The sequence below is a fragment of the Pandoraea eparura genome (assembly GCF_902459725.1).
GTDB lineage: Bacteria > Pseudomonadota > Gammaproteobacteria > Burkholderiales > Burkholderiaceae > Pandoraea > Pandoraea eparura.
The window spans coordinates 114510-204787 of record NZ_CABPSH010000009.1 but is presented as its reverse complement, the minus strand read 5'-3'; the positions used below and the strand labels follow the sequence as shown (position 1 = coordinate 204787).

Below are 90278 nucleotides of genomic sequence, written 5' to 3'. Positions count from 1 at the left end.
GACGCCGGCGGCCGCGGCGGCCGCGGCGGCCACCGCAGCGGTGCCGGCCATCGCGGGTTACGGCGGTCAGGAGGCGGGGGCTGCTGCCGCTGGCGCAATGGCGGGCATGGGCAGCACCGCTGCGCTCGCGGGCAACGTCGGTGCGACGGGGGAGGGCGCGGGTGCGGAAAGCTGGGAGCCGATCTTGCGCCGCGAGGTGGCGCGCCTGTTGCGTTCGGCGTCCCCCGACGTGATGGACCAATTGACGCGTCGGTTCGAGACGGCGTTGATCAACGAAGCGCTCGACTTCACGCGCGGACGCAAGGTCGAGGCCGCCAGCCGACTTGGCATCGGCCGGAATACCATCACCCGCAAGATTCAGGAACTCGGGCTGGAAACCTGACGCCAATCACGGTAGGCTCCCTGGTTTGACGATTCGGCTACACGGGAGCTTTACCATGGCAAGACGACGCATCCTGTTGACGGGCGCCACCGGGCAGGTCGGCTGGGAGCTGGCACGCAGCCTGCAAGGCTTGGGCGACGTGCACGCCCCCGGTCGCCGCGAGATGGACCTGCTCGATACCGATAGCGTGGTGCGCACCTTGCGCGACTTCTCGCCCGATCTGATCGTCAATCCGGCGGCCTATACGGCGGTCGACCGCGCCGAGACGGACGAGGCCGCGGCCTATCAGGTCAATGCGGTCGTGCCGGGGATCATGGCCGAAGCGGCCAAGCGCTCTGGCGCGCTCGTTGTTCACTTTTCCACCGACTACGTCTTCGACGGCACCTCGTCCACGCCCTATCGCGAGGACGAACCGACCAACCCGCAGAACGCCTACGGTCGCACCAAGCTGGCGGGCGAAGCGGCCATCGCGGCGAGCGGCGCAAACCATCTGGTACTGCGCACGAGCTGGGTGTACGGCTCGCGCGGCGCAAACTTCCTCCTCACCGTGCAACGACTCGCGCGCGAGCGCGACGAATTGCGCATCGTGGCCGACCAGCATGGGGCACCCACGTGGTGTCGCACCATCGCCGAATTGACCTCGCAGGTGTTGGTGCAGGGGTTCGACGGGCGGCACGACGGGACGGACGGCGTGAGCGGAGGCGATGCCGACTTCTGGCGCGAGCATGGCGGCCTGTACCACCTGACGGCGGCCGGGCAGACAACCTGGCACGGGTTCACTGAGGCGATTCTCGACCTGAGCGCAGCGCAGAAGCGTCCGAACGTTGTGGCAATTCCGACTTCTGCCTATCCATTGCCGGCCAAGCGCCCGGCGTATTCGGTGCTCGACAACGACAAGCTCGCCCGTACCTTTGGTGTTCGCGCGCCCGACTGGCGTGACGCGCTGGCACTCTGCCTCGGCTGAGACGACCGTCCTGCCCGACGGGCCTGCCCACCAAATCGGAATTTCCCCGGCGCGCAGGGTCGCATTCCTTCGGCAACATGGTGCCTTTTTGCGTGCGCCTGTGAGCGCGCGCCAAGGAGCGACGCATGAGGCCGGTTCAGAGCGGGATGTCGGGCGGGGCACAAACATCCGTCGTTGTCCGCCCGATCGAGGGCGGTATCGTGAGCGACCGCGCATTGTCGGCTTCCGAACTGGCGGCACGCAGTGCGCCTCCGCCCGAGGGGCTGCGCCACGCGGTGCTGCGTGCCAACGCGGACGAGCGTCGCGTGATCTCGCTGCAAGTGGCCTGGCTGGCGCACCGGCTCGCCGGAAATGTCGCGCATGCCGGTGCCACCGATCGATTCGCGAGCGATGCGCCCCCGCATGGCATCGGGACCGCCGCAGGCGTCGACTTGGCGTTCGACAAGCGTGCGCTGCGGCAGGCATGGCGCACCCGCTTTTCGCATCTGCTCGACGGCACGCGGGTTGCTGCGGTAGCACGCGATCTGGTGAAATGGTGCGCGCAACCCGGTGGTCAGGCGTCGGCCGTCCCGCGATGGCACTGGCTGTCGTCGACCGATGACGCGTCTTCCGACGTGCAGGCCTGCGCGCATTTGCCCATGCATGAATGGCCGGTTGCCGTTCAGAGTGTCGCGCTTACGCTGTCGAATCTGCGCAACGCCGTATTGCCCGATCTGTCGATGCCGAACGGCGACTTGCGCGGGGTGATCGCGCCGGGTGCTCAATTCGGCGGCGGACAGTTCAGTGGGGCATGGTGGACCGGGGCATCGTTGGCGAACGCGGGGTTTTCGTATTCGAATCAGGTCAACGCCGACTTCGAGGGGGCCGATTTGCGTGGTGCCTGCTTTCATGCGGCAGACGTGAGCGGCGCGCGGCTGGTGACGGCCGATCTTCGTTGCGCCAAGCTTTCGCACACGGTGATGTGCGGCACCGATCTGAGCGAAGCGCGATGCCAGGGACAGCACTTTGCGCAGGGGCGTCTCGATGGCGCCTCGTTCCATCGGACCCAATTGCAGGGGGCGTGTTTTACCGGGGGCAGCGCGCATGGTGCCAAATGGATCGGCGCGAAGGCCAAACGCTCGCAATGGACGTCGGTGGCCATGCGCAACGGGCAGGCCATCGGTGCGGATCTGCGGAGTGCCGAATTCCGCCAATGCGAATTCCTGGGGTGGGACGCGCGCGGGGCGAAGCTCAATGGCGCGCGCTTCGAGGCCTGCGATTTACGCCATGCCCGGTTCTGCGGTGCGAGCTTGAAAGACGTGCGCATCGGGGCCGGCTGCCGGCTGACCGGCACGCAGTGGCAGGGCGCCCGCGTTCGTCTGGACGCTGCGTGGCTGCGTCATCTCACGCCGTCCGACCTCGAAAGCGTCGTGCAATCGCTGATGACATTTCCGCTCGATCAGCCAGCGGCGCGCGCGAACGTTTTCCTGCAATTATTGGTCGCACTCGCCCGCCCGCCTGGAATATTGGACAAGGGGTGCGAGATGGCGCCACGGCTGGAGCGGCTGCCCGATTCCGTGCAGCGCAGCGACTGGCTCGGCCGTTTGCTGGTGTCGAGCATGGAGGCGGGAGGCATCGGCGAGCATGACGGCTTTGCCGAACTGCGCGCGCAATGGATCAAGCGCACCCTTCACGAATTGACGGGCGAGCGCTGGTTGGGCGCACGGGCGCAATGGGGCACGGCATCGCTCATGACGGCGTTGCACCGGCACTGTAGCGATGCGTCGCCTCAGGCCCGGTGGTCGCTGGCCGGAGCGATGTGTCAAACCCTTTACTGGGCCGGGGAAGGGGGGGGTGGTGTTGGCGATTCGCGTGCGCAGGCGCTTCGGGCCGCGTGGTTCGACGCGCTACCGCCGCAAGTGCCTGTGGCGCTCTCGGCCGATGGGGTCGACGCGCTCGATGCTGCATTCGTTGTGCTCATTGGGGCAGACGGCGGGGTTGCGGCGCGTTTGCCGCGGCATCTGCTGGCCAGTGTGCTGGGCGCGGGCGCCGATGCCTCGGCGGCGGAGATCGAATTGTCTCGCACTTACGACGCGCTGCCCGGCTGGCGATGGTGCGGCACGCGAGTCATCGCGCGCGATGCGGCGTCGCCCGACGACTTTGTGCCGGGAAGCATGACGCAACTTCAGGGCCTGCTCAGGGAATTCGGCTTTCTTTCGGCACTTTGGCCGGTGGAACCTCCGCTCGATCCCTTCGTCCGGCTTGTCGGCCGCTGGTTCGGTACGGACGGGGCGAACCACGCTCATGCCGCGTGCCATGGGGCGTGGGATCCGTCGCACGCGGCCGTCGGCGCGGCGTCGTCGCTGGCGTCGCCCGCGCCATTGAATGTGACATTGAGTGCCGCAGACAGGCTCGACGCCGTAGTGCTTTCGGCGCACTCACCGAACCACGTGCAACTGCGGCGGGCGGGACGTGCCGATATCGAAGACGTTTTCCGCGAGATCCCGTTCGTCATGCCCGATGGCGAGGCGTCGCTGGGTGCCGCCATGGCGAGGCGTGTTCGATCGATGTCCGTCGTGGCTGGCTTGAGCTGGCTGGCCACCCAACCGGAATGGCATCGACCGTGGTCGATCGCGAAATCCGCTTCGGGGGCGGCGGCAGGCGAGGCGGCAGTGCCTGCGCAGCGAATTAGGGCCTATCGCGACTTCGCGCTCGCGGTCTTGAACGACACCTTGGCGGGCGACACCGCATCGCGCAACGTGCCGCAGGCACTGGCGTTGCGCGAGTGTCTGGCCGGCGATACGAGGTCGGCGGACCGGCTGGCGGAGCGGTTGGCCGACTGGCTGACATGTCCAGACATCGCGCACTTGCCGGGGTTGGCGCAGGCGTGCCGTCAAACGCTCCCGTGGTTCTGGGCGATTCGACTGCCGCTCGGGGCCGAGACGATTCGACGGGCGATGCATTCGCGTCGTGAAGTTGACGCTTCCGACGCTCCCGCCGCCGCGGGGAGCGCGGGAGATTGAGCAGGAATGAGAGGATTTTTGCCCGATGTTTCACCGTCAGGGTATGCGGGTTTTCGTGGTAAAACGTGCCTAAGCGCAAGCCGTCGTCTGTTTCGGTGACGCTTTCGGATGGTCAAATGCGTCGAGTGTCTGACGTTGGCGACTTTTGTTGGGTTTTGGCGCTGGATGCCCGTGCGAGGGGGCGCCCGATGGGCGGTCCCGCGCGCCAGAATACGGGAAGGCCAATGCCTTGTTCCCAGGCTCTCAAGGGTTTCGTACTTTCCAAGGCATCATGTACTCGACAGGTATTGCGTCAGGCTATCCGGGATTCGTGGCGGTCAACCGTCGCGAGCTTGACGCCCATGTTCCCCTCTCCTGGCCGTTGTTCGACGCCGACGGCACACCGCTGCTGGCGGCGGGTGAGCGGTTGCCGTCCGAGGCCGATCTCGACTGGCTGTTCACCATGTTCGCGCCACACAGGCCGCTTCCCGACGCGGCGAAAACTGGCGAGGCGGCGGGGCGCACGGAGGCCGCGAATTCCGCGTCACCGCTGGGGGCAAGTGCATCGACCGTGTATCTGCAGGGATTGCCGGTGCCGTTGCCGATCGGCGCGTGGCTGCAAGTGCGCGTCTCGCCGGATGCCGAGCACTCGCGCGTGCGTGCCCGCCTGATCGGCCGCGCGCCCAACGGCATGTTGATCATCACGCCGCCGACGTCGGGCGACACGCCGCTGTCGGTGACGGCGGGCGACCGGCTTGCGCTCTGGACGTTTCCCGGCGACAACCTGTACGAATTCCATTGTGACGTGCACAGCGCGCATCACGGTGCGTTCGACTATTGGGTGCTCTCGCGTCCTTCTGAAGTGCGCGAGACGCCTGTGCGTCGCACGCCGCGTGTCGATACGCGGCTGGTGGCACGTCTGTCGCCGCTGGACGAGACGTCGCGTGTTTCGTTCACCCGCATGCTCGCCGACCCGCAGGACACGCCCGAGTGGCTGGTGCTGGTGCGCGACATCAGTGCCGATGGGGCCGGAATCGTCGTGAAGGCGCCGTTGCCCGACGGGTGCCATCTCGTCGCGTTGCAGTTCCGTGTGTCGATCGGCGCGGATGTCGTGCCGATTCTCGGCATGGCGGCGGTTCGCAGCGAGGAAGGTCCGCGCGTCGATGGCACGTGGGCCTACGGCCTGGAGTTCATGCAGATGGACACCCGCAACAAGGCGGCGATTCGCTGCTTCGTCTATGAATCGCGCCTGGCGGATCCCCGCCGTGGTCAGTGATCCGCCCAGCGCTCGAATAGCGAAAAACGGCCCCTGCGCCTGACCTGACTTCCAGGCGCTGGCGTGACGTCCAACGTGACGCGACTATTCAGATTCGGGGCCGTTTGCCTTGCACGATCGAACAGTGCCGAGCGCACAACGAATCGCAACGACGGCGTATCAGTCCTTGAACGTGGCGACGACGGGCGTGTGGTCCGACGGTTGCTCCCATGTGCGGGGCACGCGGTCGATCTCGCACGCGGTGCAGCGCTCGGCCAAGGCGGACGACACGAGAATGTGATCGATGCGCAACCCGGCGTTGCGACGGAACGCGCCCATGCGGTAGTCCCACCAACTGAACGTCTTCTCGGGTTGATCGAACATGCGGAAGGTATCGCGCAGGCCGAGTCCTTGCAGCCGTGCGAACGCTTGGCGTTCCTGTGGCGACACCAGATTCTGGCCTTCCCATTTCGCGGGGTCGTGCACGTCGCGGTCTTCGGGCGCGATGTTGTAGTCGCCGAGCAGCGCGAGTCGGGGGTGGCGCTCCATCTCGTCGGACAGCCAATGGGTGAGGGCATCGAGCCAGTTCAGCTTGTAGACGAACTTGTCCGAATCGACGGCCTGCCCGTTCGGAAAGTAGCCGCAGACCACGCGCACGCCGCCGATGGTTGCGGTAATCAGACGCTGCTGCTCGTCGGCAAAATTCGGCAGATTCTTGACCAGATCGGTCGCTTCGCCCACCTTCGCGTGGTTGACCAGCAGTGCGACGCCGTTATACGTCTTCTGGCCGGTGAAGTGCGACGTGTAGCCGAGCGCGGCGATCTCGGTGATCGGGAAGTTCTCGTCGGTCAGTTTCAGTTCCTGAAGACACAGAACGTCGACCGGGTTGCTGCGCAACCAGTCCTGAACATGACCGAGACGAACCTTGAGCGAATTGACGTTCCAGGTGGCGAGTTGCATGAATTTCCTTCAGTGGTGTTCGGCAGGCTCAAGCCTTGGAGGCGGGTTTGGCCCCGGCAGTGTCGGCGGCCAACTGCGGCACCGACACGAAATCGTCGAGCGCGAGGCCCTTTTCCTTGAGCAGCGCTTCGAGCACCGGCTGCAGACGGCCGAGACTCTCCTGCACGGCTTCGCGCACCGTGTCGACCACCACCTGCGTGCTCCGCTCGATCTCGATGTTGACCCGTGTGCCGGCGAGCTTGTCCTCGAACGTCGTCATGCGGCGCGTCTCGGGAATCAGCCACACTTCGAACCAGCCTTCCTGCCGATTGACTTCCGAGACCGTCAGGCTTGCGCCGTTGATCGCGATATATCCTTTCGCGAAGACATACTTGCGGAACGCTTCCGGAATTGCGATGCGCAGCACGCGATTCGTGTCCGACGTGCGCACGCTGAGGATGTCGGTCGAGAAGTCGATATGGCCCGAGAGCGGATGCCCACCGATTTCGGCGCCATCCTTGGCCGCGCGCTCGACATTGACCTGGGCGCCCGCGCCGAAGCCGCCGAGTGTCGTGACGTTCAGGCTCTGCAGAATCACGTCGAACGACGCGCTGGTGGGTGAGAGCAATTGCGTGACCGTCAGACAAACGCCGTCGACGGAGACGCTGGCCCCGAGCGTGAGGTCTTCGCAAAAACCTTCGGGAAACGCCAGCTCGAGGGTGCGCATGCCGTCGCGATCTTCGATGGACGACAGCGTGGCCGTGCCTTGAACAATTCCGGTAAACATCGTGATGTCGGTAACTAGAGTTGTGGGTTGCTATGTCGCCGTATTCTACTGCGTTGCGCCAGTATGCCGCTCGCCATGCGACGTGCTACGATGCCGCCTTTTCACGGGATCGACATGGGTTTCGAAGGTTGCCTGCTGGCGGAGGGCTTTTATTATTGGGCGGAGACGTTGCCCGCGCCGGACGGGCAATACCACGGCGTGGTGCATTTCACCGGCTGGCGCGACGTGGACGACGTCATCGAAACGCTGGACCCGCCGCTGACCCATATCACGCTTGAGGCGTATCGGTGGGCCAACGACGCGCTCGAAGCCGCGCACGCGCTGGCCAAGGCGCTGGCCGCCGACGGTAGCCTCGGCATCGATCTCTGAACCACTGGATTTCACCCGGCCTGCCTGAGGGGCAAGCCCATCACGGACCGCATCATGACACAGACGAAATTTGAGCTTCAGAAGCGCAAGGGCCTGAAGATCGACGCCAGCGTGCGTCGCGGCCCGCAAGGCGGCAAGCAGGTCGGCGCGCAAAACAAGCGCAACGCCGTCGGCAGCAAGCTGCTGGGCGCGTTGCTCGGCGCCCCGGCGGACGAATCGACGACCGTCGACGCCGCCGCGACCGGCAACGACACAAAAAAACAGGGCACCGACAAGGCCTGAGCGAACCGGGGCGCGGCGGATGCGACGACGCGCCGTCAACGTCTGCCGTGTCAGTGCGCTAGCCAAACGAACGCGCGGGGCGACCGGAGCCAAAAAGAATGGCGGACGAACGCGTCAGTTGAACACATAGGGAGGACACGTCAGACGAATGCATGAAACGATCGCGCCGGATGGATGCCTTGCGCGAGCGCCGGCCCGCTTGAAGGTCAAGGAACGATAGCCAGGAACAGGAACGCGGCGAACAGCACCAGGTGGACGGCGCCTTGCAGCACGGTGGTGCGTCCCGTGCCGAGCGTGATCACGCCGACAAGCAGCGTGACCGCAAGCAGGACGGTTTCCTTCGGGGCGAGCCCCAGTTCAATGTGTTGATCGAGCACGAGCGAGACGGCCGCGACGGTCGGAATCGTCAGCCCGATACTTGCCAGCGCTGAGCCGAGCGCCAGATTCAGGCTCGTCTGCAGCTTGTTCGCCCGCGCGGCGCGCAGGGCGGCCAGTCCTTCCGGCAGCAATACCAGTGCGGCAATCACAATGCCGACCACCGCTTTCGGCGCGCCGGCCTCGGCGACTGCATGTTCGACGGCGGGAGAGAGCTTCTTCGCCAGGCCGACCACGGCCAGCAGCGCCACCACCAGCAGCCCCAGACTCAATACGGCCGTACGACGCGACGGCGGTGTCGCGTGCACTTCTTCGCTCGGCGCTTTTGCGAGGAAGTAATCGCGATGGCTCACCGTTTGCACGAACACGAACACCATATACAGCACGAGCGAGATCATGCCCTCGAAGGCCAGTTGCGACGCGGTGAGGCCGGGGCCCAGTACCGAGCTGGTGTAGTTCGGCAGCACCAGCGTCAACACCGACAGTGCACACAGCACCGCGAGCGCGGCACTCGCGCCTTCGACATGAAAGCCCTGGGTGTGATGACGTACCCCACCGAAGAGCAGGCACAGGCCGACGATCCCGGTCGAGACGATCATGATGGCCGCGAACACCGTATCGCGCGCCAGTCCCGCCTTGTCGGGCCCGCCTGAAAGCATGACTGAGACGATCAGGGCCACTTCGATGATCGTGACGGCCACGGCCAGAACCAGGGTGCCGAACGGCTCGCCGACCTTGTGGGCGACCGTTTCGGCGTGATGCACGGCGGAGAACACGGCGCCGGCCAGCGCCGCGGCACAGACCGCGAGCGAGGTACCGTAGGGCAGGAACCCAGCAATGCCGAGCACCACCAGAGCCACGATCGGCGTGTACATGGTCCAGTGACCCGCCTTGGCGGTCTTTGAGGAGGACATCGTCGGAGACTCCAGAATTCGGGGAACGGGGAAGGCGCGAAGCACAACCGTTGCAGCGACGGCGGGAACCTTGCCCCGATGAGAACGTCGAGGCGGCGAATCATGGTCGCAGAAAAGTGACACCCGGACAACCGCAAGGCGTTGACGTGCTGCGTCGTGAATCGTCAGTGCGTCGAGACGCGCATTAATGGGCGATCCCGAGCGATCGCGACTCGGACACCGAGTGCGAGTGTGTCGGCAAATTCCGTGGGTGGAACGAAAAATCCTGCCATTCTCGCGCCGACTTGCGCGCCGATATTGACGCGCTGGGGGCGACGCGCGTACTGTCACGCTCAATTTCGCGAGGAGACATCGCTTTGAAACTACTGCGTTTCGGCCCGAAGGGCCAGGAAAAGCCGGGCCTGCTTGATGCCGACGGCATGGTGCGTGACCTCTCCGGGGTGATCGCCGACATTACGCCGGAGACACTGAGCCCGCAAGGGCTGGCGGCATTGCGCGCGCTGGATCCGGCGAACTTGCCGGTAGTGCCATCGCCGGGACGTCTGGGCGTGCCGTTCACGGGGCTGGGCAAGTTCCTGGCGGTTGGCCTGAACTACAGCGACCACGCGGCCGAAGCGGGTCTGGACGCGCCGCCCGAGCCGGTGCTCTTCACCAAGTGGGAGAACTGCCTGAATGGCCCGAACGACCCCGTGGTGTTGCCCAGGAACGCCGTCAAGGGGGATTGGGAGGTTGAGCTGGGTTTCGTGATCGGCAAGACGGCGCGCTATGTGCCGCTCGAAAGCGCGCTCGACTACGTGGCGGGCTATTGCCTCGTGAACGACGTCTCCGAGCGCGAGTATCAGATTGAGCGCGGCGGCACGTGGGACAAGGGCAAGGGCTTCGACACCTTCGGTCCGGTCGGCCCGTGGCTGGTCACAACCGACGAGATTCGCGATCCGCAGCAACTGGGCTTGTGGCTCGACGTGAACGGAGTGCGCCGTCAGACGGGGCACACGTCGAAGATGATCTTCAGCGTGGCGTATCTTGTGCATTACATGAGCCAGTTTGCCACGCTCAAGCCGGGCGATCTGGTGACCACCGGCACGCCGCCGGGCGTTGGCCTGGGGCAGAAGCCGCCGGTGTACCTCAAGCCGGGCGACGTGATGCATCTAGGCATCGACGGCCTGGGCGAGCAGACGCAGGAAGTCCACGCTTACGATACGCGCTGGCTCGACTGAGCGTGTTCCGGATTCCACGGCCCGTTCAGCGCCGACGTACGGATTGACGCTATTCGCCGGCGTATTTCGATGCGCCGCCGCGCTCGCGGGTCGGCTCGCCGCATTCGGTCTGCTGGGTGTTGTCCGTCCTGCGGCACGGAAAATTCTGCCTCGGCATGGCCGAGTGGCGCAAAGTCGCGCGTGCCATGCGCTGGCTGGTTCGCTTGGTGTGCGATTGCTGGCACACTTGTCACATTCGTCAGCACGCGTCCGCGGCGTTTGCGAGTGGGCGCCACTATCGAGAGACCAATGGAACGATGTCCGTGGAGCGATGGCTTCGAGCAGTATCGTCGGTATCACGACGAAGAGTGGGGGGTGCCGCTGCGCGATTCGCGCGCGTTGTTCGAGCTGCTGATGCTCGAAGGGGCGCAGGCGGGGCTGTCGTGGTCCACCATCCTCAAGAAGCGCGACAACTACCGGCTGGCGTTCGCGCAATTTGATCCGGTGCGCGTTGCGGCATTCGGGCCGGAGGACGAGGCGCGCCTGTTGGCGGATGCCGGGATCGTGCGCAATCGCCTCAAGATTGCTGGTGTGATCAAGGGGGCGAGGGCCTATCTGGCGATGGAGGCGGCAGGCACGCGCTTTAGCGATTTCGTCTGGCAGTTCGTCGGCGGCGAGCCGCTGCAAAACCGCTGGACGTCGCTTGGCGAGGTGCCGGCGAGTACCGCCGTCTCGGACGCCATGAGCAAGGCGCTGAAGAAGGCGGGATTCACCTTCGTGGGCTCGACGATCTGCTATTCGTTCATGCAGGCGGCGGGGCTGGTGAATGACCATCTCGTCGCGTGTCCGCGTCACAAGGCGGTGAAGGCGGCAAAGGCGGCAAAGGCGGCGAAGGCGGCGAAGGCGATGACGGCGGCAAAGGCGGTCACGTCCGTAAAGGCGGCAAAGGCGGTGAAGGCCGTGAAGGCCGTGAAGGCGGTGGGGGCGAATGCGTCTGCGCAGCGTCAAATCGGCCTTGCACAAGCACGGAAATGCCGTGGGGATGCGTCGTCGGCTACAATCGCGCCTGACGAATCAGGATCTGCCTAATGTTCAGCTACCGCCACGCCTTTCACGCCGGCAACCACGCCGACGTGCTGAAACACTTCATCGCCGTTGAATGCATCGATTACATGCGCCAGAAGGACTCGGCGTTCTGGTACATCGACACGCATGCCGGCGCAGGCGGTTACGCGCTCGACAGCAAATGGGCCGACAAGACGGGTGAGTACGAGACCGGTATCGGCCGCCTCTGGTCGCGCGACGATCTGCCGCCGCCGCTCGCGGACTACGTCACGCTGGTGCGCGAGTTCAATCCGGACGGCAAGCTGCGCTATTACCCGGGCTCGCCGTACTTTGCCCTGCAATTGCTTGGGGATCGCGATCGGCTGCGCTTGTTCGAGATGCATCCGACCGAACAGGAAGTGCTGCGCGAAAACTTCGAGGCGCAGGGGCGGGAAGTGGCGCGTCGTACGATGATCTTCGGTGCCGACGGTTTCGCGGGCCTCAAGACGATCTTGCCGCCGGCATCGCGCCGGGCGTTCACGCTGATCGACCCGTCGTACGAAGACAAGCGTGATTACACCCGCGCGACGCAGACCGTGCAGGAAGGTCTCGACCGGTTTCCGACGGGGATGTATGCCGTGTGGTATCCGCTGGTGCAGCGCCGCGAGGCCGCGCAGTTGCCGGAGCGCATGAAGCGCCTCACGATCAACGGGCAGCCGATCAAGAACTGGGTGAATGCGTCGCTGACCGTGTGCAATCCGGTGCCGGGCGGTATGGGCCTGCACGGTAGCGGCATGTTCATTGTGAATCCGCCGTACATGTTGCAGGACACCCTCAAGACAACGCTGCCGTATCTCGTCAAGACGCTCGGTCAGGACAAGGGCGCGCAATTCCTGCTCGAAGGCAAGCAGAGTTGAGACGTCCGACCCGAGCGGGTCGACTTAGCGGTATCGCTGCCGTTGCCGACAACGGCAGCGTCTACATCAACGCCCAAGTCGGCGGCAGCGTCAACGCCGACGTCACAGCTAACGTCACAGCTAACGCCACAGCTAACGCCACAGCTAACGGCACAGCTAACGGCACAGCTAACGGCACAGCTAACGCCACAGCTAACGTCAACGCGCGGCGCTTATTTGCCGGAGGCCGGGACTTCGTACGGGAGCGACAGCAGTTCGTCCGGTGACAGATAACGCCATTCGCCCAGCGCGAGATTGCCCATCGGCAAGCCGCCGATGGCGATTCTGACCAGCCCCTCCACACGATTGCCTGCGGCGGCAACCATCCGTTTGACCTGGTGGTATTTGCCTTGGGTGATCGTCATGGCGATCTCGTGCGGCGACGCCAGCGTGACGTCCGTTGCAGCGAGCGGCTCGGTCTCGTCGCGCAGCAACACGCCATCGCGCAACGCTCGTAACATGTCTTCGGTGACCGGATGCTTGGTCGTGGCGACATACCGCTTGGGCACGTGGCGACGTGGCGACATCATGGCATGCAGGAAAGGGCCGTCGTCGGAAAGCAGCAGCATGCCGGTCGTGTCGTGATCGAGGCGGCCGGCCGGCTGCACGCCACGCACGGCCAGCGGCAAGGGCAGCAGCGAATGCACGCCCTCGTGATGCGTCGGACTCGTGGAGCACTCGTAGCCTTCCGGCTTGTTGAGCAGCACGTAGACGTGTTCGCGATATTCCCAGGGCTCGCCGTCGAGCGTGAATTGCAAACCGCGCGGGTCCAGCGATTCGCGCGGATTGTCGTGCACCACGCCGTCGATGGCAAATGCCCCGGTGACGATGAGCTTGCGGCACATCTTGCGACTGCCGAAGCCCTGCGATTGCAGTAAACGATCTAGCTCGATGATGCGTTCTCCGTCCGGGCATGCATGAAAAAAGCCGATGATCTTTCGATCATCGGCTTCTCAAATTTTTTGGTGCCCAGAAGAGGACTCGAACCTCCACGGTGTTACCCGCTAGTACCTGAAACTAGTGCGTCTACCAATTCCGCCATCTGGGCCTCGTCAGCTTGCTTACTGCCTGCTCGCTGCGAAGAAGTGAGATTATGCCGATGGGCTGACATGCTGTCAACAGGTTTGCCGCAAAAATTCAAAAAACGGCACCGCAGACCTGCGCAAACGAGCGCAATGCGAGATTACGCGGCATGCCCCATATGCTCTGAACGAATCATATCGATCAGATGACGCAAACCAGGGAGCGTTTGACGTCGGCTGGGGTAGTACATCGACAACGGCGGTCCGTCGACTGCCCACTCCGTCAACACGGCTTCCAGCGTGCCATTGGACAGCGCCTGCGACACATTGCGCTCCAGCACGTAGGCCAACCCCAAGCCGCCTCTTGCCGCCGCGATCACGCCGTCGCTCTCGTTGATGCTCAGCGCCCCCGGCACATCGAGTTCGATCGCCGTCGGCCCGTTGCCCAACTCCCATTTGTACAGCGTGTTGTCGCCCAGCCGCATCCGGATGCAATTGTGCGACATCAGATCCTGCGGCACCTTGGGGCGGCCGTGTCGCATGAAGTACGCAGGCGAGCCGACCACAATCCACTTGAGCGTGGGCGTGAGCGGCGTTGCGATCATGTCGCCCGGCACTGTGTCGCCATAACGCATCCCGGCGTCAAACCCTTGCGCCACGATATCGAGCATCCGGTCGTCAACCGTAATGTCCAGTTCGATGTCTGGATACGACGCCACGAACCGCGGCAGAATCGGGTCCAGCAGCAATCGCGCCGCGTCGCGCGGCACATTCAGCCGCAAACGCCCGGCCGGCGACGCTCGGTAACGGTCCAGCGCGCCGATGGCCGATGCGATCTGCTCGAGGCCTTGTTCCAGCTCCATTGCCAGCGCCGCACCCGCCGCCGTTGGCGACACGGAGCGACTCGTGCGGTTGAGCAGCTTCACGCCCAGGCGCGCTTCGAGATTGCGCATCGCATGGCTCAGGGCCGAGGTCGTGACGCCCAGTTCGGTGGCGGCCTCCCGGAAACTCTGCCGGCGGCAGATCGTGACAAAGACGTTCAAATCGGCAAGCTCACTGCGAGTGAAGGCAGGCATGTCATTCCCAACGAGTATCAAGCATTCGAAACTGAATACGTCCGCTGCCGACGCGCGATGCGCCGGACACAACAGACACATCCGGCAGCGGTTGAGCAATATTCAATTTTTTGTGAGGAAAATTCTACCGATTTTGTGCTGACACTGGAGGATGCGTGTCATGTGCGACGTGAAACGCTCGCGACACACATCGCGAGTCACTCGGACCATGATCGGCGGTGAGCCCGGGCGCGAGTGACTCGGCGTCAATGGTTGGCAGTGCGACCGCGTGCGGCTTCAGGCGCCCGTGGTGTTGAGGGGCGAGGGGAGGGGGCATGAAAAAAGCCGATGACCTTTCGATCATCGGCTTTTCAAATTTTTTGGTGCCCAGAAGAGGACTCGAACCTCCACGGTGTTACCCGCTAGTACCTGAAACTAGTGCGTCTACCAATTCCGCCATCTGGGCCTCGTCAGCTCGCTTACTGCGTGCTCGCTGCGAAGAAGTGAGATTATGCGTATGCCGTGCGGCACTGTCAACACTTGGGCGCAATAAATTTTCTTTTTGCTCACCGGCCGGCAAGCCTGCGCTCAAATTCCGCATAGGTGGCAGTTTTCGCGAGGTTTGCCGTATGATTGTCCCTGACTGTGCGACCCCGCGTTTTCGCGCAACGCACAGCACCACGGACCGTCGGGCGCATGGTGCGCCACTCGGCCGGACTCCACCGGCACAGTAACGCTACCGACCTTTGAGCAAATATCCCTATCCGATCCCGAGCCGCGAAGAAATCCTCGGTGTCCTGCGCACCGCCGACGCCGCGCTGTCCGCCAACGATATCGCCGAAGCCCTGGCCATCAAGAAGCAGGAACGCGAAGGCTTCTTCAAGCGCCTCGCCGCGATGGAGCGCGATGACCAGATTCGCCTCGATCGCCGCGGCTATTATCAACTGACCCACCCCTCGAACTTCATCGCCGGCCGTGTCATCGGTCACCGCGACGGCTACGGCTTCGCCGTGCGCGACGAAGGCGGCGACGACCTCTTCCTTCCCAGCGAGGAAATGAAGAAGGTCATGCACAACGATCGCGTCCTCCTGCGCGTTGCCGGCTATGATCGCCGGGGCCGTCCGGAAGGGCATATCGTCGAGGTGGTGAGCCGTGCCAACACGCACGTCATCGGTCGCCTGCTCAACGAAAACGGCGTGATGGTCGTCGCGCCCGAAGACAAGCGCATCGGCCACGACATCCTCATCCCGCCGCGCGCGCAGGGCAAGGCCAAGGTCGGTCAGGTTGTCTCCGTCGAACTCACCGATTACCCCAGCCGCTATAGCCAACCCATCGGCCGCGTCTCGGAAGTGCTCGGCGATATCGACGACCCCGGCATGGAAATCGAAATCGCCGTGCGCAAGTACGGCGTGCCCCATCAGTTTTCTCCCGAAGCGCTCGCCGCCGCCGGTGCACTGCCCGACGAAGTGCGCGCGCCCGATCTGCGTCACCGCATCGATCTGCGCGACGTGCCGCTCGTCACCATCGACGGGGAAGACGCGCGCGACTTCGACGACGCCGTCTACTGCGAGCCGGCCAAGGTCGGCCGCAGTGATGGCTTCCGCCTGATTGTCGCCATCGCCGACGTCTCGCACTACGTTACCCCGGGCGGGCACCTCGACGGGGACGCCCTGACGCGCAGCACGTCGGTCTACTTCCCGCGACGCGTCATTCCGATGCTGCCGGAAAAGCTCTCGAACGGCCTGTGCTCGCTCAATCCCGACGTGGACCGCTGCGTTCTCGTGTGCGACGCGCTCGTCGCCCCGAACGGTGAGGTCAAGGCCTATCAGTTCTACCCGGCCGTGATCCACTCTGCCGCGCGCCTGACCTACACCGAAGTGGCGGCCGTGCTCGGCAACACCAAAGGCCCCGAAGCCCAACGCCGCGCCGCGCTGCTGCCGCATTTGCAGAACCTGTACGCGCTTTACAAAGTGCTCGCGAAGGCGCGCAAGACGCGCGGGGCCATCGAATTCGATTCGACCGAGACGTATATCGTCTGCAACGCGCAAGGCAAGATCGAGCAGATCCTGCCGCGCACGCGCAACGACGCCCACCGTCTCATCGAGGAATGCATGCTCACGGCCAACGTGTGCGCCGCCGACCTGCTCAAGCGTCACAAGCAGGCGGGCCTGTACCGCATTCACGCCGGCCCGTCGGGTGAGCGACTCCAGGTGCTGCGCACGTTCCTCAAGACCCTCGGGCTTTCGCTCGGCGGCGGCGACGAGCCTGCCACGGCCGATTACGCGGAACTGATGACGCAGATCGAGTCCCGTCCCGATGCGCCCATGCTGCAGACGATGCTGTTGCGCTCGATGCAGCAAGCCGTCTACAGCCCGGACAACATCGGCCACTTTGGTCTGGCGTATCCCGCCTATGCGCACTTCACCAGCCCGATTCGCCGCTATCCGGATCTGCTCACGCACCGTGCCATCAAGGCGATTCTGGCTGGCAAGAAGTACGAGCCGGAAATTCCGGCCGGGGTCGAACTGACGACCGGCCTGTCGCCGCACGCGCGCAAGCTCCAGAAGGACGACGATTCGGCGGCCGGAAAAGCCAGAAAGTCCGCCAGCGCCAAGAAGCGCGACGCGATCTGGGATGAACTCGGCCTGCATTGCTCGGCCAATGAGCGTCGCGCCGACGAAGCCTCGCGCGATGTCGAAGCCTGGCTCAAGTGCTACTTCATGCGCGACAAGCTTGGCGAGGAATACGGCGGCACGGTCAGCGCTGTCACCTCGTTCGGCATCTTCGTGCAGCTCGACGACCTCTTTATCGAAGGGCTCGTGCACGTCACGGAGCTGGGCAGCGATTACTTCCAGTTCGACGAAGTTCGCCACGAACTGCGGGGTGAGCGCACCGGCATCCGCTATCGGCTGACTGACCGCGTACGCGTCCAGGTGAGCCGCGTCGATCTGGATGCACGCAAGATCGATTTCCGTCTGGTGCGCGAACTCAGCGCCCGCACGCTGGCGAAAACGTCGGGTCGCGCCGAGCGGGGTGGGGCACCGGTGCCCGTACCGGCGGCCGGGGCGCCCGGATTGGCCGGGTCGGCGGGGGCGGTCGCGGCCAAGCCGGGCATCCGCCAGATGCCCAAGGGGGGGGCGCTGCTCAACGGCGTGCGACTCGCGCCGGCCGGAAAGCATCCCGCCAAGCCGAAGTCTGCGAAAGTGAATGCTGCGCGGGCCGAGCGAGGCGCCACCTCGCCGGCCAGGTCTGGCGGCGGCAAGGCGCCGGCAAAGCGTCCGGGAGGTTCGGCGAAGAAGCCGCGTCGCTGATTCGCGCGGCGCGACGAAGGGTTTGCAGTAAGATGGGCGCCTTGTGCCGGCCGTGAACGGCAACGGCTGTGGGCGATGGATTGCGGCGGCGGTGGCCCATGCGGGCTCCGCCGCCGTCGTGCTTTGTGCGGCGAGAGTTGTCCGCGGCCGTGCCGGCACGCGCTATTTTGAGGATGTGAAATGAGTCAATTGAAACTGCTGTTCGGCTTTCACGCGGTGACCGCGCGTCTGCGCCACGATGCGGGCAGCATCGAAGAGATCTACTACGATCCGAGTCGGCGCGATCGCCGCATGACGGACTTCCTGAAGCACGTGGAGTCGCTCAAGGGCGCCCCCGGTGTGAAGATCAAAGTCATTCAAGCCGACGGCAAACGCCTGGACGGCATGGCCGGGTCATCGCGCCATCAAGGCGTCGTCGCGCGTGCCCAGGAAGTGTCGCTGGCGCTGAACCTCGACGAACTGCTCGACGGCATCTCCGGGCCGCCGCTGCTGCTCGTGCTCGACGGCGTGACCGATCCGCACAACCTCGGCGCGTGCCTGCGTGTCGCCGATGGCGCCGGAGCGCACGCCGTGATCGCACCGAAAGACCGCGCCGTCGGTCTGAATGCGACGGCCGCCAAGGTGGCCAGCGGTGCGGCGGAAACTGTGCCATACATCATGGTCACGAATCTCTCGCGGACCCTGCGCGAATTGCAGGAGCGCCGCATCTGGGTGGTCGGCACCTCCGACGATGCGCCCGCCGACATCTACGGCACCAAGCTCACGGGGCCGATGGCGATTGTGATGGGCGCCGAAGGCGAGGGCATGCGTCGTCTGGTGCGCGAGCACTGCGACGAACTGATGAGCATTCCGATGGCCGGCGGCTGCGAAAGCCTGAACGTGTCGGTGGCGAGTGCCGTTTGTCTGTACGAAGCGGTACGCCAGCGCACGGTCGCGGCCAAGGGCGCGAAGTAAGGGGGCATGCCGTCACGCTCGCGAAGTCCGGCGGATGACGTTCGGGACGCGAAGTCCAGGATGCGAAGTCTAGGGCGTGGCGCTCAGGACTTGACGTTCAGGATGTGAAGGTCCGGGCGCGAATGTTCGAGCGCGAATGTTCGAGCGCGAATGTTCGAGCGCGAATGTTCGAGCGCGAAAGGTCGAGCGCCAAGGCCTGGTCGTGCAGCCAGGTGCCGAAAGCCGAGCCAGCGACGCCCGGCACAAGGCCCCCGGGCATCGCTGTGCGATGGGCTTAGCGTGCGGCGTCGATCAACGCTTCGAGCTTGATCGCATCGGCGGCAAATGCGCGGATGCCCTCCGCGAGCTTCTCCGTGGCCATCGCGTCGTCGTTGAGGGCGAAGCGAAACGATGGCTCGTCCGTATTCACGCGATCGATGCTTGCGGCGCGGGCGTCCTTCGCGTCGAGCCGGCGAGGGACTTCACCCTCGGTCGTGCGAAGTTGTTCGAGCAGGGCGGGACTGATTGTCAGCAGATCGCAGCCTGCCAGCGCCAGGATCTGGCCCGTCGAGCGGAAGCTCGCGCCCATGACTTCCGTGTCGTGGCCGAAATGCTTGTAATAACGATAGATGGCGGCCACCGAGCGCACGCCCGGATCGTTGTCCCCCGCGTTGTCCGCCTCCACCCAGCTCGCGCCCGCCGACTTCTTGTACCAATCGTAGATCCGACCGACGAACGGCGAAATCAGCCGGGCGCCGGCCTCGGCGCACGCCGCCGCTTGCACCAGCGAGAACAGCAGTGTCATGTTGCAGCGAATCCCGTCGCGCTCGAGAATCTCGGCCGCACGGATGCCTTCCCATGTCGACGCGATCTTGATCAGTACGCGGTCGCGTTCGATGCCCTGCGCCTCATACATCGCGATCAGCTTGCGCGCGCGGGCCACCGTACCGGCCGTATCGAACGACAGGCGCGCGTCCACTTCCGTCGACACGCGGCCTGGCACGATGTCCAGAATCTCCCGTCCGAAGGCAATCAGCAGGCGATCGATAATCTCGGCGGTCGATTCCACGCGGTGTTCACTGACAACGCGTGTGAGCAACGGGCGATAGGCGTCCTTCTGGACGGCACCGAGAATCAGCGACGGGTTGGTCGTGGCATCCTGGGGCTTGTAGGCGTCCATGGCCTGGAAGTCGCCGGTGTCGGCGACGACGATCGTGTGGCGTTTGAGCTGGTCGAGCTGATTCATGAGAGCGGCCTTGCGAGAAATGCACTGCGTGACATGAAGTCCGGGATGCGCCCGGGCGATGAAAAACGGCGCGGCCCGCCTGACTCCGGTAAACTTCCGACTTTACCAAACTTTGCCGGAAATCCCCATGACCCAGGACGAACTCAAGCGCTTGGTCGGCCAGGCAGCCGCCGACTATGTGAACCAGCACGTGCCCGAGGGCAGCGTGATCGGCGTGGGCACAGGGTCCACCGCCAACTGCTTCATCGACGCGCTTGCCGCGCACAAGGGCCGCTATCGCGGTGCCGTCTCCAGCTCCGAGGCCAGTACCGAGCGCCTGCGCAAGCATGGCATCGAAGTCTTCGACCTCAACCAGATCGACACACTGCCTGTCTACGTTGACGGTGCCGACGAGATCAACGCGCTTGGCCACATGATCAAGGGTGGCGGCGGGGCGCTCACGCGCGAGAAGATCGTCGCCTCCGTGGCAAAGCAATTTGTCTGCGTCGTCGACGCATCCAAGGAAGTCGCCGTGCTTGGCGTCTTCCCGCTGCCGGTCGAAGTGATTCCGATGGCGCAGGCGAGCGTTGCGCGTGCGCTGGCGGCGCTGGGCGGCAAGCCGCAGGCGCGTGTGCGTGCCGACGGCAGCCCGTACGTGACCGACAACGGCTGTGCCATTCTCGACGTTCACGGCCTGCAGATTCTTGACCCGGTGGCGTTCGAGGCCCAGGTCAACCAGATCCCGGGCGTTGTGACCGTCGGACTCTTCGCGCAGCGTGGCGCAGACATCACGCTGATGGGGACGCCCGAAGGCGTGCGCACCCTCGACTACCAGAACTGATCCCGGGAGGGCAGGATGGCTGGATCGCGTCGTCTTCCCGAAACCTGGTTCCGCCGTGGGTTGTGGTTGATCGCCGTGTTGTTTGCGGCGTTCCTGATCGGCCTGGGCGGGCTTGTCGTCGACAGATTGCCGGGGGTGGCTCCCGCGCCAACGCTCGACTCGTTCGTCGATCGCGGGCAGGCCGTCCGCACCGACGCGGCGATCAAACAGGCGCAGACGCAGCTTGAAGATATCGAGAGCCGGTTGGAGACGGCGCGTCTGCAGCTCAAGGCGCGCAGTACGGCGTATCGCAACGCGCGAGAGTCGTTCAACGACTGGGTTGCCACCCGCACAGCGACCGCGCAGGCCAGTCAGGATGCGGAGCTCGTTGCGCGCACGCAGGCACTCGATGGCCTGAAGGCAGCGCAGCGCGACGTCCAAACGCAGGTCGACACCCTCGAAGCCGAACAGCTCGACGCCCAGCGCGGGGTGCAGTCTGCGCGCACGGCGCGCTATGCGCTCAACACGGCGGCGAGTGAAAAACTTGCGGCGATCCAGCGTGCGCAGGAGTTGAAGGTCTTCGGCATCCGGTTGGCGCTCACCTTGCCGTTACTGGTGGTTGCAGGGTGGCTCTTTGTGCGTCAGCGCAAAAGCACGTGGTGGCCGTTCGTGTGGGGCTTCATCTTCTTCGCGCTGTTTGCGTTCTTCGTAGAGCTGGTGCCGTATCTGCCGGACTATGGCGGCTATGTGCGGTATCTGGTCGGCATTGTGCTCACGGTGTTGATCGGTCGTTACGCCATTGTTTCGTTGCAGCGCTATCTGGCCAGACAGAAGGCGGAGGAGCAGTTGCCGGACGAGGAGCGTCGCAAGACGTTGTCGTACGATCTGGCGCAGGCGCGGTTGGCGAAGTCGGTGTGTCCGGGGTGTGAGCGTCCGGTGAAACTGGACGATCCGAATCGCGACTACTGCGTGCACTGTGGTATTTGTCTTTTCGACCGTTGCGGTGCGTGCGACACGCGCAAGAATGCGTTTGCGCATTTCTGCCATCACTGCGGCGCGGGGTCGACCGCCAAGGCTGCCGGGGGCGGCACGACATCGGCGTAACCCAGCGCATCCCGCAGCCCAAACGCCGGAACAAAAAAATAGGCATACGAACCAAGTCGTATGCCTATTTTTTTGACGCCCGGGGTGCTGCGAGATAGGGCGTATGCGGGGACGGATCGGGGCCCCTTTCTGCCGCGAGTTGGGTCTATGTCTGAGAGGCGGAAAGGGGCCCCGATCCGTCTGGGGGGAGGTGTTTACTCCGAGGGCGGCGGCACATAGCCTTGAGCGACATCGGCACCTTCCCCGAAGAAATACTTTTCGGTTTGCTTGACCAGGTATTGACGGGCACGCGGATCGGCCATGTTCAGGCGGTTCTCGTTGATCAGCATGGTTTGTTGCTTGAGCCAACCGGCCCAGGCTTCTTTCGAGACGGATTCCCAGAGGCGTTTGCCAAGTTCGCCAGGCATGGGCGGGAAATCGAGACCTTCGGCTTCTTTGCCGAGTTTGACGCATTGAACCATGCGAGCCATGGGGAACTCCTTCGTGATCTTGGTGAGGCGTGAATGAATGTTGGACGCTGGCGTCGAGACCTTGAGGGGTATCGACGTGCTACGAAACCGAGGGTTGCGGCGGACAACGGCATATGGGGGCAGGGGGCGGAAGACACAAGGGGGAGCCCTGGGCGAACGCCGCCTGCCTGAACGTTGTCACAGCTTCTTGATTAGCACCAGCGAGCGGCGCTGCCAGTTATAGAGGCGGCGGCGGTCGGCGGGTAGATCGTCGACGCCTGCCTTGACGAAGCCTCGCTTGAGGAACCAGTGCTCGGTGCGCGTGGTGAGGACGAACAGGCGATCCAGGCCGCGGGCGCGGGCGCGTTGCTCGATATGCTTGAGCAGGCGTTCGCCGTCGCCCGAGCCCTGGGCTTCCGGATCGACCGTCAGGCAGGCCATCTCGCCGATGCGTTCGGTCGGATACGAATAAAGTGCCGCGCAGCCGAACAAGCGTCCATCGTGCTCGATGACCGAGAAATGATCGATGTCGCGCTCCAGCTGGTTGCGACCGCGACGGACCAGCGTGCCATCCGATTCCAGCGGTTCGATGAGTTGCAGGATACCGCCGACATCGTCGATCGTCGCTTCGCGCAGGCTCTCCAGGTTCTCGTACGAGATCATGGTGCCCACGCCATCGTGCGAGAACAGTTCGAGCAGCATGCTGCCGTCGAGGGCGAAGGGCACGATGTGGGCACGGCCAACGCCGGCCCGGCACGCGCGCGTCGCGTACTTCAGGTAAAACGCCGAATCGCGGTCGAGCGAGCCTTGCGACTGCAGGCGCTGGGCGTCCTCGAGCGTCAGTTCGTGCTGCAACTCGTTGTATTCGTTGAGAACGCCGGGCGTCTCCGTGATGAAGATCAGCTTGTCGGCGCGCAGTGCGATGGCTGCCGACGAGGCCACATCTTCCATCGTCAGATTGAACGACTGGCCGGTCGGCGAGAACCCCAGCGGCGAAAGCAGCACGATCTTGCCGCTCGCGAGCGACAGGCGGATCGATTCGGCATCGACCTTGCGGACCACGCCCGTGTGCTGGAAATCCACGCCGTCCACGATGCCCACCGGGCGCCCCGTGACGAAGTTGCCCGACACGACGCTGATGCGCGCATTGCCCATCGGCGTGTTCGGCAGCCCCTGGCTGATCGACGCCTCGATGTCCAGACGCAGCTCGCCCGCCGCTTCCTTCACCGCTTCGAGCGCGGCCGCGTCGGTAATGCGCAACTGCTGGGCGAAGTGCGACTCGATATGGCGCAGGCGCATCTGCTCTTCGACCTGAGGTCGCGAGCCGTGCACCAGCACGATATGCATGCCCATTGCGCACAGCAGCGCGACATCCTGAATCAGGGTGTCGAGCCCACCGGCCGCCACGAGTTCGCCACCGAAGGCGACCACGAAGGTCTTGTCGCGAAACGCATGGATGTAAGGGGCGACCGATCGCAGCCAGTCCACGAACTGGGCTTGATGGGCGGTCTCTTCGTCTTGTAGGGCGGGGTCGGGTTCGGTCAGCATGAGTGTACGTGCGCAAACATGCGCAGATTATATAATGCGCGCCCATGGCAAGTGATGAACGAAATCGACAATCTCCGCCCCCGAAGCCGAAAGTGACGGCCCCGGGGCATACGCGCGCCCAATCCAGGGTTGCCGCACCCACCCAGAACCCGGGGCGGCCGCCCAAACCCGCGCGCGCGGGACAGGCCGGCGGCCCGAACCCGGCAGGGGGGCGCCGCACGACACCGGCCGAGCGCGCCGCGCGCGACGCCGAACGTCTGGCGGCGCGCCAGGCCGCCGCCAACCCGGTGCCCGACATCGTCTTTCCCGAAGCGCTGCCCGTCTCCGGCCGACGAGACGAGATCGCGCGTGCCATCGCCGGCCACCAGGTCGTCATCGTCAGCGGTGAAACCGGCTCGGGCAAGACTACCCAGCTTCCCAAAATCTGCCTCGCGCTCGGACGCGGTCTGGGCGCGGGCGGCACCGGCCTGATCGGCCATACCCAACCGCGGCGGATCGCCGCGTCGGCCACCGCGCGCCGGATTGCCGAAGAATTGAACAGCCCGCTCGGCGAGATCGTCGGCTTCAAGGTGCGCTTCAACGACACCCTGTCCAATGGCGCGTCCGTCAAATTGATGACCGACGGCATTCTGCTCGCCGAGACGCAGACCGATCCGCTGTTGCGCACGTACGACACCCTCATCATCGACGAGGCGCACGAACGCAGCCTGAACATCGACTTTCTGCTCGGCTACCTCAAGCAGTTGCTGCCGCGCCGCCCCGATCTGAAAGTCATCATCACGTCGGCCACTATCGACGCCGATCGTTTCGCCCGTCATTTCGGCACGGGTGAGGGCGAGCACTTGCGTCCCGCGCCGGTCATCGAAGTCAGCGGCCGACTGTACCCCGTCGAAATCCGCTACCGGCCCATTCAGGACGACGCACGCATTGCCAACGCGCTGGGGCGCGAAGGCAGCCGCGCCAGCGCGCGCGACCGCGAGCGCGACCTGATGGACGGCATCGTCGACGCCGTCGACGAACTGTGCCGCGAAGGCGCCGGCGACGTGCTCGTCTTCCTGCCCGGCGAGCGCGAAATTCGCGAAGCGGCCGAGTCGCTGCGCAAGCATCATCCGCCGCACACCGAAATCCTGCCGCTCTTCGCGCGGCTCTCGGCCGCCGAACAGGAGCGCGTGTTCAAAGCGTCCAACGCGCGTCGCATCGTGCTGGCCACCAACGTGGCGGAAACGTCGCTCACCGTGCCGGGCATTCGCTACGTGGTCGACGCGGGCACGGCACGTGTCAAACGGTACTCGTACCGCAACAAGGTCGAGCAACTGCAGATCGAGCCGATCTCGCAGGCGGCCGCCAACCAGCGCGCCGGGCGTTGCGGCCGCGTGGCCGACGGTGTGTGCATTCGCCTGTACGACGAGGCCGACTTCCAGGCGCGCGTGCGCTTCACGGATCCGGAAATCCTGCGCTCGTCGCTGGCCGCCGTCATTCTGCGCATGCAGTCGCTGCGCCTGGCCAAGGTCGAGGAATTTCCGTTCATCGAGCCGCCGCCCGGCCGGGCCATCGCCGACGGCTATCAACTGCTGGGCGAACTCGGCGCGGTCGACGACACCAACCAGCTCACGCCACTCGGGCGCGAACTGGCGCGTCTGCCGCTCGATCCGCGCGTGGGGCGCATGATTCTCGCGGCGCGCGACCAGCAGTCGCTGCGCGAAGTCCTCATCATCGCGAGCGCGCTGGCGGTGCAAGACCCGCGCGACCGGCCCATCGAGGCTCAGGAGGCCGCCGACAACGCCCATCGCAAGTTTGCCGACGAACGCTCCGAATTTCTCTCGTGGCTCAAGATCTGGCAGTGGTTCGAAGAGGCGATCGCGCACAAGAAGTCGAACCGTCTGCTCGGACAGGCCTGCCGCGACAACTTCCTGTCGCAATTGCGTCTGCGCGAATGGCGCGACGTGCACAGCCAGTTGCTCACCGTCGTGCGCGAACAGGGCTGGCGTATCAATGCGTCGGAGGCCACCTACGAACAGGTGCACCTCGCCCTGCTCGCGGGGCTGCTCGGCAATATCGGCTGCAAGGCCGACGACGATCCGCATTTCCTCGGCGCGCACGGCATCAAGTTCCACATCTGGCCCGGATCGTCGCTCGTGAAGAAGGCCGGCCGCTGGGTGATGGCCGGCGAACTCGTCGAGACGAGCCGCCTCTACGCGCGCTGCATTGCCCGCATCGAGCCGGAATGGATCGAACGCGTGGGCAAGCATCTGGTGAAAACGTCGCTGTCCGACGCGCATTGGGAGAAGAAGGCCGCGCAAGTCGTGGCCTACGAGCGCGGCATGCTCTACGGCCTGACGATCTATGCGCGCCGCCGGATGAACTTCGGCCCGCGCGACCCGCGTCGCGCCCGTGAGATCTTTCTGCGCAGTGCGTTCGTGGAGGGCGAATGGGAGACCAAGCTCCCGTTCTATGCCCACAATCGCAAGCTGATCGCCGACATCGAACAGCTCGAACACAAGTCGCGCCGCCAGGACGTGCTCGTCGACGACGAACTGATCTTCGCGTATTACGACGCCCATGTTCCCGCCGATCTCTACGACGGCGCAAGCTTCGAGCATTGGTATCGCGAAACGGCCAAGGGCGCGCCGAAACTGCTCTACCTCGTGCGCGACGATCTGATGCGTCACGAGGCGGCGGGCGTGACCACCGACCTGTTCCCGAAGAAGACGGCGATTGCGGGCATCGATATGGTGCTCACGTATCACTTCGAGCCGGGCTCGCCGCGCGATGGCGTGACGCTCGCCGTGCCGCTCTACGCGCTCAACCAGGTCGATGCACGCCGCTGCGAATGGCTGGTGCCGGGCATGCTCAAGGAAAAGACGCATCTGCTGATGAAGTCGCTGCCTCAGAAGCTTCGGCGTCACTTCGTGCCGTTGCCCGAATCGGCGGCGGGCTTCGTCGAGCGGGCCACGTTCGGGCAGGGGGCGTTGCTCGATGCCCTCATCGCCGACGCGCGCGAACAGACCGGCCTCATGCTCAAGTCCAGCGACTTCAAGCTCGAAATGCTCCCGGCGCACCTGTCGATGAACTTCAAGGTAATCGACGAGCACGGGCGCCAACTCGGCATGGGCCGCAACCTCCCGCAACTGCGTGCGGAACTCGGCCAGCAGGCGCAGCGCACGTTCCAGCAGTTGGCGGCGCAAAGCGGCGCGACGCCGACCCGTGGCTCCGTTGTCGAGTCCGATGCGCAGCGTGCATTGGCGGCGACGTCCCCGGCAGGGCGCGGCGAGGTGCATGGCGCGCCGGGGCGGGCGGGGCGGACGGGCGAGGGGGGGCCACCGTCGGCGGCGGCCGTCGAGCCCGGTCGCTACGACAATCTCACGACGTGGAGCTTCGGCGAACTCCCCGAGATGCTGGAGATCCGGCGCGGCGGTCAAACATTGTTCGGCTACCCCGCGTTGGTCGACCGTAGCGACCACTGCGATCTCGAAGTGTTCGACGATCCCGACGAGGCGCAGCGTCAGCATCGCGCGGGTCTGCGCCGGCTCTTCGCGATTCAACTGCGCGAGCAGGTGAAGTACCTGGAGAAGAACATCCCGGGCCTGCAGCAAATGGCGATGCAGTACATGAACCTGGGCACGCAAGAGGAATTGCGTGAGCAGATCGTCGATCTGGCGCTGGAGCGCGCGTGTCTTCCGTTGCCGTGGCCGAGCGATAACGCGTCGTTCGTGGCGCGCAAGGATGAGGGGCGGGGACGTCTCACCCTGCTCGCCCAGGAGATCGCTCGACTGGCCGGGCAGATTCTCACCGAGTACGCGACATTGCAGAAGAAGCTGGCGCAGGCCAAGCCGTTTGCGCAGGCGCATGCGGATCTGACGGCGCAGTTGCAACGGCTGATCGGCAAGCGATTCCTGATCGATACGCCTTACGCGCAACTGGCGCATTTCCCGCGCTATCTGAAGGCGATGGCCGGGCGCATCGACAAGCTCAAGGCGGATCCGTCGCGCGACGCCCGTGCCATGAGCGAACTGGGGCCGTTGCTGCAAAACTGGCAGCGGGCAACGTCGCAACGCCGCGATCAGGGCGACGCGCGACTCGAGGAGTTTCGCTGGCTGCTCGAGGAGTTGCGCGTCTCGCTCTTCGCTCAGGAGTTGCGCACGCCCATGCCAGTTTCGGTCAAGCGCCTGCATAAGGTCTGGGAGGCCTTGCAACGCTGAGGCGCTGCGCTCGGACGTTCCTCGCACGGGATCTATTTTTTCGTCCACGCCCCGGTGCTGTAACATCGGGACATCGCCGCGAGGGGCTGACCGACCGGGCGCCGGCGCAAGCGCCTGTTCGTGCGTGCCGCGCTGGCACGACGCGTCGGCGCTGGGTGTACGCCCCGCAGCGCGATGGATTCCGATTCTCGTACCGACGGCACCGACCGTATCGAAACTGCATGAATGACATTCTTCGCGCGCTTGGCCGCGCGCTCGTGAGCCTGCTGCATCCGCGCATGTTGTGGCTCACCGCCATGCCCTTTGTGGTCTCCGGCCTCATCTGGGGCGCCGTGATCTGGTTCGGCTGGGAGCCGTTCACCGATTTTCTGCGCGTCTGGCTCGAACAGTGGCAGTTCACCCAGTGGATCTACCGCTTCTTCGGCTATTTCGGCGTCGATAGCGTGCGCATGGCGCTCGCGCCGTTCATTCTCGTGGCACTGCTCATCCCGCTGATCGTGGTCACCGCCTTGCTGCTCATCGCGGGCTGGTCGATGCCGGCGGTGCTGCGCCATCTCTCGCGTCGCCACTTCATTCATCTGGAAGCGCGCCAGGGTGGCTCGTTCTGGGGCAGCCTCGGGCAGTCGCTGGGCGCCACGGTGGTCTTTCTCGTGGCCGCGCTGCTCACGCTGCCGCTGTGGCTCGTGCCGCCGTTTTTCGCCATCGTGCCGCCGCTCTTGTGGGGCTGGCTCACCTATCGCGTGATGACGTATGACGCGCTGGCGTTCCACGCGAGCGCGGAGGAGCGTCGCCGGATCGTGCGCGAACGACGTCTGCCGCTGCTCGTGATTGGCGTGGCGACCGGGCTGCTTGGCTCGCTGCCGACACTGCTGTGGGTGTCGTCCGTCATCATGATCGTCATGTTCCCGGTGATCGCGTTGCTGGCGATCTGGTTGTACGTGGTGATCTTCGTGTTTTCGGCGCTGTGGTTTGCGCACTATTGCCTGCGGGCGCTGTCGCGATTGCGCGCGGCCGAGGCGGCCCGCCACGAGCCCATGCTCGCGGCAACGGTGCTGCCCGTGGCGAGCCTGCCGTCGCACGAGAGCGAGGACTTGCCGCCGGCGTTGCCGCCGGGGCCGGGGTCATCGAACGGTTCGCCGTGAAAGTGGCACAATCGTGTCACTGCGCGCTGCGGCCGGGCGGCGCCGCGCGCTCCCCCCAGGCTCTGACGACAAGACAAAGGAAGCATCATGGCGGTCGGCATCATCATCATCGGCGACGAGATCCTCTCGGGGCGCCGTCAAGACAAACATCTCTCCAAGATCGTCGAGTTGCTCACCGAGCGCGGCATGCGGCTCGGCTGGGCCGAATATGTGGGCGACGACCCCGAGCGCATCACGGCCACGCTTCGACGCACGTTCGCGAGCGAGGACATCGTTTTCGTCACCGGCGGCATCGGGGCGACGCCCGACGATCACACGCGTCAGTGTGCGGCGGCGGCGCTCAACGTTCCGCTCGTACTCACGCCGCAAGCCGAGGCGCTCATCATGGAGCGCATTGCCGAAACCAGCCCTGACGGCCGCGCGGACATGAGTCTGCCCGACAATCGGCATCGCCTGAAGATGGGGGAGTTTCCGGTCGGTGCGCGTGTACTGCCGAATCCGTACAACAAGATTCCCGGGTTCTCGGTCGAACAGCATCACTTCATGCCGGGGTTTCCGGTCATGGCGTGGCCGATGATGGCGTGGGTGCTCGATACGGACTACGCCGAGTTGCATCACCTGACGAAACACGCCGAGCGATCGGTGCTGGTGTTCGGGTTGGCCGAGTCGACGTTGACGCCGCTCATGGAAGCCATCGAAGCCGAATACGACGGCGTGAAAGTGTTCAGCCTGCCCAGCGTGGGCGACGCGCAGCGCGGGGCAATCTACGCGCGCCGTCACATCGATCTCGGGGTGAAGGGCGACCCCGCGCTGGTCGGTGCGGCGTTCGAGCGACTGATCGCCGGCGTGAATGCGCTCAGCGGCGAGATCGTGCATCCGAGCGAGGCGCTCGCGCTGCCGGAGGGGACGCTGCCGTCGGGCAACTGACCGGCACCGGTCGACCGACGCACGGGGCGCGTGAGCGCTTGGGGCGTCAGTGCAGATGATGGGGCCGCGTGAGCTGTGCGCCGTTGTCCTCGTGACCGATCGCCGGGCTGGCGTGGTGCAGCACGAGCCGCCAGCCGTCGGCCTCCTTCATGTAGACGTTGGTGGCGAGCACAAACGCGTATCGGGCTTCGGGGCGGGTCTCGACCTGCACCTGCTCCAGTACGTTATGGACGGCGCACAGGGGATTGCGCGCCACCTGGAGATGACTCACCGTCACGTGCAACCCCTCCTTGGCGAGGATCTCCTGCCAACTCGCGCGAACGGCTGCGGGGCCGACGTGGCGAGGGCCCGCGGGGTGAATGCAGACGATTTCCTCGTCTTCCGACCAGACATCCATCAACGTATCGGTATCGCCGGTACGCAGCGCTTCATAGTAGGCGTGCTCGGCGTCTTCCGGACTCAGAAAAATGGCAGCGGGCATAACGGCGGCCTCCGACGGAGTGGAGCGCCAGGCGGTGGGTGGGGCCTGGCGAACGCGCCGATTATGGAGGGTTTGCCGAGGCTTGTCGAACGTCGGGATGACGACATCGCGCGTACGGCACTTGACCTGGCGCAAGACGCCGCCGTCGCGGCGCCGCTAGCCTATCGGTAACGTATCGGGAGTCTGTGGCCAGCGACGCCGCGCGAGGGCACCTTGGTGGTGCGCGAAGTCGCGGGGGCACGGGGGCAGGGGCGCGTCCCCGGTGGCGGACCTCAGCAGGGAACGCCGGCGAGTTCGTGCAGGGCGGCCGCATCGACGATCTTGACGTGGCGCTGCCGGATTTCGATCATGCCGTTTTGCGCAAAACGCGAAAACAGGCGGCTGACGGTTTCGAGCTTGAGACCGAGGAAACTTCCGATTTCCTCGCGGCTCATGCGCAACACGAACTCGTTGGCTGAATAGCCACGCGCGGACAGTCGCTCGGACAGGTTGAGCAGGAAAACGGCCAGACGCTCCTCGGCGCGCATCGTGCCGAGCGCGAGCAATTGCTGGTGCTCGTTGCGGATTTCCTGGCTCATCAGGCGGTGTAACTGACGCTGCAGCGACGGCACCTGACGCGACAGTGTCTCCAGCTCGCCGAAGCGCGCGATGCACAGTTCACTGTCTTCGAGCGCAATGGCCGTGCTCGGATGATGGTGGTCGGCCACGGCATCCAGGCCGATGAGTTCGCCCTGAAGGTGGAAGCCGACGACCTGCTCGCGGCCATCGGGGGCCGTGACGCAGCTTTTTAGCGAGCCAAAGCGAATCCCGTAGACGGCGTGCAAATCGTCGTTGGCGTGATACAGCACTTCGCCCTTCTTGAGGCGACGGCGCTCGCTCACAAGAGCGTCAAGTCGTTCCAGCTCGGGCGCCGGGATGCCCACCGGCAAACAGAACTGGCCGAGCGAACAGGTGGAACAGCGGGGCTGAGCAACGGGAATGCGGCCGATCTCTGTGGTCATGGGGGCCCCTGAAGTTTTTTGAGGAGTCTATCATGGGGCGTTGACCTATCGTTTTCCCTTTCTCTGCGTCGGGATGACGACGGCGCTTTACGGGCGTCGGTGTTTCAGTAATAATTGCGCACATACCGGACGTCCGTCTCGCCGCACTGTCGGCCTGGGCGTTTTCCCGGCAGGTCGTTTCGAAGCATTCAGGTCGCGCCGCCGTCACTACGACCGAACACAATTGGGCGCGCGCTTATGCGAAGCGGTTACGACCGTTTCTCGTGTTCCAAGCATCCATTTATTCCTGATACCGGGTCGCCAAGCCCCCGGTCTGCTTAGTCGCACATGAATACCCAAGAGGCGAAACTCGTCCTCGAGACCGCGTTGATTTGCGCGCAGGAGCCGCTCAAGGTCGGCGATTTGCGCAAGCTTTTCAATGACGCCTTGTCTGGCGACACGGTGCGCGCGCTGCTCGAGGAAATCCGCGTGCAATGGGATGGCCGAGGTGTGGAATTGGTGGCGTTGGCCACCGGCTGGCGTTTCCAGAGCCGTCCGCGCATGCGTGAATACCTTGACCGTCTGAATCCGGAGAAGCCGCCGAAGTATTCGCGCGCCGTGATGGAGACGCTGGCGATCATTGCGTATCGCCAGCCGGTCACGCGCGGCGATATCGAAGAGATTCGCGGCGTGACGGTCAACACGCAGATCATCAAGCAGCTCGAGGATCGTGGCTGGATCGAAGTGATCGGCCATCGCGATGTGCCGGGACGCCCCGGTCTGTATGCGACGACCAAGGACTTTCTCGACGATCTGGGGCTGCGCGCGCTCGATGCGCTGCCGCCGCTCGAAGATCCGGCGGCACAGGCGCAGATCGATTTGCTCGCACAGCAGAACATCGAATTCGGCGAGCGCGCCGAGGGCGAGGCAGGCGATGAGGTGGCGTCCGATGACGTGCCCGTCGCCGATGCCGACGCGCTGGCCCGTCTGGCGCAGGCACGCGCCGACGACCTGCCGCTTGCGCAAGGGCTGCCGGAAGATCAGCGCCCGCGGCCGGTCGTAGACGACGGGCTGACCGAAGACGCGTTGCTCGACGCGGTCATGGCCGAATGCGAAGGCGGCGTGGCGGCGCCGGCCGAGGTGCTGGCGGCGATGGCGCCGGCAGGCGCGGCGTCGGCGACGCCAATGGCGCCCGTGGAACCGACGGAACAAGTGAGGCGCGTGGAACTCGCGGACACGGCACACGTCAGTGAGCAGGTCGATGCGGCGCAGGCCGAGGCGACGCACGCAACGTTCTGCGACGACGAACAAGACAATGCGCCAACGTCGCCGGAGGCCGCGATCTCGGGTGAGGTCACGCAGGACAAGGAATTTTCCGAAGAATCGGATGCGGTGGTGCCGGTCGGCGACGATCCGCCGCAAGATGAGCAGCACGTGGCGACGCAGGCGGCAGATCCCGCAGTGTCGGTCACACAGGAGGTTTCCCCGCACGCTGCCGACTCGGCAGCGAACGAGCCTGCCACCGGGCATCCCATGCCCGGCGAGCAGGAAGACGACGAGAGCGACGGGGACGACAAGAGTCTCGTCACGGGCACCTGAGGCGTCGGCGCATTGCGTCGCGCGCACCAGCAGGGCCGTTAGCGATAAGAACGAAGTCGCGGCAAGCCGTTGCCGCGCATTCATGGTGCGAACACGGATCGGGGCAGCCCCTAACGCCTGCCCATGGCGATCCCGTTTTCCAATGAGGTTGTGTTGAAACAAATCGAAGAATCCCAAGACCTGCACGCCCGCGATGCCGGTGCCGAAGCCCGTGCGCCGGAAGGCGAGGGCGGCGACGAAAAAGCATCGCGCCGCGGCTTGCGCCGTGGTCCGCGCAGTCTGATTGCCCGCCGTCGTGCGGCTCAGCAATCCAAGCGTGAAGGCGAGGACGGTGCCGGCGAATTCGCCGCGTCGGACGCCCCGCAGAGTGACGCGCACGGCGATGCGCCGCGGGCCCAGGCCTCGGACGCCGACGGCGCGCCGTCGGCCGCTCAGGGGCGGGGTCGCAACGCCGCACCGCGCAAGCCGCGTGGCGGCAAGCGTGACGGTGCCTCGCAAACGTCGCAGCCCTCACAGGGCGGTGGTGCATCCCACGGCAATGGTGCGGGGCCGGCCGGCAAGGCGCAGCCAGGTGGCAAGGGCCGTGGCCGCAAGGATGCGGCGGGCGGTGCCCGAGGCGGTCCGGGGGGCGGCGGCAAGGGGGGCAAGGCGGGCAAGGGCGCGGACGACGATCTGTTCGCGTTCGTGACATCGGGTGGTTTCGACAGCGACGAGTCCGAGGGCGATGCCAAGGCTGCTGCCAAGCGTGGCCGCCGTCCGGCGGACCGCCGCGTCCTGTCGCCGGACGATGAGGCGCCCAAGTTGCACAAGGTGCTGGCCGAGGCGGGCATGGGATCGCGTCGCGAGATGGAAGAGCTGATTCTCGCCGGGCGCGTGTCGGTCAACGCCGAGCCCGCGCACATCGGTCAGCGCATTCTGCCGACCGATCAGGTCCGCATCAACGGCAAGCTTGTCAAGCGCCGCATCACGAGCAAACCGCCGCGCGTGCTGCTCTATCACAAGCCCGCCGGCGAGATCGTCAGCCACGCCGACCCGGAAGGCCGCGCGTCGGTGTTCGATCGCTTGCCGCCGATGAAGACGGCCAAGTGGCTCGCTGTCGGGCGCCTGGACTTTAATACGGAAGGTCTGCTGATCCTCACGACCTCGGGCGATCTGGCGAACCGGTTCATGCATCCGCGTTATGGCATCGAGCGTGAATACGCTGTGCGTACCGTGGGGCAATTGAGCGAGGCGTCGCGCCAGCAACTGCTGCACGGCATCGAGCTGGACGACGGCAAGGCCAACTTCCTGCGGTTGCAGGACGGTGGCGGCGAAGGGTCGAATCACTGGTATCACGTGGCGCTGACCGAAGGTCGCAACCGCGAAGTGCGTCGCATGTTCGATGCGGCCGGCTTGATGGTGAGTCGTCTGATCCGTACGCGTTACGGCCCGCTGACGCTGCCGCGCGGCCTCAAGCGCGGTCGATATGAAGAGTTGGACGACGCGCAGGTGCGCTCGCTGTTCGCGTCGGTCGGCATGAAGATGCCGGGTACCGGCTCGGACGATAAGAGCAGTGCGGGCGGTCGTGGCGGCAAATCCGGCGCACCGAAGGAGCCGCGTCGTCAACCGGACCCGATGCAGACGGCCTTGGGCGTGTTCAGTCGCGAGCCCGGTCAGTCGCGCCGTCCCCGGCCCAATCCACTGACGGCTTTTGTTGGCCCGAGCGGCGGCTACCCGGGACAGACGCCTTCGCCGCGAGGTGAGGGGCGACGCTTCGGCGGTGGCGGCAACTCGTCGGCGGGCGGTGGCGGTTTTGGTGGCCAGTCGCGTGGCGGCAATGTCAATGGAAACGTCAACGGCAATCGCAGCCGTGGTGGCAACCGCGCCGGCGGCACTGGCGGTGGTGCGGGAGGCGGCAATCACGGCAACCGCGGCAATCGCGGCGGTAACCGTTCACGTTGATTGGGCGGGCGAGCCCCGACGCGGATAGCTGAGATGGGCAGGGGGCGACGGGCTGCCCCGCCCCTCGCGCCCTGCAAAATCGGGACCGTCGATTGCCGGCCGTTCTGCATTGCGGCAATGCGGCACGAGTGCCTGTCCTGCGGGTTTTGCGGGCGCCGAGCGTTGCAAATCGGCCCAAAATCATATAAAATCAATGAATAAGCTGGTCTGCGTGCTGTGATTTCTGTTGCGGCGCGCACCTCATGCGCAATGAGGCTGTAAGAAATGGGCGTTTCGCCCATTTTTTTTTGCCGCGAGCGTTTTGCGCGCGGCCGATGCCGCCGCGCTCGGGAGTGGGTGTGCCGACACAGGCACGCCGGTCCGGGCGGTCGAGGGCCGGTATCGTGCGGCGCCCCAGGCGGGGCGCGCAGACATGTCGGGCGCTGCTGATGCGCGCGAGTTTTTCTAGGGTGAGCAAAGTTGCAATTGCCAGAACTGATCGAGACCACGGTCGAAGGCCTGGGTTACGAGCTGGTCGATCTTGAGCGTGCCGGCGGTGGGTTGCTGCGCGTGTATATCGACAAGCCGGAAGGCATCACGATCGATGACTGCGAGACGGTGAGCCGTCAGCTCTCGCATGTCCTGATGGTCGAGAACGTCAATTACGACCGACTCGAAGTGTCGTCGCCGGGGCTGGATCGTCCGCTGCGCAAGCTGCGTGACTTCGAGCGTTTTGCCGGTGCGGAAGTGAGTCTTACGTTGCGTGTGCCGCTCGAAGGCCGCAAGCAGTTTCGCGGCATCCTGCAGGCGCCGCAAGGCGAGAACTTGAGCCTGGAGTTCGAAGGCAAGGGCGGCCCGGCGCTGCTCGACTTCACCCTCGCGGATATTGACCGTGCGCGCCTTGTGCCGCAGATTGATTTTAGGAGTCGCAAACGATGAGTCGCGAAGTATTGCTGTTGGTCGATGCGCTCGCGCGCGAAAAGAACGTCGACAAGGACGTCGTGTTCGCCGCGCTGGAAGCCGCATTGGCCTCGGCCACCAAGAAGCGCTATGCCGAGGACGTCGACATTCGCGTGCACATCGACCGCGAGTCGGGTGAGCACGAGAGCTTCCGTCGCTGGGTCGTGGTGCCGGACGAAGCGGGTCTGCAAGAGCCTGACAAGCAGATCCTGTCGTTCGAAGCCAAGGAAGACGATCCGTCCATCGAGATCGGCGAATTCGTGGAAGAACCCGTGGAATCGGTCGAGTTCGGCCGTATCGGTGCACAGGCGGCCAAGCAGGTCATTCTGCAGCGCATCCGCGACGCCGAACGCGAACAGATTCTCACCGACTTCCTGGACCGCGGCGAGAAGATCATGACCGGTGCGGTCAAGCGTCTCGACAAGGGCAACCTGATCGTCGAGTCGGGGCGTGTCGAAGCGCTGCTGCGTCGCGATCAACTGATCCCGAAGGAAAACCTGCGTATCGGTGACCGCGTTCGCGCGTACATCGTGAAGGTCGATCGCACGGCGCGCGGCCCGCAAATCGAACTCTCGCGCACGGCGCCGGAATTCCTGATCGAGCTGTTCGGCATGGAAGTGCCGGAAATCGAGCAGGGGCTGCTGGAGATCAAGTCGGCCGCTCGCGATCCGGGCGTGCGCGCCAAGATCGCCGTGGTGGCGTACGACAAGCGTATCGATCCGATCGGCACCTGCGTGGGCATTCGCGGCACGCGTGTGCAGGCGGTGCGTAACGAGCTTGGCGGCGAGAACGTCGACATCGTGCTGTGGTCGGAAGACCCCGCGCAATTCGTGATCGGTGCGCTGGCGCCGGCGGCGGTGCAGTCGATCGTCGTGGACGAAGAAAAGCACAGCATGGACGTCGTCGTCGACGAGAACGAACTGGCGGTGGCGATTGGTCGCAGCGGTCAGAACGTGCGTCTCGCCTCGGAGCTGACCGGCTGGCAGATCAACATCATGACGCCGGACGAGTCGGCCGAGAAGCAGAACGAAGAGCGTGGCACGCTGCGCTCGCTGTTCATGCAGCGTCTCGATGTGGACGAAGAAATGGCGGACATCCTGATCGAGGAAGGTTTCTCGAGCCTGGAAGAAATCGCCTACGTGCCTTTGAACGAAATGCTCGAGATCGAAGCGTTCGACGAGGACACGGTGCATGAGCTGCGCAATCGTGCGCGCGACGCCCTGCTCACGCAGGCGATTGCCACCGAGGAGAAGGTCGAGGGCGTTGCGCTCGATCTCAAGAGCCTTGACGGCATGACGCCCGAGTTGCTGGCCCAACTGGCCGAGCATGAAATTCAGACGCGCGATGATCTGGCCGAGCTGGCCGTCGACGAACTCACCGAGATGACCGGTGTCGACGAGGAAGCCGCGAAGGCCCTGATCATGAAAGCGCGAGAGCACTGGTTCCAATGATGACCTGCCCCGGCATGCATATGGAACAGTGAACTTTGAAGTTAACCGCAAGGCGCGTGGCCTTGCTTGAAGAGGTTTGAATGGCGAGCATCAACGTAGCCCAATTTGCTGCAGAACTCAAAATGCCGGCCGGCGTGTTGCTGGAGCAACTCAAAGCCGCCGGCGTGGAAAAACTCAGCGCCGACGATTCCCTGACGGAAGCCGACAAGGCCCGTCTGCTGGAGCACCTGCGCCGTTCGCACGGCGCCGGCGACGGCGACAAAAAGAAGATTACTCTGACGCGTCGCCAGACCTCGGAAATCAAGCAAGCCGACGCGACCGGCAAGGCGCGCACGATTCAGGTGGAGGTGCGCAAGAAGCGCACCTTCGTCAAGCGTGACGACGTCGCCGAAGGTGCGGAAAGCGCAGCGGCCGCGGCCGAAGACGAAGCCCTTCGTCAGCGTGAGGAAGACGCACGCCGCGAAGCGGAGCGTCTGGCCGCGGAGGCGGCGGAACTCAAGCGTCGCCAGGAGCAACTGGAGCGCGAGGAAGCCGAGCGCCGCGAGCGCGAAGAGAAGGAAGCGGCCGAGCGCCGTGCGCGCGAGGAAGCGGAGCGTGCGGCTGCGGCCAAGGCGGCCGAAGAGCAAAAGGCAAAGGCCGAGGCCAAGGCGGAAGCCCAGGTCGACGCGCAAGCCGAGAAGGCTTCCAAGGTCGACGCCGAAAAGGCCGAGCAAGCCGAGAAGGCCGAGAAGGCCGCTGCGGCCAAGGCCGAAGCCGAACGTGAGCAAGCCCGCAAGGCGAGCGAAGAAGCCCGTGCGGCTGCCGAGAAGGCGAGCGCTGCGGCTGACAAGGCTCGCGCCGAAGAGGAAGCGATCCGCAAGCGCCGTGCGGCGGCGGAAGCCGAAGCCCGCGCGATTCGCGAGATGCTGAACGCCCCACGTCGCGTGCTCAAGGCACCGGAGCCGGCACCTGCCGCGCCGGCTGCCGCCAAGCCGGAAGCGAAGGGTACCCTGCACAAGCCGGCCAAGCCGGAAGGTGCCGCGTCGGCCAAGCCGGCGGACAAGAAGCCGGCGGCAGCCGCCCCGGCCTCGACGACCGCGGGCGCCGCCGACAAGAAGGACAAGAAGCCGGGCGCCTGGCAGAAGGATGCCGATAACCGCAACAAGCGGGGCGGCATGAAGACGCGCGGCGACACGAGCGGTGGCTCGGACGGTTGGCGCGGCGGTGGCCGCGGTGGCCGTCGTGGCGACCGTCATTCGCAGGACGATCGTTCGGCCTTCCAGGCGCCGACCGAGCCGGTCGTGCGTGATGTTCACGTGCCGGAAACGATCAGCGTGGGCGATCTGGCGCACCGGATGTCGGTGAAGGCCTCGGAAGTCATCAAGCTGATGATGAAGATGGGCCAGATGGTGACCATCAACCAGGTGCTGGATCAGGAAACGGCGATGATCGTCGTGGAGGAACTTGGCCACCGTGCGATCGCCGCGAAGCTCGACGATCCGGAAACGCTGCTGGCGCTGGGCAACGAGGCGACGGAAGCCGAAGCGCTGCCGCGTCCGCCGGTGGTCACGGTGATGGGTCACGTCGACCACGGCAAGACCTCGCTGCTCGACTACATCCGTCGCGCCAAGGTGGCGGCGGGCGAAGCCGGCGGTATTACGCAGCACATCGGTGCGTATCACGTCGATACGCCGCGCGGTACGGTGACGTTCCTCGACACGCCGGGTCACGAAGCCTTTACGGCGATGCGGGCTCGCGGTGCGCAGGCCACCGACATCGTGATTCTTGTGGTCGCGGCGGACGACGGCGTGATGCCGCAGACGAAGGAAGCGATTGCCCACGCGAAGTCGGCGGGTGTGCCGATCGTGGTGGCGATCAACAAGATCGACAAGCCGGAAGCCAACCCGGATCGCGTGAAGCAGGAACTCGTGGCCGAAGGCGTGGTGCCGGAAGAGTACGGTGGCGATTCGCCGTTCGTACCGGTGTCGGCGAAGACGGGGGCGGGCATCGACGATCTGCTCGAGAACGTGTTGCTGCAGGCAGAAGTGCTGGAGCTGAAGGCCCCGGCGGAAGCCCCGGCCAAGGGTATCGTGATCGAAGCGAAGCTGGACAAGGGTAAGGGTCCGGTGGCGACGATTCTGGTGCAGTCGGGCACGCTGCGTCGTGGCGACATGGTGCTGGCCGGTCAGGCTTACGGCCGTGTGCGTGCGATGCTGGACGAAACCGGCAAGAATGCGAAGGAAGCGGGCCCGTCGATCCCGGTGGAAATTCAGGGTCTGTCGGAAGTGCCGGGCGCGGGCGAAGAAGTGCTCGTGGTCCAGGACGAACGCAAGGCGCGCGAAATCGCGCTGTTCCGTCAGGGCAAGTTCCGCGACGTGAAGTTGGCCAAGCAACAGGCCGCGAAGCTCGAGAACATGTTCGAGCAGATGGCCGAGGGCGAAGTCAAGTCGTTGCCGCTGATCATCAAGGCCGACGTGCAGGGTTCGCAGGAAGCGCTGGCGCAGTCGCTCAACAAGCTCTCGACGCCGGAAGTGCGCGTGCAGATCGTGCACGCCGCCGTGGGTGGCATCAGCGAAAGCGACGTCAACCTGGCGACGGCGTCGAAGGCAGTCATCATCGGCTTCAACACGCGTGCGGATGCACTGGCACGCAAGCTGGCCGAGTCCAACGGTATCGACATTCGTTACTACAACATCATCTATGACGCTGTGGATGAAGTGAAGGCGGCGATGTCGGGCATGCTGGCGCCGGAGAAGAAGGAAGAGATCACAGGTCTGGTCGAAGTGCGTCAGACGTTCCGCGTGCCGAAGGTCGGCACGGTGGCCGGCTGTATGGTGCTCGACGGCTTCGTCAAACGTGGGTCGCATGTGCGTGTGTTGCGCGACAACGTTGTCATCTTCACGGGCGAGCTCGATTCGCTCAAGCGCTTCAAGGATGACGTGAAGGAAGTCAAGTCCGGCTTCGAGTGCGGTCTGTCGGTGAAGAACTTCAACGACATTACGGAAGGCGACCAACTGGAAGCGTTCGAAATCACGGAAGTTGCCCGCTCGCTGTAACGCGATCGGTCCAATGGATGTGGAATGGCCCACCAAGCCGGGAAACCGGTGGCGTGGGCCATTGCATTATTAGCGAGTTTGTTATGGCAAAGAAACGTGGCGTTCCGGGTCGAAATCTTCGCATCAACGATCAGATCCAGCGCGATCTGTCTGAGTTGATTCAGCGCGAAGTGAAGGACCCGCGTATTGGGCTGGTGACGCTGCAAAGCGTGGAAGTCACGCCCGACTATGCGCATGCGAAGGTGTATTACACGACGCTGACCGGCGATCCGAAGGCCACTGGCGAGGCGCTCAACGAGGCGGCGGGCTACCTGCGCAATCTGCTGTTCAAGCGGTTGCACATCCACACGGTGCCGACCCTGCATTTCCACTTCGACCAGTCGATCGAACGGGCGATCGAGATGTCGCGACTGATCGATACGGCCAACGCGACGCGCGCGAAAGAGGAAGCGAGCGACGCCGGTGTCGACGACAATGCCGACAACGTCGGCGACGAAACCGACAAGGAAGACGACGGCAAGTCTGCCGACTGACGACGCCACCGGCCGGGCTGCCCGACGGCGGGCCCGGCGGTATTGCGATACCTGTGCACTTGCGATGAGTGCCAGGGGTTGTATCCCACAAGACTCTCTCAAGCACTCCCCGCATCATGACGGACCCGCGTTCGCAGGCACCCCGCCAAAAACTTCCCCGTTTCGCGCTCGATGGCGTGTTGCTTCTGGACAAGCCGCTGGGCCTGTCGTCGAACGATGCGCTGATCAAGGCCAAACGTCTGCTGCAAGCGCTCAAGGCGGGACATACCGGCACGCTCGACCCCTTGGCGACTGGGCTGTTGCCGCTATGCTTCGGCGAAGCGACGAAGTTCTCGCAGGACTTGCTCGAAGCCGACAAGACCTATGAGGCGCGTGTGCGTCTGGGCGAGACTACGACGACGGGCGACGCGGAAGGGGAGGTGTTGCGCACGCGTCCCGTGACGGTCGACGAAGCGGCGATTCGGGCGGTGCTGCCGCGTTTCACGGGGTCGATTTCGCAGGTGCCGCCGATGTATTCGGCGCTCAAGCGCGATGGCAAGCCATTGTACGAATATGCGCGCGCGGGGCAGACCCTTGAGCGCGAAGCGCGCGAGGTCACGATTCATGCGCTGGAACTGATCGAGTGCGCGTTACCCGACGTGGCCGAGTTCTCGTTTCGCGTGACCTGCAGCAAAGGCACTTACGTGCGGACGCTGGCGGAAGATATGGGTGAGGCGCTGGGCTGCGGCGCACATTTGCGCGCGCTGCGACGCACGGCCGTCGGACCGCTCACGCTTGACGGCGCCGTGACGCTGGAAGCTCTGGGGGCACTCGATCACGCGCAACGCGTGCAGAGGCTGGCGCCGGTCGATGCATTGCTCAAGACGCTGCCCACGATCTGGCTCGACGAGACGCTCGCCAAGCGGTTCAGTCACGGACAACGTCTGCGTTTGGACGAGGCGCGCTGTTCACAGGCGCTGCGCGCGTGCGCTGGGGTGTCCGGGGCGATCGAGGTGAAGGTTTATGCCGAAGCCGTTGGCGATGCCGCCGCGCGGTTGCTCGGCGTTGCGCGACTCGATGGCGAGGCACTGCTCACGCCGCAACGGCTGTTGAAGACGCAGTAAGCGCAATCAGCGCAACAACCGCAATAGGTGCAACAGCAGCAATCAGCGCATTAGGCGCATCAGGCACATCAGGCACATCAGGCACATCAGGCGCATCAGGCGCCGATGCGAGGCAGTCGGCGCCGATCAGTCGCGGCAAGCCGATGTTGTCGATGGCGCGCAAGCCCGCGCGCCTCATCAGTTCCCGGGGCGCACTGCCTCGCGTCTTTCCGAGGTCGAGCGAGCGGCACCGCCGTCAGTTGGCGACATTCTCCGGCTTGAGTTCGACGATGGCGTCCAGCGCGGCCTTGACGTCCATTGCGTACTTGGCCAACGCTTTCTGCTCGTCCGTTTTCGGCTCGAACGACGGAATGCCGACTGGGTGATTGCTCTCGTCAACGGCGACGAACACCATCAGGCAGTCGGTCGTCTGACGCAGTTCGCCCCACTTGGGGTCGCCCGCGTGCACCGACACGTGAATGTGCATGCTGGTGCGGCCCGTGGCCACAATGCGCGCGCGCAGTTCCACCAGATTACCCACCAGAATCGGACGACGGAAGCGGATATTGCCGACGCTGACCGTCACGCAATAGCGGCCCGACCAGGTGGCCGCGCAGGCATAGGCCACTTCGTCGATCCATTTCATCAGCGAGCCCCCGTGCACCTTGCCACCAAAATTGACGGCGGCCGGCTCGGCCAGAAAGCGGAAGGTGACTTCAGAGCGTTCGTTCGGATTCTGCGGGGTAGTCATGATGTCGGATTGGGCGTGGGGGAGAGGCATTCCCGAGCGTCGCGCGGTGTTCCGTCATCGCGCCGGGCAATCCGCCATCATACTGCGATTGCGTAACACGTGCCGCCGCGCGTCGCCGACCGATCGCCGCGTGGCGCTTCGTGCGCCGCATCGGCATTGCGCATAAAAAAACCCCGCCAACGTCAGCGGGGTTCGAGACGTGCCCGGCCTTGCGGCGTCGAGCACAGGGGAAGTCTTCGCGTCAGTGCGCGCCAGCGGCGGCATCGGCGCCACCACCGCCCTTCATCGGCCGCGTGATCCACACCATCGAGATCATCAGCACGAACAGCACCGCCGAGATCCAGAAAATATCGTTCGCACCGAGCATCGCCGACTGCTGTGTGACCAGCCGGTCGATGTAACCGTTTGCCTGCGGGGTGCTCATGCCGAGCTGGTTGAGCGTCTGCACGGACGCGTTGAACGTCGGGTCGTACGGCGTCAGGTGCTCCGTCAACTGCGCATGGTGCAGCGTGATCCGGTTCTCCCACATCGTCGTGGAGATCGATGTGCCCACCGCACCGCACGTGATCCGCACGAAGTTGGACAGCCCCGCGGCCGCCGGAATGCGACTCGGTGGCAACCCGGACAGGATGATCGCGGTGAGCGGAATGAAGAACATCGACATCGGCACGCCCTGCAGGAACGTCGGAATCATCAGCGTGCGTGTATCGACGAGCGTGTTGAAGTGCGAGCGCATCAGGAACACCAGCGCGAACAGCAGGAACGAGACGGTCACGACCCAACGGGCATCGAGCCTGGGCAGCGTCTTGCCGATCACCGGCGAGAGCAGGATGGCGAACAGGCCCACCGGTGCCAGCACGAGGCCCGCCTCCGTGGCGGTATAGCCGAGGTGGATCTGCAACCACTGCGGCAGAATCACCAGGTTCCCGAAGAACAGCCCGTAACCCACCGAGATCGCCACCACGCCACCGGTAAAGTTGATCCGCTTGAAGAGCGTCAGGTCAACGACCGGATGCTCCTCGGTAATCTCCCAGATGACGAAGAAGCAGAACGACACCAGTGCCACGAGCGCCAGCACCACAATGGTCGACGAATTGAACCAGTCGAGTTCCTTGCCCTTGTCGAGCATCACCTGCAGCGAGCCGACCCACAACACGAGCAAGGCCAGCCCGACGGTGTCGATCGGCTTGCGTTGCGTGGCGGTTTCACGCTTGGCGTAAATCAGCCAGGTGGCGTATGCGGCGGCAATGCCCACCGGGATGTTGATGTAGAAGATCCAGGGCCATTGGTAATTGTCCGAGATCCAGCCGCCGAGAATCGGCCCCATCACCGGCGCGACCAGCGTTGTCATGCCCCAAAGTGCCAGGGCCATCGAACTCTTCGCACTAGGGTAGCTCGAGAGCAGCAGCGATTGCGAGAGCGGGATCATTGGCCCGGCCACCGCGCCCTGCAACACGCGGGCCGCGAGCAGAAATTCGAGCGTGGGTGCCATGCCGCACAGCCAGGACGCCAGCACGAACAGCAGAATCGACGAGATGAACAGCCGCACCGCACCGAAGCGCTCGGTCAGCCAGCCCGTGAGCGGCACCGAAATGGCGTTGGCCACGGCGAACGACGTAATCACCCACGTCCCCTGGCTCGATGAGACGCCAAGGTCGCCGGAAATGGCGGGAATCGATACGTTGGCAATCGACGTGTCGAGCACGTTCATGAACGTGGCGAGCGACAACGCGATGGTGCCGAGTACCAACTGGCCCCCTGTCAGAGGGCCCGGAGCGTTTTGAGTTGCCATGAGATGTCAAAGGGGGTGGGGGGCACCCCCCTCCGCTTTACAGGGGACGTGCGCGAGCCGGTTGGTTGCGCGTGTCGCTGGCACCGTCTGCGCCTGAGGCAGCCGCGGTACCGGCGTTTTCGGTGATGATTTTGGCGACGATGTCGTCGGCGTCGTGGCCGATCTTGTCGAACACGTCGGTGGCGTACACCGGCAGGGCAGGGGCTTCACCGAGTTCCTTGCCGTCCGTATTGCGCACGTCCACCTTGACCTGCATCGACAGACCGACACGCAGCGGATGCTGTTGCAACTGCTTCGCGTCGAGCGCGATACGCACCGGTAGACGCTGCACGACCTTGATCCAGTTGCCGGTCGCATTTTGTGCCGGCAGCAGCGAGAACGCGCTGCCTGTGCCCGCCGAAAAGCCCGCCACGGTCCCCTTGTATTCCACCGACGAACCGTAGACGTCGGCGGTGAGCGTCACCGGTTGACCGACGCGCATGTGCGCGATCTGCACTTCCTTGAAGTTGGCATCGACCCAGACTTGATTGAGCGGCACCAGCGCCATGAGCGGCGCACCGGTGGCCACGCGCTGACCCACCTGCACCGATCGCTTGGCCACGTAGCCGTCGACCGGCGCCGGGATCGACGTGCGGGCGTAGTCGAGATACGCCGCACGCACCTTCGCTGCGGCCTGCTGCACGCTCGGGTGCGTCGTGACCGACGTCTTGTCCGTCAGCGCCCGGTTCGACACCCATTGCGCCCGCGCCTGTTCGAGGGCGGCCTGCGCCGTCTTCACGGCATCCTGCGCGTGGGCCAGTTCTTCGCGTGACACGGCACCCGTCGCAATCGCCATTTCGCGACGCTTCACGTCGGCTTGCGTCTTGGCCAGCTCCGACTCACGCATGGCCACGGTGGCGGCGTACGCATCGTTGTTGACGAAGTATGTGCGTACCTGACGCACGGTCTGCGCCAGATTGGCCTCGGCTTGCAGCAGGGCGACGCGGGCGTCCGTCGGGTCGAGCGTGACCAGCGGCTGGCCGGCCTTGACCAGTTGCGTGTCGTCGACCTTCACGCCGGTCACGGTGCCCGGCACCTGCGGCGTGATCTGCACCACGTTGCCTGCGACGTAAGCGTCGTCGGTGTCTTCGTAGAAGCGCGCATACAGTCCGTAATAGGCGCCGTAGGCGATGGCCGCAATCGCAATCACGGCCGTCAGCGTCAGCATCATGCGACGGCGCTTGCCATTGCCTTGCGCCGGCTGGTCAGGCGCTTGTTGTTGGTTCTCGCTCATCATTCGCTCCGTACTCTTCTCTTAATGTGCTTTGACGTTGTCTTGTCTGTTCGGTATGAGGTGCGGCGGGCGCTCAGTGCGTCTGCATGTCGCTGCCTTCGGGTCTGGCGGGGCGTTCCTGCCCCACGACGAGACCCGCCGCGGTTGCGTCGAATCCACCGCCAAGCGCCTTGATCAGGCCGATCTGCTGGTCGCGGCGCGCGCTTTCGATGTTCACGCGTGCTTGCTCCTGCGCCAGCAGCGATGACTCGGCAGTGAGCACGGTCAATTGCGGTGTGAGACCCGCCTTGTAACGGTCGACGGCCAGGTCGTAGGCACGTTGCGCGGCGTCTTGCGCGACGCGCTGCGAGACCATTTGCTTGTCCGCCGAGCGGATCGACGACATGCGGTCCGCGATGTCGCCGAGCGCCTTGTTCAGCGTCGAATCGTAGTTCGCCACCGCGCTTTCATATGCCGCGTATTGCCCCTTCAGGTTGGCGCGCAGGCGGCCGCCGTCGAAGATCGGCAGCGAAATCACCGGACCGTACTGGATGTTCTGGCTGCTCGGATCGATCAGCTTGCCCAGCCCGAAGGTGGAGAAGCCAAAGGCGGCATTCAGGTTCACATCCGGATAGAAGCGGGCCTTCGCCAGATCGACACCCTTGAGCTGGGCTTCCACGCCCCAGCGTGCCGAGACGATGTCCGGGCGACGGCCGAGCAGCGTGAGCGGCAGGTTGTCGGGCAGCGCCGGCGTCGCCAGTTGCGCGAGTGTCGGGCGCGCAATCGCCAGGCCGCGATCCGGCCCCTTGCCGAGCAACACACCGAGTTGATGGCGAGTCAGGAGGATCTGGCCGTCGAGTTGCGCGATTTGCGTTTGAATGTCGGCGGTGTTGCTCTCGGCCTGCTTCTGCTCGACTTGCGTGTCGAGACCGGCGCGCACGCGGTCCGCCGTCAGTTGACCGAGGCTTTGGCGTTGTTTGCTGACGCGGTCGAGCACGTCATGCAGTGCATATTGCTGGGCGAGCTGGTTGTAAGCGCGTGCCACGGCAGTGGCCAGCGTGAGCCGCACTTCCTGATCCTCGGCCTCGTCGGCACGTTCGGCCGAGGTGGCTTGTGCCCGTGCCGAGCGGTTCTTGCCCCACAAGTCGAGTTCCCACGACAACGAGGCCGTGAGGTCGCCCTGCGTGAACCACGTACCGCCATAGCCCGGCGGGTAGATGGTGTTTTCCGTGAATTTCTCGCGATACACGCTGCCCGAGGCGTTGACCGACGGCAGCAGCGCCGCGGCCGCGCCTTCGGTCTGCGCCTGCGCCGCCTTCAGGCGGGCGGCCGCCATGGCCAGATCGGGGTTGCCGGCAAGGGCTTCGTCGATCAGCGAGACAAGTTGCGGGTCGCCGAACCGCTGTGCCCAATCGGTGCCCGGCCACTGGCCGCCCTCGCCGGGCAGGCTGCGCTGGGTCTGATACTGATCGGGGGTGCTGATTTGCTTATCGCTGTGGATGCCGGCGAAATTCGCACAACCGGCAAACCCCAGTGTCACGGCCGCCAGACAGAGGGCGGAAATGACGGAACGGGCCCGCAGATGCGGGAGGAACGGTGAGGCCACTTTCATTGCGAAGCCTTTACGAGTGACGTTAGGGACCGACAATAATCGGAAACCGGGTGATGGCGAGTACCAGGAATAGTGGACTCGACATGCTTTTTTGGGGAATCTGAGGGGGCGTCGTTGTCATCCGGTTTCGCCGTTGGCGATCACGCGGCGCAGCAGACTCTTCAGGAAACCCACTTCCTCTACGGAGAACCCGCGCATCAGATGATCGGCGGCACGCACGAAGATGTCCGGCATCCGGTCGGCCATGGCGTATCCGGCTTCGGTCGCACTCAGGTTCACCGTGCGGCGATCCATCTTGCTGCGCTCGCGCACGAGCAAGCCCTGCGCTTCGAGCCGGTCAAGCAGACGGGTGACGGCGCTCGCGTCGATACAGTAGTCGCGTGCCAGATCGGCCGCCGTCTTGCTCTTGCCCGTGGCCACCTTGTAAAGCATGGTCGCCTGGGTGCTCGTCAAGCCGTATTGCGATGTTTCGTTGGTCAGCTCGGCGAGGATCAACTGGCGCACGCGGGAGACAAGATACCCCAGGGAGTTGTCGATATCGTAGGCGCAGCGCGGAGGATCGCTCTGGGGGGCATCCGGCGACGACATCGGCGCGGCATCGGACGAGGGGGCGGATGGATCGGTCATTTTCGTGCTGCTGCAATAGTTGACTAGCCACGATTATAGTGGGGACTTAATAAATTTCAAGGCCATGCAATAGTTGACTAGGCAAATATTGCGACCAAAATTAGATGCAATGCTCTAAATTGGCGTATAGCGGCGGAGGCTGGGGGGGGGAGGTTGGGCGGGGGATGTCCAGGCGAAATCGATCCGGTTGTCGCTTTCGCAGGGGGCGGCGTTGTTGCATTGCAGAAAGGCCATGACGTGAGACACGCGCAAGTGGTAGAATCGCTGATTCTCCAAAGGCTTTTTTCGAGCACCTCTTCATGACCCGCGCTCTCCGTAATATCGCCATCATCGCGCACGTCGACCACGGCAAAACCACGCTCGTCGACCAATTGTTGCGCCAGTCGGGCACCTTCCGCGAAAACCAGCAAGTCGCTGAACGCGTGATGGACTCGAACGACATTGAAAAAGAGCGCGGCATCACGATCCTCGCCAAAAACTGCGCCGTCGAATACGAAGGCACACACATCAACATCGTCGACACGCCCGGACACGCGGACTTCGGCGGTGAAGTGGAGCGTGTGCTGTCGATGGTCGACAGCGTGTTGTTGCTCGTCGACGCCGTCGAAGGCCCGATGCCGCAAACGCGCTTCGTGACCCGCAAGGCCCTCGGCCTCGGTCTGAAGCCGATCGTCGTGGTCAACAAGATCGACCGACCGGGCGCGCGTCCGGACTGGGTGATCAACCAGACGTTCGATCTGATGGACAAGCTCGGCGCCACCGACGAGCAGCTCGACTTCCCGGTCGTCTACGCATCGGCCCTGAACGGCTTTGCCAGCCTGGACTCCGAAGTGCGCGAAGGCACCATGCGCCCGCTGTTCGACGCAATTCTCGAGCACGTGCCGGTCCGCGAGGCCGATACGGAAGCCCCGCTGCAGCTGCAGATCAGCTCGCTCGACTACTCGACCTTCGTCGGCCGTATCGGTATCGGTCGTATCACGCGTGGCCGCATCAAGCCGGGCCAGCAAGTGGTGATGCGCTTCGGTCCGGAAGGCGAAGTGCTCAAGCGCAAGATCAACCAGGTGCTGACGTTCCGCGGCCTGGAGCGTGTGATGTCGGACGGCGCGGAAGCCGGTGACATCGTGCTGATCAACGGTATCGAAGACGTGGGCATCGGCGCGACGATCTGCGACGTGGATACACCGGAAGCCCTGCCGCTGCTGACGGTGGACGAGCCGACGCTGACCATGAACTTCTGCGTGAACACGTCGCCGCTGGCCGGGCGTGAAGGCAAGTTCGTGACGAGCCGTCAAATTCGTGACCGTCTGCATAAGGAACTGAATCACAACGTGGCGCTGCGCGTGAAAGACACCGACGAAGATTCCGTCTTCGAAGTGTCGGGCCGTGGCGAACTGCACCTGACGATTCTCATCGAGAACATGCGTCGCGAAGGCTACGAACTGGCCGTGTCGCGTCCGCGCGTGGTGCTCAAGGAAATCGACGGCGTGAAGCACGAGCCGTACGAAATGCTGACCATCGACCTGGAAGACGATCACCAGGGCGCGGTCATGGAAGAAATCGGTCGCCGCAAGGGCGAAATGCTGGACATGGTGTCGGACGGTCGTGGCCGTACGCGCCTCGAGTACCGCATTCCGGCGCGTGGTCTGATCGGCTTCCAGGGCGACTTCCTGTCGATGACCCGCGGTACGGGGCTGATGAGCCACATCTTCGATGCTTATGCACCGCTCAAGGATGGCACGCTGGGCGAGCGTCGCAACGGCGTTTTGATCTCGCAGGACGACGGCGCAGCCGTGGCCTACGCCCTGTGGAAGCTGCAGGATCGCGGCCGCATGTTTGTGTCGCCGGGCGACGCCCTGTACGAAGGCATGATCATCGGTATCCACAGCCGTGACAACGACCTCGTGGTCAACCCGATCAAGGGCAAGCAGCTCACGAACGTACGTGCGTCGGGAACCGACGAAGCCGTGCGTCTGGTGCCGCCGATCGCGATGAACCTCGAGTACGCCGTGGAATTCATCGATGACGACGAACTGGTCGAAGTCACGCCGCAGACGATCCGCCTGCGCAAGCGCTACCTCAAGGAACATGAGCGCAAGCGCGCGTCGCGTGAAGAAAAGTAAAGCCGGCGAGGGGATCGCGGCGTAGCGTGCAGACCGCTGTTGCGCACCGATCCCAGTCTGTTGGAAAGAAAGCCGGTGCCTCGCACCGGCTTTTTTGTTTTGCTGCGTTCACTGATGGGCGACGCAAGCTTGCCCGCATAGTATTGATTGCCCCCCAGAGGATTACGCCAGAGGATCGCGTTGTGCACGCGTCCGTTCCGTTGACATTCTTGACTCACCAGACATGACCGACTTTGTTAGCACCGACATCCGGGGTCGCATCGGCTTCATCACACTGACCCGCCCGAAGGCGCTCAACGCGCTCTCGCACGACATGATTCGCGCGATGGCCTCGGCCCTCGACGCGTGGCGCGACGATTCCGCCGTGCTCGCTGTCGTCCTGCAGGGCGAGGGGGAGAAGGGCTTGTGCGCGGGCGGCGACATTCGCTATTTCCATGAGGCCGTGAGCGCGGGGCGCACCGACCTCATGGATTTCTTCACGGACGAGTACACGCTGAACTACACGATCGCCACCTACCCGAAGCCCTATATCGCGCTGATGGACGGCGTGGTGATGGGTGGCGGCATGGGCATCTCGCAGGGCGCGGCGTTGCGCATCGTCACCGAGGCGACGCGCATGGCAATGCCGGAAACGGCGATCGGCTTGTTTCCCGACGTGGGCGGCGGATGCTTTCTCGCGAATCTTGCTGGTCATCTTGGCGAGTATCTCGGCACGACGGGCGTGGTGTTCGGTGCCGTCGACGCGTGCGAAATCGGTCTGGCCGACGGGGTGGTGCCGCGTGCCGAACTGCCAGCGCTCTGTGCATGGCTGGCGAACGGCGATTGGCCGGACAGCGACGCGGTCCTCGATGCGGCGCGCGCGTTCGCCCGCCAAAGCTTGCCACCTGCCGGTCTGGCGCCGGGCAAGCTCGCGCCGTTGCGCGACGTGATCGACCGTCATTTCGGTCTGCCGGATATGTCGGCCATCCTGGCGTCGCTCAAGCACGAAGCCCGCTGTGAGTTCGCCGGGTGGGCACAGGAGACGGAAGATCTGTTGCGCGCCAAGCGTTCGCCGCTGATGGTGTGCGTCACGCTCGAACAGGTGCGCCGCGCACGCAAGCTGTCATTGGCCGACGAGTTGCGTGAAGAATGGCTGATGATGCGCAGCGTTTTCAATCTTGACGGGCGTTCCGGAGCGGAAGGTGTCGAAGGCATTCGCGCGATGGTCGTCGACAAGGATCACGCGCCGCGCTGGCAGCACGACAGCATCGAAGCGGTGACGCCCGCCGACGTCGCCCGATTCTTCGATGGCGATCGCTTTGGCGCGGACAATCCGCTGCGCAACCTCGGGCAATAGCCTCGTTGCGCAGGGGCGCAGGGGATCGGCGCGCTCGCCCGAGCGTTTACACGGCGGCCTGACAGAACTGCTCGCCGACGGCCAGATCGAGTTTGCGGCAGATGTCGGCGATGCTGCCGACCATCACGATGTGCGACACATCGCGATACACGCGCACCTCGTGCCCCGCTTGCGTGTCGCGTCGCTGAACCACTCGTGCGCTGCGCGACGAGTTGACGGCTTTTCCCGCGGGACAGGCGCGACGCGTGGCCGACGCCATGGCGGCCGCGAGCGTGCGGGGCAGGGCCGTGGAGCGCGAGCGCGCCGGCACGGTGTAAGAGCGTGCGATGGCCGGGGCGGCGGCAAACGGGCCGGACAAGGCCGAGAGTCCGTACACGGCAGACAGTCGCGCCTGCGACGACGCTCGAACGCGCGGTTGACCAAATGACGTACGCAGCAAACCAAAGAGTCGAGCCATGATGCGATCCTTCCTCCAATGTGGGTCTGAGGGGCGCGTCCTGCCACGACCTTGTGGAATCGCGGGCGCAGCAGGGCACGGGCGCCGGACCCAGCCCGGCGCAGTCGGAAATGCCAATCGTCGGTGAGCGGGGCGCTGCGTTTTCGTGATGCGGCGCAGTGCCCGGGGATGGCGCCTAGAGGTCGTTATTGCGGATCAGGCCGACCGCAATGCCTTCCAGCGCAAAGTCGCCGCTGCCTTCATTCACGTTGATGTTCTCGAAGTCGGGGTTTTCGGCGATCAACTCCACGCCGCCCGGCACACGGTGAAAACGTTTGACGGTCACGTCGTCGCCGATGCGTGCCACGACGATCTGGCCCTCGCGCGCGTCGGCGGCCTTCTGCACCGCCAGCAGATCGCCGTCGAGAATGCCGGCGTCGCGCATCGACATGCCGCGCACCTTCAACAGGTAATCGGGTTGGCGTGCGAACATATTCGGGTCGCACTGGAAATTGCGTTCGATGTGTTCCTGCGCCAGGATCGGGCTGCCGGCAGCCACGCGCCCGACGAGCGGCAGCGACAATTGCATCAGGCCCATATGCGGCAACGTGAACTGATGCGCGCCGCCAGCTTCGTCCAGCCGCTTGAGGCGGATGCCGCGCGACTGGCCCGCGGCCAGTTCGATCACCCCTTTGCGCGCCAGCGCCCGCAGGTGCTCCTCCGCGGCATTGGCGGAAGAGAAGCCGAGTTCGGCAGCGATTTCCGCACGCGTCGGCGGAAACCCGGTGCGCTCGATCGCTTGTCGGACCAGTTCGTAGACCTGCTGTTGACGGGCAGTAAGTTTGATCATGGCATCACTGTATGGAAGCACAGGTGGCTGTATTTTTGTACAGTGTTTGTAAAAACGCAAGGGAAAACTTTATCGAGGGCGTGGCGTTCTTGCCTCGCGTACTGGGCATTTCGCGTCCCTTGCGCTCGCGCTGACGTTGACACCCGCACGCGCTAATCCACGATTTGGCATAAATAATCGCTTAAATATTATTTTTAATTATTTAGACGTCCCCATAGACTGACCTCCTACACACAAGACAGAAAAGGGAGTGCCAGTCATGAGCCAGGCCACACGGGGATGGAAAGCCAGGACGCTAGCGATCGCATTGGGAGGACTGGCGCTCGCCGCCGGCTTGTCGATTCAGGCGCAGGCCGCGAGTCTTTCGCTGCTCAACGTGTCGTACGACCCGACGCGTGAGCTGTACGCCGACTACAACAAGGCGTTCGAGGCCCACTACAAACAGACCACCGGCGACACGGTGACGCTCAAGGCGTCGCATGGCGGCTCGGGCAAGCAGGCCCGTACCGTTCTCGACGGCGCCCCGGCCGACGTCGTGACGCTCGGCATCTCCGCCGACATCGACGAACTGGCGCAGGCCGGTCTTGTGAACAAGGATTGGCAGAAGCGCCTGCCCGACAACGCCACGCCCTACACGTCGACCATCGTGCTGCTCGTGCGCAAGGGCAACCCCAAGCATATCAAGGACTGGAACGATCTCACGAAGCCTGGCATCAGCGTGATCACACCGAACCCGAAGACGTCGGCCGGCGCCCGCTGGAATTACCTTGCCGCCTGGCTCTACGCGCTCAAGCAGCCGGGCGGCAACGAGCAAACCGCGCAGGCATTCGTCGCCGCACTCTACCGGAACGTGGCGGTGCTCGATTCCGGTGCGCGAGGGGCCACCACGACCTTCGTCGAGCGCGGCATCGGCGACGTGCTGATCGCCTGGGAAAACGAGGCACTGCTCGCGGTAAAGGATCTCGGGCCGGACAAGTTCGACATCGTCGTGCCGTCGTCGTCGATTCTCACGGAGCCGCCGGTCGCGGTGGTCGACAAGAACGTTGACAAGCATGGCACCCGCAAAGTCGCCGAAGCGTATCTGCAATGGCTGTATTCGCCGCAAGGGCAGGAGATTGCCGCGAAGCACTTCTATCGTCCCCGCTCGCCGGACATCGCCAGGAAGTACGCGTCGCAGTATCCGAAACTCAAGCTTTACACGGTCGATGCCGACCTGGGCGGCTGGACGAAGACGCAGGCCAAGCACTTTGCCGACGGCGGCATCTTCGATCAGATTTACACGAAGAAGTAACGTCATGACCTCGGAAACCTACGGGATGCCCACATGAGTACCGCACTGTTTCCCCTCTGGCGCAAGCCGAGTGCCTTGCCGGGCTTTGGCCTGACGATGGGCTACACGGTGGCGTACCTGAGCCTCGTGGTGCTGGTGCCGTTGTTGATGGTGTTCCTCAAGGCAAGCGCGCTCGACTGGGCGAGTTTTGTCGCCGCCGTGAGCTCGCCGCGCGTGGTGGCATCCTATCGCCTCACGTTTGGTCTCTCACTCGCGGCGGCCCTCCTCAACGCGGGGTTCGGTGTCGTGCTGGCCTGGGTGCTGGTGCGCTACCCATTCCCTGGCAAGCGCCTTGTCGATGCGCTGATCGATCTGCCGTTTGCCTTGCCGACGTCCGTTGCGGGGATCGTGCTGGCCGCGATCTACGCGCCGAACGGCTGGATCGGACGCTGGTTCGCACCGCTCGATATCAAGATCGCGTTTACGCCGTTGGGCATCTTCGTGGCGCTGACCTTCATCGGACTGCCGTTCGTCGTGCGCACGCTCCAACCGGTGCTGGAAGAATTTGAACGTGAACAGGAAGAAGCCGCCGCATGCCTGGGCGCAACACGTTGGCAGACGCTGCGTCACGTGATTCTCCCGGCGGTGCTGCCCGCGCTGCTGACCGGTTTTGCGCTGGCCTTTGCGCGCGCGGTGGGGGAGTACGGCTCGGTCATCTTCATTGCCGGCAACCTGCCGATGGTCTCGGAAATCACGTCGCTGCTGATCGTCACGAAGCTGGAACAGTACGACTATGCGGGCGCCGCGGCGCTGGCCGTGGTGATGCTCGTGATCTCTTTCGTGTTGCTGCTGCTCATCAATACCCTGCAATGGTGGCTGCAACGCCGTCATGCGGGCCGACGCGCCAGTGGCGTGTGATTCACGAGAACGTTTCGATCATGTCCGATTCCCTTACCCTGTCGCGCGCCTCGCCGCCAGCGACGCCGGCCCGTCGGGCCGATCCGACCGACGAGCCGGCGTTCGTCAAGGCGGGACTCATTGCCGTGGCGCTGCTGTTCTTCGTCTTGTTTCTTCTCCTGCCGCTCGTGTCGGTCTTCGTCACGGCGCTGAGCAAAGGCGTCACCGCGTATTGGGATGGGCTCAGCAACGACGATGCGCTGTCCGCCTTTCGTCTCACGCTGCTCATTGCGATCATCGCCGTGCCGCTCAACCTGGTGTTTGGCGTGGCGGCGTCGTGGGCGATTGCGCGATTCGACTTCAAGGGCAAGAGCGTGCTGACCACGCTCATCGACCTGCCGTTTTCGGTCTCGCCGGTGATTGCGGGCGTCTCGTTTTTGCTGATCTTCGGCCGTCAGGGGCCGCTGTGGGACTTTCTCGACGCGCACAACCTGAAGGTCGTGTTCGCGTTGCCCGGACTGATACTGGCGACAGTGTTCGTCACGTTCCCGTTCGTCGCGCGCGAACTGATCCCGCTCATGCAGGCGCAGGGCAGCGAAGAGGAGGAGGCGGCGCGCGTGCTGGGGGCTAGCGGCTGGCAGGTGTTCACGCGTGTGACGTTGCCGAAAATCAAATGGGGTTTGCTGTACGGCGTGATCCTCTGCAATGCGCGGGCAATGGGCGAGTTCGGTGCCGTGTCGGTCGTCTCCGGCCATATTCGCGGCGAGACGAACACACTGCCGCTGCACGTGGAAATTGAATACACCGACTACCACACGGTGGGCGCGTTCGCGGCGGCGTCGATTCTCGCGTTGCTCGCGCTCGCCACGCTGGCGCTGAAGCTGTGGGCCGAGCGCAAGCTGGCACAGGACAAGGCCGCGCGTCGCGCAGACGCCGTGCAGGCATGAGCCGACATTGCATCAAGGAGCAAGGCAATGAGCATCCAGGTACAACAGGTGTCGAAACGCTTCGGTGATTTTGCGGCGCTCGACGACGTCACGCTTGAGTTCCCGAGCGGCGAGCTGGTCGCGCTGCTCGGACCTTCCGGCTGCGGCAAGACCACGCTGCTGCGCATCGTGGCGGGGCTGGAGTTCGCCGATGCCGGCCGCGTCGTGCTCAACGGCGAGGACGTGGCGTCGGTCGGCACGCGCGAGCGTCAGGTCGGCTTCGTGTTCCAGCACTACGCGCTGTTCCGTCACATGACCGTGTTCGAGAACGTGGCGTTCGGCTTGCGCGTGAAGTCGCGCCGCGAGCGGCGCTCGGACGCGCAGATCCGCGCCAAGGTGCACGAGCTGCTCGGCCTCGTGCAACTCGACTGGCTGGCCGATCACTATCCGGCGGAACTCTCGGGCGGGCAGCGGCAACGAATTGCGCTGGCGCGTGCACTGGCCGTCGAGCCGAAGGTGCTGCTGCTCGACGAACCGTTCGGTGCGCTCGATGCCAAGGTGCGCAAGGAATTGCGTAGCTGGCTGCGCCGTCTGCACGACGAGCTGCATATCACTACGATCTTCGTCACGCACGACCAGGAAGAAGCGCTCGAAGTGGCCGATCGTATCGTGCTGATGAATCACGGCAAGGTCGAGCAGATTGGGGCACCACAGGACGTGTACGACACGCCACGCAGCCCCTTCGTCTACGAGTTTCTCGGGGCGGTGAACCGGCTGTCGGGTGAGTTGCGCATGCACGACTTCATCGCCGATGTCGGTGCGGGGGCTGGCGCATTTCGGGTGACGGCGGACAAGGACGATTTGCCCGCCGTGCCGCAGGACGGTCGCGCGATGGCGTACGTGCGTCCGCACGATCTTGCGTTGCTGCCGGCGAATGACGGTGGGCCGGGGATCGACGTGGCCGTGCGCCGCGCCATTCCCTTGGGCGGCACCGTGCGCGTGGAGCTTGCCGCGCCGGGCGGGGAGGTGTGGGAGGCGGAACTGACACGCGCTGGCTGGCAGGCGCTCGGCGCACAAAATGGGGCGCCGCTGCGGGCGGTGCCGCGCCAGTTGCGGGTGTTTGCCGCGCAGGCGTGAGGCATGAGGCGTGAGGCGCAACGACGGTGCGCGTCCATTCGACCGGGGTCGTCACGCGCAAAGACCTGACCGGCCATCTGACCGACGACCGACCATGACGTAACAAACAAGACGTAACAATCGAGACGCAGCAAACAAGACGTCATGAACAAGACGTCACGAACCGACAAGCCACAGGGTGGAGTCCCCTCATGAATTTTCAGCAATTGCGCTACGTGCGCGAAGCCGTTCGGCAGAATCTCAACCTGACGGAAGCCGCCAGTGCGCTGTACACGTCGCAGTCAGGTGTGAGCAAGCAGATCAAGGATCTGGAAGACGAACTGGGCGTGGATGTCTTCGTGCGTCGCGGCAAGCGGCTCACGGGGCTCACCGAACCGGGCAAGGCCGTGCTGCAACTGATCGAGCGCATGTTGCTCGATGCCGAGAACCTGCGCCGGGTGGCGCGTCAGTTCGCGGATCAGGACAGCGGCCACCTCGTGGTGGCGACAACCCATACGCAGGCGCGCTATGCGCTGCCGCAGGTCATCAAGCCCTTCACGAGCGTGTATCCGAAGGTGCATCTGGCGTTGCGGCAGGGCAGTCCGCGTCAGATCGCGCAGATGGTGATCGACGGCGAGGCCGATATCGGCATCACGACCGAGGCGCTCGATCGCTTTCCCGACATCGTCACGTTCCCATGCTATTCGTGGCATCACGTCGTCGTCGTGCCGAAGGATCACCCGCTGGTCGGGCGTGCGAGCGTCACGCTCGCGGACATCGCCGACTATCCGATCATCACCTATGACGGCGACTTCACGGGGCGCTCGCACGTGGACAAGGCGTTCTCCGATCAGGGCCTGGTGCCGGACATCGTGCTCACTGCCCTCGATACGGACGTGATCAAGACTTACGTCGAGCTGGGATTGGGCGTGGGGATCGTGGCGGCGATGGCCGTCGATCCGCGCAAGGACCAGGATCTGGCCGTATTGGAACTCGACAACGCATTTGCGCCGAGCACGACGCGCATCGGCTTGCGCCGCGGCGCGTTCCTGCGCTCGTACGCTTACCGCTTCATTGAAATGCTTGCCCCGGCGCTCAAGGAGCAGGACATCTCGACGCAATTGCGGGAAGCGCTCGAATTTGCGGCCTGACGCGCCGACCCGCCCGTCCCCACCGTCCCGCCGTCCCGCCGTCCCGCCGTCACCGTCGCGTTGGGCGCGTTCCGGCGCCGGGCGGGGCGTGCATGAACCTGTCTCCCGCTTGTCGGCTGCGGGCAGCCGTGATCCCGAGCAACGAGGTGGGTTCGATATTTTCAGCGATTGGGAAGCCGGGCAGTATTGGATACAATCGATGCCATGACTTCGACCTCATTCAACCCGATTCCCCACTACACGGTGTCCTCTGGCGATCTGCCGCGCATCGCGCTGCTGGCCACGGGCGGCACGATTGCGGGCAGCGCATCCGACGCGACGCGCACCGCTGGTTATCAGGCCGGGGCGCTCGGTGTGCAGGACCTGCTCGCGGCGGTTCCCGCGCTGGGCAACGTTGCGCATATTCACGCGGAGCAGGTCGCGCAGATCGACAGCAAGGACATGAGCGTGGCGCTGTGGCAGAAGCTGGCCGCTCGCGTGAACGCCTTGCTCTCGCAGCCCGATGTGGCCGGGGCGGTGATTACCCACGGCACCGATACGCTTGAAGAAACGGCGTACTACCTCCATCTGACGGTCAACAGCCGCAAGCCGGTGGTGCTGACCGCGGCGATGCGGCCCGCGACGGCGCTCTCGGCCGATGGCCCCCTCAACCTGCTCAACGCCGTGCGCGTGGCCACCGACCCGATCTCAACCGGACGTGGCGTGCTGGTCGCCATCAACAACCAGATTCATTGCGCGCGCGACGTCATCAAAACGAGCACCTACAAGGTCGACGCCTTCCACTCGCCGGAGATCGGCGTGCTCGGCTGGGTGCAGGACGAGCGCGTGGCGTATCAACGCGCGGCATTGCAGTACCACACCGTCGAGAGCGAGTTCGTCGGACTCTCGGGCGAATTGCCCGCCGTGGAAGTGGTGTCGAGTTATGCGGGGGTGTCCCGTATTGCCGTAGATGCGCTCGTCGACGCGGGTGTGCAGGGCATCGTGGTCGCGGGCACGGGCAATGGCTCTCTGCATTCGCTGCTGCAACAGGCGCTCTCGGAGGCCGTGCAGCGCGGCGTGACGGTGGTGCGCGCCGCGCGGGTGGGGAGCGGGCATGTCATGCACAACGGCGCCGCGCCCGACGATCAGTTTGGCTTCGTGAGCGCGGGCAACCTGCATCCGTTCAAGGCACGCGTGCTGCTGATGTTGGCCTTGCAGGCCGGCGTGCCGCGCGAGCGTATGCAGAGCCTGTTCGACGAGTATTGATCCAGCCTGTCTGCGGCGCGTTCAACGCGGGCCTTCAATGCGACAGTCCTCAATGAACAAGCGCCGGACCTTGCGGCCCGGCGCCTGTCGTCATCCACCACATCTCCCTGATGGCCTGACGCTCCCTACGTGGTCAATGCTTTACGCCACCGTATGGTTAGCCAGCAATTCCAGCGCACGGACCATGCCCGAGTGATCCCACGCGGCGCCGCCATTCGCGGCACAGGCGTTGAACAGCTCCTGGCACGTGGCCGTGTTCGGCAGCGACACGCCGAGGGCCTTGGCGCTCTGGAGCGCCAGATTCAGATCCTTCTGGTGCAGGGCAATGCGGAAGCCCGGTTCGAAGTTGCGCTTGACCATGCGCTCGCCGTGCACTTCGAGAATGCGCGACGAGGCGAAGCCACCCATCAGCGCCTCACGCACCTTCGCGGGATCGGCACCGGCCTTCGACGCGAACAGCAGGGCTTCGCCCACGGCTTCGATCGTCAGCGCGACCACGATCTGGTTGGCGACCTTGCAGGTCTGGCCGGCGCCGCTCTCGCCCACGAGCGTGATGTTCTTGCCCATCAGCTCGAAGAACGGCTTCACATCGTCGAACGCCGCTTGCGAGCCGCCGACCATGATCGACAGCGTGGCGGCCTTCGCACCGACTTCGCCGCCCGAGACCGGGGCGTCGAGGTATTCGCAGCCCAGCGCCTTGACCTTCTTGGCGTATTCCTTCGTCTCGATCGGCGAGATGGAGCTCATGTCGACGACGATCTTGCCTGCCGACAGTCCTTCGGCCAGACCGTCCTGACCGAACAGGACGGCGCCCACGTCAGGGGTGTCCGGCACCATCACGAAGACGATGTCGGCGCGCTTGGCGACTTCCTTGGCCGACGTGCAGACCGTGGCCTGACCGTCGATCAGGTCCTGCGGGGGCGTGCGGCGCTCATACAGGAACAGCTTGTGACCGGCGTTCTGCAGATGCTTCGCCATCGGCGCGCCCATGATGCCCAGACCAATGAAACCGAGTTGTGCCATTTCGAGACTCCTTGTTGCCAAAGTATGTAGTGTTGTCGCTGACGCTCAGACGAGCCGGGCGGTGACGCTGTGTCGCGCCCCCGTGCTCCGGCCGCATGCCCCCTGCATGCGGCCGGCGGGGCCCTTCCTCGTCGAAACCCGGTCAGCCGGCGCGCCGCCTGGGGCGGATACGCCTTCGTTTCGTCCGCACGCCACCGGGGGAAGGTGCCGTGCGGTGGGTAGGGGGAGCGTAGGGATTACGCCGCTTCGCGCAGGCCCGCGGCCTTGAACCAGCCAAGACCCTCGGTCGTGGTGGTGGCAGGCTTGTACTCGCAGCCTATCCAGCCCTGGTAGCCAATGCGGTCGAGGAACGCGAACAGGTAGGCGTAGTTGATCTCGCCCGTGCCCGGCTCGTTGCGGCCTGGGTTGTCGGCCAGCTGCACGTGAGCGATGCGCGCCAGATTCGTCTCGATGGTCTTGGCGAGTTCGCCCTCCATGCGCTGCATGTGATAGATGTCGTACTGCAGGAACAGGTTGTCCGAACCCACGGCGTCGAAGATCTCCAGCGCCTGCTTCGTGCGGTTCACGAAGAAGCCGGGAATGTCGTACGTGTTGATCGGCTCGACCAGCAGTCGGATGCCTTCGGCCTTGAGCGCATCGGCGGCGAAGCGCAGGTTACCCACGAGCGTGTCTTGCGCGACTTGCGTCGACAGGTCCGCGCCTTGCTTGCCCACAAGGCAGTTCAGTTGCTTCACGCCCAGCGCCTTGGCGTAGGTGATGGCTTCGCCCACGCCGTCGCGGAATTCGGCCACGCGCTCGGGGAAGATCGCGATGCCGCGCTCGCCCGCATCCCAGTTGCCGGCGGGCAGGTTGTGCAGCACAAGATCGAGCTGGTACTGGTTCAGCTTGTCAGCGATCTGGTCGCGATGAAATGCGTACGGGAACAGGAACTCCACGCCGCGAAAGCCCGCTGCGGCGGCCGCCTTGAAGCGGTCGAGGAACGGCACCTCGTTGAACAGCATGGTCAGATTGGCGGCAAATTTCGGCATTGCGCTGACTCCTCTTTCTCTCTTTTAGGGGGTGGTTTCGACGATTTCGATGCCAGGGTGTTGCGAGGTTGCGGAGCGCCTGCTTTTGGGCCGATCAAGGGGTCTAGCCAAGAGCGCAGGGGACGCAAGCGCCCCGCAAACCGTGTTGCAGCGTTGACTTACGCCGACACTGCGTTGTCTTCTTCCACGACGTCGATGATCTCTTCGAACTCGTTGACGTTGTTGATCTCGGTGCCCATCGCAATGTTGGTCACGCGCTCGAGAATCACTTCCACGATCACCGGCACCGAGAACTCGGCCATCAGCTTGCGGGCCTGGGCGAAGGCGGGCTGGATGTCGTTCGGCTGGAACACACGAATCGCCTTCACGCCGAGGCCTTCGGCCACCTTCACGTGATCGACGCCGTAACCGTTGACTTCCGGCGAGTTCACGTTCTCGAACGCGAGCTGCACGCAGTAGTCCATGTCGAAGTTGCGCTGCGCCTGACGGATCAGGCCCAGGTACGAGTTGTTCACGACCACGTGGATGTACGGCACCTTGAACTGCGCGGCCACGGCCAGCTCTTCGATCATGAACTGGAAGTCGTAGTCGCCCGAGATCGCCACGACGTCCGACGACGGCGACGCGACCTTCGCGCCGATGGCGGCCGGCACCGTCCAGCCCAGCGGGCCTGCCTGGCCGCAGTTGATCCAGTGACGCGGCTTGTTCACATGCAGGAACTGCGCGGCGGCGATCTGCGACAGCCCGATGGTCGAGACGTAGCGCACATCGCGACCAAAGAACGCGTTCATCTCCTGATACACGCGCTGCGGCTTGATCGGCACCTGATCGAAGTCCGAGCGGCGCAGCATGGTGCGCTTGCGCTTCTGGCAGTCGGCCACCCATTGCGCACGATCCGGCAGACGACCGGCGGCCTTCAGTTCCTTGGCGACTTCCACAAACAACGCAAGGGCCGCCTTGGCATCGGAGACGATGCCGTAGTCGGGGCCGAACACACGGCCGATTTGCGTCGGCTCGATGTCGACGTGCACGAACTTGCGGCCCTTGGTGAACACATCGACGCTACCCGTGTGGCGGTTGGCCCAGCGGTTGCCGATGCCCATCACGAAGTCCGAGGCCAGCATCGTCGCATTGCCGAAGCGGTGCGAGGTCTGCAGGCCGACCATGCCGGCCATGAGCGGATGGTCGTCGGCGATGGTGCCCCAGCCCATGAGCGTGGGCACGACCGGCACGTTCACCGTCTCGGCGAACTCCACGAGCAGGTCGGCGGCGTCGGCATTGATCACGCCACCACCCGAGACGATGAGCGGGCGCTCCGAGGCAACCAGCATCTCGATGGCCTTCTCGATCTGAGCGCGCGTGGCCGCGGGCTTGTACACCGGCAGCGGTTCGTAGGTGTCCGGATCGAATTCGATCTCGGCAACCTGCACGTCGAACGGCAGGTCGATGAGCACCGGACCCGGGCGGCCCGAGCGCATCAGGTGGAAGGCCTGCTGGAACACGCGCGGCACGAGCGCCGGCTCGCGCACCGTCACGGCCCACTTGGTGACCGGCTTGGCGATCGACTCGATGTCGACGGCCTGGAAGTCTTCCTTGTACAGACGGGCACGCGGCGCCTGGCCCGTGATGCACAGGATGGGGATCGAATCGGCCCAGGCGGAATACAGGCCGGTGATCATGTCGGTACCCGCCGGACCCGACGTGCCGATGCACACGCCGATATTGCCGGCTTCGGCGCGGGTGTAACCTTCGGCCATGTGGGACGCGCCCTCGACGTGGCGTGCGAGCACGTGCTCCACGCTACCGGCCTTGCGCATTGCCGAATAGAACGGGTTGATGGCAGCACCGGGCACACCGAATGCGGTGGTGATACCTTCTTTCTCGAGCACTCGAATTGCGGCCTCTACGGCGGTCATCTTGGCCATGTGACGTCTCCAATGGGTAATGGGTCAATGTGTTGGAGATCACTTTAAGCCGGTACGATTTGTTTGATAAGATCACAAAAGATCGTTTTTTTAAGAACAAAAAGTATCGACTGGAGGGGCGATGGACCGTTTCAAACAGATCGAAACCTTCGTGCAGGTGGCCGAAGCCGGCAGTCTGGCCGCGGCGGCCCTCAAGGAAGGGGTCTCGCCGGTGATCCTCGGGCGGCGTATCGACGCGCTGGAAAAACGCCTCGGCATCAAGCTCATGTACCGCTCTACGCGCCGGCTTGCGCTGTCGGAGGAGGGCGGCGCGTTCCTGGAGCGTTGCAAACAGTTGCTCGGCGACTGGGAGATGGCCGAGAACGAGATCAGCGCGGGGCGTCATGCCGTCTCGGGGCACCTGATCGTGTCGGCCCCTGCGGCGTTCGGGCGCAAGCACGTCGCGCCGCACGCGCCCGCGTTCCTGCGCCTGCACCCCGAAGTGCAGATTTCGTTCAACCTGACCGACCGTGTGGTCGACCTCGTGCGCGAGGGCTATGACATGGGCATTCGCATCGGCGGCTCGGTCGACCCGAATTTCGTGGCCGTCAAACTCGCCCAGAACCGGCGCGTCGTGTGCGGCACCCCCGCATATTTCGCCCGCTACGGCCGTCCGAAGACGCTGGAAGACCTGGCCAGGCACAATTGCCTCGCCTTCAACTTGCAGGGCGGGCAGCAGCGCGGGTGGTACTTCAAGCGCCAGGGCAAGCTCGTGACGATTCGCGTGGCGGGCAGCCTGGACTGCAACGACGGGGAGTTGCTGCACCGCTGGTCGCTGGAAGGGATTGGGCTGGGCTGGCGCTCGACATGGGAAATCCAGCGCGAATTGCTCTCCGGCGAGCTGGAGACAGTGCTCGACGAGTACGCGCTACCCGACTACGACATCCTCGCCGTGTACCCGCAACAGCGCTTCCAGCCGGCGCGGGTGCGCCTTTTCATCGAGCAACTGCGGCAGATCTACGCCCGTCCGAACTACTGGCTGGAGAACACGTGAGCGGTCCTGATAGGGCGGCAGTTGATGATCGACGTGAAATCCGCTAGAATCGCGGGTTCTGCAACCTTGCTGCACTGGTTTGACGCCCGGGCGGCTTTGTCCATAAGGAGCTTATATGCGTCATTATGAAATCGTATTTATCGTTCACCCCGATCAGAGCGAGCAAGTGCCTGCGATGATCGAGCGCTACAAGAGCATGGTGACGGCCAAGGCCGGTCAGATCCATCGCATCGAAGACTGGGGCCGTCGTCAACTGGCCTACATGATCGAGAAGCTGGCAAAGGCTCACTACGTCTGCATGAACATCGAATGCGACCAGGAAACCCTGGACGAGCTGGAACACGCATTCAAGTTCAACGACGCCGTGCTGCGTCACCTCGTCGTTCGCATGAAGAAGGCCGAGACCGCACCGTCGCCGATGATGAAGGAAGTGGCCCGCGAAGAAGCCAAGAAGGCTGCCGCGACGCCCGCGACCGAAGCCGCCGCTTCGTAAGTAGCGCACCGGAACGCATCAGGGCACCCACGGAAACGTCGACCGCGTGAATCGCTTACGGCTCGAAGCCAGCATTGTCGAAATCGGCACGCTGCGCTACACCCCAGCCGGGCTTCCCGTGATCGATGTCACGCTGGCCTATGCGGGAACCGTTGAAGAGTCGGGCGTGGCCCGGCAGGTCGAGTTCTCGATGCCAGCCGTTGCGATCGGTCCCCTCAGTGCCAAAGTCATGGCGTTGGGACTGGAGAAACCGGCCCAGTGGGCAGGATTTCTGGCCAAGAAGCATCGCAATAGCCGCACCCTGGTGTTTCACATCACAGCATTGCAAGTATTTGAAAAGGATTGTTGAACATGCCGCGTCCTAACGGTAAAAACAAGAAGTTTGATCGCCGCCGCCAACAGCAAAACCCGCTGTTCAAGCGCAAGAAGTTCTGCCGCTTCACCGTCGCTGGTGTTGACCAGATCGATTACAAGGATATCGAGACGCTGAAGGACTTCATCGGCGACAACGGCAAGATCACCCCGGCTCGCCTGACGGGCACCAAGGCGCACTACCAGCGCCAGCTCGACACGGCCATCAAGCGCGCGCGTTTCCTCGCGCTGATGCCGTACACCGATCTGCACGGTGCTTGATCGCCAGTCGACGAAGGAGAATAGATAATGCAAGTGATTCTGCTGGAAAAAGTCGTCAACTTGGGTAACCTGGGCGACATCGTGAAGGTCAAGGACGGTTTCGCACGTAACTTCCTGATCCCGACCAAGAAGGCTCGCCGCGCCACCAAGGACGCGATCGCCGAGTTCGAAGTTCGCCGCGCCGAACTGGAAAAGGCTGCCGCCGAGAAGCTGGCCGCCGCACAAGGCGAAGGCGAAAAGCTGTCGGGTCTGACCGTGCAAATCTCGCAGAAGGCCGGCGTTGACGGCCGTCTGTTCGGTTCGGTCACCAACTTCGACATCGCGGAAGCCCTGGGCACCCAAGGTTTCAAGGTCGAGAAGATGCAAGTGCGCCTGCCGAACGGCCCGCTCAAGACCGTGGGCGACTTCCCGGTCCAAGTGGCACTGCACACGGACGTCGTCGTCGACGTGAACGTGTCGGTGCTGGGCGAGCACGCCTAAGCGGTATCCGCGTCAGCTTCCCGACGCGAACCAAAACGGAAGTCGGTCCGCCGGCTTCCGTTTTTTTATGTCTGTCCCTTCTGTGGTGTCGGTTGCCGGATTTCTCGATGACCGTACCTGCGCAGGTCTTTGCCGACCGTGTCCCGGTTGCGCACTCCCTTCCACGTTCCTCTCGTTCGATAGCGCTGCCTTATGCTGCCTCCAGGGAAACTGCTGAACAAAACACGTTCGGAAAAATCGCCGCGCAAGCGGGATTTCGCCGGGTCGGACCGAGAACGCGGGAACGGTATAATGCCCGGCATGAACGCACCCGATCCCCAACTCGATTCCCTCAAAGTGCCGCCGCACTCCATCGAGGCGGAGCAATCCGTGCTCGGCGGGCTGTTGCTCGACAACGGGGCGTGGGATCGAATCGGTGACTTTCTGGCCGAATCGGATTTCTACCGCTACGACCACCGGATCATCTATCAGCACATCGGTCGCCTGATCTCCAGCGACCGGCCTGCCGACGTGATTACCGTCTTCGAATCGCTGACGTCCGCCGGCAAAGCCGAGGACGTGGGCGGGCTCGCCTATCTGAACGCTCTGGCGCAGAACACGCCGAGTGCCGCGAACATCCGGCGTTACGCGGAAATCGTGCGCGACCGTGCGGTGTTGCGCAAGCTCGTGACGGTGGCCGACGAGATTGCCTCCGACGCCTTCAATCCGCAGGGCAAGGAAGTGCGTCAGATGCTCGACGAGGCGGAAGCGAAGGTGTTTGCCATCGCGGAAGAAGGCTCGCGCAGCACGAACGGCTTCCTCGAATTGCAGCCGCTGCTCACGCAAGTGGTCGAGCGCATTGACGAGCTGTACCACCGCGAAGGCGGGAGCGACATCACGGGTATTCCGACCGGCTTCGTCGACCTGGATCGCATGACGTCGGGTTTCAACGGTGGCGATTTGATTATCGTGGCCGGGCGTCCGTCGATGGGTAAGACGACCTTCTCGATGAACATCGGCGAGCACATTGCGGTCGAAGAGGGGTTGCCTGTCGCCGTGTTCTCGATGGAAATGCCGGGCACACAGCTGGCCATGCGTATGCTGGGGTCGGTGGGGCGCCTCGATCAGCATCGGTTGCGTACCGGCAAGCTGGTCGACGAAGACTGGCCGAAGCTCACGCACGCCATGCAGAAGATGAACGAGACGCAGCTGTTCGTCGATGAGACGCCTGCGCTCAACCCGATGGAGCTGCGCGCGCGGGCGCGCCGACTGGCGCGTCAGTGCGGCAAGCTGGGGCTGATCATCATCGATTACCTGCAGCTCATGAGCGGTTCGGGCGGCGGCGAAAACCGCGCGACGGAAATCTCGGAGATTTCGCGCTCGCTCAAGGGGCTCGCCAAGGAATTGAACGTGCCGGTGATCGCGCTCTCGCAGCTCAACCGTAGTCTTGAACAGCGCCCGAACAAGCGTCCGGTCATGTCGGACTTGCGTGAATCGGGCGCCATCGAACAGGATGCCGACATTATCCTGTTCATCTATCGCGACGAAGTGTACAACCCCGATACGCCCGACAAGGGCACCGCCGAGATCATTATCGCCAAACAGCGTAACGGTCCCATTGGCCAGGTGCGTCTGGCGTTCATCGGCGCGTATACGAAGTTCGACAATCTGGCCGGCCCCCAATACTGACGCGTTGATTTCCACCCATTCGTAAGGGTGTGCGGTAACGCACGCCCGCAACAAGGTAGAATGTGACGTTTTTGTGTCGCCCCGTCCCCAATTAATATCCGGAGTTTTCCAATAATGTTCGGTCGCTTCATGCCCACCGAGGGCAAGTTCTTTGAGCTGTTCAACCAGCACGCGGCGTGTATGGTTGCCGGCAGCCGCGAGCTGTCTGCCATGCTCAACGATCTGCCCAATGCCGAGGCACGCACCGTTGCCGTGCAGAACAACGAGAAGAAAGCGGATCGCATCACGCACGAGACGATCGACCTGATGCACAAGACGTTCATCACGCCGTTCGATCGCGATGAGATCCACAAGTTGATCAGCACGATGGACGACATCCTGGATCTGATGGAAGACGTGGCGACGGCTGTGTGGATGTACGACATCAAGAGCGTGCCGACCGAGGCGCGTACGCTGGGCGAAATCTGCGTGAAGTGCTGCGAACGTGTGCAAAGCACGGTGGCCCTGCTTCATGACATGGATCGCGCACGCGAGATCCTCAAGCTCTGCGAGGAAATCGACGGACTCGAATCGGAAGCCGACCGCCTGTTGCGCGCGTCGCTCTCGAAGCTGTTCCGCGAAGAATCCGACGTGAAGGAACTGATCAAGCAGAAGGCCGTGTCCGAATTGCTCGAATCGGTGACCGATAAGTGCGAGGACGTTGCCAACATCATCGAAGGCATTGTGCTGGAAAACGCCTGAGCGGAGACTTTCGATGGCAACGCTGCACATCAGCCTTTGGCTGATCGGACTGTTGATCGCACTTGCGCTCCTGTTCGACTTCATGAATGGCTTTCACGACGCCGCCAACTCGATCGCCACGGTGGTCTCGACGGGCGTGCTCAAGCCGCATCAGGCGGTGGCTTTCGCCGCCATGTTCAACGTCATCGCGCTGTTTGTCTTTCACCTGAAAGTCGCGGCGACGGTGGGCAAGGGAACGGTTCACCCCGAGATCGTCGATCACTATGTGATCTTCGGCGCCCTCGTCGGGGCGATCGCCTGGAACGTGATCACCTGGTACTACGGCATTCCGTCGAGTTCGTCGCACGCGCTGATCGGCGGGTTGGTCGGCGCGGCGGTGGCCAAGGCGGGCACGGGGTCGCTCGTCACGAGCGGTCTGCTGCAAACGGTCGCGTTCATTTTCCTCTCGCCGCTGCTCGGTTTCGTGCTCGGTTCGTTCTTCATGCTGCTGGTGTCCTGGCTGTTCTTTCGCACGCCACCCGCGCGCGTGGATCGCTGGTTCCGCCGCTTGCAGCTGATTTCGGCCGGGATGTACAGCCTGGGACACGGCGGTAACGACGCCCAGAAGACCATCGGTATCATCTGGATGCTGCTGATCGCCGCGGGCATGTGGCCGCAGGAAGCGGCGGAACCGCCGCTGTGGGTGATCGTGGGCTGCTATCTGGCGATCGGTCTGGGCACCATGTTCGGTGGCTGGCGCATCGTGCGCACGATGGGGCAGAAGATCACCAAGCTCAAGCCGGTCGGCGGCTTCTGTGCCGAAACGGGCGGGGCGTTCACGCTGTTCTTTGCCTCCTGGCTCGGCGTGCCGGTCTCGACCACGCACACCATCACCGGCGCCATCGTGGGCGTTGGCGCCACGCGCAAGCTCTCGGCGGTGCGCTGGGGCGTGGCCGGCAACATCGTCTGGGCATGGGTGCTGACGATCCCGGCCTCGGCGTTCATCGCCGCGATCGCCTGGTGGGTCGGCAAGCAGATTCTGTGAGGTCGGTTCGGTGGGTGAGCATCGCATGACGGTGTGACCCGCACGGACAACGAAAAAAGCGGCTTCGGCCGCTTTTTTTGTGTCCTGCTTGAGCCCCCGCGGGCGGCGTGGCGCCATTGGCGAGCCGCATCGACGCCATCGAGAGAATCAATTGATTACATCGAGCTGTTGGCGAAGCGAGCGATCGGATCGTCGTCTTGCGGGGCTGGGGCGGCAAGATTGGCCGTGCGACTTGGCATCAAGACTTGCGGCGTTTCCATCGGCGACGGCGTTGCCGCGGTAAGTGGGCGGTTCGGTGCGGTGTTCAGCGGGGCGACGGGCTCGCTCGGCGGTGCTGCCGCGGCGGGTGTCTGAGCGAGCGAGGCCGGCGCCGACCGGTTCACGTAAGTCGTATTCCCCGCGGGCGCCTTGTTCGCGGCGACGCGTCGAACGCCATCGATGCGGCGTGCCCAATACGGAATGAAGAGACTCTCCAGGCGCACTGTGCCGCCGGTGTTCGGCGCGTGTACGAACTGACCCTGACCCACGTATATGCCGACGTGCGAGTGCGCGCGTCCCGTCGTGTTGAAGAAAATGAGATCACCCGAGGCGAGGTCATCGCGCGCCAGCGGTGTACCCACACCACTCATGTCGGCCGTCGTGCGGGGCAGGTTCACGCCGGCGGCGCGTGCCACGACATAGCGCACGAGGCCGCTGCAATCGAAGCCGGAATCCGGGGTATTGCCGCCGTAGCGGTAAGGAATGCCAACGAGGCTCATCGCTTCGAGCGTGATTTCCTCCTGACCGGCGCTGCGCTCCGGCCCCATCGTGCGGTTGCCATAGTTGGCACTGCCGCCATGTCGGATCGACGGACCGGACGAACAGGCGGCGACCAGCAACGTCAGCGCCAGCGCGCCCACGCAACGGCCCCACGCGTTCGGCAGGACCGCCGGATGCGTCACGTCGCGAGCAAGGAAGCGAGAGAGGAGTCGCATGCGCCGAGTTTACGACGCTTATCGGGTCGATGCACCGCAAAAGTGCCGAAAGACGGGCGCTCTGTGGCATCGACGTCACAAATCAGCGAATTCCCGGGCGTCGCTGTCGTCGGTGCGCGCACCCCTTGACGATGCCGGCAGTCAAAAAAAACGGCGCCCGAAGGCGCCGTCGTGATGAGTGTGGAGCGTGACCGTGGAGCGTGGAGCGCAAAGGCTCGCCGTCGGCGGTCCGCGGTCGGCAGACGTCAGAGGATTTCGGCCGCGTAGTCGGCCAGACGCGAACGTTCGCCACGCGCGAGCGTGACATGCCCGCTGTGTCCCCATCCCTTGAATCGATCGACCACGTAGGTGAGGCCCGAGCTGCCTTCGGTCAGGTACGGTGTATCGATCTGCGCGATATTGCCCAGACAGATCAGCTTGGTCCCAGGACCGGCGCGCGTGACAAGCGTCTTCATCTGCTTCGGCGTGAGGTTCTGTGCCTCGTCGATGATGACGAACTTGTTCACGAACGTACGACCACGCATGAAGTTCATGCTCTTGACCTTGAGTCGCGAGCGGATGAGTTCCTGCGTGGCCGCGCGGCCCCATTCGCCGGCGGAATCGTCAGTCTTCTGCAGCACTTCGAGGTTGTCGTCGAAGGCGCCCATCCACGGCTGCATCTTCTCTTCCTCGGTGCCCGGCAGGAAGCCGATATCTTCACCGACGGGCACGGTCGCGCGCGTGATGATGATTTCGTTGTAGCGCTTCTCGTCGAGCGTTTGCGCGAGACCGGCGGCGAGCGCCAGCAGCGTCTTGCCGGTACCGGCCTGACCGAGCAGCGTAATGAAGTCCACCTCGGGATTCATCAGCAGGTTCAGCGCGAAGTTCTGCTCGCGGTTGCGCGCCGTGATGCCCCACACATTGTTCTTGTGGTGCCCATAGTCGCGCAGCGTTTGCAGCAGCGCCGTCTTGCCGTTGATCTCGCGAACCTGCGCGTAGAACGGCGCCTCGCCGTTGTTGGTCTCCAGGTAGACGAACTGGTTGATCAGGAAGCTCGCGCAGAGCGGCCCGGTAATGCGATAGAACGTGGTGCCGGTGCGGTTGTCCTGCCAGCTCTCCATGCCCTTGCCGTGCTTGGTCCAGAAGTCCGTCGGCAGGGTCATCACGCCCGAGTACAGCAGATCGCTGTCCTCGAGCACCTTGTCGTTGAAGTAATCCTCAGCGGGCAGGCCGAGCGCATGCGCCTTGACGCGCATGTTGATGTCCTTCGACACCAGCACGACCTGACGATCGGGGAACTTGTCCTGCAAGGCCCGCACGACGCCGAGAATCTGGTTGTCGGCCTTGCCTTGCGGCAACCCGTCGAGCGGCGGAACGTCAGACAGGTCGGTCTGGAAGTACAGGCGACCCGTGGCGTCCTTGTTGCCGAGTCGCGAGAGCAAAATGCCTTCGGCCATCGACTTCGTGCCGCTCTCGGCAACCAGCCCGTCGAGCGTGCGGCTCACCTGACGCGCATTGCGCGCCACTTCCGACATGCCCTTCTTGTGGTTGTCCAGCTCTTCCAACGTCATCATCGGCAGATAGACGTCGTGCTCTTCGAAGCGGAACAGGCTGCTCGGGTCGTGCATGAGCACGTTCGTGTCGAGCACGAAGAGCTTGGCGGGTTCCTGATCCTTGACGCGTGCACGTTTGGATCCGGTGCCCGTTGCCGTTGGCTTCACGGCCTTGAGAGAGGGCGTCGCACCGTTCGACTCGGCCGCCGGGGGCGACTGGGGCGAACGTGCCGCAGGCGAGGGCTGTGCTGCGGTCTGCGGCGCGGCAGCGGACTTGGGAACGACCTTCAACTCGGTCGTGCCGGCACCCGTGGCACCGGACGTCTCGCCCAGTGCGAGTTGTTCAGACGAGGGGATCGGTTTCTTGGCCTCCGTGCGCGAAGGTTTGAGGCGAGTGGGGAATTGTTCCGGGGCAAGCAGCGAGCCCGGTTTGGTCGGCGCCGATGGCAATGGCATAGATTTCCCGTTCAAGAAAACACAACACGACTCGGCCGGGACAGACAGCGGTACCACACGTCCCGGCAACAAAAAAGCCGCCTGCCCGGACGCACCGGAGAGGCGGCTTGGCTGAAGGCGCCGCCGTGGCGACGCCTGCAATAGTCTCGATCAATGCGCTTCATCATTACGGCCGACTATAACGTCTCTTGCCGTGCTTGTATAGCGTCGAATGTACGCGCTGGCGGCTGCCAGCGGCGCGCGCGCAACATCGCCTGGCATCGCGCTCGCGCGAGCCCGGCGACGAGGCCCGCACACGGTCAGAGCGCCTGCACGGCGCTCAACACTTCGGCAACGTGATCGGGCACGCGCACACTGCGCCATACCTTGCGCAACACACCCTCCTCGTCGATCAGGAACGTGCTGCGCTCGATGCCCAGATGTTCTTTGCCATACAGTTTTTTCAGCTTGATGACACCGAACAATTGGCACACGGCTTCGTCGCCGTCCGAGATCAGTGGGAAGGGCAGTTCGAGCTTTCGCTGGAAATTTTCATGCGAGCGCAGGCTGTCGCGCGACACGCCGACGATTTGCGCACCCGCGGCCTGGAACTGGGCGTAGTTGTCGCGGAAGTTCATGCCTTCCGTCGTGCAGCCGGGGGTGTTGTCCTTCGGGTAAAAATAGATCACCACCTTCTGGCCGCGATGCGCCTTGAGCGAAAAATCGCCGCCGGTGGCCGGTGCGGTGAAATCGGGCACGGGGGTGTCGATGGCTACCGTCACTATGGTCTCCTTGGGTGGCCTTTGCCAGGCCGGAACGGGGAAGTGGGTCGAAAGCGGGCTCAGGCCGCGGCCTGGCCCTCGAGAATCAGATCACCCGAGCGGCCCGGAATTTCGCCCCACACGACGGGATGCGCCGGTAGCGAGGCAAGATCGAGCGTCTCGTAGTATTGGCCCATCGTCACCAGGACGTGTCCCTGGCGACGCCATCCGGCCAGCAATTGACGGAACAGCGGGGCAAGCTTCTGACCTTCGAGTTCTGCGTGAAGGGTGAACACGTGATCTTGCGCCGGATCGCGGGTCAGGGCAAGCAGATGCCTGGCCACGCCGTCGAGGTCGCGACCGTCGATGCCCAGCAACTCGTCGACCGTCGGCAGCGTCGTCGGCATCTGCACATGCTGCAGACGCACGCCATCGACGATGGGGTAGTGCGGGGCGGCACCGCGTCCGTCCGACGCATACTTCATGCCCCACGCGTCGATCTGCCGAAACGCGTGCGAATTCATCTGCCAGCCGGCTGCACCATGTGTGAGCGGCGGCGCGCCGAAGACCTGGATGAAGCGCGCATGGGCTTGCGACATCTGACGTTGCGTCCAGGCGGCATCGCGCGTGCGCACGTTATCTTGCCAGTACGTGTGATCCCACGTGTGGATGCCGGTCTCGTGGCCCGCGTCGCGTACGGTGCGCATCACGTCGGCGGCGCGCCGCCCGATGTCCGGGCCAGGCAGCAGCGTACCGTACATAAGCGTCTTGAAGCCGTAGTGCTCGACCACCGAAGTGCGCGACACCTTCTTCAGGAAACCGGGACGGAAGACGCGTTTGAGCGCCCAACCGGTGTGGTCCGGCCCGAGACTGAACAGGAACGTCGCTTGCGCCTCATGCTCGGCGAGGGCCGCGAGCAGATTGGGCACGCCCTCGCGCGTGCCGCGCAGGGTGTCGACGTCGATCTTCAGGACAATGTTGGCCATAGCCGCCCTTGAGTGAGATATTGCGATGACCGCGCGCGACGATCGCGTGCAATATCCTGAATTGCGAAACAAACTACCGAGTCAAAAACGCCCGATGCGCCGAGGGCGCACCGGGCGTGCAATGCGACGGGCTGCAACGGGCGGTAATGCTCGGCCCGCAACCCGGAGGCGCTGGGTCAGACCGTGGTCGCCTGGCCGCGCCCCTGACGTGCCTTGCTGTTCCTTACTCGGCTTCGACCAGACGGCGAGCTTCGGCGACGTGGCCGCGATAGGCTTCGAAGATCTTGCGCAGCGCGTCGTCCATCGACGTGGTGGGTGCCCAGCCGAGTTCCTGCATGGTGTTCTCGATCTTCGGCACGCGGTTCTGCACGTCCTGATAGCCGTTGCCGTAGTATGCGCCCGACGAGGTTTCGACGAGTTGAACCTTCTTGGCCGTCTCGGCGTACTCGGGGAATTCGGCGGCCAGCTTGAGCATCATGTTGGCCAGCTCGCGCACCGAGAAGTTGTTCTTCGGGTTGCCGATGTTGTAGATCTTGCCGCTGGCGACGTTGTTCTTGTTGTCGATGATGCGCACCAGGGCGTCGATACCGTCGTCGATGTCGGTAAAGGCGCGTTTCTGGCTGCCACCGTCGACCAGGCTGATGTTCTCGCCGCGAGCGATGTGGCCGAGGAACTGCGTGACCACGCGCGACGAGCCTTCCTTCGGCGTGTAGATCGAGTCGAGGCCGGCGCCGATCCAGTTGAACGGGCGGAACAGCGAGAAGTTCAGGCCTTCCTGCATGCCGTAGCCCCAGATCACACGATCCATGAGCTGCTTCGAGCAGGCGTAGATCCAGCGCGGCTTGTTGATCGGGCCGTAGATCAGCGGCGAATTTTCCGGATCGAACTCGCCGTCGGTGCACATGCCGTAGACCTCGGAGGTCGACGGGAAGACCAGGTGCTTGCCGTACTTCACGGCCGAGCGCACGATCGGCAGGTTTGCCTCGAAGTCGAGTTCGAACACGCGCAGCGGTGCCTTCACGTAGGTGGCCGGCGTGGCGATGGCGACGAGCGGCAGAATCACGTCGCACTTGCGCACGTGATACTCAACCCACTCCTTGTTGATCGTGATGTCGCCTTCGAAGAAGTGCATGCGCTCATGATTGATCAGATCGCCGAGGCGATCGGTGAGCATGTCCATGCCATAAACTTCCCAGTCGGTCGTCTCCAGGATGCGCTTCGACAGATGGTGGCCGATGAACCCGTTGACACCGAGAATCAGGACTTTTTTCATATTGCGGTCAGTGATTGAGCTGGGAAAACTGTGCCGGCGTAACGGCCTTGCCGTCCAGCATGAGTTCATGAATGATGACGGCATTCGCGTCGCCACAAACGCCAAGGAGCGCATTATCCACTACTTGCAGTCCGCAGGGCAAACCGGCGGGTGCCGGCACGTGTGACAACCGGGCGCGTGTGACGACCCAGCGGCGGTCCGCCACGTCGGTAAACGCCCCCGGATAGGGCGGCGCGACCGCGCGAATCAGGTTGTAGACGTCCTTCGCGGGGCGGGTCCAGTCGATGCGGCCGTCTTCCGGCTTGCGTCCGCCAAAATAGCTGCCCGCGGCCAGTTCGTTGACCTGGCGCGGCGCCGTGCCGGCGATCAGGCCGGGCAGACAGCGCCAGAGCGTCTGCTCGGCGGCGACCGTGACTTTCTCGAAGACTTCGCCCGCCGTGTCATCCGGCAGGATCGGCACGGCGGTCTGGTCGATGATGGCGCCGGCATCCGGCTTGGCGGCCATCTCGTGCAGTGTGGCGCCCGTTTCGGTTTCGCCCTTCAAAACGGCCCAGTTCACCGGCACGCGGCCGCGATACTTCGGCAGCAGTGAGCCGTGCATGTTGAAGGCGCCGCGCGGGGCGAGGTCGAGCACCGCTACGGGAATCATGTGGCGGTAGTAGAAGGAAAAGAGGAAGTCCGGTGCGATGGCACGGATTTGGGCGGCGAGCGCGGGATCGGCCGGATCGTCGGGGGTGACGACCGGGATGCCATGCTCGGCGGCGACACGGGCGACGCTGCCGAACCAGATGTTCTCGTTCGGGTTGTCCTGATGCGTGACGACGAGTGCGACGTCAACACCTCGGGCGAGCAGTACCTGCAGGCAGCGCACACCCACGTTGTGGTACGCGAAAACAACGGCCTTGGCGGCTTGGGTCACTTGGGCGCTCATGAGGCGTGCGAATCCAGTTCCGTGGCGCCGGTCGTCTGACGCACGCTCGACGCGCCGCCGGCACCCTTGTCCGGATGACCGGACGCCGGGTCTTCCAGCACGGCTTGCACCAGATAGCGCGGTCGCTGGCGAACCTGCTGATAAATACGACCGATGTACTCGCCGAGCAGTCCCATGCCGAACAGGATCACGCCGAGCAGGCAGAACGTGACGGCGAACAGCGTAAACACGCCCTGGACTTCCGAGCCGAAGAGGAAGCGGCGGGCCATGAGCACGATGAACAGCACGCCGGAGGCTGCCGAGAGCGAAATGCCGACGCCCGAGAGCCACTGCAACGGCACCACCGAGAAGCCGGTGACGAGGTCGAAATTCAGGCGAATCAGGCTATAGAGCGAATACTTCGACTCACCGGCGAAGCGCTCTTCGTGGGCGACGTCGACTTCGGTGGGGTTTTGCGCGAACGTGTAGGCCAGCGCGGGAATGAACGTGTTGATTTCACGGCACTGATTGACCGTGTCGACGATATGACGGCTGTAGCCACGCAGCATGCAGCCTTGATCGGTCATGCGAATGCGCGTGATGCGCTCGCGCAGGCGGTTCATTGCGCGCGAGGCATGACGGCGGAACCACGTGTCCTGACGGTTCATGCGCACCGTGCCTACGTAGTCGTGCCCGGCCGCCAGTTTCTCGACGAGCTTGCCGATTTCTTCGGGCGGATTCTGCAGGTCGGCGTCGAGCGTCACGACCCATTCGCCGCGCGTGTGTTCGAAGCCGGCCAGAATGGCCATGTGCTGGCCGTAGTTGCCGTTGAACAGCACGACGCGCGTCGTGTCCGGGCGCGCGCGGTACTGTTCGGCAAGCAGCGCGGCCGAGCGGTCGCGGCTGCCGTCGTTGACGAACACCACTTCATAAGCCACGCCGAGCTTGTCGAGCGCCGGATACAGCCGGGCGAAGAGAGCGGCGAGTCCGGCCTCTTCGTTATAAACCGGGATGACGATGGAGAGTTGTGGACAGGTCATTTTTGATGGTCGGCGCAGAGGGCATTGACGGCGTCGCAGACGCGCACGACATCGGCGTCCGTCATGGCGGGGAAGAGGGGCAGCGTGAGGATCGCACGGCCCAGACGCTCCGTATGCGGGAACTGCCCTTCCCGGAAGCCGAGCGCACGATACAGGGTGAACAAGTGGATGGCCGGATAATGCACGCCGCTGCCGATGCCGCGCGCCTTGAGCTTTTCCATGAAGCCTGCACGGTCGATCGTGAGGCGCGCCAGCGGCAGCTCGACCTGGAACATATGCCAGTTCGAGTTCGTGAAGTCGGCATGCGGCAGGCCAAGGCCGAGCGCCACGGCCGGACCGCCCGCGAGTGCGTCGAAATACTGTTGTGCGAGTGCCGTGCGACGGCGGTTGAACTCGGCCAGATGCGGCATCTGGCCAAGGCCGACGCGCGCGGCGACGTCTGTGAGGTTGAACTTGCCGCCGAGCACATCGACATCCATGCCGTCGAAGCCGGTGCGCGTCACGCCCTGCAGACGGTACTTCTCGGCCAGGCGCGCTTCGTCCTCGTTGTTGAAGACGAGTGCGCCGCCTTCGATGGAGGTCAGATTCTTGTTGGCGTGGAAGCTGAACGAGACGAGGTCGCCAAACGCGCCGATGCGCTTGCCGCCCCAGGTCGAACCCATGGCTTGCGCGGCGTCCTCGATCACGCGCAGGTTGTGACGGCGCGCGATATCGTAGAGCCGGTCCATGTCGAGCGGCAGCCCGGCGAGATAGACCGGGATGATGGCGCGGGTCTTGGGCGTGATCGCCTTTTCGAGCAGATCGAGATCGAGATTGCGGGTGGCCGGGTCGACGTCGACGAACACAGGCGTCGCACCGACTTCCAGAATCACGTTGGCCGTGGCGACCCACGACAGCGGCGTGGTGATGACTTCGTCTCCGTCTTGCACGCCGGCCAGGCGCAGGCCAATTTCGAGCGTTGCGGTGCCCGAGTTGAAGACGCGCACGGGGCGCCCGCCGAAATAGTCGGACAGGGCCTTCTCGAAGGCCTGCACTTGCGGGCCCGAGGTGATCCAGCCGGAGCGCAGCACCTCGGTGACGCCGGCGATGGTGGCGTCATCGATGCTCGGCCGCGTGAACGGCAGGAACGGTAGATTCGGTTGGGCGGTTGCCGAGTCGCTCATGATGTAAGACCAAGCCTCAGATAAACAGGGGGAAGGGCGCCAGCGCTTGCTCGTTGCGGCGCGTCCGTGAATGCGATCCGTCAGCAGCCTTAGCTGCGCGCCAGAATATAAACGCCGACCAGGATGATGCCGATGGCCACGACACGTTGCATCGACAGCGCCTCGCCAAACAGGTACCACGCCGCAACGGCGTTCACGACGTAGCCGAGCGAGAGCATCGGGTAGGCGATCGAGACCTCGACGCGCGAGAGTGCCAGAATCCAGACGACGACGCTGATCGCATAGCACACCAGCCCGCCCATGATCGGCACTTGCGTGGCGAGCTTGATGCCGATGGGCACGATGTTGGCGCGCGTGAATTCAAGCGCACCGATCGAGCTGGCGCCGGCCTTGAGCAACAACTGGGCGCATGCATTGAGCAGCACGCCCGTGAGAATAAGGGAAAACGTGGCGAGATTCATGGAACGTTGATGAACGTTTGTGAATATTGATGGAGATCGCAAACTGGCTGGCGCTTAGTTTCCCGAAGCGTGTCAGCATTTTTTATGGTCGACCGAAACAGATCGGACGACAGCCAAGTGCGCTATTTTACGTTGTCTTGCGCCGATGGTTTGGCGATCACGACGCGGCGGGCGTCACGCGCGATGATCCGCATCGGCAAGTGCTCGGTTTCGAGCTTGCCGAACGTGTCCGGATCGACCAGCGCGAGCGCTTTCGGATCGGCGCGCCAGCGGGTGTAGAAGTCGTTGAGCGTGGGCAGCCATTTCTGCGGCTCCTGCTTGACGCCGAAGTCGAGTTCGTCCGGGTGCTGCACCATGATCATCGCGTGGCCGAGGTAGTAGGGCATCGTGTGATCGAGCACATTCACGGAATAGAACGGCACGTTCGGCCCGAGCCGTTGCATTTCCGCCTGGATCGCCGGCACGAGCAATACCCCCGAGCTTTGGCGGCCGAAGACTTCGTGTCCCATGCCGCCAACCGTGACGAGCAACAGCATGGCGCCGGCAAAGGTGAGCAACGCGCGCCGCGCGCTGTGCCGCGCCAGCCGCCATGCCACGAGCGTGCCGGCCAGGCCGAGGCCGATGGCGACATACAGCCAGATCTGGAAGGCCTTGTATAACTCGTTCGGATTGCGCACGCTGCCGGGGCGACCCGCGAAAATCGCGACCATCACAAGGGCGGCGATGAGCAGGATCGCATAGCCGGCCAGATGCAGGCGTACCGTGTCGCGGCGCAATTGCGCCAGATACAGGCCGAAGAGCAGCGCCATCGCCGGCGCGATGGGCAGCAGGTACGAGATCAGCTTCGAGTGCGAAGCGCTGAAGAATATAAAGATGAATCCCGACCATACCCAGAGCATCAGCGCCGGGGCGAAACCGTTGGGCTGTCGGGGCATGCGCAGCGTGGCGCGCACGGTGCCCGGCAGGACCGACAGCCAGGGCAGGAAGCCGACGAGGAACACGGGCACGAAGTACCACGGCGCGCCATCGCGATTATGGCCCTCCATCGCAAAGCGCCGGAAGTGTTCGTTGATGAAGAAAAAGTCGAAGAATTCGGGGTTGCGCATTTGCACCAGCACGAACCACGGGGCCGCAATCGCAAATAAGACGATCAGGCCGCTGCCCAGATACAGACGCCGCCATAACGCCCAGTCCCGCGCGATGAGCGTATAGAGGACGAGCACGGCGCCCGGCAGCACGATGCCGACGAGGCCCTTGCTCAGCACGGCGAGTGCCATGGCGGCCCAGCACAGCCACATCCAGCCGCGCACGGCGGGGCGTGCGAGGCCGGGCCGCTGCGCGAGCAGCAGCGCGCACAGCGAGAGTCCCATGAAAAACGACAGGCCCATGTCGAGCACGTTGAAGTGTCCGAGCAGCGACCACAGCGGCGCGCTGGCGAGCGCGACGGCCGCGAACAGGCCCACGCGGGCATTGAACACGCGCCGGCCGGTAAAGCCGACCATCAGCACGCCCGCGAACCCCGTGAGCGCGGTCCATAGCCGGGCTTGCCATTCCCCAAGCCCGAATGCCGCGAACGTGAGCGCATTCATCCACGTTTGCAGCGGCGGCTTCTCGAAATACTTGTAGCCGTTGTAACGCGGCGTGATCCAGTCGCCCGTGGTCCACATCTCGCGCGCCATTTCCGCGTATCGGCCTTCGTCGCTCGCAATCAGGTGACGGTAGTCGAGCACGCCGAACCATACGAGCGCGAACGCCACGAGCAGCAGCCAGAAGGCGGCAGGCGAGAGCGGATAGGACGTGGGCGGCGCGGTGGGGGCGCCAGGTGTGCCGGGCGCGGACAATGGGGGCGTCGCGAGGGGGGCGGCGGCCGACAGGCCGGAGGCGAGCGGGCGGCGGCTCACTCAGCCGCCTCGGTTTCGATGAGCAGGGCGAGCACGACGCGACGTCCCTCGCTCATCAGGATGTTGTACGTGCGACAGGCCGCCTGGGTGTCCATGGAGTCGACGCCGACGCGCTGGCTGGTGAGCGATGTGGTCAGGCGCGGATGCGCGAAACGCAGACGGCCGCCGCTGCCGAAGATCACGACTTCGGGATCGAGCGCGCGCAACTGTTCGAAATGGGCGGATTCGAGCGCGTCGAAACGCGACACCGGCCAGGTCTGGATCTCGCCCTCGGGCGCAATGATCACGCTGTGCTCGTGACGAATCTTGTTGACCTCGACATAGCCCGGGCCGTAGCCGGTGACTGTGTTCAATGCTTGCGACGGGTCTTGATGCAGTTTCACTTTCGAAAGATTCCCTACCCGGTGCTTGCCCGGGGGTGGATGAGCGTCGGCGGATCGCTCAACGGGCGGGCATCTTGCCTCGCGTGGCCCAAACCGTCAATGATGCATTGCCGAACTCTGTCATAATTGGCTAAATTATAGCTTTTTGCCGTACGCAGCACGGCAAAACCGTTGCAGTGCGGCATTTGCCACGCCAAAAACCGGGGAAATGCGGTGCCCTGTGCGCTTCGCGCGCAGCGCCGTTGGACCGCCGGAGCGTCGTGCGTCCCGCCTGCTGCCGGCTCGTCCGGACCCCTGCGCCGCCCGCCAAGACCACAACCGCCGTGAAACCGATCCTCAAATCGCTGAAATTGCAGAATGTCTGCTACGACATTCGTGGCCCCGTGCTCGAACATGCCAAGCGCATGGAAGACGAAGGGCATCGCGTCATCAAACTGAACATCGGCAATCTGGCGCCGTTCGGTTTCGAGCCGCCCGACGAGATTGTGCAGGACATGATCCGAAATCTGCCGAATTCGGCCGGTTACTCGGATTCGCGGGGCGTGTTCGCGGCGCGCAAGGCGATCATGCACTACTGCCAGCAAAAGCGCATCAAGGACGTCCAGCTCGACGACATCTACCTCGGCAACGGGGCGTCCGAGCTGATCGTGATGGCCATGCAGGCGTTGCTCAACGATGGCGACGAAGTGCTCGTGCCCGCACCCGACTACCCGCTCTGGACGGCCGCGGTCAGCCTGTCGGGCGGCACGCCCGTGCATTACGTCTGTGACGAGCAGGCCGACTGGCAGCCCGACCTGGCGGACATCCGCAAGAAGATCACGCCCAATACGCGCGCGATCGTCATCATCAACCCGAACAACCCGACCGGCGCGCTGTACTCGGACGAACTCCTCAAAGACATCGTCGCCCTCGCGCGCGAGCACAAGCTCATCATCTACGCCGACGAGATCTACGACAAGATCGTCTACGACGGCGCCGAGCACACCTCGATCGGCTCGCTCTCCGAAGACGTGCTCACCATCACGTTCAACGGCCTGTCCAAAAGCTATCGCGCGTGCGGCTATCGCGCGGGCTGGATGGTCGTGTCGGGTGACAAGCGTCCGGCGCGCGACTACATCGAGGGGCTGAACATCCTCGCCTCGATGCGCCTGTGTCCGAACGTGCCGGGCCAGTACGCCATCCAGACGGCGTTGGGCGGCTATCAGAGCATCAAGGACCTGATCGTGCCGGGCGGACGCCTGTACGAGCAGCGCGAGATCGCGCACCGCATGCTCACCGACATTCCCGGCGTGACCTGCGTGAAGCCGAAGGCCGCGCTGTACCTGTTTCCGCGTCTCGATCCGGCGGTGTACCCCATCGCCAACGATCAGGACTTCATCCTCCAGTTGCTGCTCGAAGAGAAGGTTCTGCTGGTGCAGGGCAGCGGCTTCAACTGGATGCATCCCGACCATTTCCGCGTGGTGTTCCTGCCTCACGAGGGCGATCTGGAAGACGCCATCAGTCGCATTGCCCGGTTCCTTGACGGTTATCGCCGTCGCCATGGCAAGTGATGCGCCCCCACTGAATTCGACTTTTGAGTAAAACTGCATGAAACCGATCAAATTGGGCCTGCTCGGCCTTGGCACGGTAGGCTACGGCGCCTTCCAGGTGCTGGCTCGCAACCAGGAAGAAATTCAACGTCGCGCCGGCCGGGGGATCGAGATTACGAAGGTCGCGGTGCGCAATGTCGAGCGCGCGCGCGGTCTCGTCGGCCACGCCGCTGTCGTGACGGGCGATCCGTTCGAGGTGGTCAACGATCCGGACATCGATGTCGTGGTCGAGACCATCGGTGGCTACGACCTCACGAAGGAACTGGTCCTCAAGGCGATCGAAAACGGCAAGCACGTGGTCACCGCCAACAAGGCGCTGCTGGCCCTGTATGGCAACGAGATCTTCGCCGCCGCGCGCAAGGCCAACGTGATGGTCGCCTTCGAGGCGGCCGTGGCCGGTGGCATTCCCATCATCAAGGCGCTGCGCGAAGGCCTGACCGCGAACCGTATCCAGTGGATCGCCGGGATCATCAACGGCACCACGAACTTCATCCTGTCGGAGATGCGCGACAAGGGCATCGACTTTGACGTGGCGCTTGCCGACGCCCAGCGTCTGGGCTACGCGGAAGCCGATCCGACGTTCGACATCGAAGGTGTCGACGCCGCGCACAAGCTCACGCTCATGAGCGCCATCGCGTTCGGCGTGCCGGTGCAGTTCGACCGTGCCTATGTCGAAGGCATCACCAAGCTCTCGGCGCTGGACATCAAGTATGCGGAGGAGTTTGGCTACCGCATCAAGCTGCTGGGCATCACGCGCCGCACCGACGCGGGCATCGAACTGCGCGTGCATCCGACGCTGATCCCGGCTAAGCGCCTCATCGCCAATGTGGAGGGCGCCATGAACGCCGTGCTGGTGCAGGGCGACGCCGTGGGCGCCACGCTTTACTACGGCAAGGGCGCGGGCGCCGAGCCGACCGCCTCCGCCGTGGTGGCCGATATTGTCGACGTGACGCGCCTGCAAACGGCCGATCCGGAGCATCGCGTGCCACACCTGGCGTTCCAGCACGACGCGCTGTCGAATACGCCGGTGCTGCCCATCGACGAGGTCACGACCAGCTACTACCTGCGGCTGCGCGTGGTCGATCGCGCGGGGGTCATGGCGGCACTCACGCGCATCCTCGCCGATCTGGACATCTCCATCGACGCCTTGCTGCAAAAGGAATCGCGCGAGGGCGAGCACCAGACCGACATCATCATCCTGACGCACCAGACCCAGGAGAAGCACATCAACGCGGCCATCGCGAAGATCGAGTCGATGGACACCGTGCTCTCGAAGGTCATCCGCATCCGTATGGAGGCGCTGAGCTGAGCGCCGGCCACACGAACCGATACGACAGGACACGACCCACATGAAATACATCTCCACGCGCGGCGCCGGCCTGACCTCGGGCGAGCCGCAATCGTTCTCCAGCATTCTGCTCGGCGGTCTGGCCCCCGATGGCGGTCTGTACCTGCCGACGCAATACCCGCAAGTGACGGCCGACGAATTGCGTGCCTGGCGCCAGTTGTCGTACGCCGAGCTGGCCGCGAAGGTGCTGGCCAAGTTCGCGGGCGACATTCCGGCTGAAATCCTGGCCGACCTGACCGCGCGCACTTACACCGCCGAGGTGTACCGCAACGTGCGTCCGGGTGAGGACGCGGCCGACATCACGCCGCTGCTGCCGCTGGGGGTCGAAGGCGGCACGCAGCTCTCGCTGCTGGCGCTCTCGAATGGCCCGACGCTGGCGTTCAAGGACATGGCCATGCAGTTGCTGGGCAACCTGTTCGAGTACGCCCTGGCGCAGCACGGCGACGCGCTCAACATTCTCGGTGCGACGTCCGGCGACACGGGCAGCGCGGCCGAGTACGCCATGCGCGGCAAGGAAGGCATTCGCGTCTTCATGCTCTCGCCGGCCGGCAAGATGAGTGCGTTCCAGACGGCCCAGATGTACAGCCTGCAGGATCCGAATATCTACAACCTCGCGGTCGAAGGCGTGTTCGACGACGCACAGGACATCGTCAAGGCGGTGTCCAACGATCACGCCTACAAGGCGCGCTACAAGATCGGCACGGTCAATTCGATCAACTGGGCGCGTGTCGTGGCGCAGGTCGTGTACTACTTCAAGGGCTACTTCGCGGCAACCGGCGGCAAGTCGGGCCAGGACGGCGAGGTGTCGTTCACGGTGCCGTCGGGCAACTTCGGTAACGTCTGTGCTGGTCATATCGCCCGCATGATGGGCCTGCCGATCCGCAAGCTGGTCGTGGCGACGAACGAAAACGACGTGCTCGACGAGTTCTTCCGCACCGGACACTACCGCGTGCGCAAGTCTGCCGAGACGTTCCACACCAGCAGCCCGAGCATGGATATCTCGAAGGCGTCGAACTTCGAGCGTTTCCTGTTCGATCTGCTCGGTCGCGATGCACACGCGACCGCCGAGCTGCTCGCGAAGGTCGAGCGCGAAGGCGGTTTCGACCTGTCGGGCACTGAGGCCTTTGCTCGTGTGGCGCAGTTCGGGTTCGTCTCGGGGCGCAGCACGCACGCCGATCGCGTGGCGACGATCCAGGACGTGGCCAAGCGTTACGACGTGGTCATTGACACCCACACGGCTGACGGCGTGAAGGTGGCGCGCGAAGCGCTCGAACCCGGCGTGCCGATGGTGGTGCTCGAGACCGCCCAGCCGGCCAAGTTTGCCGAGACGATTCGCGAGGCCTTGCATCGCGAACCGCCGCGCCCAGCCGGCTTCGAGCAGCTCGAATCGCTGCCGCAACGCTTCGAGACGGTGCCGAACGACGTCGCGAGCGTGAAGGCCTATATCGCCGAGCACACCGGCCTGTAAGGCGGTGCTCGCTCTGTCCTCTGATGTCCCCTGACTTGCGCGCCTTGGTCATGCTGAGTACACAAGAAGCCCTGGATGCCGTGCTGGCGGCGGCCCGTCCGCTCGATCGGCGGGAGACGGTCGATACCCTCGCGGCCAACGCCCGCGTGCTGGCCGCCGACGTGATCGCCACGCTCGACGTGCCGCCGATGGACACGAGCGCGATGGACGGCTATGCCGTGCGGGTCGCCGACCTGACGGGGAGCGAGACCGTGTTGCCGGTCTCGCAACGCATTCCCGCAGGGCATGCCGCCGAACCGCTCGCCCACGGCACGGCGGCGCGCATTTTCACGGGGGCGCCGGTGCCGCCTGGCGCCGACGCCATTGTCATGCAGGAACAGTGCGAGGCTGCTCAGGACGGCACCGTGGTGATTCGCCACACGCCGGTGGCCGGCGAGTTCGTCAACCGGCAGGGCGCGGACATTCGTCGCGACAGTGTGGTGCTTGCCGCCGGGACTCGGCTGAGCGCGCCGTCGCTGGGACTGGCGGCATCGGTGGGCATGGCGAAGCTGCAAGTCGCGAGCCGGTTGCGCGTGGCCGTGTTCTTTACCGGCGACGAGCTGACCATGCCCGGCGAGGCATTGCGCGCGGGCGGCATCTACAACTCGAACCGCTTCGTGCTACGCAGCCTGCTCGAGAATCTAGGCTGCGAGATGACCGATTACGGCATCGTGCCGGACAATCTGGCCGCCACGCGCGCGATTCTGCGCGACGCGGCACGCGCCAACGACCTGATCATCACATCGGGCGGCGTCTCGGTGGGTGAGGAAGATCACGTCAAACCGGCCGTGGAAGCCGAGGGCCGCCTCAATCTGTGGCAGATTGCGCTCAAGCCGGGCAAGCCGCTGGCTTACGGCGAGGTCAACCGGGCGAGCGGGGGGACGGCGCATTTCATCGGTCTTCCGGGCAATCCGGTGTCGAGCTTCGTCACGTTCCTGCTGTTCGTGCGTCCGTTCATCCTGCGTTTGCAGGGCGTGACGGCGGTGACGCCGCGCCGCATTCCCATGCGCGCGGACTTCACGCAGACGAAGGCGGACCGTCGCAATGAGTTCGTGCGCGCCCGTATCAATGCGCAAGGGGGGCTGGACGCGTTTCCCAACCAGAGTTCGGCGGTGCTGACGTCGACCGTCTGGGGCGATGGCCTCATCGACAATCCGCCGGGACATCGCATCGAAGCCGGCCAGACCGTGGCGTTTCTGCCGTTCTCCGACCTCCTATATTGAGAGACAGGTGCGTCGCCGCTGCGGCGTGCCAGCCAGACTATGCAGATCGAACTTCGCTTTTTTGCCAGTGTCCGCGAGGCGCTCAATGTCGCTGAGGAGCATGTGGAGGTTCCCGCCGGGATTGCCACGGTGGGAGACGTGCGCCAGTGGCTGTGCCGCCGCGGCCCGGCCTGGGCCGAGGCGCTTGGCGAGCAGCGTGCGTTGCGCATGGCGCTCAACCATACGATGGTGCCGGCGACCACACGCCTGACCGACGGGTGCGAGGTCGCGTTCTTCCCGCCCGTGACGGGCGGTTGAGCCAACGTTCCCCGCCCATCTCAGCGAACCATCGGACAGGAGGCACTGCCAGTATGCCCATTCGTGTACAGACCGAGGATTTCGACCTGTCGGAGGAGGTGCGCCGGCTGCGTGCCGACGACCTGCGCGTCGGGGCCATCGCGAGCTTTGTGGGCACGGTGCGCGATTTGAACGACGGCAACGATGTCTCGCGCATGACGCTCGAACACTATCCGGGCATGACGGAGAAGGCGCTGGAGGCGATCGTCGAGCAGGCGCGGGCGCGCTGGCGACTGTTCGATGCGCTGGTGATTCACCGCTACGGTGACCTGGGACCCGGCGATCAGATTGTGCTGGTGGCGGTGACCTCTGCCCACCGGGGCGACGCGTTCGCCGCCTGCGAGTTCATCATGGACTACCTGAAGACCGAGGCGCCGTTCTGGAAGAAGGAAGCCACGCCGCAGGGCGAGCGCTGGGTTGACGCGCGCGAGACCGATACGGCTGCGCGTGAGCGTTGGACGACCGAAGGGACGTCCGGGTCGACCGGAAAGCGCTGAATTCTTCTTTGATTTTCAAGTAACGTCGTCGAAGATTTCCTATCTTCGCCGATAATGTCATTCGTGAGGCCGTGCGTGCCTTGCCTGCTTCACGCTGTCCAGTAGCGCTCGTTGCGCCGGGGGCAGGGCGTATTCCCATCCGAACAAATTCAACTGCAGGCTCTCCGCGATCCGGATGGCCGGTTCCGCGAAGGCAAAGGCGGCCTGCGGTTCGAAGAGCCCGTCCAGCGTATCGAAGAAGAGGGCGAGCCAGCGGCTGAAATGCTCACCGCTCAGGTGGCCAAACGGCTGATGCGCCTGCGTCACATTGCCGCGGTAGCGTTTGGCGCCGAGCACGATGCTGGACCAGAACGCCACCATTTTTTCCAGATGGATGTCCCAGCGACCTTCGAGTGCCTGACGGAACACCGGGCCGAGCATGTCGTCGTCGCGAATGCGTCCGTAGAAGGTGTGCACAAGCAGACGCACGGCGTCTTCGTCGATTTCGGCGAGGCGTGTGGCGGGCCAGGGGTCCGGGCGTTGGCGGGAGGTTTGCGTAGACATTTCGATGGGCACCCGGGCGGGCACGCCGGTGATTCCCGGCGTCCTGGCGTCACCGTGACGCGTGGTGCGTGAGGCTGAAAATCGCTATTATGAGCTTCAAATCCGGGCGTGTCCCGCGGCGGCTTCCTGTCACCCATCCGGTCTCTATTGAGCGCCGCTGCCGCTGATGCCGACCCGTTCCGGTTTTGCGCGACATGGCAATCGTCGCGCTGCCATGCCCCCTTGAAACCGCAGGGGCTTGTCCGCACATCCGATCCAGAGAGAATTCTTAACGGAGCACCCGATGCGACAAGACAAATTCACCACGCAGTTCCTGGAAGCGCTGGCTGATGCCCAAAGCATGGCAGTCGGTCGCGACCAGCAATACATCGAGCCGCTGCACCTTCTCGCGGCGCTGATCGCACAACCCGAGGGCGCCGCACGCTCGTTGCTGCAGCGCGCCGGCGTGCAGGTGCAGCCGCTCGCGCACGATATCGAGACGGCCATCGCGAAGCTGCCGCAGGTGCAGGGCACCGACGGCAACGTGCAGGTCGGCCGCGAACTCGCAGGCCTGCTCAATCAGGCCGACAAGGAAGCGCAGAAGCATGGCGACAGCTATATCGCCAGCGAAATGTTCCTGCTGGCGCTCGCCGACGACAAGGGCGACACCGGCAAGCTCGCCCGCGCCCGGGGCCTGACGCGCAAGTCGCTCGAAGCCGCCATCGAAGGCGTGCGCGGCGGCCAATCCGTCAACAGCCAGGACGCCGAGAGCCAGCGCGAAGCCCTCAAGAAATACACACTCGATCTGACCGAGCGCGCGTCGCTCGGCAAGCTCGATCCGGTGATCGGCCGCGACGATGAGATTCGCCGCACGATCCAGATTCTGCAGCGCCGCACGAAGAACAATCCGGTGCTCATCGGCGAACCCGGCGTGGGCAAGACCGCCATCGTGGAAGGGCTTGCGCAGCGCATCGTCAACGGCGAAGTGCCGGAGTCGCTCAAGAACAAGCGCGTGCTCGCCCTGGACATGGCGGGGCTGCTCGCCGGCGCGAAATTCCGGGGGGAATTCGAGGAGCGTCTGAAGAGCGTGCTCAGCGACATCGCCAAGGATGAAGGCCGCACGATCCTGTTCATCGACGAAATTCACACGATGGTCGGCGCCGGCAAGGCCGAAGGCGCCATGGACGCGGGCAACATGCTCAAACCGGCGCTCGCACGCGGTGAACTGCACTGCATCGGCGCGACCACGCTCGACGAATATCGCAAGTACATCGAGAAGGACGCCGCGCTGGAGCGCCGTTTCCAGAAGGTGCTCGTCGACGAGCCGAGCGTCGAGGCGACCATCGCGATTCTGCGTGGCCTGCAGGAAAAGTACGAGCTGCACCACGGCGTGGAGATTACCGACCCGGCCATCGTGGCCGCGGCGGAACTCAGCCAGCGCTACATCACCGACCGGTTCCTGCCGGACAAGGCCATCGACCTGATCGACGAGGCCGCGTCGAAGATCAAGATGGAGATCGACTCGAAGCCGGAAGTGATGGACAAGCTCGACCGTCGTCTGATCCAGTTGAAGATCGAGCGCGAAGCCGTCAAGAAGGAAACCGACGAAGCGTCGCAGAAGCGCCTGGCGCTGATCGAGGAAGAGATCTCGCGTCTGGAGCGCGAGTACGCCGACCTTGAAGAAGTGTGGACGGCGGAGAAGGCGGCGGTGCAGGGCAGCGCCCAGGTCAAGGAAGAGATCGACCGCGTGCGTGCCGACATCGCGAAGCTGCAGCGTGAGGGCAAGCT

General features: G+C 64.3%; 79 protein-coding genes and 2 tRNA genes (1 of these 81 only partly in view). 46 read left to right on the top strand and 35 right to left on the bottom strand.

All coding sequences use genetic code 11. From position 1 onward, the window contains the following. The 4 genes from PEP31012_RS17690 to PEP31012_RS17675 all read left to right on the top strand — a co-directional run. Window positions 1-382, top strand: a 382-nt coding sequence (locus PEP31012_RS17690) for a helix-turn-helix domain-containing protein (protein ID WP_281355513.1), incomplete at its 5' end; no start/stop codon positions are given. Window positions 383-437: 55 nt separating this feature from the next. Next, window positions 438-1346, top strand: a complete 909-nt coding sequence (rfbD, locus tag PEP31012_RS17685) for a dTDP-4-dehydrorhamnose reductase (protein WP_150590606.1) — start codon at window positions 438-440, stop codon at window positions 1344-1346. 125 nt (window positions 1347-1471) lie between these two features. Beyond that, window positions 1472-4348 (top strand): pentapeptide repeat-containing protein, encoded by a 2877-nt coding sequence (locus PEP31012_RS17680; protein WP_150590605.1) that lies wholly within the window; start codon window positions 1472-1474, stop codon window positions 4346-4348. Window positions 4349-4619: 271 nt separating this feature from the next. Next, entirely contained in the window at window positions 4620-5603 is a 984-nt protein-coding gene (locus tag PEP31012_RS17675) for a flagellar brake protein (RefSeq protein WP_150590604.1), read from the top strand. A 159-nt stretch (window positions 5604-5762) separates the two neighbouring features. On the opposite strand, the gene xth is transcribed toward PEP31012_RS17675, so the two are convergent. Beyond that, entirely contained in the window at window positions 5763-6542 is a 780-nt protein-coding gene (xth, locus tag PEP31012_RS17670) for an exodeoxyribonuclease III (RefSeq protein WP_150590603.1), read from the bottom strand. Window positions 6543-6570: 28 nt separating this feature from the next. Then, on the bottom strand, window positions 6571-7308 hold the full coding sequence (locus PEP31012_RS17665) for a riboflavin synthase subunit alpha (RefSeq protein ID WP_150590602.1): 738 nt from the start codon (window positions 7306-7308) through the stop codon (window positions 6571-6573). A 114-nt stretch (window positions 7309-7422) separates the two neighbouring features. Between PEP31012_RS17665 and PEP31012_RS17660 the strand changes: the two genes are divergently transcribed. Then, on the top strand, window positions 7423-7677 hold the full coding sequence (locus PEP31012_RS17660) for a hypothetical protein (protein ID WP_150590601.1): 255 nt from the start codon (window positions 7423-7425) through the stop codon (window positions 7675-7677). 54 nt (window positions 7678-7731) lie between these two features. Further along, window positions 7732-7959 carry a hypothetical protein gene (locus PEP31012_RS17655; RefSeq protein WP_150590600.1) on the top strand — a complete coding sequence of 76 codons (228 nt, stop codon included), beginning with the start codon at window positions 7732-7734 and terminating at the stop codon, window positions 7957-7959. 206 nt (window positions 7960-8165) lie between these two features. Here the strand turns inward: PEP31012_RS17655 and PEP31012_RS17650 are convergent, their stop codons facing one another. Continuing rightward, the gene (locus PEP31012_RS17650; RefSeq protein WP_150590599.1) at window positions 8166-9248 is read right to left on the bottom strand and encodes a calcium:cation antiporter; all 1083 of its coding nucleotides are present in this window, start codon (window positions 9246-9248) and stop codon (window positions 8166-8168) included. Between the two features lie 356 nt (window positions 9249-9604). Here PEP31012_RS17650 and PEP31012_RS17645 point away from each other — a divergent pair, with 356 nt between their 5' ends. The 3 genes from PEP31012_RS17645 to PEP31012_RS17630 all read left to right on the top strand — a co-directional run bounded on the left by PEP31012_RS17645 (window position 9605) and on the right by PEP31012_RS17630 (window position 12405). Next, window positions 9605-10465 (top strand): fumarylacetoacetate hydrolase family protein, encoded by an 861-nt coding sequence (locus PEP31012_RS17645; protein ID WP_150590598.1) that lies wholly within the window; start codon window positions 9605-9607, stop codon window positions 10463-10465. A gap of 288 nt (window positions 10466-10753) precedes the next feature. After that, the gene (locus PEP31012_RS17640) at window positions 10754-11533 is read left to right on the top strand and encodes a DNA-3-methyladenine glycosylase I (RefSeq protein WP_281355512.1); all 780 of its coding nucleotides are present in this window, start codon (window positions 10754-10756) and stop codon (window positions 11531-11533) included. Beyond that, on the top strand, window positions 11533-12405 hold the full coding sequence (locus PEP31012_RS17630; RefSeq protein ID WP_150590597.1) for a 23S rRNA (adenine(2030)-N(6))-methyltransferase RlmJ: 873 nt from the start codon (window positions 11533-11535) through the stop codon (window positions 12403-12405). The genes PEP31012_RS17640 and PEP31012_RS17630 overlap by 1 nt, the downstream gene beginning before the upstream one ends. A gap of 212 nt (window positions 12406-12617) precedes the next feature. Here PEP31012_RS17630 and PEP31012_RS17620 read toward each other — a convergent pair whose 3' ends face one another. The 4 genes from PEP31012_RS17620 to PEP31012_RS17605 form a co-directional block, all read right to left on the bottom strand. Then, window positions 12618-13289, bottom strand: a complete 672-nt coding sequence (locus PEP31012_RS17620; protein ID WP_174978282.1) for a 16S rRNA pseudouridine(516) synthase — start codon at window positions 13287-13289, stop codon at window positions 12618-12620. A gap of 118 nt (window positions 13290-13407) precedes the next feature. Beyond that, a tRNA-Leu gene (locus PEP31012_RS17615) sits at window positions 13408-13492 on the bottom strand. Between the two features lie 135 nt (window positions 13493-13627). Continuing rightward, window positions 13628-14542 (bottom strand): LysR family transcriptional regulator, encoded by a 915-nt coding sequence (locus tag PEP31012_RS17610; protein ID WP_150590595.1) that lies wholly within the window; start codon window positions 14540-14542, stop codon window positions 13628-13630. 360 nt (window positions 14543-14902) lie between these two features. Beyond that, window positions 14903-14987, bottom strand: a tRNA-Leu gene (locus PEP31012_RS17605). 280 nt (window positions 14988-15267) lie between these two features. On the opposite strand from PEP31012_RS17605, the gene rnr reads away from it, so the two are divergent. Both rnr and rlmB read left to right on the top strand, forming a co-directional pair. Beyond that, window positions 15268-17832: a ribonuclease R gene (gene rnr / locus PEP31012_RS17600; protein ID WP_150590594.1), complete on the top strand. Its 2565-nt coding sequence runs from the start codon at window positions 15268-15270 to the stop codon at window positions 17830-17832. A gap of 180 nt (window positions 17833-18012) precedes the next feature. Continuing rightward, a complete protein-coding gene (rlmB, locus tag PEP31012_RS17595; protein WP_150590593.1) occupies window positions 18013-18786 on the top strand; it encodes a 23S rRNA (guanosine(2251)-2'-O)-methyltransferase RlmB in 774 nt (257 codons plus the stop codon). Window positions 18787-19060: 274 nt separating this feature from the next. Here the strand turns inward: rlmB and tal are convergent, their stop codons facing one another. Further along, window positions 19061-20011 (bottom strand): transaldolase, encoded by a 951-nt coding sequence (tal, locus tag PEP31012_RS17590; RefSeq protein ID WP_150590592.1) that lies wholly within the window; start codon window positions 20009-20011, stop codon window positions 19061-19063. 127 nt (window positions 20012-20138) lie between these two features. On the opposite strand from tal, the gene rpiA reads away from it, so the two are divergent. Together rpiA and PEP31012_RS17580 are read left to right on the top strand one after the other, a co-directional pair. Next, the gene (gene rpiA / locus PEP31012_RS17585) at window positions 20139-20831 is read left to right on the top strand and encodes a ribose-5-phosphate isomerase RpiA (protein WP_150590591.1); all 693 of its coding nucleotides are present in this window, start codon (window positions 20139-20141) and stop codon (window positions 20829-20831) included. Between the two features lie 15 nt (window positions 20832-20846). Continuing rightward, window positions 20847-21914, top strand: coding sequence for a serine endopeptidase (locus PEP31012_RS17580; RefSeq protein WP_150590590.1), 1068 nt, complete (start codon window positions 20847-20849; stop codon window positions 21912-21914). A gap of 194 nt (window positions 21915-22108) precedes the next feature. On the opposite strand, the gene PEP31012_RS17575 is transcribed toward PEP31012_RS17580, so the two are convergent. Both PEP31012_RS17575 and argA read right to left on the bottom strand, forming a co-directional pair. Beyond that, entirely contained in the window at window positions 22109-22384 is a 276-nt protein-coding gene (locus tag PEP31012_RS17575) for an oxidative damage protection protein (protein WP_150590589.1), read from the bottom strand. A gap of 177 nt (window positions 22385-22561) precedes the next feature. After that, entirely contained in the window at window positions 22562-23911 is a 1350-nt protein-coding gene (gene argA / locus PEP31012_RS17570) for an amino-acid N-acetyltransferase (RefSeq protein ID WP_150590588.1), read from the bottom strand. Window positions 23912-23955: 44 nt separating this feature from the next. Between argA and hrpA the strand changes: the two genes are divergently transcribed. The 3 genes from hrpA (at window position 23956) to PEP31012_RS17555 (ending at window position 30179) form a co-directional block, all read left to right on the top strand. Then, window positions 23956-28110: an ATP-dependent RNA helicase HrpA gene (hrpA, locus tag PEP31012_RS17565; RefSeq protein ID WP_150590587.1), complete on the top strand. Its 4155-nt coding sequence runs from the start codon at window positions 23956-23958 to the stop codon at window positions 28108-28110. Between the two features lie 221 nt (window positions 28111-28331). Continuing rightward, complete coding sequence (locus PEP31012_RS17560; protein ID WP_150590586.1) at window positions 28332-29252, top strand: EI24 domain-containing protein; 921 nt, start codon at window positions 28332-28334, stop codon at window positions 29250-29252. Window positions 29253-29339: 87 nt separating this feature from the next. After that, the gene (locus PEP31012_RS17555) at window positions 29340-30179 is read left to right on the top strand and encodes a competence/damage-inducible protein A (protein ID WP_150590585.1); all 840 of its coding nucleotides are present in this window, start codon (window positions 29340-29342) and stop codon (window positions 30177-30179) included. A 46-nt stretch (window positions 30180-30225) separates the two neighbouring features. Here the strand turns inward: PEP31012_RS17555 and PEP31012_RS17550 are convergent, their stop codons facing one another. Both PEP31012_RS17550 and fnr read right to left on the bottom strand, forming a co-directional pair. Then, window positions 30226-30660: a YybH family protein gene (locus PEP31012_RS17550; protein ID WP_150590584.1), complete on the bottom strand. Its 435-nt coding sequence runs from the start codon at window positions 30658-30660 to the stop codon at window positions 30226-30228. Between the two features lie 272 nt (window positions 30661-30932). Then, window positions 30933-31661, bottom strand: a complete 729-nt coding sequence (gene fnr, locus PEP31012_RS17545) for a fumarate/nitrate reduction transcriptional regulator Fnr (RefSeq protein WP_150590583.1) — start codon at window positions 31659-31661, stop codon at window positions 30933-30935. Window positions 31662-31988: 327 nt separating this feature from the next. On the opposite strand from fnr, the gene scpB reads away from it, so the two are divergent. The 7 genes from scpB (at window position 31989) to truB (ending at window position 42241) form a co-directional block, all read left to right on the top strand. Then, entirely contained in the window at window positions 31989-33239 is a 1251-nt protein-coding gene (gene scpB / locus PEP31012_RS17540; RefSeq protein ID WP_150590582.1) for an SMC-Scp complex subunit ScpB, read from the top strand. Between the two features lie 153 nt (window positions 33240-33392). Then, window positions 33393-35180 carry a pseudouridine synthase gene (locus PEP31012_RS17535; protein ID WP_425494969.1) on the top strand — a complete coding sequence of 596 codons (1788 nt, stop codon included), beginning with the start codon at window positions 33393-33395 and terminating at the stop codon, window positions 35178-35180. Window positions 35181-35639: 459 nt separating this feature from the next. After that, window positions 35640-36098 (top strand): ribosome maturation factor RimP, encoded by a 459-nt coding sequence (rimP, locus tag PEP31012_RS17530; protein WP_150560742.1) that lies wholly within the window; start codon window positions 35640-35642, stop codon window positions 36096-36098. After that, on the top strand, window positions 36095-37570 hold the full coding sequence (gene nusA, locus PEP31012_RS17525; RefSeq protein ID WP_150590580.1) for a transcription termination factor NusA: 1476 nt from the start codon (window positions 36095-36097) through the stop codon (window positions 37568-37570). The genes rimP and nusA overlap by 4 nt, the downstream gene beginning before the upstream one ends. 80 nt (window positions 37571-37650) lie before the next feature. Further along, complete coding sequence (infB, locus tag PEP31012_RS17520) at window positions 37651-40605, top strand: translation initiation factor IF-2 (protein ID WP_150590579.1); 2955 nt, start codon at window positions 37651-37653, stop codon at window positions 40603-40605. A gap of 83 nt (window positions 40606-40688) precedes the next feature. After that, a complete protein-coding gene (gene rbfA, locus PEP31012_RS17515; protein WP_150590578.1) occupies window positions 40689-41138 on the top strand; it encodes a 30S ribosome-binding factor RbfA in 450 nt (149 codons plus the stop codon). Between the two features lie 116 nt (window positions 41139-41254). Then, window positions 41255-42241, top strand: coding sequence for a tRNA pseudouridine(55) synthase TruB (gene truB, locus PEP31012_RS17510; RefSeq protein WP_150590577.1), 987 nt, complete (start codon window positions 41255-41257; stop codon window positions 42239-42241). Here the strand turns inward: truB and PEP31012_RS17505 are convergent. The 6 genes from PEP31012_RS17505 to PEP31012_RS17480 form a co-directional block, all read right to left on the bottom strand. Then, complete coding sequence (locus PEP31012_RS17505) at window positions 42210-42404, bottom strand: hypothetical protein (RefSeq protein ID WP_150590576.1); 195 nt, start codon at window positions 42402-42404, stop codon at window positions 42210-42212. The two genes, truB and PEP31012_RS17505, sit on opposite strands and share 32 nt — an antisense overlap. A 72-nt stretch (window positions 42405-42476) precedes the next feature. Beyond that, entirely contained in the window at window positions 42477-42971 is a 495-nt protein-coding gene (locus PEP31012_RS17500; RefSeq protein ID WP_150552735.1) for an acyl-CoA thioesterase, read from the bottom strand. Window positions 42972-43212: 241 nt separating this feature from the next. After that, entirely contained in the window at window positions 43213-44763 is a 1551-nt protein-coding gene (locus PEP31012_RS17495; protein WP_150590575.1) for a DHA2 family efflux MFS transporter permease subunit, read from the bottom strand. A 37-nt stretch (window positions 44764-44800) separates the two neighbouring features. Continuing rightward, complete coding sequence (locus PEP31012_RS17490) at window positions 44801-46036, bottom strand: HlyD/EmrA/EmrK family protein (protein ID WP_150590574.1); 1236 nt, start codon at window positions 46034-46036, stop codon at window positions 44801-44803. A 73-nt stretch (window positions 46037-46109) separates the two neighbouring features. Further along, window positions 46110-47627 (bottom strand): efflux transporter outer membrane subunit, encoded by a 1518-nt coding sequence (locus PEP31012_RS17485; protein WP_150590573.1) that lies wholly within the window; start codon window positions 47625-47627, stop codon window positions 46110-46112. A gap of 117 nt (window positions 47628-47744) precedes the next feature. Next, window positions 47745-48215 (bottom strand): MarR family winged helix-turn-helix transcriptional regulator, encoded by a 471-nt coding sequence (locus PEP31012_RS17480; protein WP_174978287.1) that lies wholly within the window; start codon window positions 48213-48215, stop codon window positions 47745-47747. A 338-nt stretch (window positions 48216-48553) separates the two neighbouring features. Here PEP31012_RS17480 and typA point away from each other — a divergent pair, with 338 nt between their 5' ends. After that, window positions 48554-50374, top strand: coding sequence for a translational GTPase TypA (typA, locus tag PEP31012_RS17475; protein WP_150590571.1), 1821 nt, complete (start codon window positions 48554-48556; stop codon window positions 50372-50374). Between the two features lie 223 nt (window positions 50375-50597). Continuing rightward, on the top strand, window positions 50598-51710 hold the full coding sequence (locus PEP31012_RS17470) for an enoyl-CoA hydratase/isomerase family protein (RefSeq protein WP_150590570.1): 1113 nt from the start codon (window positions 50598-50600) through the stop codon (window positions 51708-51710). 46 nt (window positions 51711-51756) lie between these two features. On the opposite strand, the gene PEP31012_RS17465 is transcribed toward PEP31012_RS17470, so the two are convergent. Both PEP31012_RS17465 and lexA read right to left on the bottom strand, forming a co-directional pair. Next, a complete protein-coding gene (locus PEP31012_RS17465; protein WP_150590569.1) occupies window positions 51757-52167 on the bottom strand; it encodes a hypothetical protein in 411 nt (136 codons plus the stop codon). Between the two features lie 175 nt (window positions 52168-52342). Continuing rightward, window positions 52343-52996, bottom strand: a complete 654-nt coding sequence (gene lexA, locus PEP31012_RS17460; protein ID WP_150590568.1) for a transcriptional repressor LexA — start codon at window positions 52994-52996, stop codon at window positions 52343-52345. A 259-nt stretch (window positions 52997-53255) separates the two neighbouring features. Between lexA and PEP31012_RS17455 the strand changes: the two genes are divergently transcribed. The 6 genes from PEP31012_RS17455 (at window position 53256) to PEP31012_RS17430 (ending at window position 59601) form a co-directional block, all read left to right on the top strand. Then, window positions 53256-54287: a sulfate ABC transporter substrate-binding protein gene (locus tag PEP31012_RS17455; RefSeq protein ID WP_246171355.1), complete on the top strand. Its 1032-nt coding sequence runs from the start codon at window positions 53256-53258 to the stop codon at window positions 54285-54287. A gap of 33 nt (window positions 54288-54320) precedes the next feature. Further along, complete coding sequence (gene cysT / locus PEP31012_RS17450; RefSeq protein WP_150590567.1) at window positions 54321-55184, top strand: sulfate ABC transporter permease subunit CysT; 864 nt, start codon at window positions 54321-54323, stop codon at window positions 55182-55184. Window positions 55185-55204: 20 nt separating this feature from the next. Continuing rightward, the gene (gene cysW, locus PEP31012_RS17445) at window positions 55205-56110 is read left to right on the top strand and encodes a sulfate ABC transporter permease subunit CysW (RefSeq protein ID WP_150590566.1); all 906 of its coding nucleotides are present in this window, start codon (window positions 55205-55207) and stop codon (window positions 56108-56110) included. A 27-nt stretch (window positions 56111-56137) separates the two neighbouring features. Next, on the top strand, window positions 56138-57226 hold the full coding sequence (locus PEP31012_RS17440; protein ID WP_150590565.1) for a sulfate/molybdate ABC transporter ATP-binding protein: 1089 nt from the start codon (window positions 56138-56140) through the stop codon (window positions 57224-57226). Window positions 57227-57417: 191 nt separating this feature from the next. Beyond that, the gene (locus tag PEP31012_RS17435; protein WP_150590564.1) at window positions 57418-58356 is read left to right on the top strand and encodes a CysB family HTH-type transcriptional regulator; all 939 of its coding nucleotides are present in this window, start codon (window positions 57418-57420) and stop codon (window positions 58354-58356) included. 204 nt (window positions 58357-58560) lie between these two features. Beyond that, a complete protein-coding gene (locus tag PEP31012_RS17430; RefSeq protein ID WP_150590563.1) occupies window positions 58561-59601 on the top strand; it encodes an asparaginase in 1041 nt (346 codons plus the stop codon). A 141-nt stretch (window positions 59602-59742) separates the two neighbouring features. Here PEP31012_RS17430 and glxR read toward each other — a convergent pair whose 3' ends face one another. The 3 genes from glxR to gcl form a co-directional block, all read right to left on the bottom strand. Then, the gene (glxR, locus tag PEP31012_RS17425) at window positions 59743-60645 is read right to left on the bottom strand and encodes a 2-hydroxy-3-oxopropionate reductase (RefSeq protein ID WP_281355511.1); all 903 of its coding nucleotides are present in this window, start codon (window positions 60643-60645) and stop codon (window positions 59743-59745) included. 215 nt (window positions 60646-60860) lie between these two features. Next, window positions 60861-61652, bottom strand: a complete 792-nt coding sequence (gene hyi, locus PEP31012_RS17420) for a hydroxypyruvate isomerase (RefSeq protein ID WP_017232293.1) — start codon at window positions 61650-61652, stop codon at window positions 60861-60863. A 158-nt stretch (window positions 61653-61810) separates the two neighbouring features. Then, entirely contained in the window at window positions 61811-63577 is a 1767-nt protein-coding gene (gene gcl, locus PEP31012_RS17415) for a glyoxylate carboligase (RefSeq protein WP_150590561.1), read from the bottom strand. A 121-nt stretch (window positions 63578-63698) separates the two neighbouring features. Between gcl and PEP31012_RS17410 the strand changes: the two genes are divergently transcribed. The 8 genes from PEP31012_RS17410 (at window position 63699) to PEP31012_RS17375 (ending at window position 69649) form a co-directional block, all read left to right on the top strand. Beyond that, entirely contained in the window at window positions 63699-64610 is a 912-nt protein-coding gene (locus tag PEP31012_RS17410; RefSeq protein ID WP_017232291.1) for a LysR family transcriptional regulator, read from the top strand. Between the two features lie 115 nt (window positions 64611-64725). Then, a complete protein-coding gene (rpsF, locus tag PEP31012_RS17405; protein WP_017232290.1) occupies window positions 64726-65103 on the top strand; it encodes a 30S ribosomal protein S6 in 378 nt (125 codons plus the stop codon). Between the two features lie 46 nt (window positions 65104-65149). After that, window positions 65150-65452 (top strand): primosomal replication protein N, encoded by a 303-nt coding sequence (priB, locus tag PEP31012_RS17400; RefSeq protein ID WP_150590560.1) that lies wholly within the window; start codon window positions 65150-65152, stop codon window positions 65450-65452. 2 nt (window positions 65453-65454) lie between these two features. Continuing rightward, complete coding sequence (gene rpsR / locus PEP31012_RS17395) at window positions 65455-65736, top strand: 30S ribosomal protein S18 (protein ID WP_017232288.1); 282 nt, start codon at window positions 65455-65457, stop codon at window positions 65734-65736. 27 nt (window positions 65737-65763) lie between these two features. Next, entirely contained in the window at window positions 65764-66216 is a 453-nt protein-coding gene (gene rplI, locus PEP31012_RS17390; protein ID WP_150590559.1) for a 50S ribosomal protein L9, read from the top strand. Between the two features lie 300 nt (window positions 66217-66516). Next, entirely contained in the window at window positions 66517-67884 is a 1368-nt protein-coding gene (locus PEP31012_RS17385; RefSeq protein ID WP_150590558.1) for a replicative DNA helicase, read from the top strand. 114 nt (window positions 67885-67998) lie between these two features. Then, the gene (locus PEP31012_RS17380; protein ID WP_150590557.1) at window positions 67999-68625 is read left to right on the top strand and encodes a DUF47 domain-containing protein; all 627 of its coding nucleotides are present in this window, start codon (window positions 67999-68001) and stop codon (window positions 68623-68625) included. Window positions 68626-68638: 13 nt separating this feature from the next. After that, entirely contained in the window at window positions 68639-69649 is a 1011-nt protein-coding gene (locus PEP31012_RS17375; protein ID WP_150590556.1) for an inorganic phosphate transporter, read from the top strand. Window positions 69650-69804: 155 nt separating this feature from the next. On the opposite strand, the gene PEP31012_RS17370 is transcribed toward PEP31012_RS17375, so the two are convergent. The 11 genes from PEP31012_RS17370 to PEP31012_RS17320 form a co-directional block, all read right to left on the bottom strand. After that, complete coding sequence (locus tag PEP31012_RS17370) at window positions 69805-70623, bottom strand: C40 family peptidase (RefSeq protein WP_150590555.1); 819 nt, start codon at window positions 70621-70623, stop codon at window positions 69805-69807. Between the two features lie 245 nt (window positions 70624-70868). Then, window positions 70869-72611: a PhoH family protein gene (locus tag PEP31012_RS17365; protein ID WP_150590554.1), complete on the bottom strand. Its 1743-nt coding sequence runs from the start codon at window positions 72609-72611 to the stop codon at window positions 70869-70871. A gap of 299 nt (window positions 72612-72910) precedes the next feature. Continuing rightward, window positions 72911-73372: a peroxiredoxin gene (locus PEP31012_RS17360; RefSeq protein WP_150590553.1), complete on the bottom strand. Its 462-nt coding sequence runs from the start codon at window positions 73370-73372 to the stop codon at window positions 72911-72913. 59 nt (window positions 73373-73431) lie between these two features. Continuing rightward, entirely contained in the window at window positions 73432-74337 is a 906-nt protein-coding gene (locus PEP31012_RS17355) for a polysaccharide deacetylase family protein (RefSeq protein ID WP_150590552.1), read from the bottom strand. Between the two features lie 223 nt (window positions 74338-74560). After that, entirely contained in the window at window positions 74561-75610 is a 1050-nt protein-coding gene (locus tag PEP31012_RS17350) for a bifunctional UDP-4-keto-pentose/UDP-xylose synthase (RefSeq protein WP_150590551.1), read from the bottom strand. 7 nt (window positions 75611-75617) lie between these two features. Then, on the bottom strand, window positions 75618-76541 hold the full coding sequence (locus PEP31012_RS17345) for a formyltransferase (RefSeq protein ID WP_150590550.1): 924 nt from the start codon (window positions 76539-76541) through the stop codon (window positions 75618-75620). Continuing rightward, complete coding sequence (locus tag PEP31012_RS17340; protein ID WP_150590549.1) at window positions 76538-77560, bottom strand: glycosyltransferase; 1023 nt, start codon at window positions 77558-77560, stop codon at window positions 76538-76540. Before PEP31012_RS17340 ends, PEP31012_RS17345 begins: the two co-directional genes overlap by 4 nt. After that, complete coding sequence (locus PEP31012_RS17335; protein WP_150590548.1) at window positions 77557-78723, bottom strand: DegT/DnrJ/EryC1/StrS family aminotransferase; 1167 nt, start codon at window positions 78721-78723, stop codon at window positions 77557-77559. The genes PEP31012_RS17340 and PEP31012_RS17335 overlap by 4 nt, the downstream gene beginning before the upstream one ends. Window positions 78724-78812: 89 nt before the next feature. Continuing rightward, the gene (locus PEP31012_RS17330) at window positions 78813-79184 is read right to left on the bottom strand and encodes an SMR family transporter (RefSeq protein WP_150590547.1); all 372 of its coding nucleotides are present in this window, start codon (window positions 79182-79184) and stop codon (window positions 78813-78815) included. A gap of 122 nt (window positions 79185-79306) precedes the next feature. Continuing rightward, window positions 79307-81025, bottom strand: a complete 1719-nt coding sequence (locus PEP31012_RS17325; protein WP_425494972.1) for a glycosyltransferase family 39 protein — start codon at window positions 81023-81025, stop codon at window positions 79307-79309. A gap of 56 nt (window positions 81026-81081) precedes the next feature. Further along, window positions 81082-81468, bottom strand: a complete 387-nt coding sequence (locus tag PEP31012_RS17320) for an Mth938-like domain-containing protein (RefSeq protein WP_150590545.1) — start codon at window positions 81466-81468, stop codon at window positions 81082-81084. Window positions 81469-81791: 323 nt separating this feature from the next. On the opposite strand from PEP31012_RS17320, the gene PEP31012_RS17315 reads away from it, so the two are divergent. The 6 genes from PEP31012_RS17315 to moaE are packed head-to-tail and all read left to right on the top strand — an operon-like array spanning window position 81792 to window position 87968. Further along, window positions 81792-83018 carry a pyridoxal phosphate-dependent aminotransferase gene (locus PEP31012_RS17315; RefSeq protein ID WP_150590544.1) on the top strand — a complete coding sequence of 409 codons (1227 nt, stop codon included), beginning with the start codon at window positions 81792-81794 and terminating at the stop codon, window positions 83016-83018. A 37-nt stretch (window positions 83019-83055) separates the two neighbouring features. Beyond that, window positions 83056-84366, top strand: coding sequence for a homoserine dehydrogenase (locus PEP31012_RS17310; RefSeq protein WP_150590543.1), 1311 nt, complete (start codon window positions 83056-83058; stop codon window positions 84364-84366). A 40-nt stretch (window positions 84367-84406) separates the two neighbouring features. Then, window positions 84407-85873, top strand: a complete 1467-nt coding sequence (gene thrC, locus PEP31012_RS17305) for a threonine synthase (protein WP_150590542.1) — start codon at window positions 84407-84409, stop codon at window positions 85871-85873. Between the two features lie 50 nt (window positions 85874-85923). Next, on the top strand, window positions 85924-87135 hold the full coding sequence (locus PEP31012_RS17300) for a molybdopterin molybdotransferase MoeA (protein WP_174978280.1): 1212 nt from the start codon (window positions 85924-85926) through the stop codon (window positions 87133-87135). 39 nt (window positions 87136-87174) lie between these two features. Continuing rightward, window positions 87175-87432 carry a molybdopterin converting factor subunit 1 gene (gene moaD / locus PEP31012_RS17295; RefSeq protein ID WP_150590540.1) on the top strand — a complete coding sequence of 86 codons (258 nt, stop codon included), beginning with the start codon at window positions 87175-87177 and terminating at the stop codon, window positions 87430-87432. A gap of 53 nt (window positions 87433-87485) precedes the next feature. Next, on the top strand, window positions 87486-87968 hold the full coding sequence (moaE, locus tag PEP31012_RS17290) for a molybdopterin synthase catalytic subunit MoaE (protein ID WP_150590539.1): 483 nt from the start codon (window positions 87486-87488) through the stop codon (window positions 87966-87968). 57 nt (window positions 87969-88025) lie between these two features. Here the strand turns inward: moaE and PEP31012_RS17285 are convergent, their stop codons facing one another. Continuing rightward, window positions 88026-88511, bottom strand: a complete 486-nt coding sequence (locus PEP31012_RS17285) for a group III truncated hemoglobin (RefSeq protein ID WP_150590538.1) — start codon at window positions 88509-88511, stop codon at window positions 88026-88028. Between the two features lie 283 nt (window positions 88512-88794). Between PEP31012_RS17285 and clpB the strand changes: the two genes are divergently transcribed. Then, on the top strand, window positions 88795-90278 hold the 5' portion of the coding sequence (clpB, locus tag PEP31012_RS17280; protein ID WP_246171354.1) for an ATP-dependent chaperone ClpB. It continues 1180 nt past the right edge of the window; only the first 1484 of its 2664 coding nucleotides appear in the window; its start codon is at window positions 88795-88797; its stop codon lies off the right edge, out of view.

What these genes read in the sequence shown, in the direction of transcription:
- rfbD (WP_150590606.1), top strand. Translation starts at nt 438, where the DNA reads ATGGCAAGACGACGCATCCTGTTGACGGGCGCCACCGGGCAGGTCGGC.
- PEP31012_RS17680 (WP_150590605.1), top strand. Translation starts at nt 1,472, where the DNA reads ATGAGGCCGGTTCAGAGCGGGATGTCGGGCGGGGCACAAACATCCGTC.
- PEP31012_RS17675 (WP_150590604.1), top strand. Translation starts at nt 4,620, where the DNA reads ATGTACTCGACAGGTATTGCGTCAGGCTATCCGGGATTCGTGGCGGTC.
- xth (WP_150590603.1), bottom strand. Translation starts at nt 6,542, where the DNA reads ATGCAACTCGCCACCTGGAACGTCAATTCGCTCAAGGTTCGTCTCGGT.
- PEP31012_RS17665 (WP_150590602.1), bottom strand. Translation starts at nt 7,308, where the DNA reads ATGTTTACCGGAATTGTTCAAGGCACGGCCACGCTGTCGTCCATCGAA.
- PEP31012_RS17660 (WP_150590601.1), top strand. Translation starts at nt 7,423, where the DNA reads ATGGGTTTCGAAGGTTGCCTGCTGGCGGAGGGCTTTTATTATTGGGCG.
- PEP31012_RS17655 (WP_150590600.1), top strand. Translation starts at nt 7,732, where the DNA reads ATGACACAGACGAAATTTGAGCTTCAGAAGCGCAAGGGCCTGAAGATC.
- PEP31012_RS17650 (WP_150590599.1), bottom strand. Translation starts at nt 9,248, where the DNA reads ATGTCCTCCTCAAAGACCGCCAAGGCGGGTCACTGGACCATGTACACG.
- PEP31012_RS17640 (WP_281355512.1), top strand. Translation starts at nt 10,754, where the DNA reads ATGGAACGATGTCCGTGGAGCGATGGCTTCGAGCAGTATCGTCGGTAT.
- PEP31012_RS17630 (WP_150590597.1), top strand. Translation starts at nt 11,533, where the DNA reads ATGTTCAGCTACCGCCACGCCTTTCACGCCGGCAACCACGCCGACGTG.
- PEP31012_RS17620 (WP_174978282.1), bottom strand. Translation starts at nt 13,289, where the DNA reads ATGTGCCGCAAGCTCATCGTCACCGGGGCATTTGCCATCGACGGCGTG.
- PEP31012_RS17610 (WP_150590595.1), bottom strand. Translation starts at nt 14,542, where the DNA reads ATGCCTGCCTTCACTCGCAGTGAGCTTGCCGATTTGAACGTCTTTGTC.
- rlmB (WP_150590593.1), top strand. Translation starts at nt 18,013, where the DNA reads ATGAGTCAATTGAAACTGCTGTTCGGCTTTCACGCGGTGACCGCGCGT.
- tal (WP_150590592.1), bottom strand. Translation starts at nt 20,011, where the DNA reads ATGAATCAGCTCGACCAGCTCAAACGCCACACGATCGTCGTCGCCGAC.
- rpiA (WP_150590591.1), top strand. Translation starts at nt 20,139, where the DNA reads ATGACCCAGGACGAACTCAAGCGCTTGGTCGGCCAGGCAGCCGCCGAC.
- PEP31012_RS17580 (WP_150590590.1), top strand. Translation starts at nt 20,847, where the DNA reads ATGGCTGGATCGCGTCGTCTTCCCGAAACCTGGTTCCGCCGTGGGTTG.
- PEP31012_RS17575 (WP_150590589.1), bottom strand. Translation starts at nt 22,384, where the DNA reads ATGGCTCGCATGGTTCAATGCGTCAAACTCGGCAAAGAAGCCGAAGGT.
- argA (WP_150590588.1), bottom strand. Translation starts at nt 23,911, where the DNA reads ATGCTGACCGAACCCGACCCCGCCCTACAAGACGAAGAGACCGCCCAT.
- hrpA (WP_150590587.1), top strand. Translation starts at nt 23,956, where the DNA reads ATGGCAAGTGATGAACGAAATCGACAATCTCCGCCCCCGAAGCCGAAA.
- PEP31012_RS17560 (WP_150590586.1), top strand. Translation starts at nt 28,332, where the DNA reads ATGAATGACATTCTTCGCGCGCTTGGCCGCGCGCTCGTGAGCCTGCTG.
- PEP31012_RS17555 (WP_150590585.1), top strand. Translation starts at nt 29,340, where the DNA reads ATGGCGGTCGGCATCATCATCATCGGCGACGAGATCCTCTCGGGGCGC.
- PEP31012_RS17550 (WP_150590584.1), bottom strand. Translation starts at nt 30,660, where the DNA reads ATGCCCGCTGCCATTTTTCTGAGTCCGGAAGACGCCGAGCACGCCTAC.
- fnr (WP_150590583.1), bottom strand. Translation starts at nt 31,661, where the DNA reads ATGACCACAGAGATCGGCCGCATTCCCGTTGCTCAGCCCCGCTGTTCC.
- scpB (WP_150590582.1), top strand. Translation starts at nt 31,989, where the DNA reads ATGAATACCCAAGAGGCGAAACTCGTCCTCGAGACCGCGTTGATTTGC.
- nusA (WP_150590580.1), top strand. Translation starts at nt 36,095, where the DNA reads ATGAGTCGCGAAGTATTGCTGTTGGTCGATGCGCTCGCGCGCGAAAAG.
- infB (WP_150590579.1), top strand. Translation starts at nt 37,651, where the DNA reads ATGGCGAGCATCAACGTAGCCCAATTTGCTGCAGAACTCAAAATGCCG.
- rbfA (WP_150590578.1), top strand. Translation starts at nt 40,689, where the DNA reads ATGGCAAAGAAACGTGGCGTTCCGGGTCGAAATCTTCGCATCAACGAT.
- truB (WP_150590577.1), top strand. Translation starts at nt 41,255, where the DNA reads ATGACGGACCCGCGTTCGCAGGCACCCCGCCAAAAACTTCCCCGTTTC.
- PEP31012_RS17500 (WP_150552735.1), bottom strand. Translation starts at nt 42,971, where the DNA reads ATGACTACCCCGCAGAATCCGAACGAACGCTCTGAAGTCACCTTCCGC.
- PEP31012_RS17495 (WP_150590575.1), bottom strand. Translation starts at nt 44,763, where the DNA reads ATGGCAACTCAAAACGCTCCGGGCCCTCTGACAGGGGGCCAGTTGGTA.
- PEP31012_RS17490 (WP_150590574.1), bottom strand. Translation starts at nt 46,036, where the DNA reads ATGAGCGAGAACCAACAACAAGCGCCTGACCAGCCGGCGCAAGGCAAT.
- PEP31012_RS17485 (WP_150590573.1), bottom strand. Translation starts at nt 47,627, where the DNA reads ATGAAAGTGGCCTCACCGTTCCTCCCGCATCTGCGGGCCCGTTCCGTC.
- PEP31012_RS17480 (WP_174978287.1), bottom strand. Translation starts at nt 48,215, where the DNA reads ATGTCGTCGCCGGATGCCCCCCAGAGCGATCCTCCGCGCTGCGCCTAC.
- typA (WP_150590571.1), top strand. Translation starts at nt 48,554, where the DNA reads ATGACCCGCGCTCTCCGTAATATCGCCATCATCGCGCACGTCGACCAC.
- PEP31012_RS17470 (WP_150590570.1), top strand. Translation starts at nt 50,598, where the DNA reads ATGACCGACTTTGTTAGCACCGACATCCGGGGTCGCATCGGCTTCATC.
- PEP31012_RS17465 (WP_150590569.1), bottom strand. Translation starts at nt 52,167, where the DNA reads ATGGCTCGACTCTTTGGTTTGCTGCGTACGTCATTTGGTCAACCGCGC.
- lexA (WP_150590568.1), bottom strand. Translation starts at nt 52,996, where the DNA reads ATGATCAAACTTACTGCCCGTCAACAGCAGGTCTACGAACTGGTCCGA.
- PEP31012_RS17455 (WP_246171355.1), top strand. Translation starts at nt 53,256, where the DNA reads ATGAGCCAGGCCACACGGGGATGGAAAGCCAGGACGCTAGCGATCGCA.
- cysT (WP_150590567.1), top strand. Translation starts at nt 54,321, where the DNA reads ATGAGTACCGCACTGTTTCCCCTCTGGCGCAAGCCGAGTGCCTTGCCG.
- cysW (WP_150590566.1), top strand. Translation starts at nt 55,205, where the DNA reads ATGTCCGATTCCCTTACCCTGTCGCGCGCCTCGCCGCCAGCGACGCCG.
- PEP31012_RS17440 (WP_150590565.1), top strand. Translation starts at nt 56,138, where the DNA reads ATGAGCATCCAGGTACAACAGGTGTCGAAACGCTTCGGTGATTTTGCG.
- PEP31012_RS17435 (WP_150590564.1), top strand. Translation starts at nt 57,418, where the DNA reads ATGAATTTTCAGCAATTGCGCTACGTGCGCGAAGCCGTTCGGCAGAAT.
- PEP31012_RS17430 (WP_150590563.1), top strand. Translation starts at nt 58,561, where the DNA reads ATGACTTCGACCTCATTCAACCCGATTCCCCACTACACGGTGTCCTCT.
- hyi (WP_017232293.1), bottom strand. Translation starts at nt 61,652, where the DNA reads ATGCCGAAATTTGCCGCCAATCTGACCATGCTGTTCAACGAGGTGCCG.
- gcl (WP_150590561.1), bottom strand. Translation starts at nt 63,577, where the DNA reads ATGGCCAAGATGACCGCCGTAGAGGCCGCAATTCGAGTGCTCGAGAAA.
- PEP31012_RS17410 (WP_017232291.1), top strand. Translation starts at nt 63,699, where the DNA reads ATGGACCGTTTCAAACAGATCGAAACCTTCGTGCAGGTGGCCGAAGCC.
- rpsF (WP_017232290.1), top strand. Translation starts at nt 64,726, where the DNA reads ATGCGTCATTATGAAATCGTATTTATCGTTCACCCCGATCAGAGCGAG.
- rpsR (WP_017232288.1), top strand. Translation starts at nt 65,455, where the DNA reads ATGCCGCGTCCTAACGGTAAAAACAAGAAGTTTGATCGCCGCCGCCAA.
- rplI (WP_150590559.1), top strand. Translation starts at nt 65,764, where the DNA reads ATGCAAGTGATTCTGCTGGAAAAAGTCGTCAACTTGGGTAACCTGGGC.
- PEP31012_RS17385 (WP_150590558.1), top strand. Translation starts at nt 66,517, where the DNA reads ATGAACGCACCCGATCCCCAACTCGATTCCCTCAAAGTGCCGCCGCAC.
- PEP31012_RS17380 (WP_150590557.1), top strand. Translation starts at nt 67,999, where the DNA reads ATGTTCGGTCGCTTCATGCCCACCGAGGGCAAGTTCTTTGAGCTGTTC.
- PEP31012_RS17375 (WP_150590556.1), top strand. Translation starts at nt 68,639, where the DNA reads ATGGCAACGCTGCACATCAGCCTTTGGCTGATCGGACTGTTGATCGCA.
- PEP31012_RS17370 (WP_150590555.1), bottom strand. Translation starts at nt 70,623, where the DNA reads ATGCGACTCCTCTCTCGCTTCCTTGCTCGCGACGTGACGCATCCGGCG.
- PEP31012_RS17365 (WP_150590554.1), bottom strand. Translation starts at nt 72,611, where the DNA reads ATGCCATTGCCATCGGCGCCGACCAAACCGGGCTCGCTGCTTGCCCCG.
- PEP31012_RS17355 (WP_150590552.1), bottom strand. Translation starts at nt 74,337, where the DNA reads ATGGCCAACATTGTCCTGAAGATCGACGTCGACACCCTGCGCGGCACG.
- PEP31012_RS17350 (WP_150590551.1), bottom strand. Translation starts at nt 75,610, where the DNA reads ATGAAAAAAGTCCTGATTCTCGGTGTCAACGGGTTCATCGGCCACCAT.
- PEP31012_RS17345 (WP_150590550.1), bottom strand. Translation starts at nt 76,541, where the DNA reads ATGAGCGCCCAAGTGACCCAAGCCGCCAAGGCCGTTGTTTTCGCGTAC.
- PEP31012_RS17340 (WP_150590549.1), bottom strand. Translation starts at nt 77,560, where the DNA reads ATGACCTGTCCACAACTCTCCATCGTCATCCCGGTTTATAACGAAGAG.
- PEP31012_RS17335 (WP_150590548.1), bottom strand. Translation starts at nt 78,723, where the DNA reads ATGAGCGACTCGGCAACCGCCCAACCGAATCTACCGTTCCTGCCGTTC.
- PEP31012_RS17330 (WP_150590547.1), bottom strand. Translation starts at nt 79,184, where the DNA reads ATGAATCTCGCCACGTTTTCCCTTATTCTCACGGGCGTGCTGCTCAAT.
- PEP31012_RS17310 (WP_150590543.1), top strand. Translation starts at nt 83,056, where the DNA reads ATGAAACCGATCAAATTGGGCCTGCTCGGCCTTGGCACGGTAGGCTAC.
- thrC (WP_150590542.1), top strand. Translation starts at nt 84,407, where the DNA reads ATGAAATACATCTCCACGCGCGGCGCCGGCCTGACCTCGGGCGAGCCG.
- PEP31012_RS17300 (WP_174978280.1), top strand. Translation starts at nt 85,924, where the DNA reads ATGCTGAGTACACAAGAAGCCCTGGATGCCGTGCTGGCGGCGGCCCGT.
- moaD (WP_150590540.1), top strand. Translation starts at nt 87,175, where the DNA reads ATGCAGATCGAACTTCGCTTTTTTGCCAGTGTCCGCGAGGCGCTCAAT.
- moaE (WP_150590539.1), top strand. Translation starts at nt 87,486, where the DNA reads ATGCCCATTCGTGTACAGACCGAGGATTTCGACCTGTCGGAGGAGGTG.
- PEP31012_RS17285 (WP_150590538.1), bottom strand. Translation starts at nt 88,511, where the DNA reads ATGTCTACGCAAACCTCCCGCCAACGCCCGGACCCCTGGCCCGCCACA.